This is a genomic window from Actinomyces sp. ICM39 (genome assembly GCF_000282935.1).
GTDB lineage: Bacteria > Actinomycetota > Actinomycetes > Actinomycetales > Actinomycetaceae > Pauljensenia > Pauljensenia odontolytica_B.
Window position 1 is genome coordinate 1 of record NZ_ALCB01000072.1, and the last position, 82,243, is coordinate 82,243.

Here is an 82,243-nt window from a genome sequence, read left to right on the forward strand (position 1 = left end):
TCCGAACGTATCGTTCGGACCCGCCCCGTTGTTCCCTCACGCGTCCCGGGAGGGATCCGGGCGCGCCCCCAACGGTGCCCAGGGGCGCGGTGGGCTCTCAGCCCAGGGAGTCGAAGAGGACCTGAAGGCCCTCGCCCATGGTCGGGTGCGCGATCGGCAGGAAGCGCAGCTGCTCGTAGGTCAGGCCGCCGGCCATGGCGACGTGCACGGCCGTGATGACCTCGGAGACGTTCGGGCCGATCAGCGTGGCGCCCAGGATCTGGTGCGTGTTCGCATCCACGACGGCCTTCCAGAAGCCCTCGCCCACGTAGCGCATCGTCTTGGCGCGCGGAATCGCGGCCGTGGGAACCTTGGCGATTCGCACGTCGAGGCCGGCCTCGCGCGCCTCGCCCTCGGACAGGCCGATGCGGGCCAGCTCGGGGGTGGCAAACACGGCGTAGGGGATCGTGCGGCCCTTCGTGGTGGTCGTCGGATCGTCCAGGGACGCGCCGGTCAGCTGTGCGCGGATGATACGGAAGTCAGACCAGGACGCGTGCGTGAACATGGGGGTGCCCGCGCAGTCGCCGGCCGCCCACACGCCCTCAGCGGAGGTGCGCAGGTGCTCATCGACCGCGACGAAACCGCGATCGGTCAGCTCAACCCCGGCCTCGTCCAGGCCGATGCCGTCCGTGTTGGGAACGCGGCCCACGGCCACCAGGACCGCCTCGGCGGACACCGTCGAGCCGTCGGAGAGAGTCAGGGTCGTCGTGTTACCCTCGCGCGAGGCCGACTCAGCGCGGCCGGGCACGATGCGCACGCCGGCGGCTTCCAGGCCAGCCTCGACGACGCGGGCGGCGTCCTCGTCCTCGCGAGGCAGCACGTGATCACCCGAGGAGATGAGGGTGACGTCCACGCCGAACGTCGCCATCATCGACGCAAACTCCACGCCGATGTAGCTGGCGCCGATGATCGCCAGGGACGAGGGGAGCTCCTCGAGGCGCAGGATCTCCTCGTTCGTCCACGCGCCGGACTCCCACAGGCCGGGAATCGCCGGACGCGCGGGGCGCGAGCCCAGGTTGATGAGGACGCGCTCGCCACGAATCGTGCGCTCGCCGCCGTCCTCAAGAGCGATGGTCACCGTGCGCTCGCCCGTGAAGCGGGCCTCGCCGCGGATGAAGTCCAGGCCGGGCGCCGCGAACATCTTCTCGTGTGCGCCGACCATGGCGCCGACGATGCCCTCCTTGTGGGCGCGGAGCTTGGCCAGGTCCACGCGCGCACCCTCGGTGCCGACGACGCCGAACGCCTCGTCCGAGCGGGCATCGCTCAGGCGACGAGCCGAGTTGACCAGCGACTTCGTGGGGATGCAGGCGACGTTAATGCAGGTGCCGCCGACGAACTGGCGCTCCACCATGGCGACCTTCCAGCCCGCCTTCGCGCGCTCCATTGCGAGGGACTTTCCGGCCTTGCCGCCGCCGACAACCAGCAGGTCGACGTTCTCGATTTCGTTCGTGGACATGTTTCTCCTTGGGTAGAACAGGGTTACCTATCTCAACGCAGTACGACCGGATCTATTCCATCAACCAGAAATGTCCACAAGGTGGTCACAGCAGAGGTGTCTATTTTCACGATGTTTTGGCTGTATGACGCTCGTTTGGTCGGTGTAAGGGATTGAAGGGTCACATAGTGATCGCGCCGTTCGTTTAAACCCCCTTCGGCATGCTTAGATTAGGGGTATGAGGGCTCTAGAAATTGGTGATTTCAAAGAGGATGTGGGGGCCGCTTTGGCGCGCGCCTCATCCGGTGAAGTCGTCACGCTCACCGAGGAAGGCCAGCCTGTCGCCGAGCTGGGTCCCGTGCGCATGTCGACCTACGCGCAGCTGCGCGAACTGGGCCTCGAGCGTCCCGCCATGGCGGACCTCGACGCCTACCAGATGCCGTCTAAGAACCTGCCCGACGGGCGGGGGATCGTGGGCAAACTGGAGGATTGATCGCCTGGCGCGGGGGAGCCAGTGGCTACCCCCGGCGCTTGGCGCGGTTCGTGGGTTCCGCGTTTAGCGGGTCCTCGGGCCACGGGTGCTTCGGATAGCGCCCGCGTAGCTGCGCGCGCACGTCCCGGTACGGCCCCGCCCAAAATGACGTCAGGTCTGAGGTGACCGCCGCTGGGCGACCCGCCGGATCCGTCAGATGCAGCACCAGGGGAACACGCCCGTCCACCAGTCGGGGCGTGTCCGTCCACCCGAAGGCCTGCTGGACCCGCAGCGTGAGCACCGGGTGAGGGCCGCTCCAGTCGATGGGACGCGTGCCTCCCGCAGGAATCGGCATCTTTTCCGGCGCCAGCTCGTCGAGACGTGCAGCGTCAGGCCATGGCAGCATCGAGCGCAGCGCGTCGAGCATTGACACGTTGCTCAAGGACCCACCCCGTGCGAGGCGCTTCGCCCAGGGAGCAAGCCACTGCGGCGCGCTGCCCGCGAGGGCCTCATCCGACACGTCCGGCCACGGATCGCCGAGCACCTCATGGAGCACCCGCATGCGCTCGCGCAGGGACGAGGCCTCCTTCCCCCAGCCCAGATCGCCCAGTCCGCGCGCGGCCAGGTGCTCGGCCACCAGCGCGACCGCCTCTTCCTCGCTCAGGGACGAGGCCGGGGCGCTCTTCAAGGGGATAGCTCCCAGGGCGCGCGTGCGGGTGGCTGTGAGAACTCCCTTGTCGATGGAGGCCTGCGTGCGGGTTTCCAGCAGTGCCGCGCCGGCCACCAGGGCGTCCTCCTCCGACAGCGGCACCGCCGCGAGAATACGCGCGTGGCGCGAGGCCGGCGCCCGGTCAATCGAAGCAACAGCCAGCCACTCCTGCCCCTCCAGGGGAGAGCCCTGCGGCAGCTCGGCACCCACGCCGCCCGCCAAAATGTAGGCGGCCGATCCGGGGCGGCGACGCGCGATCCACTCCGGATACGCCAACGCACACGTCAGAGCCAGCTCGTCCTCGCTGGTGCGCGAACCCGCCTGCCGGTGTGCAGCCGCAACCGATGCGAAGGCTTCGTCCGACGCGGAAGCCGGCAGACGCTGCGCTAGACGCTCCAAGCGCGCCCGCGTCTCCTTCACCCGTGCAGCCTGCGCCTTCCCGACTCCCGCATCGCTGGCGCCACCGCGACCCAGCCGACGCTCCAGCGCACCCAGGTCAGCCCCCGGAACGCGCAGGTCCTCCGACAGGAGGGCCACAAAACGCGCCGCCTTCGACGTCCCCAGGATCGCGCTCGACGCCAGGAGGGCCCTGCCCAAGGGCGGGTCCAACGGCAGCGACGCCAGTGTGCGGCCCAGAGCGGTGGCGGCCCCGGCCTCGTCGATGGCGCCCAGGGAGGACAGACGCTGCCTAGCTGCCTCCCACGTGCCCGCGGCTGGAGCGTCGAGTAGGGCGAGCTCCTCCACCGGGGTGCCCCACGAGGCAACCTGGAGGCGCGCGTCCGTCAGGTCCTGCGTGGCGATGCCCGGCGCGGATTGGGCGGGCCTGCGGGCCACGTCCACCGAGTCCATGACGCGCACGGCGATGCCCGGGCCGGTGCGCGCGGCGCGTCCCGCACGCTGGTCGAGTCGGGCAAGCGCGGCCGGAACGGTCACGAGAGAGGAGAGGGAGCGCCCCGCGTCGAAGCGCGGCTCGCGCGCGAGCCCCGCGTCCACGACAACGGACACGCCCGGAACGGTGAGCGAGGACTCCGCGATGGACGTGGAGAGGATGACGCGGCGACCGGAAGCGGGGGAGAGTGCGCGGTCTTGCTCGGCGGCGCTCAGCTGGCCGTGCAGCGTCAGGACCGGGATGTCGCCCAGACGCAGGTTGCCTCGGACGGTCTCGATCTCACCCACGCCCGGCAAGAACACGAGGACCGAGCCCTCGGTAGAGGCGACCGTCTCCTCGACCGTGCGCGCCACGTGCGCCAGGTACTCGCGGCGCACCCCCACGCGCTCGTTCCCGATCGCACCCACGGCGTCGACGCCGCGCGGCGGGGGAGCGTAGCGCAGCTCCAGCGGAAAAATATCGCCCGGAATATCAACGAGCGCGGGCTCCTCGCCCGTCGAGACGCGCAGGAAATCGACCGTGCGCGAGGCCTCGAGCGTCGCCGAGGTAAGTGCGACGAACAGGTCGTCGCGCAGTGCCGAACGCGCGTCCAGCGCAAACGCCAGCGCCAGGTCCGTGTCCAGGTCGCGCTCGTGGAACTCGTCGACGATGAGAGCCGACACCCCGGGCAGCTCCGGGTCGCGCTGCAGGCGGCGTAGCGCCACGCCCGGCGTCACCATCTCCACGCGCGTACGCTCGCTGACGCGCGAATCCCCGCGCACCGAATAGCCGACCTGCCCGCCGACCTCCTCGCCGAGCAGACGCGCGATCCGGCGAGCGGCAGCCCGCGCGGCCACCCTGCGCGGCTGCGTGACGAGAACCCGGCCCGCCGATGCGTCGTACTGGGCCAATGCCACCGCCACCGCGGGCGGCAGCAGCGTCGTCTTACCCGTGCCCGGAGGCGCCGTGATCACTGCACAGCCGCCCGGCCGCGTCGCCGCCGCGATATCGCCCAAGGCGCGCGTGACCGGCAGCTGCGGTGGGTGTGAAACGAGTTCTTCGAGGGTGGGCATGGCTCAATATTCCAAAAGAGAGTGATACTGCTGACGGGCTTTCATTGCGTGAAGCTGCCGTTTTTTCGCAGCATGTCAACGTCATACCCGGCTTCTGCCTCCGCGACCCACGCATCAATCTGTTCGTCGCTGACAGCTTCCCCGCGAATGGTCTGTTTGTTCATACACACAGGCTAATACGAAGGTGATGAGGCTGAGGAAGATGGGGCCGCAGAGTAGAATGGAAGCAGTATGACTACGGAGAACACAGCGCCGGCGCTCGCGGCGGCCACCCTCGCACACACCACGGGGCGCGTCACCATCCCCGCAGACATGGACCCGATCGTGGTCCTCGGCGTCGCAGACCAGGTTCTGCGCGCCCTCGAACGCGGCTTCCCGCACGTCCGCTTCCTCGTCACCGGGCGTGAAATCTCGCTGGCCGGCACGCAGGCCGACATCGACGTCGCCGCGGGCCTCCTCGAAGAACTCATCGGCATGGCCCGGCGCGGCACCGCCCTGGACGCCACCGCCGTCGAACAGGCTATCGGCCTGCTCGGACGCCTCACCTCGGGCGAAGCCCCCACGGAAGAGATCCTCTCCGCGCGCGGGCGTTCGATCCGCCCCAAGACCCCCGGCCAGAAGGCCTACACGGACGCCATCGACCGCGCCACCGTCGTCTTCGGCATCGGCCCCGCGGGCACCGGCAAGACCTACCTGGCGATGGCCCAGGCCGTGCGCCGCCTCCTCTCCGGCGAGGTCCGCCGCATCGTCCTGACCCGCCCGGCCGTCGAGGCGGGGGAGAACCTTGGCTTCCTGCCCGGATCCCTCACCGACAAGATCGACCCCTACCTGCGTCCCCTCTACGACGCCCTGGGCGACATGCTCGACCCCGAGGCCCTGCCCAAGCTCATGGCCGCCGGCACGATCGAGGTCGCGCCCCTGGCGTACATGCGCGGACGCACCCTCAACGACTCCTTCATCATCCTGGACGAGGCCCAGAACACGACGGTCGGCCAGATGAAGATGTTCCTCACCCGCCTGGGTTTCGGCTCCAAGGTCGTCGTCACGGGCGACGCCTCGCAGATCGACCTGCCCGGCAGCCAGACCTCCGGCCTGTCCGTCGTCGAAAACATCCTCGGCGACATCGACGATATCGAGTTCTGCCACCTGACCAGCGCCGATGTCGTGCGCCACGAGCTGGTCGGCGCGATCATTGACGCCTACCAGCGCTTTGACGATAAAAACGCCGCGCGTCGCGCACGCACGCGCAGCCACAACACCGCACGCAGGGAGTACACGTCATGACCGAGGTCATCAACGAGACCGACTACGAGATCAACGAAGCCGAGTTTTCCGCGCTGGCCGACTACGTGCTCGACCAGATGCACGTCAGCTCCGACGCGGAAGTCAACATCATCTTCATCGAGCCCGAGCCGATGGAAGACCTGCACGTGCGCTGGCTGGATCTGCCAGGCCCCACCGACGTCATGAGCTTCCCCATGGACGAGCTGCGCCCCGGCACGGCGGATCACCCCACGCCGCCCGGCATGCTCGGTGACATCTGCATCTGCCCGCAGGTCGCCGCCCGCCAGGCCGCCGAGTCCGGCCACAGCGCCGCCGAGGAGATGCTCCTCCTGGCCACGCACGGCATGCTGCACCTCCTGGGCTACGATCACGCGACCGACGCCGAGCGCGAGGTCATGTTCGCGCTCCAGCGCAAGCTCCTGCTGACCTTCCTGGCCACCCGATGATCCTTCCCCTGCAGGCGTCCCCGGCCTCGTCGATCCTGGATGTGCCCTCCGTGGCGCTCCTGGTCCTCGCGGTCGTCGCCCTGGCATTCGCGTCTGTCGCCCAGAGCGTCGAGCAGGCCGTCCAGCGCCTGACCCTGGCCGGCGTCGAGGACCTCATCGAGGAAGAGCGCCGGAATGCGCGCGTCCTCTACGGCCTCGTCGATCACCGTCGGCGCACCCTGCTGTCGCTGCGTGCCTTCCGTACTTTCTGGCAGGTCGTCTTCGCCGTCATGGGCACGATCATCCTGGTCGATACCCACCTGCCGTGGTGGGCCGTCGCCCTCATCGCGGTGTCGGTGATCGCGGCCCTGCAGCTGCTCTTCGTGTCCTTCCTGCCCGCCCAGTGGGGCGCGCGCAACCCCGAGGGCATCGCCCTGGCAGGCGCCAGATTCGCGGACCGCCTCGCGCGCCTCAGCCACCTGGTCGACCCGCTCCTCACCCGCGTGCGCTCCGCGCGCCCCGCCCCCGAGCCCACCGAGGCCCAGGTGCGCGCCGAGCTCATCTCCGACCTGCGTGAGATCGTCGACGAGGTCGGCGAACCCGAGAGCTTCGAGGAAGAGGACCGCGACATGGTCCGCTCCGTCCTCGACCTCGGACACACGCTCGTGCGCGAGGTCATGGTGCCGCGCACCGACATGGTGACCATCGACGCGGACACGCCCGCCGCCTCCGCCCTGCGCCTGTTCGTACGCTCTGGCTTCTCGCGCGTGCCCGTCGTCGGCGACGACGTGGACGACATTCGCGGCATCCTCTACTTCAAGGACCTCGTGTCCCGCTGGGAGGCCACGGGTGGCCAGCTCGACATGCGCGCCGAGCAGATGATGCGGCCCGCCGAGTTCGCCGTCGAAATGAAGCCCGCGGACGACATGCTGCGCCAGATGCAGGCAGAACGTTTCCACATGGCCATCGTCATCGACGAGTACGGCGGCGTCGCGGGCCTCGTGACCCTCGAGGACATCCTTGAGGAGGTCGTTGGCGAGCTGACCGACGAGCACGACCGACACTCCATCGAACCCGAGGAAGTCGAGCCGGGCGTGTGGCGCGTCCCCGCACGCTACCCGATCTCCGAGCTGGGCGAGCTCCTCGGCCGCGAGATCGAAGACGAGGACGTCGACTCCGTCGGCGGCCTGCTCGCCAAGGCGATTGGTCGGGTTCCCCTGCCAGGCGCGACCGGCACCCTTGCCGGCGTTTCAATGACCGCCGAAGAGGCGCGCGGGCGCCGCCGCCAAGTCTCCACGATTCTCTGCCGCCTCGACCCCGACGCGCAGCTCCTGACCCCCGACCTCAACCCCGCCGACGACAAGGACAACTGACATGCGATTCCCCTCCGACGACGAACTCATGGCCGGCCCCAACGCCTTCGGCGACGCGCGCATCGAGGTCGCCCCCGACGCCGCCGACCCGGAAGCCGACGCTCGCGCACAGATCGACGCCGGCCTCGGCGACGACACTGAAGACGAGGCTGGGGCTGAACACGGCGACGACGAGGACTGTGAAGACTCCGAGGAAGACGAGGACGACGACGAGTACGAGGACCTCGAGGGCCTGGAGGACGAGGAGGACGCCGACCTCGATGCCTTCGAGGCGATGACCTCGCTGGCTTCCCTGCGCGAGGACGCGGCCGCGACCATCGAGATGCCGGACTTCCCGGAGGACTTTCGCGCCGGCTTCGTTTCGATCGTCGGGCGTCCCAACGTCGGTAAGTCGACCCTGACGAACGCGCTGGTCGGATGCAAGATCGCGATCACCTCGGGCCGTCCCGAGACGACACGTCATAACATTCGCGGCATCGTGCACGGGGACAACTACCAGCTGGTGCTCGTGGACACCCCCGGATACCACCGCCCGCGCACGCTGCTGGGCAAGCGCCTCAACGACATGGTGCGCGAGGCACTCTCCGAGGTTGACGTCGTGCTCTTCTGCCTGCCCGCCGACCAGCGCATCGGCCCCGGCGACCAGTTCATCGCACGCGAGCTGCGCGGCATCAAGCGCCCGATCATCGCCGTTGCGACCAAGTGCGACGCCGTGCCGCGAGACCGCGTCATGAAGCACCTGTTGTCCATTGAAAAGCTGGGGGAGTGGGCCGCCATCGTGCCTGTCTCCTCCGTGGAGGGCAAGGGCATCGACCACCTGCGCGAGGTGCTCGCGCAGACTGTGCCGCTGTCGCCGCCGCTGTACCCGTCAGGTGACGTCACCGACGAGTCCCGCGACACCCTGATTGCCGAGTTCATCCGCGAGGCTGCCCTGGAGGGCGTGCGCGACGAGCTGCCGCACTCCCTGGCCGTCCAGGTCGAGGAGATCATCGAGAGGCCGCGCCGCGAGGGTGACGACCGCCCGCCCATGCTTGACATTCACGTGAACGTCTACGTCGAGCGCGACTCCCAGAAGGCCATCATCATCGGCCGCAAGGGCTCGCGCCTCAAGCAGATCGGCACCCAGGCCCGCGCGCACATCGAGGAGCTGCTGGGATGCCGCGTGTACCTCGACCTGCACGTGCGAACCGCGAAGGACTGGCAGTCCGACCCGAAGATGCTGGGACGCCTCGGGTTCTGACATGCCCAGCGTCATCCGCGTACGTGGCGCCCGCGTCCACAACCTGAAAGACGTGGACGTTGACGTTCCCCTGAACGAATTCGTCGCGGTCGCGGGTGTGTCCGGGTCGGGCAAATCCTCCCTGGCCCTGGGCACGCTCTACGCGGAGGGATCGCGGCGTTACCTGGAGTCCCTGGCGACCTATACGCGTCGGCGCATCTCCCAGGCTGCCAAGGCCTCGGTCGACGAGGTTGCGCACGTGCCCGCCGCGCTCGCGCTGCGCCAACGCCCGGGCGTGCCCGACGTGCGCTCCACCTTCGGCACGGCGACGGAGCTTCTCAACTACCTGCGCCTGCTGTTCTCGCGCGTTGGCTCCTACCTGTGTCCGAACGGGCACCGCGTCCCGCCCTCGCGAAAAGTCGCGCTTGAGATTCCTTTGAAGTGCCCGCAGTGCGGGGAATCTTTCTACGGGCTCGGCGCGGAGGAGATGGCCTTCAACTCAGCCGGCGCGTGCCCGGTGTGCGAGGGGACGGGCGTCCAGCGCGTTGTCAACCGTGCGTCCCTCGTGCCCGACGAATCCCTCACCATCGACGAGGGAGCCGTCTCGCCCTGGGGGTCTCTCATGTGGAAGCTCATGAAAGACGTCGCCCGTGAGATGGGTGTGCGCACAAACGTGCCCTTCCGGGACCTGACTGACACCGAAAAGGCAATCGTGTACGAGGGGCCTGCTGAAAAGCGCCACATCATCGTCGCGACCAAGACGGGTGGCACCGAGCTGGACTTCACCTACTTTAATGCGGTCGCCACCGTCGAAAACGCCCTGTCGAAGGCGAAGGACGAGAAGGCCCTCGCTCGCGTCGACAAGTACCTCATCACCCGAACGTGCCCGGCCTGTGACGGCACGCGCCTGGGGGAGCGGGTGCGCTCGACGCTCATCGATGGCATCGATCTGGGTGAGGCTTCGCGCCTGAGTCTGACGGAACTGCGCGAGTGGGTGCGCCGCGTCCCCGGCCTCGTCCCGGAGGAAGTAGCCCCCATGGCCCGCGTCATCGTCGACGAGATGACCGAGCCGATGGAGCGCCTCGTCGAGCTCGGCCTGTCCTACCTGTCCCTAGACCGCGCGTCCTCGACGCTGTCCAACGGCGAGCGTCAGCGCGTGCAGCTCGCGCGCGCCGTGCGCAACCGGACGACCGGGGTCCTCTACGTCCTCGACGAGCCGACCATCGGCCTGCACCCCACCAACGTTGATGGTGTCCTTGCGATCATTCGCGAGCTTGTTGCCGACGGAAACTCCGTTGTCGTCGTCGACCACGACACGCGGGTTTTGGGGGCTGCCGACCACCTCATTGAGATAGGCCCGGGAGCTGGCGCAGACGGCGGTCGTGTGATCTTCCAGGGGTCGATTGACGAGGTCATGGATGCATCCGCTTCTCGCATCGGCCCGTACATGGCGGGGCTGAGTCGCGTTGAGCGGGCGGCAGAGGAGCCGGGGCGGGGAGCGGATGTCGACGGGCGCGGCGCGATTCACCTGGAGACTTCGCAGATACACACAGTGCGCCCCTTGAGCGTGGACATTCCCATTGGATCGCTGACGGCCGTCACGGGCGTGAGCGGGTCGGGTAAGACGACGCTCGTCCTTGAGTCGCTGGTTCCCGCGCTGCGTGCGCGCCTTGCTGGTGAGCCTTTGCCCGCGCACGTGCGCGACGTGGATGCCGCCGGTATCTCACGGGTGAACCTGATCGACGCGACGCCGATCGGAGTGAACGTGCGCTCGACCGTGGCCACGTACTCCGGTGTCCTGGATGAGCTGCGCCGGGCGTTTGCGCGCACCGAGGAGGCGCAGACGGCCGGGTTGAAGCCCGGTGCATTCTCGTACAACACAGGTTCGCTTCGATGCCCTACGTGCGACGGTACCGGGCAGATCACCCTGGACGTGCAGTTCCTGCCGGACGTGGACATCGAGTGCACCGAGTGCCGGGGGAGCCGCTACGGCGCGCAGGCGGCATCGATTCGCCGTGATGGGCTTTCGTTGCCGGATATTCTGGCTATGAGTGTCGACGAGGCCCGGGTTGCCGTGCGCGGTCTCAAGAAAGCAGGTGCGCTCCTCGAGACCCTCTCCGGCCTCGGCCTAGGGTATCTGACGCTCGGCGAGGCGACGCCCGCTCTCTCCGGTGGCGAGGCGCAAAGACTCAAGCTTGCCTCGGAGATGGGCAGGCGCCAGGACGGCACGCTCTTCGTCTTCGACGAGCCGACCATCGGCCTGCACCCCGACGACGTGCAGGTCCTCATCGATGTGCTCCAGCGCCTCATTGAGCGGGGAGCGACGGTCCTCGTCATCGAGCACGACCTGGACCTGATCCGCTGCGCTGACTGGGTCATCGACATGGGCCCAGGCGGCGGCATCGAGGGTGGTTGTATCGTCGCACAGGGCACCCCGAGCGAAATCGCGACCAACGAGGCCTCGTTGACGGGGCGCTACCTGCGTTGACAGGTCATCACCGGTTGGGTGGTCGTGTCCGCCCTATCGTGCGCATGTTAACCCGATAGGTGGCAGCGTGGACGGCGTGCCCAAAGGGCAGTCCACTTCGTTGAAATCCGGCCGATATGGGGTGTTTGGGGCGAGGTGGACTACGGTTTGGGCGCGGTGGCTCGCGATGTGGTGGTGTAGGCGGGGCTCGCGGTGGTGCAGCATCAACAGGGCACAACAAAGCTGCCAGCACCCGCCCGGTTCTCGCCTGGCGTCCTGTGCCGGGTTGCCTGTGGGCGGGAAGTGACTCGGTTTGCCTGTGCCGCGTTTATTCTTGTGTCTTGGGGTGCTACACCCGATCCGTAGGCAATGCACCTCTTCTGATCGGGTGTGGTGTCCCTGATCGGGTGCATGGTCCCGTAACGGCTGCAGCGCCCCCGCTCGGGCGTTGCTTCTGGTGGTGATGCGGCTGCCCGGGTTGTGGGAGCCTTCGGATCTTGAGTTGTTTTCTGCTTGAGGTTCTTTGTGGCCTCGTGTTGTGGTTCCTCAACAATGTCGCATGCAATTCCCGTGCGAACATTTCAAACATTGAAATCGCATCGTTGGAATTGCAACGTTTCGGGGTGGTATAGAAAGTTTGGGCATCCGAATTGCATGCGATTTATGGCTTATAAAGCGCGTACGGCGTCCTCCTGTGTGCGCTCGTCGGCCCACGATACTCGCCATAATCCCCGGGATAGAACAGCTCACGAAGGAGGCATAACGTGGTGCCCGGCTGCCGTGAGGCAGCCGGGCACTCCTGCGTCGTGATCAGGTCACTTGACGATGACGACTCGCAGGAAGCGGGGGCCGTGCACGCCGTTGACGCGGACCAGCTCGATGTCGGAGGTCGCCGAACCGCCGGCGAGCCAGGTCATCGGACGGGTCGGGTTCTTGCCGAGAATATCGACGGCCTGGGGCACCGTGGGAACGATGTCGGAGGCACGCAGGACGACAACGTGCGTGTCAGGCACCAGCGTGATCGCGCGGCGACCCTGGTCGGGCTCGCCGTCGAGGACGATGGTGCCGGAGATAGAGATCGCGACGCGGCAACGCGTGACGACGGCGTCGATCTCGTCCAGCTCCAGCGTCGGGATCGCCTGCTCGCGAGAATCCTCGCGGACCGTGCGGCCGTCGCGGGCGGCGGCCTCCTTGAAGGCGTCGTCCAGGCCGGTGGGGACCACGATGGAGGTGGCCTTCTGGTCGGCCAGGAAGGTCGAGATCGCGTCGGCGACCTCGGACTCCTTGGAGACCACGACGACCTTGGCCGAGTAGTCCTCGAGCTTCTCGATCATTTCGTCAATGACGGCCTGCGAACCGGGCGCGTGCCCGGTGGAGCGGATGTAGTCGCGGGGGATCGGGCGCACCGGACGGCCCTGCTGGGAACGAGAGATGGCGTCGCGTGCTCGCGCGAGGATCGCGGTCTTTGCGTCCATGGTGGTGCTCATGTCACGCCTCCTTCGGGGTCGTGTTGGTGGTCATGCCGTGCTCGGAAGCGAGCGGGATGCCCTTCGCGGGGGCGTCGGTGCGCGGCGCGTTGGCGTCGGAGTCCTTGTGGGTGCGCTTCCACCACTCGCGGAAGGTTTCCTTCGGGGCAACCGGCAGGTCGCGTGCGCGCGTCCATAGCGAGGCCGGGAACGGCAACGCGCCGATGGAGCCCTTCTTGGCGAACAGGCGGGTCGCCTTGGTCGGCACGTTCGCGGCCTTCCAGAGCTTTGCGTTCGACATGACCGGGGTGGTCACGCCCATCGCGAGGTCCCACACGTCCGGCACGAGGTTGCGCTTGACGTCGACCGTGCGCGCACGCATGTGGATGAGGATCGTCGGGATGTCGATCTTGACGGGGCAGACCTCGCCGCAGGCGCCACACAGAGAAGACGCGAAGGGCAGGGTGTGCACGGGATCGTGCTCGTCGAGGCCCTGGGTGAGCTGCGGGGTCAGGATCGCGCCGATGGGACCCGGGTAGACGGAGCCGTAGGCGTGGCCGGAAGTGTGCTGGTACACCGGGCAGATGTTCATGCACGAGCCGCAGCGGATACAGGCGAGGGCCTGGCGGCCGATCGGGTCGGCGAGGACCTTGGTGCGGCCGTTGTCCATGAGGATCAGGTGGAATTCCTGGGGGCCGTCGCCGGGGGTGACGCCCGTCCACATGGAGGTGTAGGGGTTCATGCGCTCGCCGGTGGCGGAGCGGGGCAGGAGCTGGGAGAAGATCTCCACGTCCTGGAAGCGGGGGACCAGCTTCTCGATGCCCATCAGGGTGATGAGCGTGTCGGGCAGGGTCAGGCACATGCGGCCGTTGCCCTCGGACTCGAAGATGGAGACGGTGCCGGTTTCCGCGATGCCCATGTTGGTGCCGGAGACGGCGACCTTTGCGTGCAGGAACTTCTTACGCAGGTGGGAGCGGGCGGCGGCCGTCAGCTCGGTCGGGTCGTCAGAGAGGTCGCGGGGCGCGTCCTCCATGCGATCCAGGAAGATGCCGCGGACTTCGGAGCGGTTGCGGTGGATCGCGGGGACCACGATGTGGCTGGGCATGTCGTCGGCCAGCTGTACGATCATCTCGGCGAGGTCGGTCTCGCGAGCGTGGATGCCCTGGTCCTTCAGGTACTCGTTGAGGTTGGTCTCCTGGGTGGCCATGGACTTGACCTTGACGACCTCGTCAACGCCCTTGGACTTGATGATGTCCGCGACGATGCGGTTGGCCTCGTGCTTGTCGCGCGCCCAGTGGACGATGCCGCCGCGGGCGGTCACGTTGCGCTCGAACTCTTCGAGGAGCTCGGGCATACGGGACTCGACCTCGAACTTGACGGCCTCGGCGGCGTTCCGCAGATCCTCCCAGTCCGGCATTTCCGCGACGCGCTGTCCGCGCTTGGTGCGGATGGTGCGGGTGGCGTGGCCCAGGTTGCGGCGCATCTGGGTGTTGGCCAGCGTCTTGTGGGCGCCTTCCGGGAAGGTGGGGCCCCAGCGGAGGGTGTCCTCGGGGATGGAGACGGTGGTGCGCCAGCCGCCGGTGTGGGCCTGGGCGTTTGCGTCGTCAGAGACCACGCCGGGCATGCCGATGAACGTTTCAGACATATCAGATCACCTGTGCGCTTTCGGGTGCGAAGGAGATGTTGCCCTCGAAGGGCTGATCCTTGGTGGATGCCAGGATCTCGGCGAGGTGCATCGGGCGGATGCCCGAGTTGAGTCGGGAGAGGCCGCCGCCGACGTGCATGAGGCAGGAGTAGTCGCCCATGACGAGGACCTCAGCGCGCGTGGACATGACGTTGGTGACCTTGTCCGCGAGCATCGACGTGGAGGTCTCGGAGTTCTTCATGGAGAAGGTGCCACCGAAACCGCAGCAGACCTCGGCGTCGGGCAGGTCGACGAGGGTCAGGCCCTCGACGGCGCGCAGGAGGCGGTAGGGGCGGTCGCCGACCTTGGCGATACGCAGCGAGTGGCAGGTCGGGTGGTAGGTGACCGTGTGGGGGAAGTAGGCGCCCACGTCCTCGAGGCCCAGAACGTCGGTGATGAGCTCGGTGAGGTCGTAGGTGTGCTCAGCGATGCGCTGGGACTGCTTTGCGAGATGCTCGTCGCCCACGTGCTCGGCGACGATCTTCTGCTCGTGGCGCGCTGCACCGGTGCAGGAGCCGGAGGGGACGACGATGGCGTCCCACTGGCCGTCGAGCACGGGCTCGAAGGTCTTGACGTGGTTGCGGGTAATCTTCGCAGCGTCTTCGAAGTAGCCGGTGTTTGCGTGCATCTGGCCGCAGCAGACCTGGTCTTCAGGGAAGACAACCTCGTGGCCGAGGCGTTCAAGCAGGGTCACTGTGGCCTGGGCAGCCTGGGGGAACATGACGTCTGCCAGGCAGGTGGAAAAGAGAGCGATGCGCACTGGGAGATCCTTCCTCGTGGGTGCTGTCCAACTCAGGTTATGACTGGGTCCGAGGTCCCAGCGGCCGTTTGTGTCCAGACGATGTGGATGAGGTCGATTTTCCCGCTATTTCGCGCGGAAAAATCTCTGCTGCTAATCAATGAAAATTGGCCTCTCATTTGGCGTTTTAGGACCTTCGGGGCGCGACTTAGCTCAGGGTGAGTTTTCGTTTTTCAGTTTTGCGATGATTCTGTGTGTGCAAGAGGTCGCCCCGGCCTCGAAAATGGACGAGGCCGGGGCGCAGTCGAGAGGGCAACGTACAGGGGGCGTAGCTGTACGGCAGACACGCTGAGGTAAGCACTGCGCTCAGCAGGAATGGTGCAACAAGCCTGATGGGACGTTTCATGAGTCACCTCGAAGTGTCGGTCGCGGATATGCAATGCGGGGTCTGTGGAGGTGCGGCTCTCAGCTGCCGCGGTGACCGAGGGCGGTGATGACCATCAAATGGCAGTCCTGTGACACTGCGAGGCCCTGGATGATCATCGGATCAATTGTTGGTGGCACTCCGGGTGACGATAAAGGAACCCGGAGGGAGTCGTTCGCGTGCTGAAGATCGATATTGGTGAAGCTGCAGTCCTGAGGAACATACTTGTACAGGTCCGGGTAGATGCCGGGCAGCAGGGTTTTGTAGTTGTTGGGCTTCTCAAGGAGCATTGTGATTGCATCATCGGAAATGTTCGCGACACCGGTCATCCAAAATTCGGGTTCGATGTCGGGCATGAAAGGGACTTGGCGCGAGTATGCAAGGGTGAGGTGCCCATTCGTGGCCGCTAGCGCTGGCCACCGGTTGTTCAGATCGTCAGTCTGCTCTTGGATCTCCGGTGTTTTCTTATAGGTGTAGGGAAATTCAAGGAATCGAGAGTCTATCTGCGATGCGCGAGGTCCTGTGTCTCGTCCGGAAGAACGCCCGGAGGCACCTCGGGAGGAGGGCAAGCACGCCGAGCACAGCATGGTGACGGCGACGAGGGCAATGATGCCTCGTCCGAGAGCTGTCGTCCGCAGCCGAGGAACTCGCAAGGAATACCTGTTGCTCACTGTCGTCTCCTTCCGGTGCTTGTCTTGGGAGCCTACAAGCGGGAGGTCCCGGGAAGCAACTTGCTTCCCGGGACCTCGCCAGCGCTTGCAGCAACGATCAGTGCGGCATGTAGGCGCCGAGCCAGCCCTGGGATGCGATGAACACCAGGGTGCACAGCACGAGGAGCAGGCCGATCGAATAGGGGGCAGCCTTCTTGAGGATCTCCGCGTCGGAGCCCTTCGAATCGACCGCGGTCGCGGCGATCGCGAGGTTCTGCGGGGACACGATCTTGCCGATGCCACCGCCGATTGTGTTGGCGGCCAGCAGGATGGACGGGTCGAGGCCCGCGCCGGCTGCGGCGGTCGACTGCAGGTTCGCGAAGAGCGCGCCCGCCGAGGTCGCGGAGCCTGCAACGGCCGTGCCGATCCAGCCCAGGATGGGGGAGAGGAAGGCGAAGGCCGCGCCCGTCGTCGCCAGGGCAGCGCCGATCGAGGTGGTCTGGCCGGAGAAGTTCATGACGAAGGCGAGGGCCATGACGGAGGCGATCGTCAGGATGGCCATGCGCAGCGAGTAGATGGTACGCGGCAGGACCGCGAACATCTCACCGACGGAGCTCTGGAAGCGACCGCCCGAGGAGTTCGTGCCGTACACGATGGCGACGATGATGCCGGTGACGAAGATCCAGGTGCCGGGGTTGGACAGGATCTGCAGCGAGTAGATCGCGGCGGTCGAGGGCGATCCGTCGCCGGTCAGCAGGCTGCCGTAGATGCCGGGCCACGGGATCTTCACGTCGGTCGAGGAGAAGAAAGCTGCGACGGGCTTGGCCAGCTTCGTGATCGCGATGATGACGACGACGAGGACATAGGGCAGCAGGGCCAGTCCGATACGCGAGCCGGTGGGCTTGTCGGCCTCGTCGGCCTCAGTCGCGCACTCCGCGGGGGTCGTCGGGCCCCAGACCAGCAGGAAGACGTAGCAGGCGGCGAAGCCGAGCAGGGAGGCGACGACGGCGGTCAGCTCGTAGGAGACCGAGGGGGTGAAGAAGTGGCCGATGCCTGCTGCGGCGCCCGCAACGAGGGCCAGGGGCCACAGCTGGCGCACGCCACGGCTACCGTCGAGGATGAACAGCATCAGGACCGGGATGAACAGACAGAAGATCCAGGTCAGGTGGCCCATGTCGCAGGCGACGACGACGGGGTCTGCGCCACCGAGCTTGCCAGCGGTGGTCGTGGGGATCGCCATGGCACCAAAGCCCACGTTGATGGCGTTACCGACGACGGTGACGACGGCGGCCTTGATCTTCGGGACGCCGAGTGTTACCAGCATGGCGCAGGTGATGGCCACGGGAGCGCCGAAGCCCGCCAGGCCCTCGAGCAGGCCGCAGAAGCACCAGGCGACGATGAGGGCCTGGGCGCGCTGGTCGCCTCGGCCGATCGTATTAAAGACGGCCTTCAGGTCGGAGCTGCGTCCGGACTTCTCGGTGAGGTTGTAGAGCCACACGGCCGCGATGATGATGTAGATGATCGGCATGAAGCCCATTGCGGCACCCTGCGTGCCGGACAGGAGCGCCATACCGACGGGCATCTTGAAGGCGAAGACCGCGATGCCCAGGGACAGTACGAGGGAGATGATCGAACACCAGTGGGTGGCGACCTTGAAGACGCCCATGAGGACGAAGAAGACGACGAGCGGAAGGAGCCCGACGACGGCTGTCAGGAAGACGTTACCCGCGACTGCCGTCGTCGACGGGGTAAAGGATTGGGCTAACAAGAGAGAAGTCATGGCTGCTCCGCGCGTCAGTGTGTGGGACATTGGACCCAATTATCATGACATATGAACGCAGAGGCGTACGCATATTTGAGCGTTTTTCTTTGTCAGTGTCGGGTGGGGGAGCGCGCCGCATCTCACGTCCAGTATGCGCAGCGTCTACTCGCGGGCGGAGCCTCGTCGATAGACTACGAATTGTGAAGACTACATCCGCTGTTCCCGTCCCCTCCGGCTCGCGCATGCCGATTCGTAAGTATCGGCCGTTCCTCGATACGAATCCCGTGGACCTGCCGGATCGCCAGTGGCCCTCCAAGCGCATCACGAAGGCGCCGCGCTGGATGTCCACCGACCTGCGCGATGGCAACCAGGCCCTCATCGAGCCGATGGACCCGGCGCGCAAGCGCCGCATGTTCGACCTGCTCATTAAGCTGGGCTATAAGGAGATCGAAATCGGTTTCCCCGCTGCCTCGCAGACCGACTATGACTTCGTGCGCTCCCTGATCGAGGACGATGCGGTGCCCGAGGACGTGACGATCTCTGTGCTCACCCAGTCGCGTCCTGAGCTGATCGAGCGCACGGTCGAGGCCATGGTGGGCTTCCCGCGCGCGACGGTGCATCTCTACAACGCGACGGCTCCCGTGTTCCGCGAGGTCGTGTTCCATGCGGATAAGGCGCAGACGATCGAGCTCGCTCAGTCCGGTGCGCGTGAGATTATTGCGCAGGCTGAGAAGCGCCTGGGCGATGAGACGATCTTCGGATTCGAGTACTCGCCCGAGATCTTCGTGGACACCGAGCTCGATTTCGCCCTCGAGGCGTGCGAGTCCGTCATGGACGTGTGGGAGCCGGGCGAGGGGCGCGAGATTGTCCTGAACCTGCCCTCCACGGTCGAGCGTTCCACCCCGAACGTCTTCGCGGATCAGATCGAGTGGATGAGCCGCAACCTGAGCCGCCGCGAGTATGTGGCGCTGTCCGTGCACCCCCACAACGACCGCGGCACCGGCGTGGCGACGGCCGAGCTGGCGCTCCTGGCCGGCGCGGACCGTATCGAGGGCTGCCTGCTCGGTCAGGGCGAGCGCACCGGCAACGTCGACCTGGTGACGCTGGGCCTGAACCTGTTCAGCCAGGGCATCGATCCGGGCATCGACTTCTCGGACGTGGACTCGATTCGTCGCACGGTCGAGTACTGCACGCAGATGGAGACCTCGCCGCGCGCCCCCTATGTCGGCGACCTCGTGTACACGAGCTTCTCCGGGTCCCACCAGGACGCGATCAAGAAGGGCTTCACGGCCCGCAAGGCTAAGGTTGACGCGGCCGGCGGCGACGAGGAAGCGGTCGTGTGGGAGCTGCCCTACCTGCCGATCGACCCGCACGACGTGGGCCGCTCGTACGAGGCCGTGGTGCGCGTGAACTCGCAGTCCGGCAAGGGCGGCGTCGCCTACCTCATGTCGACGGCGCACGCCCTGGAGCTGCCGCGTCGTCTGCAGGTGGAGTTCTCCCGCATCGTTCAGCGCCACACCGACACGTACGGCGGCGAGATCAATGCGGCCACGCTATGGCAGATCTTCGCGGACGAGTACCTGCCCACGAGCGCCGCTCCCGGCCTGGAGCCGTGGGGCCGCTTCGAGATGCGCTCCTCGCAGGTTTCGTCGATCGACGACGAGCACGTTGAGCTCAACGCGACGCTCATCGACGCCGGTGAGGCCGTGAAGGTCCAGGCCACGGGTACGGGCCCGATCGATGCTTTCGTCTCGGCGCTGCACGAGTTCGACCTGGATGTTCGTATCCTCGACTACTCCGAGCATGCGATGAGTCAGGGTCGCGACGCCCGCGCCGCCGCCTACGTCGAGGCCGCAGTCGACGGTCAGATCGTGTGGGGCGTCGGCATCGACTCCTCGATCACCCGCGCCTCCTACAAGGCGGTCATCTCGGCTGTCAACCGCGCCCTGCGCTAACTGATCGCAGATAAACGACACGAACCCCGGCCTCGTTGACGGAGAAACGAGGCCGGGGTTCGACGTTTGTTCAGGCGCGCGCGGGTGCCTGGGGGGAGGAGGCGAACAGCTCGAGGCTGTGGCGCACCTGTCCGTCGAGGACTCGGGCGATCCTGTCGGTCAGGATGGCGGGATCGGCGCTCATGTCGGTGGCGAGCCACTGAGACACATGGCCGAGCACGCTGAGCGTGAAGTGTTCGGTGACGAACTCGTGATCGTCTGCGGTGACAGTGAGGCCGTCGCTGTAGTGGTCGACGATGGGTTCCATGACGGCGCGCAGCTGCTTGTAGAGGAAGATTTGTAGATCCTCCATGGACAGCGAGGCAATGACGGAGCGCGTCTCTTCGGGGTGGTTGCGCATCCATGTGAACATGGCGAGCAGGCCGTCGGCCCAGTCCTCGTGGGTGGCGTGGGCGATGATCTGGTCGGCGACCTCGCGCTTGAACACCCAGACGGTCAGGTCGCGGATGTCGGCGAAATGATAGTAAAACGCCTGGCGGGTCACGCCAGCGGTGCGCGTGAGTCCAGAGACCGTCACCTTCGATAGTGGGACGGTCTGAAGTGCGTTGCGCAGCGCCTGCGCGAGCATCGTTTTCGCATCGGTGTGGGGCATGGGTGGTCCTCGTCGACATGAAAAGAGAGGTTACGAGCAAACTGTACAGGCTGAATCGCGGATCCGCGAAATTTCAGTGCAATGTTCGGCTGACCAATTGTATAGCTCAGATTGGCTTGTATGCATCCGGAAAGCGCGGGGCGAGCTGGGGGAGTGTATGGTTCAGCCCCGGCCTCGTCGATGAATGAACGAGGTCGGGGCTGAGAAGGTTGTCTGTCTGTCCTTGCGCGGTTGGTGGGAGTAACCGCGCTACTTGGCCAGGCGAGCCAGGGCGGGGGTGGTCTGGTCGGTCATGAGCACTCGCATGCGAGCGATCGCGAGCGAGGGGTTGACCTCGAGGCCGGAGAGCATCCACTGAGCCATGTGGGCGGTGGTTGCCAGGGCGAAGTGCTGGGCGACGACGTCGCGCGCGGTGGCCGTGGCGGAGCCGGGCAGTCGAGACTCGATGAGCTCCTGGATGTGAGAGGCCAGGAAGGCCCACAGGTCGTTGGCTTCGATGGTCTTCATGGCCGAGGCGGTCTCGTCTCGGTGCTCGTGCATCCAGGTCATCGTCGCTTCGATGGCGTCAAGCCATTCTCCCGAACTGGCGGTCAGGCGAGATGTGACTTCCTCGCGGAAAACCCAGGCATTCAGGTCGCTGAGGGAGTTGAAGTGGTAGTAGAACGCTTGACGGGTGACCCCTGCGGAACGTGTCAGCGCGCTGACAGAGATCTTTGACAGGGGGGTCTGCATCAGGGCTTGACGCAGTGCAGTGCCAAGCTTTTCGCGGGCATCGATCGGGGGTGCCATCTTTTTCCTTCCTTCGACGGTTATGAGTAAACCATAACCAGTTACGAAGAAACTATCTACTCGAAAACCACTTGCCGGCTGTGTAACCGACCACGCTGTCAGTTTCTCATATATTGTTGTCAGCACGTGTCTGTGGGCTTGTCGATGGATGTGACAGTGCACTTCACAGTTGTTTTCGCGCGGCGCGATGCGCGTCGGATGAATCCGCCGCGTGCGCCCGGGCGTGACACAATGTTCGTGTGATGAAGTCCTATCGAGACGAGGCGATCGTCCTGCGCACCCACAAGCTGGGCGAAGCTGATCGCATCATCACGCTACTGACCGCAGAACACGGGCAGGTTCGCGCAGTCGCCAAGGGAGTGCGCAAGACAACCTCCAAGTTCGGGGCGCGCGTCGAGCCCTTCTCTGTCATCGATGCTCAGCTGCATCGCGGACGCACCCTCGACACCCTCACCCAGGTCGCATCGATCGCCCAATACGGCGACTCCATCGCCGCTAACTACGATCTCTACCTCGCGGCCACCGTCGTCGTCGAGACCGCCGAGCGCCTCACTGCCGATGCTCACGACGGCACCCACTCCCAGTACCTTCTCCTCCTCGGCGCCCTCAATGCCCTTGCTCGAGGGCGCCACGATCCCACCCTGATTCGAACCTCGTATACGCTGCGCGCCCTCGCGCTGGCCGGATGGGCCCCCTCCTGCTTTGACTGTGCCGTGTGCGGTACTCAGGGGCCGCACTCCTCGTTCTCCATCCCCGACGGCGGCACCGTCTGCGATACCTGCCGCCCACCCGGTGCCTCGTCGCCTGCGCCGGACACGGTGGCCCTGCTCGGCCAGCTGCTCAGCGGTGACTGGGAGCGCGCCGACCGTTGCGAACCGTATGCGCGTTCCGAGGCCTCGGGCCTCATCTCCTCGTACACTCAATGGCATCTGGAACGTCGCCTGCGCTCTCTGAGCGTCATCGATAGGAGTCATTCATGACCAACCTGCGACCCACCCCCATGGACCGCGCCCCGCACGACCCCACCGCGCCACTGCTCGGGCCTGGCCAGTGGCACTGCGAGGCGCCCGTCTTCCGCAAGGGCGAGGTGCCCGCACACGTCGCGCTCATCATGGATGGGAACGGACGCTGGGCCAACAGTCGAGGTCTGGCCCGCACCGAGGGGCATCGGGCGGGGGAGTATGCGCTCATGGACACGATCGCGGGCGCCATTGACGCGGGCGTGCGCTATCTGAGCGTCTACACCTTCTCGACCGAAAACTGGAAGCGCTCGCCCGCCGAGGTCTCCTTCATCATGAACTACGCCTCCGACGTGCTCGCGCGGCGCACCGACCAGCTCGCCCAGTGGGGCGTGCACGTGCGGTGGAGCGGGCGCCGGCCCAAGCTGTGGAAGAGCGTCATCAACGCGCTGGAGAAGGCCGATCGGGCGACCTCGCACTGCGCAACCCTCGATCTGGTCATGTGTGTCAACTACGGAGGTCGGGCCGAGCTGGCGGATGCTGCCCGATCCATCGCCGAGGATGTCGCGGCTGGGCGCCTGAGCCCGCGCGGCGTCACCGAAAAGACGCTGTCACGACACCTCTACCTGCCCGATGTGCCCGACGTCGACCTCATGATCCGCACGTCGGGGGAGCAGCGCTTGTCCAACTACCTCCTATGGCAGATGGCGTATGCGGAAATGATGTTCGTCGACACCCCCTGGCCCGCATTCGACCGCGAGGAGCTGTGGGGATGCCTCGAGGAGTTTGCCGGGCGCGACCGCCGCTTCGGTGGTGCGGTTGACCGCGTCGCTCAGTCCTAGGCGTTGTCCGTAGCCAGTGCCGCGTCGACCGTGCGGCGCTTACGGCGGCCCCACGCGATCTTCGCGACGATCAGCGCGATAATGAGGGCGAGACCCGCCCAGCCCCAGGGGGAGCCGGCGACGGCTCGGATGGCCGCGGCGAAGACGGCGAGCGTGCCGAGGCCGTACAGCAGCGCCCACAGGATGCACCCCGGGATCATGGCAATTGTGTAGGTGCTCCAGCGCATGCGCACCAGGCCCGCGCCCGCGTTGACCGCCGTCTGGATACCCACCGTCAGGAAGCACAGGGGGATGACGATGATGCCCCACTTGTCGAGCATGGCAGCACCCTTGCGAGGGACGGGGCCATCAAACCAGCGTGCGACGGCGCCGAGAAAACCCTGACGGCCGGTCGCCAGGACGGCACCCGAGGCTGCGCCGCGGGCCAGCCAGTAGGTCGCCTGCGCACGGAAGAGTACGACGAAGAAGAGGAAAACGAAGAGCCAGATACCCTCGCGTGCAAAGGCGGGGACCATGGAATCGATTCCGGCGGCGAACATGATGCTCCAAAGTGAGGGTGACCAAACGAAGCCTATCCTAACCTACGCAAGAGGCCTGGGAAAGCGTCGTCTGCTTCCCAGGCCTCGTCGTGACTGATACGGCCTCAGTAGGTCACTGCTTCGACTGGCACGAGCTGCACACCCCGAAGAGCTCCAGGGAGTGCTCGACGTCGCTAAATCCATGCGCAGATGCCACAGAATCCACCCACGACTCGATCTGCGACTGCTCGATCTCCTCGGTGAAACCACACTTGCGGCACACCAGGTGATGATGGTGATGGTGTGTCGTGCACGAGCGGTACAGGGCCTCGCCGTCGGAGGAGCGCAGCGTGTCGACGCGGCCGTCATCCGCGAGGCTCTGGAGCGAACGGTAGACGGTCGCCAGACCCACGCGCTGCCCCTGACGGTGCAGGTCTTCGAAGATCTGCTGGGCGCTGCGGAAGTCGCTAACGCGTGTCAGCTCGTCGAGGACGGCCTGACGCTGCTTCGTCATGCGCTGCATGGTGTTCCCTTCGTCGTCATGCGTTTGCGTGGGTGAGGTGCTCACGCTCGGGGTGCTGGTTGTGGCTGCGGGCGACGCGAAGCCTGCGTACCCTGCGGATGCGATCCACAATAGCCCTGATTCCGAAACCAATCGCATACAAAGCGATGGCTCCGACAACGATCGTCGCGCCCGGCGACAGGTCGATGAAGTACGTTAGGGACAGTCCCGACGTGCAGATGATGACGCCGAGTGCCATGGCGATGCCCATCGTGGTGCGGAACGAGCGCGCGCCCAGCTGTGCGATCGCTACGGGGATCACCATGAGCGCGCTGACGAGCAGTGAGCCGACGACCCGCATCGCCACGGCCACGGTCAGTGCTGACAGAACGGCGATGAGGAGGGAGAGCGTGCGCACGGGCAGTCCCGTCGAGCGCGCAAAGTCCTCGTCGTTGGTGACCGAGAAGAGCGCGGGTGCCAGTCCGATGCCCAGCGCGACGATCGCGATGCCCAAGATGGTGATGAGCGTGATGTCGCTCCATCGAACGGTCGAGATCGACCCGAAGAGGTAGGAGTTCAGCTGGGCGGAGGTGCCACCCGCCAGGCCGATCAGGAGGACGCCACCGGCGATGCCGCCATAGAACAGCATGGCCAGGGCCGTATCCCCGGAGGTGCGCCCGCTCTGACGCACCAGCTCAATCGTGATCGCCCCTAGCAGGGAGATGATGACTGCGCCCGGAATTGCCCAGGAATCCGCAGGGCTCACGTTTGCGAACGCACCGACCAGCCAGCCCAACGCGACGCCGGTCAGAGAGATGTGGCCGATGCCGTCGCCCAGCATGGCGAGGCGGCGATGGACCAGGTAGGTGCCGATGATCGGGGCGGTGAGGCCTACGATCAGGGCGGCGAGCAGCGAACGCTGCATCATCTGCGAGGACAGGAGGGTCGTCAGTGCGTCAATCATGTGTCGCTCCCGTCTAGATTCCGCTCACGAGGCCGCGGTCGCCCGTTGCAGGCCCCGCCTCGATCTCGGGGTGGCAGTGGTCGCCTCCGCCGTGGTGCTGTTCGTGATCGTCCTCGATGTGGGGTGGGCCATCGTAGGAGACGTGACCCGCGCTGATGTGCAGCTCGCGATCCAGGAGGGGGCCGAGTTCTCCCAGCTCATGCAAAACGATGAGGATCGTCGTCCCCTCCGCCTTCGCATTGGCGACGATCTCGGCCAGGCGCGCGCGTGAGGCGGCGTCGATTCCCGCCATCGGCTCGTCCATGATGAGCAGCTCGGGTCGTCGCACGAGTGCGCGCGCGATGAGGACGCGCTGGGCCTGCCCGCCCGACAAAATGTTGAGGGGGGAGTGGGCGCGGTGAGCCATGCCCACACGTTCGAGCGCGGCCATCGCCTTCGCCGTGTCGCCCGGAAGCGCCCACAGGCGACGAGGCCCGAGCAGGCCGGAACGTACGACCTCGATCGCGCTGGCGCTGATCGCGCCGCCCGAGGAGATGCGCTGGGGGACGTAGCCGATCTTGTTCCATGGCACGCGGCGGCGCGTGGTCACCGAGTGTCCGAAGAGCTGGGCGTCACCGCTTGTGATGGGGGCGGTGCCGAGCAGGGCCTTGAGGGTTGTGGACTTGCCCGATCCGTTCGAGCCTGTGATCGCCACGGTCTGGCCGGCGGGAATGTCGAGCGAGATCCCGTGGAGGATGAGGTCCGTATCCCAGGCCACGTGCAGGTTGTCGAGACGCACGACGGCGGTTGCCTCCGCGTGGGAGGCTCCCGCCGTCGTGGGGTTGTCAGTCGTTGTCACTGGCAGTTGTTTGCTTTCGTCAGGGCGTCGATGTTGGCCTGCATGACTGCGGCGTAGTCCTTCGAGGCATCGGTCTGGGACTCGATCGGATCCAGGACGGCCGTCGTGATGCCGAGGTCGTCGGCCAGCGTCTGTGCGACCTTGGGGTCGATGAGGGCCTCGGTGAAGATCGTCGTCACGCCCTGCTCCTTGGCGATCTGGCCGATCTCAGCCAGGCGTGCCGGGGAGGGGGAGGACTCGGGGTCGAGGCCGGAGATGCCGACCTGGGTCAGGCCGGTGCGGTCCGCGAGGTAACCGAAGGCGGTGTGCGCGGTGACGAAGGTCTTCACCTGGCACTTCGAGGTCTTGGTGACCAGGGTGTCGCCCAGAGCAGTGAGCTCCTCGGCCAGGGCCTTCGCGTTCGCCTTGTAGGTGTCGGCGTGGGCGGAGTCGGCCTCGGCGAGCTTGTCGCCCACCAGGGTCGCGGCCTTGGCCATGCGGATGGGGTCCAGCCAGAAGTGGGGGTCCGCACTCATGTCGTGGTGGTGATCGTGACCGGCGTGATCGTGGCCTTCGTGGTCGTGGCCCTCGTGATCATGGTCGTGGGCCTCGGTCTCGCCGGACTGCGTCTCGTCGGCGGCCTCTTCTTCCTCGGCGGGGTGGTTTGCGTCGGAGCCGGCCTCGACCAGCTCGGCCGCGGAGGAAACGTCAATGATGGTCTTGGGGGCCTGCTGCTCGATGGCCTCGTCAACCGCGCTCTGGAAGCCCGCGAGGTAGATGACAGCGTCCGCGGAGGACAGCGAGTCAACCATCTTGGGGGAGAGCTCGAGGTCGTGGGGCTCAGCGCCGTCCGGGGTCAACGAGGTGACGGAGACGTGCTCGCCTCCGATCTTCTCAGCCAGGTACTTCAGGGGGTAGAAGGAGGCCATGACGGTCAGGGAGCCGTCCTTGGAGGAGCTGTCTCCGGACGAGGCCGTGGATGAGCAGGCGGACAGGGCGAGCGCTGTGGCAGCCGCACACGCGGCAGCAAGGATTCTCTTCGACATGAGAATGATTCTCTTTGCGATTGAGAATCTTTGTCAAGTCATTCTCGGAGGTTGGACCCCAGATGGCGGGCCTAGCGGACGCGCGCGGTCGAGCCTCGCACGATCAAATCCGGCGAAAAGACGTAATCGGCGTGCGTGGGAGTGTAGTCGGCTGTGTTTAATGCCTCGAAAAGCGCGCGCACTGCGGAAGAGACGATTGACTGAACGGGCTGGTGAATCGTCGTGAGGGCCGGATCCAGGTGGCTCATGAGGAATGTGTCGTCGAAACCGATGACCGAGATGTCGCCCGGGACCGACAGTCCGAGCGAGGAGATCGTGCGGATCGCGCCGAGGGCCTGCAGGTCTGAGCCCGTGATAATCGCCGTCACGCCGCGCTCCAGGAGGGCGTGCGTGTAGGCAGCCGCGGCCTCGTACGTATAGAAGGTCTCCTCGATGATGGGGGAGCGGTCGCCCAGCAGTTCGTCCATCACCTGGCTGAAAGCCTCCGCCTTGCGCAGTGCTGGAACGATGTGCGTGCGCCCCGTCAGCAGGGCGATGCGCGTGTGCCCCAGCTCGTGCAGGTGCGTAACCGCCGCGCGGATGCCGAGCGCGTCTCCCGTGGAGAAATCGGAGGCTGGTACCTCCGGTCGTGCGCCATTGATCGTCACGAAGGGGATGCCTCGGTCGGCGACATCCTGGTAGGGGGCGAGATCGGCGAGGAGGTCAGCGTGTCTGCCGGAGACGAAGATGAGCCCGTTAACGCGGTGCTCGATGAGCGAGGAGAGGTGGTCGAACTCGGACGTCGCACCCGGCGTCTGCGTGCGGATGAGGGCGATGCCGCCCGCGCGCGAGATCTCCTCTTGGAGGTGGTGGGCAAAGGAAGCAAAGATCGGATTCGTCAGCTCTGGCACGATAACGCCGATCGTCGGGGTGCTGGGCGTGTGTTCACTGGGTGGACGGTCGTAGCCCAGCTCGTCGATCGCCGTCAGGACCCTGCGGCGCGTGTCTTCGGAGACCTGACCGACGCCGTTGAAAACGCGTGAAACAGTTGCGGTTGAGACGCCCGCGTGCGTGGCGATATCGGCCATGCTTGTACGATTCTTGGTCATCGGCGCAACGCTCCTTTGGGTGTCCGAGTGCGGCTGTTTCCCTTCAAATGTAACAGCTTGCACACAATTGTGAAAATTGTTGCAGAAACAAAAACGGGGGTATTACAGTGACTCTTGTAGCGGGTCGCTGATGGATGCGACCGGCCTGACCAACACAGGAGTAATAATGCGACGTGGCATCGCAGCACTCGGCGTCTTCGCGGCGGCTACCGCCCTGGCCGCCTGCAACAACGGCACGACGACCTCTTCCTCGTCCTCTGACAACAGCGGCGATGCCGCGGCAACGCTGACGATCTGGGCGGACGACACCCGCTTCTCCCAGGTTGAGAGCCTCGCCGAGGACTTCACCACCAACACCGGTGTGAAGGTCAACGTCGTGCAGAAGTCCGAATCCGACATGGACACCGAGTTCACCACCCAGGTGCCCACCGGCAACGGCCCCGACCTGATCGTCATGGCCCACGACAAGCTCGGCGCGCTCGTCGCTAACGGCGTCGTCGCCCCCGTGGACCTGGGTGAGGCCAAGTCCAAGTTTGCTGACGTCGCCGTCAAGGCCGTCACCTACAACGGCCAGACCTACGGCGTTCCCTACGCCGTTGAGTCCGTTGCCCTGGTGCGCAACAACGCGCTCACCAAGGACGCCCCCACCACTTACGACGACATGATCGCCTCCGGCAAGACCACCGGCGTCGAGTACCCCTTCATCATCCAGATGGGCGACAAGGGCGACCCGTACCACTTCTACGGTTTCCAGACCTCCTTCGGTGCCCCCGTCTTCAACACCAACGCTGACGGCGAGTACACCTCCGAGCTGGCCATGGGCGGCTCCGGCGGCACCGACTTCGCCAACTGGCTGAAGGCTCAGGGCGACGCGGGCGTCATCTCCCCGTCCATCACGGGCGACATCGCCAAGCAGGCCTTCCTCGACGGCAAGGCTGCCTACACGGTGACCGGCCCCTGGAACGTCGCCGCCTTCCGCGAGGCCGGCATGGACGTCTCCGTCCTGTCGATCCCCTCTGCTGGCTCTCAGGCTGCCCAGCCCTTCGTTGGTGTCCAGATGTTCTACCAGAGCGCCAAGTCCGCCAACCCGGTCGCCGCCAAGCAGTTCTTCAACTACCTCGCCACCCCCGAGGCTCAGGAAGAGATGCAGAACCTTGGTGGTCGCGCCTCCGCGATGCCTGAGGTCTCCGCCAAGTCGGATGACCAGGACATCAAGGACTTCGCGAAGGTTGCCGAGTCCGGCGCTCTCGCTCCCGCGATCCCCGCGATGGGTTCCGTCTGGAACTACTGGGGCCAGACCGAGGCCAACATCGTGAGTGGCACCGAGACCCCGGCCGAAGGCTGGGCGACCATGATCACCAATATCAACAACGCGATCGCCTCCAAGTGATCGAACCCGCCGGACGCGAGACGGCCGGTACCCCGCTCGCCTGAGGCGAGCACCCAGCCTCGCACCCGCCCGCGTCCCACGCGGCGGGCGGGTGCGAGGCCCACAAAACGCTCGCGCCGCAGTGCGGCGCACTCGCACCCACGGGTGCTTCCCGACCCGCCGCAGGCGGGTATCGTCGCAATGACGCGCAAACTGCGCACGTGTGGAGGACACGATGTCTGAGCCAGCGAAGGCTGCAGCAAAGAAAAAAGAGGGGCGCACAGCCTCGCACGCTAGCGAAGTGACCAGGCCCGGTTTCTTCGTCAAACTTGTCCTGATGATGCTCATCGATGCCCTGGGGATCTACGGCATGTTCACCGCTTACCTGGTGAAGTCGTGGACGGTTCTCGCCGTCCTGGCCGTCCTGCTTCTCGTGGTCAATTGGGTGTACTTCTCCAAGCGGACTATTCCCGCGAAGTACCTCGTTCCCGGCATGGTATTCCTGCTCATCTACCAGGTCTTCGTCATGGGGTACACGGGTTACGTGTCCTTCACGAACTACGGCCAGGGCCATAACTCCAGCAAGGACGACGCCGTCGCGTCGATCCTGCAGGCGTCCGAGCAGCGCGCCGAGGGTGCGCCGAACCTGCCCGCCGCTGTCGTCGAGGACAGCTCCGGCCTCGGGCTCGCGGTTGTCGATACCGCGACGGGCACCATCCGCGTGGGTGACTCCGAGACTCCGCTGCACGAAGTGTCCGGCACCTACGCCGCCGGCATGCTGAGCGCGGTTGACGGCTACAAGGTCCTGACGATCGCCGAGATCCTCAAGCCTGAGGTTCAGCAGAAGGTCTCTGCCATCAGGGTTCCGGCTTCCTCCGACCCCAACGACGGAAGCTACCGCACCGACGACGGCTCGAGCGCCTACCTGGCCAAGTCCCGCTACAACTACGACGAGGCCGCCGACACCCTGACCGACACGACGACCGGCGTCGTCTACACGGCCAACAACAAGATTGGCGCCTTCGTCGACGCGGACGGCAACCAGATCGATCCGGGCTGGCGCGTCTTCGTCGGCTTCGACAACTACATGAACATGTTCGCCCGCGGCGACCTGGCTGGTCCGTTCCTGAAGGCCCTGCTGTGGTCCTTCGTCTTCGCCGCTGCATCCGTCCTGTCGACCTTCGCGCTCGGCCTGATCCTGGGCCTCGTGTTCGCGGACAAGCGCATCAAGGGTCGCAAGATCTACCAGTCCCTCATGATCCTGCCCTACGCCTTCCCGGCCTTCCTGGCTACCCTGGTGTGGAAGGGCATGCTCAACACGGACTTCGGCTTGATTAACCAGGTGCTGCTCGGCGGAACGAAAATTCCGTGGCTGACGGACGGATTGCTGGCGAAATTCTCGATCCTGGGCGTGAACCTGTGGCTGGGCTTCCCCTACATGTTCCTCGTGTGCCTGGGTGCCCTGCAGTCCCTGCCGGGTGACGTCGAAGAGGCCGCGAAGATCGATGGCGCCTCCGGCCTGCGTACCGTGTGGTCCATCAAGCTGCCGCTCGTGCTGCAGTCCACGGTGCCGCTGCTGATCGCCTCCTTCGCGTTCAACTTCAACAACTTCTCGCTCATCTACATGCTGACCGGCGGCGGCCCGAACTACCCGGGCTTGGATGTCGGCCAGACTGACATCCTGATCTCGATGGTCTACAAGATCGCGATCGAGTCGGGTTCCCCGAACTACGGCCTGGCCTCGGCCATGTCCATCGTCATCTTCATCGTCGTGGGCGTGATCGCGTGGCTCGGTTTCCGCCAGACGAAGACCCTTGAGGAGCTGTGATGAGCGCTGCAACTGTGAAGAAGAATCGCGAGTCCACCCTGAAGGGTGGGCGCTGGTGGAAAGAGGTCGGTTGGCGCCACATCGTCGCCATCCTGATGATCATCTACTGCCTCATCCCGCTGCTCTACGTCCTGTCGGTGTCCCTGAACCCGGGTGGTACGCTCGCTGGCTCAAACAAGCTCTTCTCCTCGTTTTCCTTCGAGAACTTCCTGGCGCTGGGCTCCGGCAAATACGCCGGCTACTGGTCGTGGGTCCTGAACTCCCTCATCGTGTCGACCACGACCGCTGTGGGCACCGTCCTCATGGGCGCGGCTGCGGCCTACGCCTTCAGCCGCTTCCGCTTCAAGGGACGCCGCGCGACCCTGACCGGCCTGCTGCTGGTGCAGATGTTCCCGCAGATGCTGGCCTTCGTGGCCCTGTACCTGCTGCTCCTGGGTATCCAGGACATCTTCCCGGTCCTCGGCCTGAACTCCAAGCTGGGCCTGATCTGCGTCTACCTCGGTGGCGCGCTCGGCTCGAACACCTTCCTGCTCTACGGCTTCTTCAACTCGATCCCGCGTTCGCTGGATGAGGCGGCCATGATCGACGGCGCGACGCACGCCCAGACCTTCTGGACGATCATCATGCCGCTGGCCCGCCCCGTCCTGGCGGTCGTCGGCCTGCTGAGCTTCATCTCCTCGCTCGGCGACTTCGTGATCGCGAAGGTTGTCCTGCAGGATCAGAGCCAGTTCACCCTGGCCGTCGGCATGTACATGTGGGCATCTGACGAGCGTACCGCCCCGTGGGGCATCTTCGCGGCCGGTTCCGTGATCGCAGCCATCCCGGTGATCCTGCTGTTCCAGTACCTGCAGAAGTACATCGTCTCCGGCCTGACCGCCGGCGGCGTCAAGGAGTAAGCGCTCCGCGCCCTCCTGCATGGCCAGCCCCGGCCTCGTCCCCTATCCCCGTGGAACGAGGCCGGGGCTGTTTTATGCATTCGGGCGTGGGGAAGTGGGATGAGGTCGCTGTTCTTTGGGGGCCAGTGTGCAGATGTGGATAGTCCCGGCATTGCAAGCATTGCGGGCATTACTGACGTAGTTCTTCGACAATGTCGCATGCAATTCCCATGTAAACCTTTCAAATATATAAATGGGATCGTTGGAATTGCAACGTTTGTGGGTGGTATTGAAAGCTGCCTGAGGGGAATTGCCTGCGACATTTGGGGGCGGGCGTGAGAGATGGCGTGGGCGTGGGGGAGGGGGCTTCCCGAGGTTCGTGTGGTGAGACCGCTTGACAGGTTGGTTGGTTATGTGGTTCATTAGTCATGTAATGAACCACTGAAGCTGAAGGGAGGGTACGCATGGCACCCACATTCGTCTCGGGGATCCCGATCTACGTGCAGATCGCCGACGACATCCGCGCGCAGATCCTGCGCGGCACCCTGCGTGCCGGGGACCAGCTCACTTCCACCACGGAGTACTCCGCGACCTACCGCATCAACCCGGCCACCGTCGGCAAGGCCTTCTCGATCCTCGTCGACGAGGGCCTCGTCGAAAAGCGACGCGGCATCGGCATGTTCGTCGCTGAAGGCGCCCGCCGCGCGCTCGTAGCCGACGGGCTCGCCACCTACGTGGAGGAGACCCTGAACCCCGCTGTCGAAGCGGGCCTGGCCCTGGGCCTCGACCTCGACGCCATCATCGACCACGTCCGCGCCTACAGCGCCGACACGACCGCCAAGGACAACTCATGATCACCCTCAACTTCATCAGTCACACGTATCCGGGAGAGAACAAGGCGGCGCTGCGCGACATCTCGCTCACCCTCGGAGACGCAACCGTCACCGCCCTCGTCGGCCCCAACGGCTCGGGCAAGACGACGCTCATGCAGATCCTCGGCGGCCTGATGGTGCCCACCTCGGGGAGTATCTCCATCGACGGCGGCCAGGCCAGCACCGACGACCTGCTCACCGGATCGATCATCGCTTCTTCCGCGCGTGACCTCGATGACGCGAACAGTAAGACGCTCGTCGCCTACGCGCGTCTGCGTCCCACGTGGGACGAGCAGCTCTTCGAGCACTACGTCGGACGTTTCGGACTCGCCATGAGCCGTAAGTCCGTGCGCAAGCTTTCCGGCGGGCAGGCCGCCATTTTCTCCGCCTCGATCGCACTGGCCTCGGGCGCGCCCATCACCCTCCTCGACGAGATCCAGGCGCCCCTGGATGTGCCCACGCGCTACGCCCTCTACGAGGAGATCCTCGCCCTGGCGGGGGAGGGCATGGAAGGAAAGCGCCCGCAGCGCCGCTTCCTCGTTTCCTCGCACATGGTCTCCGAACTCGAAAAGGTCGCCGAAGACGTCATCGTCTTGAAGAAGGGCGAGCTCCTCGCTCACGAGAGTATTGACGACTTCACCTGCCGAGTCTCAGCTCTGACCGGCCACGCCTCCGACGTCGAGCGCTTCCTCGGAGAGCGCCCGACCCTCGCTGTCATCGCCAGTCGCGAGCTCGGCTCCACGCGAGAGATCGTCGTGGACCTGCGCGGCGCCTCCATCACCGAGGCCGATTTTGCCACCCATAGCCTCAGCGCAGCGCCCTGCTCCTTCCAGGACGCCTTCGCTTACCTCATCCAGGAGAATGACCAATGAGCACCGCAACCACTGTTTCCTCTCAGCCCTCGATCTGGCGACTTGGAATGGTCGACTGGCGATTCGCTTTCGGAGTGTACGCCGCGGTTGTCGTTGGTCAATTTGCCATTAACTCCACGGTGAGCGCCATCATGTACGCGACCTCCGATGACTTCTCGGGGCACGTCGATCAGTCCGCCATGAACGCCGCCTTCTCGACGGGCATCTACATCCTCATCGCGCAGATCATCACTACGACGACGGACCTGCGGGCAGCGTCTCTGAGCGGCGCGTCGCGCCGTACCCTGGCACTATCGACCTACGTGCACAGTGCCGTCGTTATCGCCATCGCCAGTGTGATCTGGTGGGTGCTCGCCCTGGCTCAGTCGCACATTTTCTTCCTGGGGAGCCTTGAGTATCCCCTCGGACTGGACTCGTGGCTCATTGTGGTGGTCGCCTGGATCGCCTGCGATGGGGCCGGGCGCCTCATCGGTGCGGCCTCACGCCATGGTCGAGGCCCGTGGACGGTTGCCCTCGGCATTATCGTGGCGACTGTGCTGGGCCTGGCCGGCATCGCCGGTCCGGTCACCTGGTTGGTCCTCACGCTTGTTCATAAGTCCGGCTACCTTCCCCCGATGCACCCCGCCTTCTGGTTCCTCGGCCTCATCACTCTCGCAGTCGCCGCCGCCGGATGGCGCCTGACCCTCACGGGCAGGATCCGCCGCCTCAACTGAACGTCAGTTGGGCTTTGGGCGCGTGACCCGTCACCCGGCCCCGGCCTCGTTCCCTCCCGTAGGAGCGACGAGGCCGGGGCCGTATTATGCATTCGGGCGTGTTGTGGTGGCGCCATGTGAGTGTCCAGGCGCTGCGAGTTGCTGTGGGGGGATGCTCAGGCGCTACTTGTTGCTGAGTGCGGCACCGTAGTTCTGTGCGCGCCCTGCAGTTTCGCATGCAATTCGACGATGGAATGTTCAAGCACGTGTTGAAAACGTTGGAATATCAACGACGCCATTTCGGAACTTGAAATATGTCAAGGGGAATTGCCTGCGACTTTTGGGGTGCTGTGCTTGGTGAGCGTGGGTGGTGGCTGTCGGCGCTGTCGGCTCTGTCGGTGCTGGCATGCGCGCATGCGGATAGGTTCGAAGTCGGCGTGCTCGTCGTCGCCGCAGCGGAGCCTGTCCTCGCCGCAGCGGAGCCTGCCCCTTCCTTATGCGGATAGGTTACGGCGATGTGGATAGGTTATTCACATGCGGATAGCTTAATAACCTATCCGTATATTCATAACCTATCCGTATGCTCATAACCTATCCGCGAGAGAGCCGAGCGAGGCACGCAGCGGTGCTCAGATAGGACTCCGGGCAGAATCCCGTGGAGAATTGCGGGGGAGGGCACTGCACAGCCCAGCCAGCATTTCAAGCCCGCACCTGTGGTGGGATCCATGAGCGAGCAAGGGCCCGGAAGCGCCCGAAACAGTAGTTATCGGCTAGTATCGATGGCGACACGACAGCCAGTCGTGCCCCAAATACTCAAGGAGTGACAAGTGGCTAAGGGACCCTCCCGCCTCGACAACGTGATCAGCCTGGCCAAGCGCCGCGGCTTCGTCTTCCCCTGCGGTGACATCTACGGTGGCACCCGCTCCGCGTGGGACTACGGCCCGCTCGGCGTGGAACTGAAGGAAAACATCAAGCGCGCCTGGTGGAACGCCATGGTCCGCCGCCGCGCCGACGTCGTCGGCCTCGACTCCTCCGTCATCCTCCCGCGCGAAGTGTGGGTCGCCTCCGGCCACGTCAAGGCCTTCACCGACCCGCTCATCGAGTGCCTCAACTGCCACAAGCGCGCCCGCCAGGACCAGCTCATCGAAGAGCTCGCCGAAAAGAAGGGCGTCGAAGAGTCCTCGCTGTCCAACGCCGACATCGCCTGCCCGAACTGTGGCGTGCGCGGCCAGTGGACAGAGCCCCGCGCCTTCTCCGGCCTGCTCAAGACCTACCTGGGCCCCGTCGACGACGAGGCCGGCCTGCACTACCTGCGCCCCGAGACCGCCCAGGGCATCTTCGTCAACTACGCGAACGTCATGAATGCCGCGCGCAAGAAGCCGCCGTTCGGCATCGGCCAGATCGGCAAGTCCTTCCGCAACGAGATCACGCCCGGCAACTTCATCTTCCGTACCCGCGAGTTCGAGCAGATGGAACTCGAGTTCTTCTGCGAGCCCGGCACCGATGAGGAATGGCACCAGTACTGGATCGACTACCGCAAGGCCTGGTACGTCGACCTGGGCATCGACCCGGAGAACCTGCGCGAGTACGAGCACCCGCAGGAGAAGCTCTCGCACTACTCCAAGCGCACCGTCGACCTGGAATACCGCTTCGGCTTCCAGGGCAGCGAGTGGGGCGAGCTCGAAGGCATCGCCAACCGCACCGACTACGACCTGACCGTCCACTCCGAGGCCTCCGGCGCGAAGCTCGACTACTTCGACCCGAACACCAAGGAACGCTGGACCCCCTACGTCATCGAGCCCTCGGCGGGCCTGACCCGTTCCCTCATGGCCTTCCTGATCGAGGCCTACCACGAGGACGAGGCCCCCAACGCCAAGGGTGGCGTCGACAAGCGCGTCGTGCTCAAGCTGGACCCGCGCCTGGCCCCCGTCAAGGCCGCCGTCCTGCCCCTGTCTCGCAAGCCCGAACTGACCGGCCCCGCCCAGGAGCTGGCCGACGAGCTGCGCGGCATCTGGAACGTCGACTACGACGACGCCGGCGCCGTTGGCCGCCGCTACCGTCGCCAGGACGAGATCGGCACGCCCTTCTGCATCACCTACGACTTCGACTCGATCGAGGACCACGCCGTCACCATCCGTGAGCGTGACACGATGGAGCAGGTGCGCATCCCGCTCGACAAGGTCAAGTCGTACCTGATCGAACGCCTGGGCTGCTGACTTGTCGCTAGCCTCCTCGTCCGCAGCGGCCCCGCTTCGCGTGGGGCCGCTGCGCCTGTGGACACCCGTCGTCCTGGCCCCCATGGCCGGGGTGACTGACGTGCCCTTCCGACGCCTGTGCCGCATCATGGGCGAGTCGGGCCTGCCCGACCACCTGCGACCCACCGGCATCCCCTCCTGGGCCGCCGAATCCGGGCGGGAGGCCACGGCCTCGTCCCCGAGCACCCCGGGCGAGACGACTGCGGGTGAGCCCCTCGCCGCGCCGCATCGCGTCGCCATCCCGCGCGTGGACGCGCCCGCCGGCCTGTACGTCACCGAGATGGTGACCAGCCGCGCCCTCGTCGAGGAGAATGAGCGCACCCTGGAGATGGTGCGCCCCGACCCCGCCGAGCGCGTGCGCTCCCTGCAGCTCTACGGCGTCAACCCCGCCGTCATGGCGAAGGCCGCGACGATGCTCGTCGTGCGCGACCTCACCGACCACATCGACCTGAACTTCGGGTGCCCCGTCCCCAAGGTGACGAAGAAGGGCGGGGGAGCTGCCCTGCCCTGGAAGCGCGATCTGTTCTCCGACCTTGTGGGCGCCGTCGTGCGCGCCTGCGACGAGGCCGGGGAGCGTGCGGGGCGCGAGATCCCCGTGACCGTCAAGATCCGTATCGGCATTGACTCCGAGCACGAGACTGCGACGGACGCCGCCCTGGCTGCGCAAAAGCTTGGCGCTGCCGCGCTCACCCTGCACGCGCGCACGCAGAACCAGCACTACGCGGGCCAGGCCCACTGGGACGAAATTGCACGCCTCAAGGACCTGCTCGACATCCCCGTCTTTGGTAACGGCGATGTGTTCGAGGCCGCCGACGCCCTGGCCATGCTGGAGCGCACCGGCTGCGACGGCATCAGCGTCGGGCGCGGCGCCCAGGGACGCCCCTGGATCTTCCGTGACATCGTCGCTGCCTACCACGGTGGGGCCATCCCGCCCGGCCCCAGCCTCGCCGAGGTCGTGTCCGTCATCGAGCGTCACGCCGCCTGGTGCGTCGTCGATCAGGGCGACGAGGGGCGCGCGCTGCGCGAGATGCGCAAGCACATCGGCTGGTACCTGCGTGGATTCGCCATCGGTGGCCCCCAGCGCCACGCCCTGTCGATGGTTTCCACGCTGCAGGAGCTCCACGAGCGCCTCGCGGACCTCGACCTCGACCAGGCCTTCCCGCCCGCAGCACGCGGACCTCGCGGCCGAGCAGGCGGCGAAAAGACCCCCCACCTGCCCGACGGCTGGCTGGACCACCCCTACCTCACGCAGAGCGAACGAGATCGCCTGCACCTGGCAGAAATCGGATACTAAGCGAAGGAATCATGCCTCACCCATCTGCGCCCGACCCCGACCCTGCGCCCGGACTCGTCACCATCGGGAAAGCCGCCAAGAAGGCGACGCTCGGGGGACGTACCCAGGTCATCGTTCCCGTCAGCGGGGACGCGGCAGCCCTGAGCGGGCAGGTCGAGGCGCTGGCCTCGTGCCGCGCGGACATCGTTGAGTGGAGGGTAGACACCTTCCTGTCGTCCCTCGTGGGGTCGCACTTCGTGGCCGCATCGGACGTGGAGTCGGACCTGGTGCGGATGGCCCGCTACGTCGCGGATTCCTCGCCCCTGCCGTTGCTGGCGACCATTCGCACGTCGGTCGAGGGGGGCGAGGCTTACCTGGACGACGAGGAATACTGCGCCCTCGTGCGTTCGCTTTCGTCCTTTGCGGGCGGCGTCGACGTGGAGATCTCGCGCGATGGGTCCTCCTCGCTCATTGAGGACGCGCACGAGGCCGGGGCGATCGTCGTCGCTTCCTTCCACGATTTTGAGGCAACGCCCGGCGACGAGCAGCTCGCCGAGGTCTTGGCGGCTATGAACTACGCGGGCGCCGACGTCCTCAAGTTCGCGTGCATGGCCAACAGCGCCACGGACGCGGCCCGAGTGCTGGCGGCGCAGGCGTGGGCGCGCGAGGCCTACGACCGTCCCGTTATCGGCATCGCCATGGGCCCCAACGGTGCGCCCACGCGCCTGGTGGGCTCTGCCCTCGGGTCCGCGGCCACCTTCGCGACCCTGCCCGGGTGGGAAGGCAGCGCCCCCGGACAGTTCACCGTCGAGCAAGTGCGAACTGTCCTCGACATTGTCGAGGCCTCGGAGGGCTAAGCCTGATTGCCGGTGTCAACGCGGCCACGAAGCAAGCGACGAAAAAGAGGGGCGCTGGAGTGTTCTCCAGCGCCCCTCGCTCTCCGTCCTGTGGCTATTGCCTGTGGAAGCGTGGGCTGGTGCCCAGGTGTGTGGGGTAGGGGTTGTCTTTGTTGGTTGCCTGCGATTCGTCGAGGCCGCGATAGGCGTAGGAGTTGTCATACGCGATCTGGGCTGGATCGACGAGGCCATCGGCGTACTGCTGGACCTCCGCGGGAGTCGGGCTTGAGCCACCTCCCTTGTCCGCCAGGGGATTCTCATCCGGATACTGGCTCGGATCGGTGTTGAGCATCTTTCCGGGGTTAATTGGTCCATACCCCACGTAGATGTCTCTGCCGCCCTCAGGTGTGCTCGCCGTATTGACGAGGAGCTGGAGGAGCTGATTCGAGGTAGCGTTGGGCCACTTGGCACGCGCCTGCGCGAGAGCGCCAGCGACAATAGGGGACGAAAAAGAGGTGCCCTGAGTGGAGGAAATCTGTCCGCTCTCATCGCGCGCAACAATAGGGCCCCCGACGGCAGTCGTGGTGACACCCTGCCCCCAGGAGGAATAGGAAGCGAACTTTCCGTCGGTATCAATGGCGGAAACACCGACGACACCCGACCACCACGACAGTGATGTCTCGTTGTCGTCCTCGTGCGCGTTACCTGCACCAGCAGTGATGAGCACTCCTTCATTCATCGCGTGAGCGATTGCCCACTTGAGGTGGTCTGAATGTGAAAGCGAGGACGCGGAGTAATTGATGATCGATGCTCCATCATCAATTGCTTTGTTGATCAACGATGATACTTCCGTAGGCAGAATACCAGCTTTCATCGGGCAATCGGCCCCCACAAAGCTGGCGTCATCGGGGCGCTGGTAAGCGAGTAGCGTGGCATCGGGTACCGTCCCGTAAGCGTCTGACACCAATAGGGAAGCGACTGTGGTGCCGTGGCTTCTGTGGGCAGAGCTGGACGTGACTGAGCATGGGCTTTTATCCGTAATGTTTGCACCTGCCAGCTCAGGGACGGAGGTGTCGACAGGGCCATCGATGATCGCGATGGTGACGCCTGCTCCCGTGTAGCCCTTGGCCCGTGCGGAGTCCAGGTGATAGTAGGAGTAGTAGGCCTGGTCAGCCGCCGTGATGGGGCGATCATCGGCCCGTGCGGGAGTGAGCGGATAGCCGGTGGCGATACCCGTGAGCGCCAGCGTGGAGCACAGGGTACCAGCAGTGCGGAGGTTAAAAACCCGACCAATCGGCGAAAAAATGCGTGCGTTCACCACTGGCTGATATCCCATCCGTCGTCCTTGCGTTTCGCTGGAGTCATCGTACGATCCGAGCCAAAGGTCTGCGAGAGGGGATTCACGTAGCCGCGCGGCATGCCCTCGTCTTCCTCGTCCTCGACGTGGAATGCCTCGTACCTGCGGCGACGACGTTTCTTCTCGTCCTTCGCCCCGCCGCCAGCTCCTGCGCCGGGACCGCCCATGAAGCCGCTCTGCTGTCCTGCAGGTCCTCCCGTGCCGCGCCCCGCCGAACCCACTCCGGTGGTGCTGCCAGGAGGCGTGTAGGTGCCCATGCCAGTGCCGCTGAACGATCCGGCGCGCAGTGTGGAGGTGCCGGTGGCCGCTCCCATCCGACCGGTGACGCCGGATCCGAGGACACCCGTGCGCCCGAGGGCCCCCAATGCAGGTCCACCCATGCGCGCCGCCCCGCGCAGGCCCAGGGCCCAGCCCCGAGCAGTCCCGCGCCGCCGAGGCGTCCAGCGGACTGAGCCTCTGCCGCGCGCGCCGTATTGAGCCCCCAGAGGGGATGATCGCGATCGAACGGGGGAGCGGGGGTGTGACCGCCGATGACACCGTTCGCGTGCCGATCGCCGTTGACTCGGGTGTGCAGCAGGTCCACGTCCATGAGATCCTGCGGGTCCGTGATCGGATTCGTCCGTGATCCGAGGTCGCCCTCGGGCAGGTAGCGATTGGGGACGCGCGGGGAGTGCATGACACGCTGGTCGATGTCACCGCCCTCGTCGTATCCACCCGGATACAGGCCCGAGTCCGCCCCGCGCAGCCCGGCGTTGCCGAAGGCATCCGAACGGGAACGACCGTAGGCTCCTCCCTCGTGGGGCGAGATGACGATGTGGCCCTTCCTGAGGGCATCAGCGGCATCCGCGGGGAGCTCAGGAATCGGGGTCCAGCCGTTAAAATCGACGTCGGCTGGGGGTGTATTGCTGTGCTCTGAGAGCCTCGCATTCAGGTCGTTCATTGTCGACTCGAAGCGCTCGATGATCTCCGTGGCCTTCGCCTCGCGCTGGGCATTCGCCTGTGCCTCAACACCCTCCACGTAAGCCAGGCCGTCTGCCACCAGGGAATTGACGAATTTGCCGGGCAAGCCGAACTTTGAGGCGATGGGGATGGTCACCTCGCCCGCGTGGCGCAGGGATTCCGTCATGGGGTCTAACAGCGTGGGGGAGAGCTGGCGCGCGTCCTCCGCCGCGAGCATGATCGCGCGGCGCGCCTCAACGTAGTAGGACATGCCGGTCATGTAGAAGTTGGCCTGCTTGTCAAAGCGCTTGATTGCGCGCGTGGCCTCGTCGGACATCGCCTGGCCGGCCTGGCCAGTGAACCCCTGGTACTCCTTGAAGTGATTGACCTTGTCGCGCGCCTCACGAATGGCCTTGACGATGGCGGAATGCTCGTCGTCCCAACCGTAGAGCTTCTCGTTGTCCGGCGCACTGTTCGCGAACTCCATGAGCCGGTCGTACATGGGTGATGACACCATTGTTGTCTCCTTGTGTGCGCTCGTGCTCAGTACTCGTCGGGCCCGGAATCAACGACTGTGTCCACTGGAGCGCCAGACTCATCGCCGGTCTCCGACTGAGCGGGCGTATTCTCGCTGGTGATCTGCTCAATGCTCTTCTCGGAATAGACCTTGTGGGCGCTTTCGCCCTGGTTGAGATCCAGCAGGGCGGTGCCGACGGCTGCCAGTGCGGCGCGGGCATCTTCTTCGGTGCCGGTAAAGTCGGAGACGGCCTGACCGACCTTCGTGTCGAGATCGCGCAAAAACTGCGCCTCGTTCAGCATGCTCGTCGAAAATGACGTGAGGAACGACTGCACGGTATCTCCCATGCTCTGGGCCGCGCTCTCAGTCGTCCAGTGCCCGAATATTTGCGCCGCAGCCAACATCATTGCCGATGTTGCGGAGGTGGTGAGTTCGCCACCCCCGGCGCTCATGTCGTCACTCACCTGCGCGTGGCGCTCTGAGTCGAATGCAACGTCTGGCATCGCTCCAATTTCCTTTGCTGCGTGGAACCTCGCACTCCTGCGGCAAGGTAACCGAGTGGTCAACAGTTTAGCTGCCTCGCTTGAGCTTGTGCAAGAACATGCGCAGGGGCGCGGGAAAAACGTCGATGACCGACGGTGCAATAAAAAGTGGTGGGCGGGCCGCTCGGCCCGCCCACCACGGCTATGTCAGTGATGCTCGGAAAGCTCACGCCTCCTCGGGGGACACCGTCACGACCGTGTCAGTGATACCCACCGGGCCGGGAGCGGCTGGGGTGATGTCGCCGAACTTCTTCTTGTTCGTGACGACCATTGGGGTGATCGTGTCGTAGCCGGCCTCGCGGATGACATCCCAATCGACCTCGGCTAGGACGTCGCCGCGCTTGACGACGTCGCCCTTGGTGACGCGCGGCGTGAAGCCCTTGCCCTCGAGCTTTACGGTGTCCATGCCGATGTGGATGAGCACCTGGACGCCGGATGCGGACTTGATGCCGTAGGCGTGGCCCGTCGGGAATGCGACGGACACCTTGCCGTCACAAGGAGCGACGACGACGGCGCCAGCAGCGGGGGACACGGCGATGCCGGGGCCGAGCGCGCCGGCGGCGAAGGCCTCGTCGGCAACGTCCGACAGCGCGACCAGCTCGCCCGCCATGGGGGCGGTGAGCGTCAGATCAGCTACTGCCTCGTCGCTGAAAGCGGGAGCCGGAGCGGCCTCAGCTGCGGGAGCGGCGGGGGCAGCGACGGGAGCCGGGGCGGCGGCGGGAGCGGCGGACACGCCAGCCTTCGCGGCCTCCTTCTTGGCGCGAGCCTCAGCCTTCTGCTCCTTCGTGCGGTAGTCGAAGAAGACGACCATGAGGAACGCGGTGAAGAACGCGGCGGTAATACCCAGTCCGTAGACGGCCATGGGGGAGAAGACCGGGATCGTCAGCAGCGACGTGAACACGAAGGTGTGCGTGATCACGCCGCGACCGATGCCGATGACCAAACCACCAGCGACACAGCCGGTGAGCATCAACGGGTAGATGCGCTTGAAGCGCAGGTGGATGCCGTACAGGGACGGCTCCGAAATACCACCGAAGAGGCCGGCCGCCAGAGCGCCGGACGCGGTCTGACGCATATCGGTGTCGCGGTCACGGATCGACAGGAAGAGCACGCCGGCGGTGGCGCCGAAGCACGCGAAGTTCCACGCGCCCATGGGGCCCTGGATGAAGTCCGAACCCGTCGAGGCGATGTTCGCCAGCTGCAGGGCGTTGAGCGGCCAGTGCAGACCCAGCGGCACCAGGAAGGGGTAGATGATCGGGATGATGATCGCGAAGACGATCGGCGCGGTGGCGTTCAGCCATGCCAGTCCGGCACCCAGGCCGTTACCGATCCAGATCGACAGAGGGCCGATCAGGAAGGCGGTGAGCGGCATGATGATGATGAAGGAGAGGAAGGGGACGAACACCATCTGGACGTTCGAGGGGATGACCTTCTTCAGGAACTTGTAGACCAGCGCCAGGATCGGGACCATCAGCAGCGGCACGAAGACCTGGCCACCGTAGTCGGCCAGCTGCAGGGGCAGGGTGCCGATCAGCGGAACATTGTCGATCTGGGTCGTGCACTGCAGCAGATCGTCTTTACCTTCGACGAGCTGGATACAGGTGGTGGCGGGGAACTTGTTAACGTTGCTCAGGCCCAGGAAGTTGGGGGTAAGCAGTGACAGGATGACGGCCGTGCCGACCCACGGGTCGATGTCCAGCTTCTTGGAGGCGTTGTAGGCGACCATCGCGGGCAGGAAGTAGAAGACCGCGCGCCACATGGAGTTCACGTAGCCCAGCCACACCGGGATTGTCTGGGCGCGTGTGTCGACGACGTGCAGGGCGTCAAGAACCGCGAGGAACGCCAGGATCAGGGAGGCGCCGAGGAGGACGGGCAGCAGCGGGCGGAACGAGTCTGACAGGTACTCGAAGAACGCGTCGACGATGGCGTTCTTTCCGCGCGCCTTCGCGCGGGCGGCGGCCTTGACGTCGTCGTTCGAGGCTGCGGCGCCCGACTTCATCGACGGCAGGTTGTTGATCTCGTTGAAGACCGACTGCACGGCACCGCCGATAACGATCTGGTAGCGGTCCCCCGACTGCGGGACGGCACCGAGGACGCCGTCAATGGCCTCGACTCGGTCCTTGTCGATGATCGACGCATCGTTGAGTTCGAAGCGCAGACGCGTCGCGCAGTGGGTGAAGTGGGTGATGTTGCCGGGGCCACCGACCGCATCGAGGATTTCCTGTGCCGTGTTGGACACGCGGGACTCCTTCCGTGGAGGGGGATTCGACGCTGAATGCGACACTTGACAATTAGCATGTTTGAACAAATGCTGAAAGATCCGACGTGGTATCTCACAGTATTTTGTCGGTAATTTGTGGTGCTTTGACAGTAACGAGGCACGGGCTCGTTCTGCGCAAGCGTTTCCCTAGTAAAATGGCCCCGTGAATGAGTTTTCCTTGGCAATCCCCGGTGTTGATGGTGGCGACGCGCGCCGCCCGTACGCGTCCGCCGATTCCGAGCGCTGGGTGCCCGAGGACCACAAGTCCTCCGAGCGCACCGAGTTTGAGCGCGACCGCGCGCGCATCCTCCACTCCTCGGCGCTGCGTCGCCTCGGCGAAAAGACGCAGGTGCTGGGCCCGATCTCGGACGACTTCGTGCGCACCCGCCTCACGCACTCCCTCGAGGTTGCCCAGGTAGGGCGCGAGCTCGGCAAAGAGCTGGGAGCCGACCCGGACGTCGTGGACGCGGCGTGTCTGTCCCACGACCTCGGGCATCCGCCCTTCGGGCACAACGGCGAGCGCGCCCTGGACGCGGCGGCCGCCTCGATCGGCGGGTTCGAGGGCAACGCCCAGACCCTGCGCGTCGTCACGCGCCTGGAGCCCAAGGTCATCGGCGCGGGGGGCGTTCCCGCGGGCCTCAACCTGACGCGGGCGACCCTGGACGCTATCTGCAAGTACCCGTGGGTGAAGGCCGGTGGCCCTGACCTGGCCAAGTCGACGCGCAAGTACTCCGTGTACCCCGACGACGCGCCCGTGTTCGCGTGGATGCGCCAGGGCGCACCTGCGGGACGGCGATGCCTGGAGGCCCAGATCATGGACCTGTCGGACGACATCGCCTACTCGGTGCACGACGTGGAGGACGCGGTCGCGACCCGCAAGCTGGACCCCGCGGACCTCTTCGATGACGCGCACTGCTCGGCGGTCGTGGCCTCGACCCTGGACTGGTACGGGCCCTCGGTGGCGCGCTCGGACCTGGAGGAGGCCCTCGAGCGCATCGTCTCCATGCCCGTGTGGCTGCGTTCCTTCGACGGCTCCTACGCCTCCCTCGCGCACCTGAAGGACGCGACGAGCGAGCTGATCGGCCGCTTCTGCTCGGCGACCGTGGCCGCCACGCGCGAGACCTTCGGGCACGAGCCGCTGGGCCGCTACCGTGCGGACCTCGTCGTGCCGCGCGAGGTTCGCGCCGAGATTCAGATCCTCAAGGGCATGGCCGTCCACTACGTCATGAGCCCGCGCGAGACCGAGCCGGTGTACTACCAGCAGCGCACGCTCCTGGCCGACCTCGTCGACGCGCTCTACGAGGCCGGGGCGAACGCCCTGGAGCCCGTGTTCGCCGCGCAGTGGCGGGCCGCCTCCGACGACGGCGTGCGCCTGCGCGCGGTCATCGACCAGGTCGCCTCGCTCACCGACGTGTCGGCCTCCGCGTGGCACGCGCGCTGGTGCGGCATGCTGTCTTCGCAGCTGTGAGCATGATTGGACGCAGACGTGGGCGGGCATCGGTAGACTGAGATCATGGCGGGTCTGATTCGTAAGGACGACATCGAAGCGGTACGTAACGCAGTGAAGATCGACGAGATCATCGGCGAACACGTAGCGCTGCGACCCGCGGGTATCGGCTCCCTGAAGGGCCTGTGTCCCTTCCACGACGAGCGCACCCCCTCCTTCAATGTGCGCCCCCACCTGGGCATGTTCCACTGCTTCGGGTGCGGTGAAAGCGGTGACGTCATCTCCTTCGTGCAAAAGATCGACCACCTGCCTTTCACCGAGGCGGTCGAGATGCTGGCGGCGAAGGCCGGGATCACCCTCCACTACGAAGAGGGCGGGGCGCGCGTGCGCACCGAAGAGCCGGGCAAGCGCCAGCGCCTCCTCGACGCCCACCGCGTCGCCGAAGAGTTCTACCAGCAGCAGCTGGCTTCCCCCGAGGCGCATAAGGGTCGCACGTTCCTCGCCGAGCGCGGCTTCACCCAAGCGATGTGCGCGCATTTCGGGGTCGGCTACGCCCCGGCCTCGTGGGATTCCCTGACGCGCCACCTGCGCTCGAAGGGCTTCACGGATCAGGAGATCCAGATTTCGGGCCTGGGCTCGCAGGGTAATCGCGGCGTGTACGACCGTTTCCGTGGGCGCCTCGTGTGGCCGATCCGCGACATCACGGGTGCGACGGTCGGTTTCGGCGCGCGTCGCCTGGACGACAGCGACAAGGAGTCGCCCAAGTACCTCAACACCCCCGAGACGCCGATCTACAAGAAATCGCAGCTGCTGTACGGCCTGGACCTGGCGAAGAAGACGATCGCGACGGAGCACAAGGTTGTCATCGTCGAGGGATACACGGACGTCATGGCCGCGCACGTCGCGGGGGTAACCAACGCCGTGGCCACGTGTGGCACTGCCTTCGGCTCCGAGCACGTCAAGATCATTCGCCGCCTGCTGGGTGACCATGCGGATCCGGCCGCCGGCGTGCTCTTGTCCACGGGACGCGCGCACGGATCGGAGGTCATCTTCACCTTCGACGGCGACAGTGCCGGGCAAAAGGCTGCGCTGCGCGCCTACGGCGAGGACCAGAACTTCGCGGCCCAGACTTTTGTTGCGGTGGCGCCGGGCGGCCAGGACCCCTGCGACCTGCGTCTATCCCAGGGCGATCAGGCAATCGTCGACCTGGTGAACTCGCGCATCCCGCTCTTTGAGTTCGCGATCCGCTCGGTCCTGTCTCAGATGGACCTGCGCAGCGCCGAGGGCCGCGTGCAGGGGCTGCGCGCCTCGTCCGGCATCGTCGCGCACATCAAGGATCGCGCCCTGCGCGCGGAGTACACGCGCCAGTTGGCGGGGTGGCTCGGCATGGACATCCCCACGGTCGAGCAGGCGATTCGCGCGGCCGGTCGCGTCGAGGTCGTCTCGCACGAGGCGCGCCCGGGTGAGATCGAAATGGCGGGAGCGGGCCGCCCCGGCCCCACCACCCCCGAGCGCCGAGGCCCCGAGGACCCGGTGAGCCGCATCGAGCGCCAGGCTCTCGAGGCCGTCCTCCAACATCCGCTCTACGCCGTGGGATCGGGCTTCGAGGAGCTCGATGGGCAGTCCTTCACGGTGCCCACGCACCGCGCCGTCCACGACGCGATCCGCGCGGTCGGCGGGCTCGATGCCTTCACGCAGATGATGCGCCAGGCCGAGGCCCACTTCGGCCCGGGCGAGAACGCGACGCTTGCGGCCTCGCGCCACTTCGTCCAGGTGGTTCTCGAGACTGCCGGCGAGTTCATCGGCCCCGCCGTCACCCAGCTGGCCGTCGCGCCTCTGCCCGTCGCGGGCGAGGCGGACGTGCGCTCGTACTGCCGCGGCGTGGTGGCCGCGATGGTGCGCATGGACCTGACTCGCAAGCTCGGCGAGGCCCGCGCGGCCCTGTCGCGCTTGAGCGAGGACGACCCCACCTACTCCGAGACGTTCCGGGAGCTTATGCGCCTGGAGCAACGCCGGCAAAACTACACCGAAAGGGACTAACCGATGGCTGAAGTTGAGAGCTTTACCCTGGACCACACCGCAGTGAAGGCGCCCTACGTGCGCCTCATCAACGTGGAGTCCGGCCCGAAGGGCGACCAGATTTCGAACTTCGACGTGCGCCTCCTCCAGCCCAACGCCGGGGAGATCCCGACCTCGGGCCTGCACACGATCGAGCATCTGCTGGCCTCCCTGCTGCGCGACCGCATCGACGGCGTCATTGACTGCTCGCCGTTTGGCTGCCGCACGGGCTTCCACCTCATCATGTGGGGCACGCCTTCGGTGCGCGAGGTGACCGAGGCGCTGGCTTCCTCCCTCCACGCGATCGCCGAGGATGTCACCTGGGAGGACGTGCCCGGCACCGACGCGTACTCGTGTGGCAACTACCGCGACCACTCGCTGTTCAGCGCCCGCGAGTGGAGCCGCACGATCCTCGAGCAGGGCTTCTCCCTCGACGCCTTCGAGCGCGTCGACGTCATTCACTGATTCCGGGCGTTCGCCTGGATACGGAAGCGGGACCCATCCGGTGAGGATGGGTCCCGTTGTCGTCTAAGGATGCATGCGAGGGGGAGCGTGCCCCGAGGGGGGAGCCCCGGCCTCGTCGATCAGTCGAGACCGACCGCGTCGCGCACGCGGGCCTCCAGGGCGTCCGCCTCTCGCTGCCCGTCGGCATCCAGCGGCCCGTCGGCCGTCAGCACGGAGAAAAGCCCGTCCTCGCCGCGGCGCACCCACGCCGTCACCGTCGTGCCGTTGCCGACTTCCACCTGGGAGTGCAGGACGATCGAGCGGTTCACGAACTCGCTTGTATGACGCATGAAATCCTCCGGATCGCCCTTCCCGCGCCCCGCCAGGGCCGGGCGGGCCGGATCCACCCACTCCAGGGCGAAGAGCGAGCCCTCGGCCTCCCAGCGCGCCCGCGCCACGTCGTACCAGGGGAACACCTCGGGGGTGGGCTCCCCCTCGCCGGACGAGGCCTCGGCACCGAAGACGTACAGGCCCGACTTCGCGGCCACCATCCAGCGCCCGTCCTCGAGCTCCAGGCCGGGGGAGCGGCGCTCGCGGGAGGGCAGGGCGGAGGCAAGGGCGTCAGGCAGAGTCGTCATGCGTTGATCGTATCCTGTCGGGCTGGTGTGTGCGGTGACAGGTCGCAGGAATCGGGACTGCGATGGGTGAGGGGTGACGGGGTGAGAACGTCCACAGGGGGCGGGGGAGTGGGTCACATGCCGAAATCAATCGGCCACATTGCGGACGGCGGGCATATTCTGGCTTCATATTTGTGAAAAACCACGACAGGAGACCTCATGGCATCGACGCAGCACACCCCCACGGAACTTGAGGCTGCCGGCGACCTGGTACTTCCCGCCGCCGACGAGCTGGCCGGTCGTTTCCCCCTGACCCCCAACGCTCACCCGGCGACGCCGGAGGAGTACAACGAGATCATGTCGACCCTGGCCTTCGGCAAGAAGTTCACGGACCACATGGCCCACATGCGCTGGACCCGCGAGGGCGGCTGGGATGACCGCGGCGTCATCCCCTACGGCCCGCTCGAGCTGACCCCCGGCGCCTCCGTCTTCCACTACTGCCAGTCCGTGTTCGAGGGCATCAAGGCCTACAAGCGCGAGGACGGCTCCGTGTGGACCTTCCGCCCCGGCTACAACGCCGCGCGCCTGAACCACTCGGCCCGCCGCCTGGCCCTGCCCGAGCTGAGCCGCGAGGACTTCGTGGCCTCCCTCGTGGACTACGTGCGCGCGGACGTCAAGTGGGTTCCCGAGGTCGACGGTTCTTCCCTCTACCTGCGTCCCTTCATGTTCGCCTCCGAGGAGTTCGTGGGCGTCCACCCCGCCGGCGTCGTCGACTACTACGTCATCGGCTCGCCGTCGGGCCCCTACTTCAAGGGCGGCCTGTCAGGCGTGGCCATCTGGGTGGAACGCGAGTACCACCGCGCCGGCCCCGGCGGCACCGGCAGCGCCAAGGCGGGCGGCAACTACGCAGCCTCCCTGCTGCCCCAGATCCAGGCCGAGGCCAAGGGCTTCTCCCAGGTCTGCTTCCTGGACACCTACGAGGGCAAGTACCTCGAGGAGCTGGGCGGCATGAACATGTTCGTCGTCATGGCTGATGGAACCATCCGCACCCCCGAGCTCACCGGCGTCATCCTCGAGGGTGGCACGCGCAGCGCGATCCTGCGCATGCTGCGCGACCAGGGCGTCGATGTTCGTGAGGAGAAGATCGCCCTGTCCGAGGTCGTGGATGGCATCCGCTCGGGCGCTGTCGCCGAGGTCTTCGCCTGCGGCACGGCCGCCGTGGTCACCCCGATCACGCGCCTGGCTGGCGACGACTTCGACGTGGAGATCGAGGTGGGGGAGAAGACCCGCGAGATCCACAAGCACCTCACCGACATCCAGTGGGGTCGCGCCGAGGATCCCTACGGCTGGACGTACCGCCTGGTCTGAGCATGATCGCTTGAGGGAGCCACGGCCTCGTCGATTGACGCGAGGCCGTGGTTTCTTTATGTGGTCGTGATGCAAAATTGCCCCAAAGTGACACTGGTGTCAGAACCTAACTAAGGCTATCCTTGGTTGTGTACTCGTGTGTGTCATGTTGATAGGAGCACAATGAAACGCGCGATCGTGGTCGTCTGCTCGTGGGCAGCGGCCCTCTGCCTGGCCGCCGCCTACCTGGCGATCGGCTGGGGCATCGATGATATTGCGGGACATAACGCCTGGTCAACGTGGTGGATCGGCGTGCTGGGGGCCCTGGGATCGGGCGTGTTCGCTTGGGCGGTTAGTGCCCTGGGAGCCGCCCAGATGAACCAGATGGAACCCGCGCTGCGCCACTCGATGATCCGACAGGTCTTCGCCCTAGGGCCCTCGCAGCGCACCAGCGAGCGCGCGGGCCGCGTCGTCAACTCCGCCACCGACGGCGTCGAGCGCGTCGCCGCCTACAAGGGCATCTTCCTGGCCCCCATGATCGCGTCGCTGACGACCCCGATCCTCGTCGTCATCGTCGTTGCCCTGACGATCGACCCGGCGTCGGGCGGATTCCTCGCGATCGCGATCCCGCTGGTCCCGATCTGCGTCATGGGCTTCCGCAAGGCGTTCAAGCCGGTGTCCTCGCGCTACCGCCACGCCTCGCGCCAGCTCGCCGCCAAGGAGCTCGACGCCATCCAGGGCCTGGGCGACCTGGCGCTCATGAACGCGGGCAAGGACATGGGCAAGCGCCTGGCCGAGGCCGCCGAAGAGGTCCGCTCGAAGGTCATGAGCTACCTGGCTGGCAACCAGCTGATCCTCCTCGTCATCGACTCTGTTTTCTCCCTCGGTATGATCACCGGCGCGATTGCCCTGGCCCTCATCCGTTCCAAGCAGGGTGCGATCAGCGTCGGCGAGGGCATCTCCCTCGTGCTGCTCTCCTCGATCATGCTCGACCCGCTGGACCGCATCGGCCAGTTCTTCTACATCGGCATGGGTGGAATCGCGGCCAATAAGGAGATCAAGAAGTTCATCAAGCAGACCCCGCCGGTCACGGACGCCAAGGGTGTTAAGGTCCCGGCTATCCCGCCCCAGCGTGGCGAGATCCGCCTCAGCGGTGTGTCCTTCTCCTACACCAAGGACACCCCGGTTCTGCAGGGAGCAAACCTGACGCTCACCCAAGGAGAGCACGTCGCGCTCGCTGGCCCCTCGGGCGCTGGCAAGTCCACGATCTCGGCGTTGCTGCAGGGCTTCCTGCGTCCGACGCGAGGCCGCGTGAGCTTGAACGGCGTTGACCTGGCCACCGCGCCCCTGTCGTGGGTGCGCGCCCAGACCGCGGTCGTCGAGCAGAGTACCTACCTGTTCTCCGGCACGCTGCGCGACAACCTGCTCCTGGCCTCCCCCGCGGCCACGGATGACCAGCTGATCGAGGCCCTGCGCGCCGCCCACCTAGGGGAGTTTGTCGACACTCTGCCGGGCGGCCTCGACGCCCGCGTGGGTGCCCGAGGCCTGGCCGTGTCCGGCGGTGAGGCCCAGCGCATCGCGATCGCCCGCGCCTTCCTGAAGAACGCGTCGATCATGATCCTGGACGAGCCCACCGCCCACGTCGACCTGGCCTCTGAGCGCGAGATCCTCGCGTCGCTAGAGACCGTGTGTGCCGGGCGCACGACCCTGACGATCTCCCACCGAGACGCCACCATCAAGGGCGCCGACCGCGTCGCGACCCTGCAGGAAGGAACGATCCGATGACCCGCAGGCGACTGTCTCTTCGACTCCTGTCGATCACGCGGCGCGTCCTGCCGCCCCTCGCGGCCTCCATCGCCGCCCGCATCGTCTTCCTCATGATCGGCATCGCCCTGTTCGCCCTGGGCGGCTGGGCTGTCGCCGGCCTCGCCTCGGGGGAGAGCGCCTGGAGCATTGCGCTGATCATCGGCTGCGCCATCGGCCTGAGCCTCCTCAAGGGCCTGGCCCGCTACCTCGAGCAGTTCGCCGGTCACTTCGTGGCCTTCCACTCCCTGGCGATGCTGCGCAACTACTTCTACGACCAGCTTGAGCCCCAGGCTCCCGCGGGTACGGATCGCCTGGATTCGGGCGACATCATGAACCGCGTGACGAAGGATATCGACCGCGTCGAGGTCTTCTTCGCCCACACGCTCGCCCCCGTCACGACGGCGATCATCGTCCCGATCCTGTCGGTCGTATGGATGGGCACCGCCGTGTCCTGGACGCTGGCCGCCGTGCTGGCGCCCTTCCTCTTGATCGTCGGCGCGGTCATTCCCTTCCTGGGGTCCGGCTCGACCGCGCGTGCGGCGCGTGAGCTGCGCGAGGCCCGGGGTGCGATCGCCGCCCACGTGACCGACTCGGTGCAGGGCGTGCGTGAGGTCCTCGCCTTTGGGGCCGAGGAGCGCCGCGAGGCCGAGATGAGCGCCATCGAAAAGCGCATCTCCTCGGGGCTGGGTGCCCAGGGCCGCTGGATCGCGCTGCGCCGAGGCCTCAACCAGGCCGCTGTCGCCCTTGGCATCGTCACGGTCGCCATGGTCGCGGGCTCGAACGTGCTTGCCGAAACGCTGACGCTGCCCCAGGCGGGCCTCGCCCTCGGCATCGCGATGGGCTCCTTCGGCCCGGTCCTCGCGGTCGAGGAGTTCGCCGCGGACCTGGATCAGGCCTTCGCGTCGGCCGCCCGCGTCTTCGCGATCACCGACCGTGCGCCCGTCGTTGCAGACCCGGCCGACCCCAAGCCGCTGACCCCGGGCGACATCGAGTTCACCGATGTGACCTTCGCCTACCCGACGGACGAGGATGCGCCCGCGCCCGCCCCCACGGTCCTGGACGGCGTGAGCATCCACATCCCCGCCGGCAAGCGCACCGCCATCGTGGGCGCCTCCGGCTCGGGCAAGTCGACGCTGGCCTCGCTGCTGACCCGCACGTGGGACCCGGCCTCGGGCACCGTCACGATCGGTGGCACGAACGTGGCCGAGGTGTCCCTGCGCGACCTGCGTGCGACGGTCGCCTCCGCGCCCCAGCGCCCCTACCTGTTCAACGACACGCTGCGCGCCAACCTGCTGCTTGCCGCGCCCGACGCGAGCGAGGCCGACCTGGAGCGTGCGCTGGAGGCCGTGGACCTCACCGACTGGCTGGCCACGGAAAAGGACGGCCTGGATACCGCTGTTGGTGACATGGGCGAGCGTCTCTCGGGCGGCCAGCGTCAGCGCCTGGCCCTGGCCCGCGCGCTCCTGCGCGACGCCCCGATCTACGTCTTCGACGAGGCCACGAGCCAGGTCGACCCGGCCACCGAGGCGCGCGTGCGCGAGGGCATCGCCCGCGTCGCGAAGGGCCGCACCATCGTCGAGATCGCCCACCGCATCAGCGCCGTGCGCGACGCCGACCAGATCATCGTCATGGATGCGGGCCGCGTCGTGGAGACCGGCACCTACGCCGAGCTGCACGCGCGCGGAGGTGCGCTCGCCGCCCTTGAGGCGCGCGAAACCACCGATCAACCCAGCGCCTGATAGACGCGAGCACGCGGGGGATGGGGCCACGGCCTCGTCCCTCGCGTGTTGACGCGCCCGATACCGATAGGATTCGACCTATGGAAAGACTGATCGGCTGGACGAAAGCTGACGCGTGGGGTTCCACGAACGCGATCCCCGAGTTCCTGGGGGCCGCCGCCGGGGACGACCCGGTGTCCGAGGTGTGGTTCGGCGCCCACCCGGACGGACCGACGCTGCTGACGGGCGGGCAGACCCTCGCCGAGCACATCGGCGAGGACCCCAAGCGAGCGCTCGGCGGAGGCCTGCTCTACGCCTTCGGGCCGACCCTGCCGTACCTGGCGAAGATCATCGCCCCGGCGCAGACCCTGAGCCTGCAGGTGCATCCGACGAAGGAGATCGCGCGCGAGGGATACCTGCGCGAGGAGGTCCTGGGCATCGAGCGCACGGACACGCGCCGCGTCTACCGGGACATGAACCACAAGCCCGAGATGATCTACGCGCTCACCGAGTTCAGTGCGCTCGTGGGCTTCCGCGTGCCGCGTAAGGCCCGCCAGCTCCTCGTCGGACTGGAGGGCGAGCTCGCGGACCGCCTGCGTCACCGCCTCAAGCTGTCCACCGTGCGCGGGGGCCTGCGCTCCCTGGCCACCTGGCTCTTCGACGAGGACTCCCCGGCGACCCCCGAGCGCGTCGAAGAGTTCGTGGCCGCGTGCCGCTCCCGCCTCGCGTCGGGCACGTCCCCCTCACCGCGCACCGACGAGCTCGTGAGCGTCCTGGGGGAGAAGCACCCGGGCGACCCGGGCATCATCGTTGCCTTCCTTATGAACCCGGTGTCCCTGCGCCCGGGCGAGGCCGTCTACATTCCGCCGCGTCAGATCCACGCCTACCAGTCGGGCTTGGGCATCGAAGTCATGGCCTCCTCCGACAACGTCGTGCGCGCGGGCCTGACCGGCAAGTACGTGGACTCCGCCCAACTCGTGGAAATCACCGAGTTTTCGGCGCTGCCGCCCGTGCGGGTGGCCCCCGAGCACCCCTCGGCGACGACGGACCGTTTCCTGGCACCCGCCCAGGAGTTCGAGCTGTCGGTGACGACGCTCGCGCCCGGCAAGCACACGTCCCGCGTGGACGAGGTCGCCGTGCCAGGTGAGGGCCCGCGCATCGTCATCGCGACCTCCGGGTCGGTCACCCTGCACGTGAGTGAGGAGCAGGGCGGGGACAGCGTGGAGCTGAGCCGTGGCCAGGCAGTGTTCGTCTCGGCCGCCGAGCGTCGCATGTGGGCGTACGGCACCGGCTCGTTTGTGCAGGTCGCGGCCCCCTGACCGGGGTGCGTCGCGCACCGTGACGAGGCCGTGAATGGGAGCGTTGTCAAGTCGTCCCACGTGGTGGTCTTGGTTCCTGGAAAAGCCTTGTAGGCGCGCCGTTTTCCTCTAAAATAGGAGCAGGGCCTCATCTCCGCTCGCTGCGACGAGGCCCGATTGTCAATCGCAGTGTGGGTACCGCGTGGGGGTGCCCGCACTGCGATTCTGTTTGCGCCTTAGAAGACGCCGGAGACCCAGTCGGCGAGCGTCTTGCAGGTGGAGGCCAGCTCGCCCTCGTGGGCGTCGTATCCGGCCACGATGTCCTCGGTGTCGACGTCCTCGTTGTTGACTGCCCATACGGTCGCGGTCTCGCGCGTGACCTCGGGGTGGAATTGGACGCCGAGGGCGGTGCCAAAGGAGAAGATCTGCGTGTATTTGTCCGAGCGCGCCCACTCGCGCGCGCCGTGGGGGAGTTCCACGATGGCGTCACCATGGTCGGCGAACACCGTGTGGGTTGAGGCCAGGGCCATGCGCAGGGGGACGGCTCCGCCGCCGCCCGCCTGGTCGTTCGTGCCCCAGGCCAGGGAGATGACGCCGTATTCGGGGCCCGCCGGGTCAGCGACGCTGACGCGCCCGCCGAAGGTCGCAGCGATTAGCTGGGCGCCCAGGCAAATGCCGAGCACACGAATGTTGGCGCGCACGCAGCGGCGCAGCAGCTCGCGTTCGGCTTCCAGCCACGGCCAGGCCTCGTCGTCGTAGGCATTCGCCCGGCCACCCAGCAGGATGAGGGCGCCCGGCAGGGGAGCGGCCGCCAGGTCCTGGAGGCGCTGCGGGTCCTCCCAGGCGCGCACCACCTCGTGACCGCCGAGGAAGGCGGACAACTGACCCACCGGAACGATCGGGTCGTTTTGAATCACGAGGATGTTCATACATCAATTGTAGTCGCGATCACGCGCCGGTACCTATCGGCCCTTGAAGAAAGCGAACAGCTGGCGCTCGCGGACGCGCCGCAGCCCCCAATCCCGGAACCCGACGCGGCGTGCGATCCCCACCGCGGCAAGCCGACCCGGAAGCGGGGGCTGCAACACACGACCCATTGTGTGACGCCAAGCTCAAAGAACTGGGAGCTTTGGCTGAGAAAACCCTGGGAAAAGCGCGCGGGGTGGATCCTCATCCACCCCGCGCGCCCCAGGCCAGCAATCAGGCGATCACTTCGATGCGAGACGAGCACCCTCGGCAAGAGCCTCCAGCTTCGCCCACGCAATCGACGGGTAGATACGGCCGCCCAGGCCACAGTCCGTCGACGCCACGACACGCTCGTCGCCCACAATGTCCGCGAACTGGCGGATACGCTGAGCCACCAGCTCCGGGTGCTCCACAACGTTCGTCGAATGCGACACCACGCCCGGGATCAGGTACTTGCCCTCGGGCAATTCGATATCGCGCCAGATCGTCCACTCGTGCGCATGGCGAGCATTCGCCGCCTCAAACGTCAGTCCGTTCGCGTTCACCAGCAGGGCCAGATCCACGATGTCCTTGAACGCAATATCCGTCGTGTGCGGGCCGTGCCACGAACCCCAGCACACGTGGAAACGCACCAGAGACGGGTCAATGCCCTCCAGCGCGTGGTTCAGCGCATCAATACGCACGCGCGAGAACGCGCGGTAATCCTCGACGGACGGCTCCGGGTTCATCTGATCCCAGCCCTCCGCGATATCCGGCGCGTCAATCTGCACCGTCAGGCCCGCGTCCGTAATGCGCTTGTACTCCTCGCGCAGCACATCCGCGCACGCCCACACCACGGCCTCGTCATCCTCGTAGAACGCGTTGCCCACGCGAGCCGCCGAACCCGGCGAAATCGCTGCCACGAAACCATCCGACACGGGCTTGCCCACAGCCTCCAGCGCGTGCTTCACGCCCGCGATATCGCGCTCCACGGCCTCGGCACCGATGTAGGTCAGCTCGTCCACGATCGCCGGGAATACGACCTTGTTGTCGCTCACGATCTGAATACCCGACTCCGGGTCACCGTACGCGTCCGCGAAACGCTGCCAGTCGCGGCGCTCAGCAAACGACGAGAAAGCCAGGCGGCCATCGCGGCCAGCCGGGGGACGCAGCTCAAAGCCACCCGAGTTCTCAAACGACAGACCGCCAAAACGCGAGAAGGAATACGTCCACCACGCGCCGTAATCAACCGTGTCGAGCATCGCGTGGCCGTACTCGCCATCGTTGACGATATCCAAGCCAATCTCAGCCTGACGCTTCACAACGCCGTCAACCTCGGCCTGCAGCACGGAGGTGAAATCAGCGTCGCTCAGGGAACCCTCGCGGTGCGCGGCGTTCGCCTTAAGCAGCTCGGGGGTACGGGGCAGGGAACCAACATGAGTGGTGCGAATGGTCATCGCAGTCCTTTCTCTTCACTGTGCCCTCAGCCTACGTTTCGCGCGTCGAGAACGAGGCCGAATGTCCACACCGTGACCAATGCGATCAACCACTCATCTGGCAAGACGCTAATTCACGCACGCGCCCCTTGCGTTTTCCTTGCAATCACGCCCACAAGCGTCCACCCACTGACACGGCGCCCCACTCACCACAGCCCCCGAAATACCGCGCGAAAACCGCTCCCACCCAGCCCCAGCCTCGTCCATGAGACGAAACCCGCACGGAAACGCAGCGCTCACGCTCCTACTGTTGAGTCATTACAAGGCAAAAGAAAGGCACATCATGAGTCGCCCGCTGCGCTCGGCAACATCCACCCAAGGCCGCAATATGGCCGGAGCTCGCGCCCTGTGGCGCGCCACCGGCATGACGGACGGCGACTTCGGCAAGCCGATCATCGCCATCGCCAACTCCTTCACCCAGTTCGTGCCCGGTCACGTGCACCTGAAGAACATGGGCGACCTCGTTGCCGGAGCCATCGAAGCAGCCGGCGGCGTCGCCAAGGAATTCAACACGATCGCCGTCGACGACGGCATCGCCATGGGCCACGACGGCATGCTCTACTCCCTGCCCAGCCGCGACCTCATCGCCGACTGCGTCGAAACCATGGTCAACGCGCACCGCGCCGACGCCCTCGTGTGCATCTCCAACTGCGACAAGATCACCCCCGGCATGCTCCTGGCCGCCATGCGCCTAAACATCCCCACCATCTTCGTCTCCGGCGGCCCCATGGAATCCGGCGCCGCCGTTGACGGCGTCGTCGAACACCGCCTCGACCTCATCGACGCCATGGTCATGGCCGTCGACGACTCCGTCAGCGACAACCAGCTGGCCAGCATCGAAGCCAACGCGTGCCCCACCTGCGGCTCCTGCGCCGGCATGTTCACCGCGAACTCCATGAACTGCCTCAACGAGGCCATCGGCCTGGCCCTGCCCGGCAACGGCACCACCCTGGCCACCCAGATCGAACGCAAGAAGCTCTTCACCGAGGCCGGCACGCGCATCGTCGACATGTGCCGTGCCTACTACGACAACGAGGATGACTCCGTCCTGCCGCGCTCCATCGCCACCAAGGAAGCCTTCGAGAACGCCATGAGCCTGGACGTGGCCATGGGCGGCTCCACCAACACCGTCCTGCACATCCTCGCCATCGCCAACGAGGCCGGCGTCGACTTCACGCTCGACGACATCGACGCGATCTCGCGCCGCGTGCCATGCCTGTGCAAGGTGGCCCCCAACTCCACGACCTACCACATCGAGCACGTCCACCGCGCCGGCGGCATCCCCGCCCTGCTCGGCGAGCTCAACCGCGCCGGCCTGCTCAACCGCGACGTGCACTCCGTCCACTCTGACAACCTGGAGAACTGGCTGGGCGCGTGGGACGTGCGCAGCGGAACCGCCACCGACGAGGCCAAGCACCGCTTCCTCGCGGCCCCCGGTGGCGTGCGCACCACCCAGGCATTCTCGACCGCCAACCTCTTCGAGTCCCTCGACACCGACTCTGAGGCCGGCTGCATCCGATCCGTCGAGCACGCCTACACGAAGGACGGCGGCCTCGCGGTCCTCTACGGAAACATCGCCGCCAACGGCGCGATCATCAAGTCCGCCGGCATCGACGAGTCCCTCTTCCACTTTGTCGGCAAGGCCTTCGTCGTCGAATCCCAGGAGGAAGCCGTCGAGGCCATCCTCAGCAAGCAAGTCACCGAAGGCGACGTCGTCGTCATCCAGTACGAGGGCCCCAAGGGCGGCCCCGGCATGCAGGAAATGCTCTACCCGACCTCCTACCTCAAGGGCCTGGGCCTGGGCAAGAAGTGCGCCCTCATCACCGACGGCCGCTTCTCCGGCGGCACGTCCGGTATTTCTATCGGTCACATCTCGCCCGAGGCCGCGGCCGGCGGCGCGATCGGCCTCGTGCGCACCGGCGACGAGATCGAAATCGACGTCAACAACCGCGTCCTGCGCGCCAACGTGAGCGACGAGGAACTCGAGCGCCGCCGCGCCGAAAAGGGTGCCGCGCCGTGGAAGCCCTCCAAGCCTCGCCCCCGCCAGGTCTCCGACGCCCTGCGCGTCTACGGCATGCTCGCCGCATCCGCCGACAAGGGCGGCGTGCGCGTCCTGCCCGACTGGGCGTGAGCGAAGCGCCTACAATCGTGGGCATGCATGGAGAGTACAAAGTCCCCGGAGGAAAGCTCGTCGTCGTCGATACCGACGTGGAGGAGGACCGCCTCGCGCGCGTGAGCGTGTCCGGCGACTTCTTCCTCGACCCCGACGACGCACTCACCCGGATCACCGCGTCCCTCGAAGGAGCCCCGGCCTCGTCGAGCGCGAAGGATCTGGCCGCGCGCGTGGAGGCCGCCCTCCACGAAGGCGACACCCTCATGGGCGTGACCCCCGAAGCCGTCGGCATCGCCGTACGCCGCGCGCTGGGCGCCGCCCTGTCGTGGGACGACATCGACTTCGACGTCATCCACGGCCCCGTCGTCGACCCGATGATCAACGTCGCCATGGACGAAACCCTGGTCGAAGACGTGGCCGCGGGACGCCGCAAGCCCTTCATGCGCCTGTGGGAGTGGAACGGCCCCCAGGTCGTCATCGGCTCCTTCCAGTCCTACCAGAACGAAATCCAGCAGGACGGCGTCGACCGCTACGGCATCACCGTGTCGCGGCGCGTCACCGGCGGCGGCGCCATGTTCATGGAGCCCGGCAACTGCATCACCTACTCGCTCGTCATCCCCACCGCCCTCGTGGAGGGAATGAGCTTCGAGCAGGCATACCCCTACCTCGATCAGTGGGTCATGGAGGTCCTCGAAAAGCTGGGCATCAAAGCCAAGTACGTGCCGCTCAACGACATCGCCTCCGAATTCGGCAAGATCGGCGGCGCCGCGCAGAAACGCTGGGCCAACGGCTACATGGTCCACCACGTGACCATGGCCTACGACATCGACGCCATCAAGATGAACGAAGTCCTGCGCATCGGCATGGAGAAGATCCGCGACAAAGGCACCCGCAGCGCCGTCAAGCGCGTAGACCCCATGCGTTCCCAGACCGGGCTTCCCCGCGAAGAGATCCTGAAGGTGTTCTTCGACCACTTCAAGGAGAAGTACAACGCGAGCGTCGGCACCATCACCGAGGCGGACCTCGAGGTCGCACGCAAGCGCTGCGAGACGAAGTTCGCGCGCGAGGAGTGGGTGCACCGCATCCCCTGAGTGCCCCTTATTCGTGGCCCGCTTCGGCGTCGTTTCGACGAGGCCGGGGCGGGCTTTCGCGTTTAACAGCGGGCGGTCTTAGAAGAGCTGAAGTGCGCGCACCCCGTGGATGATGAGTTCGACGCCGATGACGAGGATAAGGAAGCCCATAATTCGCACGATCGCGCCGACGCCGGTAGCTCCGAGCTTGTCGATCCAGGGCGTTCCGTAGCGCAGCAGCACCGCGATGGCGGCGGCTGTCACCGCAATTCCTAGGACGATGCCGACGTGGAATCCGATGGCCGTATTGCGGGCGGCCAACGCGATGACGACGCCGATCGAGCCGGGTCCTGCGATGAGGGGCAGCGCCATGGGGGAGAAAGACACATCCGCCTTGGCCGTCGCGTGCTGGTCCTCCTCGTTGGTGGAGCGGCGCTTGTTTTCCAGCATCGAGAAACCCGAGTGCGCGACGACGAGGCCGCCGGCGATCTGCAGGGAGGGCAGGTCGAAGCCGAAGAAGCGCATGATGAGCGAGCCGCAGACAGCAAAGGCCGTCAGGATCGCGAACACGTAGATGCCGGTCTTCCATGCCTGGGAGCGCACTGCCGCCGGATCGTCGGACGCGGTCAGGCCCGCGAAGGCGGCGAGACCTCCGATCGGGTTGGTGATCGGTGCGAGTGCCAGGATCGACGCTGATAGTCCAGCAAGAACGCTCATCATGCCCTCAATCCTAACGGGTGTGACGCGGGCGGGGTTGAGCGGTCTCGTCAGAGGCGGCGGGCTCCGAAAACAGCCGTTCCCAGGCGCACGATCGTCGCGCCCTCGGCGATGGCCCACTCCAGGTCGCGGCTCATGCCCATCGACAGCGCGAGGTCGGATTCTTCGATGCCCAGGCGCGCCGCTGCCTCGTCCCTGATGCCGCGCAGCTGCGCGTAGGCGGCGCGCACGTCGGCCTCAACGGGGGAGTTCAGGCCCACCGTCATGAAGCCCACGAGCTGCAGGTGGGCCGAGGTCTCGACCGCGTCGATCAGTGCGGCGACGTCGGAGGGGGCGCAGCCGTGCTTCGTGGCCTCGCCTGAGACGTTCACCTCGACGAACACCGGGAGCGTGCCGGTCGCCCGCGCGTCGATCTTCGAGGCCAGCGCGGGGGAGTCGAGCGACTCGATCGCGTCCACGCAGGCCAGCGCGTGGTTGATCTTGTTGGACTGCAGAGGCCCAATCAGGTGAATGCGTGCGCCGGGTACCTCGCGGATCGCCTCCACCGTCGCACGCGCCTCCTGCACGCGGTTGTGGCCGAGCAGGATAGGTAGGCCCGCCTCGCTCAGGGCGGCGGCGGCTTCGCGGCATTCCTCGGGCGTGCGCGTCTTGACCGCCAGCTCCAGGTGCACCGAATCGGTGCGGCCGCACGCGGATGTCGCGCGGTCGATGCGGTCGCGGGCAGCGGCGATGGCCTCGGGAATACTCATGCCCTCATGGTACGCGCGGAGTAACTTTCAGGGGCCAATCAGGGGCGACTCAGGGGAATCTGAGCGAGGAGTCGTGGCAGACTAGAATGTTCACAGAACAACGAAAGGACACGCCATGCGTACCCTGCTCAACATCATCTGGTTCTTCTTCGGAGGGCTCCCGCTCTTCCTGGGATACCTCCTTGCGGGTGTCGTCGCCTGCATCTTCGTCGTCACGATCCCCGCGGGCGTGGCCTGCTTCCGCATCGCCGGTTACGTGCTGTGGCCCTTCGGTAAGAGCGTTGTCGACCAGCCCAGTGCGGGCGCCGGATCGGCCCTCATGAACATTGTGTGGTTCCTGGTCGCGGGCCTGTGGCTCGCCATCGGCCACGTGACCACCGCCGCCGCGCAGGCCATCACGATTGTCGGCATCCCGCTGGCCATCGCCAACCTCAAGATGATCCCGATCACCTGCTTCCCCTTCGGCAAGGCCGTCATCGACGACCCGACCGCATCCATCCTCTGACGCGTCCTACACTGGGGTCATGGCTCGTAAACACAACAAAGAACACGGCGGCGGCCCCACCCACGCCATCGAGGCGCTCACGGCGGCCGGCGTTGCTTTTACCATCCACGAGTACGAGCACGACCCGGCCGCCCGGGCGTTCGGCGAAGAAACCGTTGAGAAGCTGGGGATCGACCCCACCCAGGCTTTCAAGACCCTCATGGTGCGCCTGGAGCCCACCGGCGAGTTCGTCGTCGGTTGCGTGCCCGCCCTGGCTCACCTGTCCATGAAACTGATCGCCAAGGCCGCAGGTGCGAAGAGCGCCGCCATGGCCGACCCTGCCGTCGCACAGCGCCGCACCGGCTACGTCGTGGGCGGGATCAGCCCACTCGGGCAAACCACTGCGCACCGGCTGTTCATCGACTCGGCGTGCCTGGACCACGAGACCATGATCGTCTCGGGCGGGCGCCGAGGCCTGAGCGTCGAACTGAGCCCCCTCGACCTCGTCGAGCTGACGGATGCTGAGGTCACGGACCTCGCCCAGGTCTGACCCTGGCCGGATTTGAACTCCGCCTCGGCCGTTTCACCATGCCGACTTCATCGCGGAAATCATGTCGGTGTCTGCGCGCGCAGGCATATGTCATACATCTGTGGTGCGTTGTATAATAAAAGTCGTACATTCGTCTGAAAGGTGTGGCGATATGAAAACAGCGACGCTTAACATGCGCGTTGATCCAAGCGTGAAGGAAGAAGCTGAGAGGGTGTATGCCCAGTTCGGCATGAACCTCACCGACGCTGTGAATGTTTTCTTGCACAAGTCCATCATGGAGGGTGGCTTACCCTTTGACTTGCGCCAGCCCCGCTTCAACGCTGAAACCGAGCTAGCTATGCGCGAGGCTCGCGACATCGCCGCAGGGCGTGTTGCCGCTACCCGTTACGCGTCCGCGGCACAAGCGTTCGCGGATGTCGATGATGAGTGAGCCTCAGCGGGGCCAGCGTGCCCTCGTGATGACCAGTCAATTCAAGAAGGATCTCAAAAGGGCCCGCAAACGAGGGCTCCCTATCAAGGAGCTCGAAGCGGTCATTGATCTCATTCTTACGGGCGAAGTGTTGCCTCCCCAGCGGAGGGATCATCTCTTGACCGGGGACTATGCGGGGTTCCGTGAATGTCATATTCGGCCGGATTGGCTGTTGATCTATCTGGATGAGCCAGAGATCTGCGTTGTGACCGCAATTCGTACGGGTTCCCACTCGGACCTGTTTCAATAGCTGCTGTTTCCGTGAGAGTCGAGATCCTATGGTTGACATGACTGAACTGAGCGGTCGCGGGCGCGCCGCCTACTGGGTGGTTGCCGCCCTCGCGTGGGCGGGCGTCGCCGCCACTCTTATTATCACGGCCTTTGATGGCTACGCTGCGCCGACCTACGTCGAGGAGGGCCTCTTCGCGGGTGCCCCCCATGGCTGGGCGGGTGCTCCCGAGCGCCTCATCAACTGCCTGTCCTACTTCACCGAGCTGTCCAACATCATGGTTGCGATCATCTCGACCCTCCTCGCGCGCCGAGGCTGCGTCGGGGCGTGGGGGAGGGCCACGCACCTGTGCGCGCTCATGATGATCACGGTGACCGCGATCGTCTACGCGACGCTGATTGGTCCCTACGAGGTTCTCTCCGGCTTCGCGCTCGTCACCAACCCGCTGCAGCACATCGTCGTCCCGGCCGCCTTCGTGGGCACGGCCGCGCTCGCGGGGCCGCGCGGTGGCATCACGTGGGCGACGCTGGGGCGCGCCCTGCTGATCCCGGTCGCGTGGGTGGCGTACACGCTCGTGCGCGGCTCCTTCACGCACCAGTACCCCTACGGCTTCGTCAACGTGTGGCGCATCGGCTACGCGCAGGTCGCGATCAACATCGTGGCGATCTTGATCGGCGCCCTGGTCTTCATGGCGCTCTTCGCGGGTGCCGATTGGCTGATCCGCAAGGCCTCGCGGCGCTGACGGTCTGCGCATCTCCCGGACACGGTCTCGTCCGAGGCCGCTAGAGTGAGGCTATGAGCAACGAACCCGGGCTTGTTCCTGAACTTACCGTCACCGATTACGAGGCATCGCGCCGTTTTTGGTGCGACCTCGTCGGTTTTTCCCTTCGCTATGAGCGGCCTGAGGAAGGATTCGGCTATCTCGTCCTGGGTAACGCGCACCTGATGCTCGACCAGATCGACCGCGGGAGGACGTGGGCAACCGGTCCCCTTGATCTGCCGCTTGGCCGCGGGATCAACCTCGAGGTTCAGACCGAAGAGCTGGACAGTGCATGGCACCGCATGGCCGAGGCAGGGTGGCCGATCTTCGTCGAACCCGAAGAGAAGTGGTATCGGGCGGGAGATATTGAAATCGGCGTCCGCCAGTTCCTAGTCCAGGATCCCGACGGTTACCTGCTGCGCCTCCAGCAGGAAATCGGTGAGAGACCCGCTCTGCGAGGATAACTTGGACGGCGGGGCAATATCGATCCTAAGTCGGAATGGTGGCTGCCCCTCTTGAGGTGAGAGGGTGCTACTGCTCCTCTCCGGGTGTAACTCTCAGCTCTTTGAGACCTCTTATGTTGTGTGGGTGGGGTCTCTGCACTACAGTTGTAATCAATCAATTACAACAAAGGGGAAAATATGAAGATTCTTGTCATTCAGGGCAGTCCTGACGCGGGAAGCTACTCGCATGAACTCGCAACGACTTACGCTGATGAGGCGCGCAGCGCTGGGCATGACGTGCGTATGATCGATCTGGCGACGGAGGATTTTGATCCCGTTCTGCGCTACGGATACCGCCAGCACATGGAGGACGAAAGTGGTCCCAAGCGGTATCAGGAGGACATAGCCTGGGCCGATCACCTCGTGTTCAGCTTCCCGATTTGGTGGTCTGCTGAACCCGCGATTTTGAAAGGTTTCCTTGATCGCACTCTCACGCCGGGATTTGGGTACCAATACGTCGACGGTAAGAGCCAGGGCTTACTGAAAGATAAGACCGCGGCACTCATCGTCACATCCCGTGCTCCTTCGTTTATCTACCGAATCTTCGGTGGTCCAATCTGGCGGTGGAAGAGTATGGTCCTGGGCTTCGTGGGGATTCGCCTGACCAAAGCTCTGATGCTTGGCCGCATTGAGCAGGAAGTTGATACTCCTGCTTACCGCGCTGCGTTTGTCGAGACAGTTCGAGCTTACGCGCGCGGATAGACTGTCCGTATCACCGAAATTGGGAGGTCCAGGTATGGCCGCGACGCGTATGCCAGCCAATGAACGCAAGGCACTCATGCTGGAGGCTGCCGTCCGTGTGTTTGCGCGGGTTGGCTACGCTGCGGCCACGACGGACTCGATCGCGCGCGAGGCAGGCGTCAGCCAGGCGTATGTCGTGCGTTTCTTCCGGTCGAAGGAAACACTTTTCGAGGAAGCTGCTACGTATGTTGTTGAGCAGCTGTGTCGACGTTTTGCTGAGGCACCCGTAGCGGCGGATTCTACCGACGTTGAACGTCGGGAATTGCTGGGGGACATGTACGCGGAGATCGTGAAAGACCGCGACATGTTCATGATGATCATGCGCCTATTCATGATGGGATCCGATCCGCGCTTCGGGCAGCTCTCCCGCGATAGCTTTGCACGTGTGTACCGCGTCCTGCGAGAAGACGTCGGGATGGATGCTGAACAGGCTAGGCTCTTCCTCTCCCACGGTTTGTTGATGAACCTCGTGCTGTCGCTGCGTCTGTGGGAAGGCGAAAGAGTCTTGTCGGATGAGATCCTTGGATTTCTCGGGAAAGGACGCGCGGAGGCTATGTATTCACTGCATGACGCGCATGGTTCCTCGAATGATGAAGGATCTACCGCGCCCCGACGGTGACCGTGGCCAGGGCAACCCGCCCAGCCTCGTCTGAGGCGGGCACGTCCACGAGGGCGACGATGCGCCAGTCCATGTCCTCCTCTGAGTCGAACAGGGTCTGCGTGGCCAGCCAGAACGTGCCCGCCGCAGCCTGATCCACCGCGTCCGCGATCGCCTCGATGCGCGCCACCTGGGCGCGCTCGAAATCCGACGACACCACAGCGGGGGCCAGCTCCAGCACGTCCTCGCGGGTCGGGGCCTCATTCAGGGAGCACAGTGACAGGGCGCGCGCACGCTGGTCGATACCGATCCACTCGTGCTCCGCCCAGTAGCGCTCGAGCACCGCGTCCCACTCGTCCTCGCTCCACGGTGCGACCACCGGGGTGCGCGAGGCCTCGTCCAGACGCGCCAAGGCCTCGACGTTGTCGCGGCTCATCGCCTCCACGCGCTCGAACAGGGCGCCACGGATCGCCGTGCGGAACGCGTGGCGGTTCGCGCTGAAGGGAACGGTCCCGTCCTCCCGCGCGCCAAACGCCAGCTCCGCGCCCTCCGTGCCGTCGCCATCGGCCGCCGGGGAGAGGGCCTGGCCCGTGGACATGGCCTCCCACTCGTCCAGCAGCGAGGAGTCAACCGCGCGGATCAGGGCAGACAGCCACGCAATGATCGACCGTAGCTCGTCCGTCGTCAGCTCGTCCGGCACGATCTGGCGCAGCGCGCGGTACGCGTCCGTCAGGTAGCGCAGCACGATGCCCTCGGAGCGACCCACGTCGTAGCGGCCCACAATCCCCGTGAACGTCAGCGCGTTCTCGATCATCTCGCGCACGACCGACTTCGGGGAAATCTCCTGATCCTCGATCCATGGGTTCGCGTGCAGGTACACCGCGAACGCGTCCCCCAGCAGATCGGCAAGCGGGCGCGGCCACGTGACCTCCTCCAGGGCGGCCATGCGCTCGTCGTACTCCATGCCCTGCGCCTTCATCGCTGCCACGGCCTCGGCGCGCGCCGCCTTCTCCTGCGCGAACAGGAGCGGGCGCGGATCCTCCAGGACCGACTCGATGACCGAAACGACGTCCAGGGCGAACGTCGGGGACTCCGGATCCAACAGTTCGAGGGCCGCCAGCGCGAAGGGGGAGAGCGGCTGGTTAAGTGCGAAGTCATCCGGCAGGTCCGTGGCCGCACGCAGGCGAGGCTCACCCGACGCCGAGGCCTGCGCAGAAGACACGTGCTCGACGACGCCCGCCTGCTTCATCGACGTGTAGATCTCACCCAGGCGGCGCAGGTGCGGGTTGCGATCCGTGGGCGGATCGTCGTTGTTGCGCGCCAGCCACACGAGGTGCTCGCCCGGGTCGCGCCCGGCCGCAGGAGCACCGGCCAGCACGTTGAGGACCATCGCGTGCGTCATCTCGAAACGGCTCGTGAGCTGCTCGGGAGCCGCATCCACGAGGCGCTCGAACGTCGAGCGCGTCCACGAGATCTCGCCCTCGCCTGGCCCCTTGCGCTTTTTCGCGGACTTCTTCGCCGCGCGCTTGGCCTCGCGGGCGTCGCGTGCGGCCTCCTGCGCGGCGCTCAGGCGTGCGCGCTCACGGGCGGCATCGACCTCGTGCTCGGGGGCCAGGACGCGCACGAAACCGACCGTGTCGAAGCCGGCGCGGCCGGCGCGGCCCGCGATCTGGTGGAACTCGCGCGCGCTCACGTGGCGCATGCGCCGACCGTCGTACTTCACGAGCGACGTCATCAGCACCGTGCGGATCGGGACGTTGATACCCACGCCCAAGGTGTCCGTGCCGCACACGATCGGTAGCAGGCCCGCCTGCGTGAGGCGCTCGACGAGGCGGCGGTAGCGAGGCAGCATGCCCGCGTGGTGCACGCCGATGCCCTGCGCGAGCAGCGACTTCAGGGTCTGCCCGAAGCCCTTCGTAAACGACACGCCCGCCAGCTGCGCGGCGATCGCCTTCTTCTGCTCGGGAGAAATCAGCGAGGAACGGTCGAAAGACTGCGCGGTAGCAACCGCGTCGCGCTGGGAGAAGTGCACGATGTAGACGGGCCAACGGCCTTCGCCCAGCAGCCGCTCCACCGTGTCGGGCAGGCGGTCCACGACGTACTCAAACTCGAGGGGCACGGGGCGTTCCGCGTCGTCGATGAGGGACACGTCGCGCCCGGTGCGTTCCTTCCACGCGCGCTCGAAACGCGTCGTGTCGCCCAACGTCGCGCTCATCGCGACCACCTGCGGGGTCCTCAGCTCCAGGAGCGGCACCTGCCACGCCCAGCCGCGCTGACGATCCCCATAGAAGTGGAACTCGTCCATGACGATCATGTCCGCGTCCAGCGTCGGCCCCTCGCGCAGCGACTGGTTCGCAAGGATCTCGGCGGTGCAGCAGATAATGGGCGCGTCGGCGTTGAGAGACACGTCGCCGGTCACCATGCCGACGTTGTCCGCGCCGAACAGGGACACGAGGTCAAAGAACTTCTCCGACACCAGGGCCTTGAGTGGCGCCGTGTAGTAGGAGCGGCCACCGTGCGCCATCGACGTGAAGTGCGCGGCGAGCGCGATCATCGACTTGCCCGACCCCGTGGGGGTCGCAGCGATCACGTGGTTGCCCGCGAGGATCTCCACCAGGGCCTCCTCCTGGTGGGGGTAGAGCGGACGCCCGGTGCCCTCGGCCCAGGACACGAAGGCCTCGTACAGGGCATCGTCGTCGCCCAGACGGCCCTCGTCCTCCAGGTCGTCCAGGATCTCGTTCAAAGTCGCGCTCATGCTCCCATTGTCCCAGAGTGCGCCCACGTCTGCGTCCCCGCACCGCCGGGCTCTTCCCGCAGCTCATCGACGAGGCCGGGGCGCCTCGTCCGGAAACAGCGCGGGCGTGCGCGTGGCGAGACGTCGCCTGCCGGGTGAGGAGCCCTGTGGCAAGATGAACGGGTCCCATTACAACGCGCGGGTGCGTCCCGCGACAGCGCGCGAGGCTCGGCGCACTTCACCCGGCCTCGTCTTTTGACACCCCGGGAGGCTCCTGTGGAACACATTGCCCAGATCGAGCAGCAGATTGCTGACTGGATCACGATGCACCTGACGATTGTCATCCTGATCGGCGTGGGCCTCGTCCTGACGGTCGTCTCCCGCGGCGTGCAGCTGCGCCTGTTCCCGGAGATGGTGCGCACGGTCCTCGGCTCGCGCAAGGGAGCCGACGGCGGCATCTCCTCGTTCCAGGCGTTCGCGATCTCGCTGGCCGCGCGCGTGGGTATCGGAAACGTGTTCGGCGTGGCTGCGGCGCTCATGTTCGGCGGCCCGGGCGCGATCTTCTGGATGTGGGTCGTGGCCCTGGTGGGCATGGCGACCGCGTTCTTCGAGGCGACGCTGGCCCAGATCTTCAAGGTCAAGCACTCCGACGGCTCCTTCCGCGGCGGCCCGGCCTACTACATCAAGCGCGGTATGAAGAACCGCGTCCTGGCCAACGTCTTCGCCGTTATTACAGTCGTCACCTGCGGCATCGTCATCACCTCCGTGCAGTCCAACGCCATCGCGGGCACGCTCACGAGCGCCTTCGGTGAGGCCGCTAAGCAGCCCCTGCCCGGCGCGGGCGGCTTCTCGGCTGCGCAGCTCACGGTCGCAGGCCTCATCTTCGTCTTCTCTGCGATGGTCATCTTCGGCGGTATCCGCACCGTCGCCCGCGTCACCGAGTGGATGGCCCCGATCATGGCGACCGTCTACGTCATCATGGTCGCCATCGTCTGCCTCATGAACATCACGCAGTTCGGCACCGTTCTGGGTCAGATCTTCACCTCCGCGTTCTCCATCGACGCCACCGTCGGCGGCCTGGGCGGCGGCATCATCGCCGCGATGATCAACGGCACCAAGCGTGGCCTCTTCTCCAACGAGGCCGGCCAGGGCACCGCTCCTAACGCCGCCGCGACCGCGACCGTGTCCCACCCGGTGCGCCAGGGCCTCATCCAGTCCCTGGGCGTCTTCATCGACACGATCGTCGTGTGCACTGCGACCGCCTTCGTCATCCTCATCGCAGGCGAGAAGGTGTGGGGCGGCGCGGACGTGAACCCCTCGAACCTGACGACCCTGGCCGTGGCCCACGAGCTGGGCGCGTGGACGATCGTCCCCATGGCGATCCTCATCTTCGTCCTGGCCTACTCCTCGATTATCGCCGCCTACGTCTACTCCGACACGAACATGTCCTTCGTCTTCGGGGATGCCCGCTGGGCGAGCTGGACCGTGCGCGTCGTGTGCGTGGCCTCGGCAACGATCGGTGCCCTGCTGACCCTGGACGTCGTGTGGAACGCCGTTGACATCGCGATGGCGGTCATGACGATCACGAACCTGGTGGCCCTGGTCTTCCTGGCCCGCTGGGTGCTGGGCGCGCTGCGCGACTACGAGGCCCAGCGTCGCGATGGCGTCGCCGAGCCCGTCTTCGTGGGTGAGAAGAACCCGCTGCTGCCCGGCGATGTTCCGGGTGGTGTGTGGAAGCGCCCCAAGCAGAAGAAGAAGTAATAGCTGCTGACCACCTCGCCGGGTGTGCCGGGCACGTCTCGTGCCTCGCGCACCCGGCGTCGTGTCTGTCGGCGCTGCTCGCCGCGGCGCACGCGAGGCTGCGTTAGGCTACCGGCATGAGAATCGCACGTTTTTCCGATGGTACGAACCCGGTCTACGGCGCCCTTGAGGAGGGCTCGACGAGGATCGTGGGGCTCAAGGGTGACCCGCTGTTTTCGCCCGTGGAACCCTCCGGCCAGATCTACGAGCTGGACGAGGTGCGCCTGCTCTCCCCGGTGATCCCGCGCTCGAAGGTTGTGGGCATTGGCGACAACTACTCGGACACCCCGATTCCGGCTGATGAGCGCCCCGAGCCGCCGATTTTCCTGAAGGCCAACACCTCTGTTGTGGGCCCCGACGACCCGATCGCGATCCCCGCCTGGTCGAACGCGGTGGCCTTCGAGGGTGAGCTCGCGATCGTCATCAAGTCCCTGGCTAAGGACGTGAGCGTCGAGGACGCGCCGCAGATGATCCTCGGCTACACGATCGCCAACGATGCCACCGCCCGCGACGCGATGACGGGCGGCCCCTGGTCGCGCGGAAAGTCTTTCGACTCAGCGTGCCCGCTGGGCCCGTGGATCACGGTCGACCCCGCCCTTGACGTGACCAACCTGGCGATTCGCTCGTACCTGAACGGTGAGATCGCTCAGGACTCCTCGACCGCGCACATGATCTGGAACCCCTTCGAGCTGGTGTCCTACGTGTCTCATCAGATGACGCTGCTGCCCGGCGACGTGATCGCCACGGGCGCGCCCGCGGGTGCCGAGATCGTTCACGCCGGTGATCGCGTGGAAATCGAGATCGAGGGGATTGGAAGACTGACGAATCCCGTTGTCCGAGCCTAACTGTGTGACCTGTGTGATAGGATTACGTCGTTCTGACAATATCTCCGTCGCATAGGAGCACACCGTGAGCGAACCCCAGTCATCGGGCGCGCTGGCCGTCGAAATGGCCGGCCTGGACGTCATCCCCGAATCCGATCGCAAGGGAAAACCCTCCGACCTGTTCATGCCGTGGTTCGCGGCGAACATTTCGGTCCTGGGTATCTCGTGGGGCTCGTGGGTCCTCGGCTTCGGGCTTTCCCTCGCCCAGGCGGTCGTCGTGTCCGTCGTCGGCGTGGCCCTGTCCTTCCTGGTCTGCGGCCTCATCGCCATCGCCGGTAAGCGCGGCTCCGCCCCGACGCTGGTCCTGTCGCGCGCGGCCTTCGGCTTTAACGGCAACCGTATTTCCGCTGCGATCTCGTGGATCCTGACGGTGGGCTGGGAGACCTTCCTGGCGATCATGGCCGTCCAGGCCACGGCCACGGTGATGGGGGCGCTCGGCTTCACCAACCACGTCGTCGCCCAGATCATCGCGCTGATCCTCGTCGTCGTGCTGGCGGCTGGCTCGGGCATCCTCGGTTTCGAGGCGATTATGAAGGTTCAGACGTGGATCACCTGGGCCACCGCGGCCCTGACGATCGTCTACCTGGTGCTGGTCGCCCCGACGATCGACTTCGCGGTCCTCTCCTCGCGCCCCTCGGCGCCCCTGACCGCGGTCCTGGGTGCGGGCTGCATGCTCCTCGTGGGCTTCGGTTTTGGCTGGATTAACGCGGCCGCCGATTACTCGCGCTACCTGCCGCGCGCGGCCTCGACGAAGGGTGTGGTCGGCTGGACGACGGTGGGTGCGGCGCTGCCCACGGTCATCCTGGTCTTCTTCGGCATCCTCCTGGTTGGCTCGGCCGATGAGTCCCTCTCCGAGGCGATCGGTAATGATCCGATCGGCGCGCTCACCACGCTGCTGCCCACCTGGTTCCTCATCCCCTTCGCGCTGGTTGCGATTCTGGGCCTTATCGGCGGCATCGTCATGGACATCTACTCCTCGGGCCTGTCGCTGCTGGCCACGGGCGTGCCCGTCTCGCGTCCGGTCGCCACCGCGATTGACGGCACGATCATGACGGTCGGCACGATCGTCGTCGTGTTCTTCGCGGACTCCTTCCTGACCCCCTTCACGGCGTTCCTCACGACCCTCGGCGTCGTCATCGCCGCGTGGGGCGGCGTCATGCTGGCGGACATCGCACTGCGCCACAAGGACTACGACGAGCCTTCGCTCTTCACTCCTTCGGGTCGCTACGGCTCGGTGAACTGGGGTGCGGTCGCCTCCCTGATCGTCGGCTCGCTGGTGGGCTGGGGCCTCGTCGTCAACGCGAGCGCCTCCTGGCTGTCCTGGCAGGGCTACCTCCTCGGCCCCCTGGGCGGCCGCGAGGGTGATTGGGCGGGCGCCAACATTGGCATCCTCCTGGCGATGGTCGTCGGTTTCGTCGGCTACTGGGCGACCAGCGCGGGCCGCGTGCGCGCGCAGGAGAAGCTGCCCTCGCGCACCTATGCCGAGGGCGCGGGCGAGGACGAGCAGTGAGCGTCGACCCGCGCTTCACCACCGCTCTCCTCGACGACGAGGCCGTGGCCGGCGCCCGGGTCCTCACCTCTCTTGCGGGACGCCCGGATGCGCTCGTCGTGCTTGGGTCCGGCTTGGCCGAGGCTCTCGACGAGGCCTGGGGAGCCCCCGTGGCCACCGTGCCGCTGGGCGATATCCCTGGCGTCGTCGCGCCGGTTGCGGACGGGCATGGTGGCGAGCTGCGCGCCTACGAGGCGTGCGGGGGAGTGGTCCTCGTGGCCACGGGCCGCACGCACCTCTACGAGGGGCTGGGCGCCCGCCCCGTCACGGCCCTGGCCCGCGGTGCCGTTGCGGCGGGGATCAGCCGCGCGGTCCTCACGAATGCGAACGGTTGCCTGAAGCCCTGGAACCTAGGCGACGTCATGGCGATCACCGACCACGTGAACTTCAGTGGCACCTCGCCCTTCGATGGGCCGCTCTTCCTGGACGTGTCGGCAGTGTGGGATGCCCAGATGACGCAGGGGCTGCGCGGGGTGTGCCAGCGCGAGGGTACTTACGCGATCCTGCGCGGCCCCGAGTACCAGACCATGGCCGAGACCCGCATCCTCGCGAGCCTGGGCGTGGACTGCGTGGGCATGTCGACCGTCATGGAGGCCATCACGCTGCATGCCCTGGGCGTGCGCGTCGCCGGCATGTCGGTCGTCTCCGACCTGTCCTTCGCCGACGCCCCGACGGATCCGACCGCCGTCGTCGAGGCGGCCTCTGCGGCCCGCCAGACCGTGGTCGCAGGCATCGAAGCGGCCCTGGGCGCCTAAGCAGGAATCAGGCGCAAACGAGGCCGTGGCCGGGAGGTGGATGTCCACCGTTCCCGGCCACGGCCTCGTCTCGCGTGAGATGAAGATCAGAGCAGGCCGAGGACCCTCTCCACGATCCGCGAGGCCACGTCGGGGGCGCATGCCAGGTTGATGCGCGCCCACGAGGCGTAGTCGGCCCCCAGGGTGCGGCCCTCGTTGGCTGCGATGCGGGCGCGCTCGCGCAGCGTCGCGGCGGGGGAGAGGGGGCCCAGGTCCACGCCTTCGAAGCCCCACCAGGTCAGGTACGTGCCCTCGGGGCGCACGAAGTCGATCGGTGTATCCGCGAGAGCGCGTTCGACGAGGTCCACATTGGAGTGGATCAGGTCCTTGACCTCGCGCTGCCAGGCATCGCCCCGCTCGTAGGCGACGATCGCGCCGACCGTGCCGATGACGTTGGCATCGTGGCGCACGTCGGCGGCGAACACGTCCCAGCGCTCGCGCAGCGCCTCGTCGGGCAGGATCACCTGCGCGGAGGGCAGGCCTGCGATGTTCCATCCCTTCGACGCGGCGGTCGCGGTCACCGTGTGGGATGCGAACGAGGGGCCAAGCGACGCGTAGGAAACGAAAGGAATCGACTCATCCAGCACGAGGGAGGAGTGGATCTCGTCGGAGAACACGAGCGCGTCGTACTCGCGGACCACGTCGTGCAGGGCGCGCAGCTCGTCCTCGCGCAGGACGCGGCCGACCGGGTTCCAGGGGTTGCACAGGATGACGAGGCCGGCCCCGGCCTCGAGCCCGGCGCGGATCCCCTCCAGGTCGAGCGCCCAGCCGCGTCCGCCGGCACGCGTGCCGCGCAGCGAGGGAACCTCGATGACGGGGTGGTCGAACTTGCCCGGGATCGTCAGGAAAGGCATGTAGGCGGGGGTGGGCACGATGATCGGCGCGCCCGGGCGCACCAGGTGCTCAATCGTCGCTTCGAGGGCGGGCAGGACCGAGGCCACGAGGCGCACATGGGAGGCGTCCACGTCCCAGCCGAAGCGACGCTTTTGGAACTCGGCGGTCGCGCCTGCGATGCGCGGCTCCAGCCAGGTCGGCTGGTAGCCGAGCAGGCCGTCGTCTATCGCGCCCTTCATCGCGTCGGCAACCTCCGGGGCCGTCCCGAAGTCCATTTCCGCCACCCACGCGCCGATCGTCGGCTCACCGCTTGAGGTCGTGATACCCGTCCACTTCAGGGAACCGGTGCGGTAGAGGTGGGAGTCGGAAAAGAGACGAACGGACACGGTGTCCTCCTGGATGAGTCGGTGGATGCGGCGCGGGCCGATCCCGGTGATGCAACCAGCGTATCCGCGCCCCCGGTCCGCGTCGCAGCGCGCCCACCCATCAAGCAAATGCAACAGCCACCGCTGGAGTAGGATGGAGGAATCATGAGTGAAACAACTGCCACCGGTGCCGACGTTCGCGTCCGCTTCTGCCCCTCGCCCACAGGAACCCCTCACGTCGGCATGGTCCGCACGTGCCTGTTCAACTGGGCCTACGCCCGCCACACGGGAGGAACCTTCGTCTTCCGCATCGAAGACACGGATGCCGCCCGCGACTCCCAGGAGTCCTTCGACCAGATCATCGAGTCCCTGCAGTGGCTGGGCCTCGATTGGGACGAGGGCGTCGGTAAGGGAGGCCCGCACGGCCCGTACCGCCAGAGCGAGCGCATGGACATCTACCGTGACGTGGCCGCCCGCCTGCTCGAGGCCGGGTACGCCTACGAGTCATACTCGACCCCCGAGGAGATCGAGGAGCGTCACCGCGCCAAGGGTGAGGATCCCAAGCTCGGCTACGACGGCTTCGACCGTAACCTGACGGAGGAGCAGATCGCCGCCTTCCGCGCCGAGGGCCGCCAGCCCGTCCTGCGCCTGCGCATGCCCGACGAGGACATCACGTTCACGGACCTGATCCGCGGTGAGATCACCTTCAAGGCCGGCTCGGTGCCGGACTATGTCATCGTGCGTGCCAACGGCCACCCGCTCTACACGCTGGTGAACCCGATCGACGACGCGCTCATGGAGATCACCCACGTGCTGCGCGGCGAGGACCTGCTCTCCTCGACGCCCCGCCAGATCGTTCTGTACCGCGCGCTCGAGGCCATTGGCGTCGCCAAGTTCATGCCGCGCTTCGGCCACCTGCCCTACGTCATGGGCGAGGGCAACAAGAAGCTGTCCAAGCGCGACCCCGAGTCGAACCTGCTGCTGCATAAGGCCGCCGGCATGATCCCCGAGGGCCTCAACAACTACCTGGCCCTCCTGGGCTGGTCGATTGCCGCGGACCGCGACATCTTCTCCATGGAGGAGATGGCCCAGGCCTTCGACATTTCGGAGGTGAACCCGAACCCGGCGCGCTTCGACCAGAAGAAGGCCATCGCGATCAACGCCGAGCAGATCCGTCTGCTGGACGGCGAGGACTTCCGCAACCGCCTGGTGCCCTTCCTCCACCGCGACGAGGTTGTTTCGGCCGACTCCTTCGAGGCGCTGACCGATCATGAGCGCGAGATCCTCACCGAGGCCGCGCCGCTCATCCAGACGCGCATCCAGCTGCTCGGCGAGGCCACGGGCATGCTCGGCTTCCTCTTCGTTGCCGACGACGCCCTGGAGATGGATGAGAAGGCCGTCTCCAAGCTGAAGGACAACGCCGTGGACGTCCTGGACGCCGCTATCGAGACTGTCGAGGGTCTGACCGAGTTCACGACCGCGGCGCTCGAGGAGTCGCTGCGCGCACGCATCGTCGACGAGATGGGCGTCAAGCCCCGCCTGGCCTTCGGCCCGCTGCGCGTCGCCGTGACCGGCCGTCAGGTCTCCCCGCCGCTGTTCGAGTCCATGGAGATCCTGGGCCGCGATTCCTCGCTGACCCGCCTGCGCGCCCTGCGCGCCTCCCTGGCCTGATCTCTGCGACCAGCCCCGGCCTCGTCGCCCTGTTTGAGGGACGAGGTCGGGGCTTCGTCGTGCCTGGAGGTGTTTCCTTCGTGGGGGAGAGGTGGTGGGTGATCGGGACCACTAGCCTTCGATTTGGCATGAGGGCGTCGGTCCGCTACAGTTATCTCCTGTCGCCAGCGACGTGAAAGCGAAGCAGGTGATACCCAATGGGGTATGGTGTAATTGGCAACACAGCTGATTCTGGTTCAGCCATTCTAGGTTCGAGTCCTGGTACCCCAGCGGTCTGAAGCGTAAGTTTCAGCAAGGCCCCCATCGTCTAGCGGCCTAGGACGACGCCCTCTCACGGCGTTAACACCGGTTCAAATCCGGTTGGGGGTACGGATTCATAAGTGAATCAAGGCCCCCATCGTCTAGCGGCCTAGGACGACGCCCTCTCACGGCGTTAACACCGGTTCAAATCCGGTTGGGGGTACCAATGACCTCGTCACCTGAGCGGTGGCGAGGTTTTTTGTTAACCACTCGGTCCGCGTTTTCGCTTGTGCTTTGCAGAAAAGTTTCGGAACCGTTGCAGTGTGTCTAACCTAGGAGCAGCCCCCATGGGAGGGGACCGCTTTTGGACGAGGGAGTCTGTCGTGACATACCGACTCAATAGGACAATGCTGCGCCGAACGCTGGGCGTTGGCGCTGCTATCGCGCTGATGGGAGGTGTACTTCCAGCCGCGTGGGCCGCGCCCGAGACAGGAACGTCAAACCTGGGTAACGATGCGACTGCTGCCGACGCGGGAGCTGCCGGCGCCGCCGCCGACGTGCTGGTGACAATCCCCGGTAACCACAACATGGCGATGGGATGCGACGCCGACTGGGCGCCCGGCTGCGATAAGGCTGCGCTCAAGCGCGACGCGACGGGCGTGTACAGCGCGACGTTCACGCTTCCGGCCGGCGACTACCAGTACAAGGTCGCCGAGGGCGGCTCGTGGGACACGTCGTTTGGTGCCGGGGGCGCTGCGGGAGGGGCAAACATCTCCTACACCCTGAGCGAAACGACGTCCGTCACCTTCTTCTACAACCGCGCGACGCACCGCGTGTGGAACACCGCGACCGACCAGATGGTGACGCTGCCGGGTTCCTTCCAGAAGTCCTTGGGCTGCACTGATAACTGGAAGCCCGCATGCCTGGCACCCCTCATGGAGCCGGTGGGGGACGGGACCTACACCTACGCCACCACCGCGCTGCCTGAGGGCAACTACGAGTTCAAGGTTGCCATCGGCGGGTCCGACAACGAGAATTACGGGCAAGATGGCGCCATCGGCGGTGCCAACTACCAGTTTGCGACGAAAGCGAACAAGCTCGTGACCTTCACCTACGATTCTCAGACGCACAAGGTCAACATCGCGAGCGCTGACGCCCCGGTCGCGGGCGCTGGCGAGCAGCGCGCCTACTGGGTGACCTCGAACATTCTCGCGTGGCCGACCTCGCTGCTGCCCGAGGGTGTGACTCGCGCGCAGGTTCTCGACGGTTCCGCGAAGCTCTCCTATGAGCTGGTGACCGCCCCCGAGGGCGGCGCCGGCCTGGCGGATGGCGCCGTCACCGGCGCTTCGACGAGCGCCCTGACCGTCGCGGGCGACCTGCCCGCCGAGGTGACCGCGGCCCACCCGAACCTCAACGGATACATCGCCCTGAAGGCCTCCCTCGACGAGGCCGGAGCCCGCGAGGCCCTCACCGGCCAGATCGCGGTCGCCCAGAAGTCGGGGGAGAGCATCAACGCCTTCACCGGCGTGCAGATCGCACCCGTCCTCGACTCGCTCTACGCGGCGAAGGCCACCCAGGCCTCGTACGGCGTGGGCTGGAACGAGGCGGGTAACCCGACGTTCGCGCTGTGGGCGCCGACCGCTAAGAACGTGACCCTGCTGTCGTGGAACACTTCGACCCCGCGCGGCTCCGACGCCGACGTGCAGGGGGACGGCCTGCGTACCGCCGCCGTGCGCGGCGAGGACGGTCGCTGGAGCGTGGACAACGCCGCCGGCGACATCCACGAGGGCGCCCAGTACCTGTGGGAGGTCAGCGTCTACGTGCCTGAGACGGGCAAGGTTGAGACGAACCTCGTCACCGACCCCTACTCGGTGGCCCTGACCGTTGACTCCACGCGCTCCGTGGCTGTCAACATGGACAATCCGTCGATCGCCCCCTCGCTGTGGACGGACTCGAAGGCCCCCGTCATCGCAGATGACGCCCAGCGCTCCATCTACGAGCTGCACGTGCGCGACTTCTCCGCCGCAGACACGTCGGTGCCCGAGGACATGCGCGGCACCTACATGGCCTTCACGCAGTTCCAGTCCAACGGCATGCGCCACCTGGCCGAGCTGTCGCGCGCCGGCATGAACACGGTGCACCTGCTGCCCACTTTCGACATCGCGACCATCCCCGAGAAGCGCGCAGACCAGAAGACGCCCGCGATCCCCGAGAATGCCGGCCCGGCGTCCGAGGAGCAGCAGGCGGCGGTTGCGGCCGTGGCCGACCAGGACGCCTACAACTGGGGCTACGACCCGCTGCACTGGATGGCCCCCGAGGGCTCGTACGCGACCGCAGCCCACCAGAATGGTGGCGCGCGTGTGCGTGAATTCCGCTCCATGGTGGGTGGTCTGCACTCGATCGGCATGCAGGTCGTCCTTGACCAGGTCTACAACCACACGCCCTCGGCGGGTCAGTCCGCCCATTCGGTCCTTGACCGCGTCGTGCCCGGCTACTACCAGCGCCTGAACGCCACCGGCGGTGTCGAGACCTCAACCTGCTGCTCCAACGTCGCGACCGAAAACGCGATGAGCGAGCACCTCATGATCGACTCGATGATCCACTGGGCGAAGTACTACCACGTCGACGGCTTCCGCTTCGACCTCATGGGCCACCACCCGGCCGAGGAGATGAAACGCGCGAAGGCGGCCCTGTCCTCCCTCACCCTGGAGAAGGACGGCGTGGACGGCTCGCGCCTGTACATCTACGGCGAGGGCTGGAACTTCGGTGAGGTCGCGAACAACGCGCTGTTCACCCAGGCTACGCAGGGTCAGCTGGATGGCACCGGCATTGGTGCGTTCAACGACCGCCTGCGCGACGCCGTGCACGGCGGTGGCCCCTTCGATGAGGACCACCGCGTGCTGCAGGGCTTCGGCTCGGGCGCGTTCTCGGACCTCAACGGCCTCGACACCCGCTCGGAGGCGGATCGCCGCGCTGATTATCTGCACCGCGTGGACCTGGTGAAGCTGGGCCTGGCGGGCAACCTGAAGGACTACACGCTCACCACCTACGACGGTAAGACCGTGCCGGGCACGCAGCTGGACTACAACGGCCAGGGCGCCGGGTTCGCCTCCCAGCCCGCCGAGAACGTCAACTACGTGGACGCCCACGACAACGAGACGCTCTTCGACCTGGTCACCTACAAGATGCCCGCGGATGCTCCAATGGATCACCGCGTGCGCATGTCGCTGATCAGCCAGGCCTCCGTGGCCCTGTCGCAGTCGCCCTCCTTCTGGGCCTCGGGCACGGAGATGCTGCGCTCGAAGTCCCTGGACCGCGACTCCTACAACTCCGGTGACCACTTCAACGCGATCGACTGGTCGATGCGCGACAACGGTTTTGGCCGTGGCCTGCCGGTGAAGTCGAAGAATGGCGCGGCCTGGGATCACATGCGCCCGCTGCTGGAGAACCCCGATCTGAAGCCGACCCCGGAGCAGATCGACACCTCCTCGGAAATCGCGATGGACTTCCTGCGCGTGCGTTCCTCCTCGCGCCTGTTCACGCTGGGCAGCGCGGATCTGGTCCGCTCCAAGGTGACCTTCCCCAACTCGGGTGAGGGCGCCGTGGACGGCACGATCGTCATGCTCATCAACGACGAGGCCGGGGCCGGGAATGACATCGACGCGAAGCTCGACGGTGCTCTCGTCGTCTTCAACGCGACGGGGGAGTCCGTGACCACCGCGGTCGAGGGCCTGTCGGGTCGCGTCTTCAAGCTGCACGAGGCCCAGGCGAACGGCTCGGATGAGACCGTCAAGGGCGCGTCCTTCGACGCGAAGACGGGCTCCGTCACGGTTCCCGCTCGCACGGTCGCCGTCTTCACGCAGGCCGCGGGTGATCGCATCGATCCCACCGTCACCCCGGATCCGGATCCGGCTGCCGCGCAGTGGGTCGCCTCGGGTGATGGACGCTGGTGGCTGCGCTACCCGGATGGGACCTACCCGGCCAACGAGCGCGTTGTCCGTGACGGCGTCACGTACTCCTTCGATGCGAATGGCTGGATGAAGACCGGCTGGCAGGTCGAGGACGGCGCGTGGCGCTACTACGCCCCGTCCGGCGCGATGGCGACCGGCTGGACCGCCGTCGGCGGCACCTGGTACTACCTGGATCCCGACACCGGAGCCATGGCTACCGGCTGGCTGAAGGACGGCGACACCTGGTACTACCTGAACGCCAGTGGTGCGATGGCGAGTGGCTGGGTGAACCTGGGCGGCGCCTGGTTCTACCTGAACAGCGATGGCTCGATGGCCACCGGCTGGGCCGTCGTGGGTGGTCAGTGGTACTACCTCACGGAATCCGGCCAGATGGCAATCGGATGGGTGAAGGACGGCGGCAGCTGGTACTTCTGCCACCCGTCGGGTGCCATGGCGACTGGACGTGTCGTTATCGGCGGCACCGCCTACACCTTTGATGGTTCGGGCCGCTGGGTCGCCTAGCGGATCGCTACGCAAACGGGTGGGCCGGGACGA

68 protein-coding genes and 3 tRNA genes are annotated in these 82,243 nt (G+C 66.1%); 44 read left to right on the forward strand and 27 right to left on the reverse strand.

Annotation, left to right across the window (positions count from 1 at the left end):
- Nucleotides 1-97: 97 nt before the first annotated feature.
- The gene (locus HMPREF1137_RS04680; protein ID WP_007589543.1) at nucleotides 98-1,495 is read right to left on the reverse strand and encodes a dihydrolipoyl dehydrogenase family protein; all 1,398 of its coding nucleotides are present in this window, start codon (nucleotides 1,493-1,495) and stop codon (nucleotides 98-100) included.
- Between the two features lie 217 nt (nucleotides 1,496-1,712).
- On the opposite strand from HMPREF1137_RS04680, the gene HMPREF1137_RS04685 reads away from it, so the two are divergent.
- Nucleotides 1,713-1,967, forward strand: a complete 255-nt coding sequence (locus HMPREF1137_RS04685) for a type II toxin-antitoxin system Phd/YefM family antitoxin (RefSeq protein ID WP_034496846.1) — start codon at nucleotides 1,713-1,715, stop codon at nucleotides 1,965-1,967.
- Between the two features lie 25 nt (nucleotides 1,968-1,992).
- Here HMPREF1137_RS04685 and hrpB read toward each other — a convergent pair whose 3' ends face one another.
- The gene (gene hrpB, locus HMPREF1137_RS04690) at nucleotides 1,993-4,596 is read right to left on the reverse strand and encodes an ATP-dependent helicase HrpB (RefSeq protein WP_007589573.1); all 2,604 of its coding nucleotides are present in this window, start codon (nucleotides 4,594-4,596) and stop codon (nucleotides 1,993-1,995) included.
- Nucleotides 4,597-4,637: 41 nt separating this feature from the next.
- Nucleotides 4,638-4,760, reverse strand: a complete 123-nt coding sequence (locus HMPREF1137_RS09950; protein WP_007589488.1) for a hypothetical protein — start codon at nucleotides 4,758-4,760, stop codon at nucleotides 4,638-4,640.
- A gap of 67 nt (nucleotides 4,761-4,827) precedes the next feature.
- On the opposite strand from HMPREF1137_RS09950, the gene HMPREF1137_RS04695 reads away from it, so the two are divergent.
- Genes HMPREF1137_RS04695 through HMPREF1137_RS04715 form a run of 5 tightly spaced genes read left to right on the forward strand, consistent with a single transcriptional unit; the run spans nucleotide 4,828 to nucleotide 11,385 of the window.
- Nucleotides 4,828-5,880 carry a PhoH family protein gene (locus HMPREF1137_RS04695; RefSeq protein WP_007589577.1) on the forward strand — a complete coding sequence of 351 codons (1,053 nt, stop codon included), beginning with the start codon at nucleotides 4,828-4,830 and terminating at the stop codon, nucleotides 5,878-5,880.
- Nucleotides 5,877-6,326 (forward strand): rRNA maturation RNase YbeY, encoded by a 450-nt coding sequence (gene ybeY / locus HMPREF1137_RS04700; RefSeq protein WP_007589511.1) that lies wholly within the window; start codon nucleotides 5,877-5,879, stop codon nucleotides 6,324-6,326. Before HMPREF1137_RS04695 ends, ybeY begins: the two co-directional genes overlap by 4 nt.
- Complete coding sequence (locus tag HMPREF1137_RS04705; RefSeq protein ID WP_007589551.1) at nucleotides 6,323-7,678, forward strand: hemolysin family protein; 1,356 nt, start codon at nucleotides 6,323-6,325, stop codon at nucleotides 7,676-7,678. The genes ybeY and HMPREF1137_RS04705 overlap by 4 nt, the downstream gene beginning before the upstream one ends.
- 1 nt (nucleotide 7,679) lies before the next feature.
- Complete coding sequence (gene era / locus HMPREF1137_RS04710) at nucleotides 7,680-8,918, forward strand: GTPase Era (protein ID WP_007589533.1); 1,239 nt, start codon at nucleotides 7,680-7,682, stop codon at nucleotides 8,916-8,918.
- A 1-nt stretch (nucleotide 8,919) separates the two neighbouring features.
- Entirely contained in the window at nucleotides 8,920-11,385 is a 2,466-nt protein-coding gene (locus tag HMPREF1137_RS04715) for an excinuclease ABC subunit UvrA (RefSeq protein WP_007589534.1), read from the forward strand.
- A 794-nt stretch (nucleotides 11,386-12,179) separates the two neighbouring features.
- On the opposite strand, the gene HMPREF1137_RS04720 is transcribed toward HMPREF1137_RS04715, so the two are convergent.
- The 5 genes from HMPREF1137_RS04720 to HMPREF1137_RS04740 form a co-directional block, all read right to left on the reverse strand.
- Nucleotides 12,180-12,851 carry a LutC/YkgG family protein gene (locus HMPREF1137_RS04720; RefSeq protein WP_007589482.1) on the reverse strand — a complete coding sequence of 224 codons (672 nt, stop codon included), beginning with the start codon at nucleotides 12,849-12,851 and terminating at the stop codon, nucleotides 12,180-12,182.
- A gap of 1 nt (nucleotide 12,852) precedes the next feature.
- On the reverse strand, nucleotides 12,853-14,475 hold the full coding sequence (locus HMPREF1137_RS04725) for a LutB/LldF family L-lactate oxidation iron-sulfur protein (RefSeq protein ID WP_007589562.1): 1,623 nt from the start codon (nucleotides 14,473-14,475) through the stop codon (nucleotides 12,853-12,855).
- Between the two features lies 1 nt (nucleotide 14,476).
- Nucleotides 14,477-15,274 (reverse strand): (Fe-S)-binding protein, encoded by a 798-nt coding sequence (locus HMPREF1137_RS04730; protein WP_007589553.1) that lies wholly within the window; start codon nucleotides 15,272-15,274, stop codon nucleotides 14,477-14,479.
- 444 nt (nucleotides 15,275-15,718) lie between these two features.
- Nucleotides 15,719-16,033, reverse strand: a complete 315-nt coding sequence (locus tag HMPREF1137_RS10245; RefSeq protein WP_007589525.1) for a hypothetical protein — start codon at nucleotides 16,031-16,033, stop codon at nucleotides 15,719-15,721.
- Between the two features lie 412 nt (nucleotides 16,034-16,445).
- Complete coding sequence (locus tag HMPREF1137_RS04740; protein WP_007589510.1) at nucleotides 16,446-18,107, reverse strand: L-lactate permease; 1,662 nt, start codon at nucleotides 18,105-18,107, stop codon at nucleotides 16,446-16,448.
- 182 nt (nucleotides 18,108-18,289) lie between these two features.
- Between HMPREF1137_RS04740 and leuA the strand changes: the two genes are divergently transcribed.
- Nucleotides 18,290-20,044 carry a 2-isopropylmalate synthase gene (leuA, locus tag HMPREF1137_RS04745; RefSeq protein ID WP_007589495.1) on the forward strand — a complete coding sequence of 585 codons (1,755 nt, stop codon included), beginning with the start codon at nucleotides 18,290-18,292 and terminating at the stop codon, nucleotides 20,042-20,044.
- A 70-nt stretch (nucleotides 20,045-20,114) separates the two neighbouring features.
- Here the strand turns inward: leuA and HMPREF1137_RS04750 are convergent, their stop codons facing one another.
- Nucleotides 20,115-20,696, reverse strand: a complete 582-nt coding sequence (locus tag HMPREF1137_RS04750) for a TetR-like C-terminal domain-containing protein (RefSeq protein WP_007589516.1) — start codon at nucleotides 20,694-20,696, stop codon at nucleotides 20,115-20,117.
- Nucleotides 20,697-20,945: 249 nt separating this feature from the next.
- Nucleotides 20,946-21,485, reverse strand: coding sequence for a TetR/AcrR family transcriptional regulator (locus HMPREF1137_RS04755; RefSeq protein ID WP_007589506.1), 540 nt, complete (start codon nucleotides 21,483-21,485; stop codon nucleotides 20,946-20,948).
- Between the two features lie 242 nt (nucleotides 21,486-21,727).
- Between HMPREF1137_RS04755 and recO the strand changes: the two genes are divergently transcribed.
- Together recO and HMPREF1137_RS04765 are read left to right on the forward strand one after the other, a co-directional pair.
- Nucleotides 21,728-22,465 (forward strand): DNA repair protein RecO, encoded by a 738-nt coding sequence (gene recO, locus HMPREF1137_RS04760; protein WP_007589483.1) that lies wholly within the window; start codon nucleotides 21,728-21,730, stop codon nucleotides 22,463-22,465.
- Nucleotides 22,462-23,286 (forward strand): isoprenyl transferase, encoded by an 825-nt coding sequence (locus HMPREF1137_RS04765; RefSeq protein ID WP_007589544.1) that lies wholly within the window; start codon nucleotides 22,462-22,464, stop codon nucleotides 23,284-23,286. Before recO ends, HMPREF1137_RS04765 begins: the two co-directional genes overlap by 4 nt.
- Here HMPREF1137_RS04765 and HMPREF1137_RS04770 read toward each other — a convergent pair.
- The 6 genes from HMPREF1137_RS04770 to HMPREF1137_RS04795 form a co-directional block, all read right to left on the reverse strand.
- Nucleotides 23,283-23,825, reverse strand: coding sequence for an SNARE-associated domain-containing protein (locus HMPREF1137_RS04770; protein WP_007589481.1), 543 nt, complete (start codon nucleotides 23,823-23,825; stop codon nucleotides 23,283-23,285). The two genes, HMPREF1137_RS04765 and HMPREF1137_RS04770, sit on opposite strands and share 4 nt — an antisense overlap.
- Nucleotides 23,826-23,937: 112 nt before the next feature.
- The gene (locus HMPREF1137_RS04775) at nucleotides 23,938-24,327 is read right to left on the reverse strand and encodes a Fur family transcriptional regulator (RefSeq protein WP_007589560.1); all 390 of its coding nucleotides are present in this window, start codon (nucleotides 24,325-24,327) and stop codon (nucleotides 23,938-23,940) included.
- 16 nt (nucleotides 24,328-24,343) lie between these two features.
- Nucleotides 24,344-25,270 carry a metal ABC transporter permease gene (locus tag HMPREF1137_RS04780; RefSeq protein ID WP_007589593.1) on the reverse strand — a complete coding sequence of 309 codons (927 nt, stop codon included), beginning with the start codon at nucleotides 25,268-25,270 and terminating at the stop codon, nucleotides 24,344-24,346.
- 13 nt (nucleotides 25,271-25,283) lie between these two features.
- Entirely contained in the window at nucleotides 25,284-26,108 is an 825-nt protein-coding gene (locus HMPREF1137_RS04785; protein WP_007589568.1) for a metal ABC transporter ATP-binding protein, read from the reverse strand.
- Nucleotides 26,105-27,133: a metal ABC transporter substrate-binding protein gene (locus HMPREF1137_RS04790; protein WP_007589473.1), complete on the reverse strand. Its 1,029-nt coding sequence runs from the start codon at nucleotides 27,131-27,133 to the stop codon at nucleotides 26,105-26,107. Before HMPREF1137_RS04790 ends, HMPREF1137_RS04785 begins: the two co-directional genes overlap by 4 nt.
- 71 nt (nucleotides 27,134-27,204) lie before the next feature.
- A complete protein-coding gene (locus tag HMPREF1137_RS04795) occupies nucleotides 27,205-28,221 on the reverse strand; it encodes a LacI family DNA-binding transcriptional regulator (RefSeq protein WP_007589514.1) in 1,017 nt (338 codons plus the stop codon).
- Nucleotides 28,222-28,387: 166 nt separating this feature from the next.
- Between HMPREF1137_RS04795 and HMPREF1137_RS04800 the strand changes: the two genes are divergently transcribed.
- The 9 genes from HMPREF1137_RS04800 to aroD all read left to right on the forward strand — a co-directional run bounded on the left by HMPREF1137_RS04800 (nucleotide 28,388) and on the right by aroD (nucleotide 39,114).
- The gene (locus HMPREF1137_RS04800) at nucleotides 28,388-29,611 is read left to right on the forward strand and encodes a sugar ABC transporter substrate-binding protein (RefSeq protein WP_007589478.1); all 1,224 of its coding nucleotides are present in this window, start codon (nucleotides 28,388-28,390) and stop codon (nucleotides 29,609-29,611) included.
- Nucleotides 29,612-29,825: 214 nt separating this feature from the next.
- The gene (locus HMPREF1137_RS04805; protein WP_007589522.1) at nucleotides 29,826-31,418 is read left to right on the forward strand and encodes an ABC transporter permease subunit; all 1,593 of its coding nucleotides are present in this window, start codon (nucleotides 29,826-29,828) and stop codon (nucleotides 31,416-31,418) included.
- The gene (locus HMPREF1137_RS04810) at nucleotides 31,418-32,314 is read left to right on the forward strand and encodes a sugar ABC transporter permease (RefSeq protein WP_007589558.1); all 897 of its coding nucleotides are present in this window, start codon (nucleotides 31,418-31,420) and stop codon (nucleotides 32,312-32,314) included. Before HMPREF1137_RS04805 ends, HMPREF1137_RS04810 begins: the two co-directional genes overlap by 1 nt.
- 443 nt (nucleotides 32,315-32,757) lie before the next feature.
- Nucleotides 32,758-33,147 carry a GntR family transcriptional regulator gene (locus HMPREF1137_RS04815; RefSeq protein ID WP_007589512.1) on the forward strand — a complete coding sequence of 130 codons (390 nt, stop codon included), beginning with the start codon at nucleotides 32,758-32,760 and terminating at the stop codon, nucleotides 33,145-33,147.
- A complete protein-coding gene (locus HMPREF1137_RS04820) occupies nucleotides 33,144-34,037 on the forward strand; it encodes an ATP-binding cassette domain-containing protein (protein WP_007589575.1) in 894 nt (297 codons plus the stop codon). The genes HMPREF1137_RS04815 and HMPREF1137_RS04820 overlap by 4 nt, the downstream gene beginning before the upstream one ends.
- Nucleotides 34,034-34,750 (forward strand): hypothetical protein, encoded by a 717-nt coding sequence (locus HMPREF1137_RS04825; RefSeq protein ID WP_007589581.1) that lies wholly within the window; start codon nucleotides 34,034-34,036, stop codon nucleotides 34,748-34,750. The genes HMPREF1137_RS04820 and HMPREF1137_RS04825 overlap by 4 nt, the downstream gene beginning before the upstream one ends.
- Before the next feature lie 806 nt (nucleotides 34,751-35,556).
- A complete protein-coding gene (locus HMPREF1137_RS04830; protein ID WP_007589590.1) occupies nucleotides 35,557-36,945 on the forward strand; it encodes a glycine--tRNA ligase in 1,389 nt (462 codons plus the stop codon).
- Between the two features lie 82 nt (nucleotides 36,946-37,027).
- Nucleotides 37,028-38,278, forward strand: a complete 1,251-nt coding sequence (gene dusB, locus HMPREF1137_RS04835; protein WP_050980937.1) for a tRNA dihydrouridine synthase DusB — start codon at nucleotides 37,028-37,030, stop codon at nucleotides 38,276-38,278.
- An 11-nt stretch (nucleotides 38,279-38,289) separates the two neighbouring features.
- Nucleotides 38,290-39,114 (forward strand): type I 3-dehydroquinate dehydratase, encoded by an 825-nt coding sequence (gene aroD, locus HMPREF1137_RS04840; RefSeq protein WP_007589479.1) that lies wholly within the window; start codon nucleotides 38,290-38,292, stop codon nucleotides 39,112-39,114.
- Nucleotides 39,115-39,208: 94 nt separating this feature from the next.
- On the opposite strand, the gene HMPREF1137_RS04845 is transcribed toward aroD, so the two are convergent.
- The 4 genes from HMPREF1137_RS04845 to HMPREF1137_RS04860 form a co-directional block, all read right to left on the reverse strand.
- Nucleotides 39,209-40,429, reverse strand: coding sequence for a S8 family peptidase (locus HMPREF1137_RS04845; protein ID WP_007589530.1), 1,221 nt, complete (start codon nucleotides 40,427-40,429; stop codon nucleotides 39,209-39,211).
- Nucleotides 40,430-40,493: 64 nt separating this feature from the next.
- A complete protein-coding gene (locus tag HMPREF1137_RS09955) occupies nucleotides 40,494-41,906 on the reverse strand; it encodes a hypothetical protein (RefSeq protein WP_007589513.1) in 1,413 nt (470 codons plus the stop codon).
- A 26-nt stretch (nucleotides 41,907-41,932) separates the two neighbouring features.
- Nucleotides 41,933-42,409 (reverse strand): hypothetical protein, encoded by a 477-nt coding sequence (locus HMPREF1137_RS04855; RefSeq protein ID WP_007589474.1) that lies wholly within the window; start codon nucleotides 42,407-42,409, stop codon nucleotides 41,933-41,935.
- Between the two features lie 205 nt (nucleotides 42,410-42,614).
- Nucleotides 42,615-44,687: a glucose PTS transporter subunit IIA gene (locus HMPREF1137_RS04860; RefSeq protein WP_007589539.1), complete on the reverse strand. Its 2,073-nt coding sequence runs from the start codon at nucleotides 44,685-44,687 to the stop codon at nucleotides 42,615-42,617.
- A 184-nt stretch (nucleotides 44,688-44,871) separates the two neighbouring features.
- Between HMPREF1137_RS04860 and HMPREF1137_RS04865 the strand changes: the two genes are divergently transcribed.
- The 3 genes from HMPREF1137_RS04865 to HMPREF1137_RS04875 are packed head-to-tail and all read left to right on the forward strand — an operon-like array spanning nucleotide 44,872 to nucleotide 48,678.
- Nucleotides 44,872-46,176 (forward strand): deoxyguanosinetriphosphate triphosphohydrolase, encoded by a 1,305-nt coding sequence (locus HMPREF1137_RS04865; RefSeq protein ID WP_034496857.1) that lies wholly within the window; start codon nucleotides 44,872-44,874, stop codon nucleotides 46,174-46,176.
- Between the two features lie 45 nt (nucleotides 46,177-46,221).
- Nucleotides 46,222-48,195, forward strand: coding sequence for a DNA primase (dnaG, locus tag HMPREF1137_RS04870; protein ID WP_007589531.1), 1,974 nt, complete (start codon nucleotides 46,222-46,224; stop codon nucleotides 48,193-48,195).
- 3 nt (nucleotides 48,196-48,198) lie between these two features.
- Nucleotides 48,199-48,678, forward strand: coding sequence for an S-ribosylhomocysteine lyase (locus tag HMPREF1137_RS04875; RefSeq protein WP_007589527.1), 480 nt, complete (start codon nucleotides 48,199-48,201; stop codon nucleotides 48,676-48,678).
- Between the two features lie 119 nt (nucleotides 48,679-48,797).
- Here HMPREF1137_RS04875 and HMPREF1137_RS04880 read toward each other — a convergent pair whose 3' ends face one another.
- The gene (locus HMPREF1137_RS04880; protein WP_007589496.1) at nucleotides 48,798-49,295 is read right to left on the reverse strand and encodes a hypothetical protein; all 498 of its coding nucleotides are present in this window, start codon (nucleotides 49,293-49,295) and stop codon (nucleotides 48,798-48,800) included.
- A gap of 198 nt (nucleotides 49,296-49,493) precedes the next feature.
- On the opposite strand from HMPREF1137_RS04880, the gene HMPREF1137_RS04885 reads away from it, so the two are divergent.
- The 4 genes from HMPREF1137_RS04885 (at nucleotide 49,494) to manA (ending at nucleotide 55,464) form a co-directional block, all read left to right on the forward strand.
- Nucleotides 49,494-50,642: a branched-chain amino acid aminotransferase gene (locus HMPREF1137_RS04885; RefSeq protein ID WP_007589497.1), complete on the forward strand. Its 1,149-nt coding sequence runs from the start codon at nucleotides 49,494-49,496 to the stop codon at nucleotides 50,640-50,642.
- Between the two features lie 162 nt (nucleotides 50,643-50,804).
- Nucleotides 50,805-52,406, forward strand: a complete 1,602-nt coding sequence (locus tag HMPREF1137_RS04890) for an ABC transporter ATP-binding protein/permease (protein ID WP_007589591.1) — start codon at nucleotides 50,805-50,807, stop codon at nucleotides 52,404-52,406.
- The gene (cydC, locus tag HMPREF1137_RS04895) at nucleotides 52,403-54,166 is read left to right on the forward strand and encodes a thiol reductant ABC exporter subunit CydC (RefSeq protein ID WP_007589476.1); all 1,764 of its coding nucleotides are present in this window, start codon (nucleotides 52,403-52,405) and stop codon (nucleotides 54,164-54,166) included. Before HMPREF1137_RS04890 ends, cydC begins: the two co-directional genes overlap by 4 nt.
- A gap of 80 nt (nucleotides 54,167-54,246) precedes the next feature.
- Entirely contained in the window at nucleotides 54,247-55,464 is a 1,218-nt protein-coding gene (manA, locus tag HMPREF1137_RS04900) for a mannose-6-phosphate isomerase, class I (RefSeq protein ID WP_007589472.1), read from the forward strand.
- Between the two features lie 215 nt (nucleotides 55,465-55,679).
- On the opposite strand, the gene HMPREF1137_RS04905 is transcribed toward manA, so the two are convergent.
- Together HMPREF1137_RS04905 and HMPREF1137_RS04910 are read right to left on the reverse strand one after the other, a co-directional pair.
- Entirely contained in the window at nucleotides 55,680-56,372 is a 693-nt protein-coding gene (locus tag HMPREF1137_RS04905) for a type 1 glutamine amidotransferase (protein WP_007589586.1), read from the reverse strand.
- 279 nt (nucleotides 56,373-56,651) lie between these two features.
- A complete protein-coding gene (locus HMPREF1137_RS04910; RefSeq protein ID WP_007589494.1) occupies nucleotides 56,652-57,845 on the reverse strand; it encodes a cobalamin-independent methionine synthase II family protein in 1,194 nt (397 codons plus the stop codon).
- A 322-nt stretch (nucleotides 57,846-58,167) separates the two neighbouring features.
- Here HMPREF1137_RS04910 and ilvD point away from each other — a divergent pair, with 322 nt between their 5' ends.
- Both ilvD and lplAB read left to right on the forward strand, forming a co-directional pair.
- Nucleotides 58,168-60,015, forward strand: coding sequence for a dihydroxy-acid dehydratase (ilvD, locus tag HMPREF1137_RS04915; protein WP_034496861.1), 1,848 nt, complete (start codon nucleotides 58,168-58,170; stop codon nucleotides 60,013-60,015).
- Nucleotides 60,016-60,038: 23 nt separating this feature from the next.
- Complete coding sequence (gene lplAB / locus HMPREF1137_RS04920) at nucleotides 60,039-61,088, forward strand: lipoate-protein ligase LplAB (protein WP_034496867.1); 1,050 nt, start codon at nucleotides 60,039-60,041, stop codon at nucleotides 61,086-61,088.
- A gap of 78 nt (nucleotides 61,089-61,166) precedes the next feature.
- On the opposite strand, the gene HMPREF1137_RS04925 is transcribed toward lplAB, so the two are convergent.
- Entirely contained in the window at nucleotides 61,167-61,787 is a 621-nt protein-coding gene (locus HMPREF1137_RS04925; protein WP_007589532.1) for a MarC family protein, read from the reverse strand.
- A gap of 47 nt (nucleotides 61,788-61,834) precedes the next feature.
- Nucleotides 61,835-62,533: a YggS family pyridoxal phosphate-dependent enzyme gene (locus HMPREF1137_RS04930; RefSeq protein WP_007589477.1), complete on the reverse strand. Its 699-nt coding sequence runs from the start codon at nucleotides 62,531-62,533 to the stop codon at nucleotides 61,835-61,837.
- A 115-nt stretch (nucleotides 62,534-62,648) separates the two neighbouring features.
- On the opposite strand from HMPREF1137_RS04930, the gene HMPREF1137_RS04935 reads away from it, so the two are divergent.
- The 8 genes from HMPREF1137_RS04935 (at nucleotide 62,649) to HMPREF1137_RS04970 (ending at nucleotide 66,888) form a co-directional block, all read left to right on the forward strand.
- The gene (locus tag HMPREF1137_RS04935) at nucleotides 62,649-63,038 is read left to right on the forward strand and encodes a YccF domain-containing protein (protein WP_007589582.1); all 390 of its coding nucleotides are present in this window, start codon (nucleotides 62,649-62,651) and stop codon (nucleotides 63,036-63,038) included.
- Nucleotides 63,039-63,057: 19 nt separating this feature from the next.
- Nucleotides 63,058-63,567, forward strand: coding sequence for a Cys-tRNA(Pro) deacylase (ybaK, locus tag HMPREF1137_RS04940; RefSeq protein WP_007589475.1), 510 nt, complete (start codon nucleotides 63,058-63,060; stop codon nucleotides 63,565-63,567).
- A 151-nt stretch (nucleotides 63,568-63,718) separates the two neighbouring features.
- Nucleotides 63,719-63,997: a type II toxin-antitoxin system RelB/DinJ family antitoxin gene (locus HMPREF1137_RS04945; RefSeq protein ID WP_034496870.1), complete on the forward strand. Its 279-nt coding sequence runs from the start codon at nucleotides 63,719-63,721 to the stop codon at nucleotides 63,995-63,997.
- Between the two features lie 28 nt (nucleotides 63,998-64,025).
- A complete protein-coding gene (locus HMPREF1137_RS04950; protein ID WP_034496883.1) occupies nucleotides 64,026-64,286 on the forward strand; it encodes a type II toxin-antitoxin system YafQ family toxin in 261 nt (86 codons plus the stop codon).
- Nucleotides 64,287-64,323: 37 nt separating this feature from the next.
- Entirely contained in the window at nucleotides 64,324-65,007 is a 684-nt protein-coding gene (locus tag HMPREF1137_RS04955) for a Pr6Pr family membrane protein (RefSeq protein WP_034496886.1), read from the forward strand.
- A 53-nt stretch (nucleotides 65,008-65,060) separates the two neighbouring features.
- The gene (locus HMPREF1137_RS04960) at nucleotides 65,061-65,489 is read left to right on the forward strand and encodes a bleomycin resistance protein (RefSeq protein WP_007589492.1); all 429 of its coding nucleotides are present in this window, start codon (nucleotides 65,061-65,063) and stop codon (nucleotides 65,487-65,489) included.
- 177 nt (nucleotides 65,490-65,666) lie between these two features.
- On the forward strand, nucleotides 65,667-66,230 hold the full coding sequence (locus tag HMPREF1137_RS04965; RefSeq protein WP_007589486.1) for an NAD(P)H-dependent oxidoreductase: 564 nt from the start codon (nucleotides 65,667-65,669) through the stop codon (nucleotides 66,228-66,230).
- Nucleotides 66,231-66,264: 34 nt separating this feature from the next.
- Entirely contained in the window at nucleotides 66,265-66,888 is a 624-nt protein-coding gene (locus tag HMPREF1137_RS04970) for a TetR/AcrR family transcriptional regulator (protein ID WP_007589536.1), read from the forward strand.
- Here the strand turns inward: HMPREF1137_RS04970 and HMPREF1137_RS04975 are convergent.
- Nucleotides 66,869-69,622 (reverse strand): DEAD/DEAH box helicase, encoded by a 2,754-nt coding sequence (locus HMPREF1137_RS04975; protein WP_034496873.1) that lies wholly within the window; start codon nucleotides 69,620-69,622, stop codon nucleotides 66,869-66,871. The two genes, HMPREF1137_RS04970 and HMPREF1137_RS04975, sit on opposite strands and share 20 nt — an antisense overlap.
- Nucleotides 69,623-69,877: 255 nt before the next feature.
- On the opposite strand from HMPREF1137_RS04975, the gene HMPREF1137_RS04980 reads away from it, so the two are divergent.
- From HMPREF1137_RS04980 to HMPREF1137_RS04995, 4 genes are all read left to right on the forward strand, one after another.
- Nucleotides 69,878-71,362: an alanine/glycine:cation symporter family protein gene (locus tag HMPREF1137_RS04980; RefSeq protein WP_007589571.1), complete on the forward strand. Its 1,485-nt coding sequence runs from the start codon at nucleotides 69,878-69,880 to the stop codon at nucleotides 71,360-71,362.
- A 116-nt stretch (nucleotides 71,363-71,478) separates the two neighbouring features.
- Nucleotides 71,479-72,246: a fumarylacetoacetate hydrolase family protein gene (locus HMPREF1137_RS04985; protein ID WP_007589584.1), complete on the forward strand. Its 768-nt coding sequence runs from the start codon at nucleotides 71,479-71,481 to the stop codon at nucleotides 72,244-72,246.
- 103 nt (nucleotides 72,247-72,349) lie between these two features.
- Nucleotides 72,350-73,795, forward strand: a complete 1,446-nt coding sequence (locus HMPREF1137_RS04990) for a purine-cytosine permease family protein (RefSeq protein ID WP_081493512.1) — start codon at nucleotides 72,350-72,352, stop codon at nucleotides 73,793-73,795.
- Nucleotides 73,792-74,589 (forward strand): purine-nucleoside phosphorylase, encoded by a 798-nt coding sequence (locus HMPREF1137_RS04995; protein ID WP_007589541.1) that lies wholly within the window; start codon nucleotides 73,792-73,794, stop codon nucleotides 74,587-74,589. The genes HMPREF1137_RS04990 and HMPREF1137_RS04995 overlap by 4 nt, the downstream gene beginning before the upstream one ends.
- Nucleotides 74,590-74,675: 86 nt before the next feature.
- On the opposite strand, the gene HMPREF1137_RS05000 is transcribed toward HMPREF1137_RS04995, so the two are convergent.
- Nucleotides 74,676-75,848, reverse strand: coding sequence for a MalY/PatB family protein (locus tag HMPREF1137_RS05000; protein WP_007589546.1), 1,173 nt, complete (start codon nucleotides 75,846-75,848; stop codon nucleotides 74,676-74,678).
- A gap of 144 nt (nucleotides 75,849-75,992) precedes the next feature.
- On the opposite strand from HMPREF1137_RS05000, the gene gltX reads away from it, so the two are divergent.
- The 5 genes from gltX to pulA all read left to right on the forward strand — a co-directional run bounded on the left by gltX (nucleotide 75,993) and on the right by pulA (nucleotide 82,210).
- Nucleotides 75,993-77,498 (forward strand): glutamate--tRNA ligase, encoded by a 1,506-nt coding sequence (gene gltX / locus HMPREF1137_RS05005; RefSeq protein WP_007589523.1) that lies wholly within the window; start codon nucleotides 75,993-75,995, stop codon nucleotides 77,496-77,498.
- A gap of 198 nt (nucleotides 77,499-77,696) precedes the next feature.
- Nucleotides 77,697-77,768: transfer RNA gene (locus HMPREF1137_RS05010), tRNA-Gln, on the forward strand.
- Nucleotides 77,769-77,794: 26 nt separating this feature from the next.
- A tRNA-Glu gene (locus HMPREF1137_RS05015) sits at nucleotides 77,795-77,867 on the forward strand.
- Nucleotides 77,868-77,888: 21 nt separating this feature from the next.
- Nucleotides 77,889-77,964: transfer RNA gene (locus HMPREF1137_RS05020), tRNA-Glu, on the forward strand.
- 121 nt (nucleotides 77,965-78,085) lie between these two features.
- Entirely contained in the window at nucleotides 78,086-82,210 is a 4,125-nt protein-coding gene (gene pulA / locus HMPREF1137_RS05025) for a pullulanase-type alpha-1,6-glucosidase (protein WP_196792958.1), read from the forward strand.
- Nucleotides 82,211-82,243 lie beyond the last annotated feature (33 nt).

Bases quoted from the DNA above. Each gene is read 5' to 3' on its own strand.
- HMPREF1137_RS04680 (WP_007589543.1), bottom strand. From the start codon at position 1,495: ATGTCCACGAACGAAATCGAGAACGTCGACCTGCTGGTTGTCGGCGGC.
- HMPREF1137_RS04685 (WP_034496846.1), top strand. From the start codon at position 1,713: ATGAGGGCTCTAGAAATTGGTGATTTCAAAGAGGATGTGGGGGCCGCT.
- hrpB (WP_007589573.1), bottom strand. From the start codon at position 4,596: ATGCCCACCCTCGAAGAACTCGTTTCACACCCACCGCAGCTGCCGGTC.
- HMPREF1137_RS09950 (WP_007589488.1), bottom strand. From the start codon at position 4,760: ATGAACAAACAGACCATTCGCGGGGAAGCTGTCAGCGACGAACAGATT.
- HMPREF1137_RS04695 (WP_007589577.1), top strand. From the start codon at position 4,828: ATGACTACGGAGAACACAGCGCCGGCGCTCGCGGCGGCCACCCTCGCA.
- ybeY (WP_007589511.1), top strand. From the start codon at position 5,877: ATGACCGAGGTCATCAACGAGACCGACTACGAGATCAACGAAGCCGAG.
- HMPREF1137_RS04705 (WP_007589551.1), top strand. From the start codon at position 6,323: ATGATCCTTCCCCTGCAGGCGTCCCCGGCCTCGTCGATCCTGGATGTG.
- era (WP_007589533.1), top strand. From the start codon at position 7,680: ATGCGATTCCCCTCCGACGACGAACTCATGGCCGGCCCCAACGCCTTC.
- HMPREF1137_RS04715 (WP_007589534.1), top strand. From the start codon at position 8,920: ATGCCCAGCGTCATCCGCGTACGTGGCGCCCGCGTCCACAACCTGAAA.
- HMPREF1137_RS04720 (WP_007589482.1), bottom strand. From the start codon at position 12,851: ATGAGCACCACCATGGACGCAAAGACCGCGATCCTCGCGCGAGCACGC.
- HMPREF1137_RS04725 (WP_007589562.1), bottom strand. From the start codon at position 14,475: ATGTCTGAAACGTTCATCGGCATGCCCGGCGTGGTCTCTGACGACGCA.
- HMPREF1137_RS10245 (WP_007589525.1), bottom strand. From the start codon at position 16,033: ATGCCCGACATCGAACCCGAATTTTGGATGACCGGTGTCGCGAACATT.
- HMPREF1137_RS04740 (WP_007589510.1), bottom strand. From the start codon at position 18,107: ATGACTTCTCTCTTGTTAGCCCAATCCTTTACCCCGTCGACGACGGCA.
- HMPREF1137_RS04750 (WP_007589516.1), bottom strand. From the start codon at position 20,696: ATGCCCCACACCGATGCGAAAACGATGCTCGCGCAGGCGCTGCGCAAC.
- HMPREF1137_RS04755 (WP_007589506.1), bottom strand. From the start codon at position 21,485: ATGGCACCCCCGATCGATGCCCGCGAAAAGCTTGGCACTGCACTGCGT.
- recO (WP_007589483.1), top strand. From the start codon at position 21,728: ATGAAGTCCTATCGAGACGAGGCGATCGTCCTGCGCACCCACAAGCTG.
- HMPREF1137_RS04765 (WP_007589544.1), top strand. From the start codon at position 22,462: ATGACCAACCTGCGACCCACCCCCATGGACCGCGCCCCGCACGACCCC.
- HMPREF1137_RS04770 (WP_007589481.1), bottom strand. From the start codon at position 23,825: ATGTTCGCCGCCGGAATCGATTCCATGGTCCCCGCCTTTGCACGCGAG.
- HMPREF1137_RS04775 (WP_007589560.1), bottom strand. From the start codon at position 24,327: ATGCAGCGCATGACGAAGCAGCGTCAGGCCGTCCTCGACGAGCTGACA.
- HMPREF1137_RS04780 (WP_007589593.1), bottom strand. From the start codon at position 25,270: ATGATTGACGCACTGACGACCCTCCTGTCCTCGCAGATGATGCAGCGT.
- HMPREF1137_RS04790 (WP_007589473.1), bottom strand. From the start codon at position 27,133: ATGTCGAAGAGAATCCTTGCTGCCGCGTGTGCGGCTGCCACAGCGCTC.
- HMPREF1137_RS04795 (WP_007589514.1), bottom strand. From the start codon at position 28,221: ATGACCAAGAATCGTACAAGCATGGCCGATATCGCCACGCACGCGGGC.
- HMPREF1137_RS04800 (WP_007589478.1), top strand. From the start codon at position 28,388: ATGCGACGTGGCATCGCAGCACTCGGCGTCTTCGCGGCGGCTACCGCC.
- HMPREF1137_RS04805 (WP_007589522.1), top strand. From the start codon at position 29,826: ATGTCTGAGCCAGCGAAGGCTGCAGCAAAGAAAAAAGAGGGGCGCACA.
- HMPREF1137_RS04810 (WP_007589558.1), top strand. From the start codon at position 31,418: ATGAGCGCTGCAACTGTGAAGAAGAATCGCGAGTCCACCCTGAAGGGT.
- HMPREF1137_RS04815 (WP_007589512.1), top strand. From the start codon at position 32,758: ATGGCACCCACATTCGTCTCGGGGATCCCGATCTACGTGCAGATCGCC.
- HMPREF1137_RS04820 (WP_007589575.1), top strand. From the start codon at position 33,144: ATGATCACCCTCAACTTCATCAGTCACACGTATCCGGGAGAGAACAAG.
- HMPREF1137_RS04825 (WP_007589581.1), top strand. From the start codon at position 34,034: ATGAGCACCGCAACCACTGTTTCCTCTCAGCCCTCGATCTGGCGACTT.
- dusB (WP_050980937.1), top strand. From the start codon at position 37,028: ATGGCCGGGGTGACTGACGTGCCCTTCCGACGCCTGTGCCGCATCATG.
- aroD (WP_007589479.1), top strand. From the start codon at position 38,290: ATGCCTCACCCATCTGCGCCCGACCCCGACCCTGCGCCCGGACTCGTC.
- HMPREF1137_RS04845 (WP_007589530.1), bottom strand. From the start codon at position 40,429: ATGGGATATCAGCCAGTGGTGAACGCACGCATTTTTTCGCCGATTGGT.
- HMPREF1137_RS09955 (WP_007589513.1), bottom strand. From the start codon at position 41,906: ATGGTGTCATCACCCATGTACGACCGGCTCATGGAGTTCGCGAACAGT.
- HMPREF1137_RS04855 (WP_007589474.1), bottom strand. From the start codon at position 42,409: ATGCCAGACGTTGCATTCGACTCAGAGCGCCACGCGCAGGTGAGTGAC.
- dnaG (WP_007589531.1), top strand. From the start codon at position 46,222: ATGGCGGGTCTGATTCGTAAGGACGACATCGAAGCGGTACGTAACGCA.
- HMPREF1137_RS04875 (WP_007589527.1), top strand. From the start codon at position 48,199: ATGGCTGAAGTTGAGAGCTTTACCCTGGACCACACCGCAGTGAAGGCG.
- HMPREF1137_RS04880 (WP_007589496.1), bottom strand. From the start codon at position 49,295: ATGACGACTCTGCCTGACGCCCTTGCCTCCGCCCTGCCCTCCCGCGAG.
- HMPREF1137_RS04885 (WP_007589497.1), top strand. From the start codon at position 49,494: ATGGCATCGACGCAGCACACCCCCACGGAACTTGAGGCTGCCGGCGAC.
- HMPREF1137_RS04890 (WP_007589591.1), top strand. From the start codon at position 50,805: ATGAAACGCGCGATCGTGGTCGTCTGCTCGTGGGCAGCGGCCCTCTGC.
- cydC (WP_007589476.1), top strand. From the start codon at position 52,403: ATGACCCGCAGGCGACTGTCTCTTCGACTCCTGTCGATCACGCGGCGC.
- manA (WP_007589472.1), top strand. From the start codon at position 54,247: ATGGAAAGACTGATCGGCTGGACGAAAGCTGACGCGTGGGGTTCCACG.
- HMPREF1137_RS04905 (WP_007589586.1), bottom strand. From the start codon at position 56,372: ATGAACATCCTCGTGATTCAAAACGACCCGATCGTTCCGGTGGGTCAG.
- HMPREF1137_RS04910 (WP_007589494.1), bottom strand. From the start codon at position 57,845: ATGACCATTCGCACCACTCATGTTGGTTCCCTGCCCCGTACCCCCGAG.
- ilvD (WP_034496861.1), top strand. From the start codon at position 58,168: ATGAGTCGCCCGCTGCGCTCGGCAACATCCACCCAAGGCCGCAATATG.
- lplAB (WP_034496867.1), top strand. From the start codon at position 60,039: ATGCATGGAGAGTACAAAGTCCCCGGAGGAAAGCTCGTCGTCGTCGAT.
- HMPREF1137_RS04925 (WP_007589532.1), bottom strand. From the start codon at position 61,787: ATGATGAGCGTTCTTGCTGGACTATCAGCGTCGATCCTGGCACTCGCA.
- HMPREF1137_RS04930 (WP_007589477.1), bottom strand. From the start codon at position 62,533: ATGAGTATTCCCGAGGCCATCGCCGCTGCCCGCGACCGCATCGACCGC.
- HMPREF1137_RS04935 (WP_007589582.1), top strand. From the start codon at position 62,649: ATGCGTACCCTGCTCAACATCATCTGGTTCTTCTTCGGAGGGCTCCCG.
- ybaK (WP_007589475.1), top strand. From the start codon at position 63,058: ATGGCTCGTAAACACAACAAAGAACACGGCGGCGGCCCCACCCACGCC.
- HMPREF1137_RS04945 (WP_034496870.1), top strand. From the start codon at position 63,719: ATGAAAACAGCGACGCTTAACATGCGCGTTGATCCAAGCGTGAAGGAA.
- HMPREF1137_RS04950 (WP_034496883.1), top strand. From the start codon at position 64,026: ATGACCAGTCAATTCAAGAAGGATCTCAAAAGGGCCCGCAAACGAGGG.
- HMPREF1137_RS04955 (WP_034496886.1), top strand. From the start codon at position 64,324: ATGACTGAACTGAGCGGTCGCGGGCGCGCCGCCTACTGGGTGGTTGCC.
- HMPREF1137_RS04960 (WP_007589492.1), top strand. From the start codon at position 65,061: ATGAGCAACGAACCCGGGCTTGTTCCTGAACTTACCGTCACCGATTAC.
- HMPREF1137_RS04965 (WP_007589486.1), top strand. From the start codon at position 65,667: ATGAAGATTCTTGTCATTCAGGGCAGTCCTGACGCGGGAAGCTACTCG.
- HMPREF1137_RS04970 (WP_007589536.1), top strand. From the start codon at position 66,265: ATGGCCGCGACGCGTATGCCAGCCAATGAACGCAAGGCACTCATGCTG.
- HMPREF1137_RS04975 (WP_034496873.1), bottom strand. From the start codon at position 69,622: ATGAGCGCGACTTTGAACGAGATCCTGGACGACCTGGAGGACGAGGGC.
- HMPREF1137_RS04985 (WP_007589584.1), top strand. From the start codon at position 71,479: ATGAGAATCGCACGTTTTTCCGATGGTACGAACCCGGTCTACGGCGCC.
- HMPREF1137_RS04990 (WP_081493512.1), top strand. From the start codon at position 72,350: ATGGCCGGCCTGGACGTCATCCCCGAATCCGATCGCAAGGGAAAACCC.
- gltX (WP_007589523.1), top strand. From the start codon at position 75,993: ATGAGTGAAACAACTGCCACCGGTGCCGACGTTCGCGTCCGCTTCTGC.
- pulA (WP_196792958.1), top strand. From the start codon at position 78,086: ATGGGAGGGGACCGCTTTTGGACGAGGGAGTCTGTCGTGACATACCGA.